Raw genomic sequence first — 115343 nt, forward strand, 5'->3', positions numbered from 1 at the left:
TGTAAAAAAACTGATACTGTTACAAGTACTAATTCTAATGACAGTACAGCAGTAGTTGCAACTAGCAGCGATCCGCTACCAAGCTGGAATGACGGAACACTCAAAAAAGAAATTATAGCTTATGTTACGAAAGTTACTAAAGAAGGAAGCCCTGATTTTATTCCTAAAGAAAATAGAATCGCGACCTTTGATAATGACGGAACACTTTGGGCCGAAAAACCATATGTTCAGGAATTATTTGCTTTTTACAGAGTAAAAAAAATGGTGGAAGCAAATCCTTCATTGGCTCAAAAACAACCTTTTAAGGCAGTAATTGAAAAAGACAAAACTTTCTTTGAGAAAGGAGGCGATAAAGCGCTTATCGAATTAGTTGCTGCAACTCATACAGGCATGACCGAAGACGAGTTTGAAGCATCTACAAAAGAGTTTTTTGCCGGAGCAAAATATCCGGGAAAAAATGTTGCACTAAAACAAATCAGATATCAGCCTCAATTAGAATTATTGGATTATTTGCGTGCAAATGGATTCAAGACTTTTATTGTAACAGGTGGAACGATCGAATTAGTAAGAGCCATTTCTGCTGATTTTTACGGAATTCCAAAAGAGCAAGTTGTGGGTACTTCTTTCAAATACAAATTTGATGATGCCACAAACAACATTGTCAGAGAACCTGCTCTTGATCTTTTTGATGATAAGGTTGGCAAACCGGTTGGAATACAGCTTCATATTGGTCAAAGACCTGTTTTTGCTTGCGGTAATGAAGGTGGTGCCGGCGATCTTGCCATGTTAAGATATTCTCAGGGAAGCAAATATCCTTCCTTTCAAATGCTGGTAAATCATAACGATTCGATTAAAGAATATAGTTATCAGGAAAAAGATAACCTTTCCTTAAATACTGCTGCTAAATATAAATATCATGTCATCAGTATGAAAGATGATTGGAAAAAAGTATTTCCGGATAAATAATCTGATTTTAATATTGATAAGAATCTTCTAAAGAAAGAAAATCATGAAAAGCCCATTGTCTAATATTTCAAACAAATATCTGTACACTACATTTTGTTTTCTTTTAAGTTGTGGTGTTTTTGCGCAAGAAGAGAAATCAGGTGCCAGCGCTCAGGAATTGGCAGATAAATTGGCCAATCCGGTGGCGAGTTTAATTAGTGTGCCATTGCAGAATAATTTAACTTATGGAATTGGTGCGTATAATGGATCAAAATACCAAATAAATATACAACCTGTAATTCCTTTTAAACTGAGTGATAATTTAAATTTAATTACACGCTATATACTTCCGGTAGTAGATCAGCAGGATGTTACGGGCGAAAACACACATGAGTTTGGTTTAAGCGATGCAACAGTTACAGCATTTTTCGCTCCTAAAACTAAGGGAATTATCTTGGGAGTTGGCCCTGCTTTTTTGGTACCAACGGCTACAGATAAATTTCTGGGAACAGAAAAATTTGGAATCGGTCCAAGTGTTTTGGTCATGCATCAGGGAAAAGGACTTTCGATAGGTTTTATTGCAAATCAGATATGTTCAGTGGCAGGAAATGAAGACAGGGCCGATTTTAATCAGTTTTACACACAGATATTCTTAACTCATAGTTACAAAAGCGGTGCAAGTTTGGGTATTACCTCTGAGATTACACAAAACTGGGAAGGAAATACAACACTAATAACCATTAGCCCAAATGTTGGAGCCATTACAAAATTAGGAGGCCAAACAATGCAATTTGCTGTTATGCCCTTAATACCAATTGTAGGCCATTCTAACATAAGACCTGACTGGGGATTAAGAGCTGTTGTGGCTTTTGTATTTCCGGGTTCGTAAAAAATTGACTTTAAGTTTTTCATCAAAAATAACACAAATGAAAAAACAAATTTTATCACTTGTATTGGTAAGCTGTTTAGCTGCATGCACTCAATCTACCAAAAAAAACGAAACTGCTATTGTTGCTGATACTAGTCAGACAACAACATTTAAGCCTGTAGATTTTGAGGAACAATTAATTTATAATCGTGCCGTTGAAGCTGTTATATGGGGAATGCCTGCGGTTAATTCTGAATTGATGCACGAAAGTCTTTTAAAAGTAAAAGGAGACTATAATCAGATTATTTACTGGTCAGGATTGATTAATTCTAAAAATCAGACACTAACACCAAATCCCGATGTCATTTATATAAATCCGTTATATGATACAAGAGAAGGTCCAGTAGTTCTGGAAATTCCCGCTGTAGATGGTGTTTCGTCTTTAACAGGCAGCTTAGATGATGGCTGGCAAACCGCTATAGAAGATATTGGTCCCGCTGGTGTTGACAAAGGCAAAGGTGGTAAATACCTTATTCTTCCTCCTAATTATAAAGATGCAGTGCCTTTTGGATATATCCCAATGCCATCTTCAACTTATACAGGTTTTGCAATACTTAGATCCAATCTTACAGATGGTAGTTCAAATGATATTAAGAGAGCAATTGAGTATGGAAAAAAAGTAAAAATATATCCTCTTTCCCAAGCTGATAATCCTCCACCAACCACATTTGTAGATTTGATTGATGCTTCATTTGGAAATACTATTCCGTATAATTTACATTTTTTTGAAGTATTAAATCAGTTTATTCAACGAGAGCCTTGGTTACAAAGAGATTTAGTAATGATCGATCAGTTAAAGACAATTGGTATAGAAAAAGGAAAGACTTTTCAGGCTGATGCAAGAAGACAGGAAATTCTGAATGCAGCAATAAAAGACGCTCATAGCTGGATTGACAAGAGGTATGAAAAAATCTTTACACCTCCTTTTTATGAAGGTACAAATTGGGCACTTCCAGCATCGCAAGATGTGGTCAAAGCTATTATGTCAAATTATCTTGCTCCTAATATTTACCCTGTTGATGAAAGAGCAATAAGTTATTCTATGGCATATTTTAGTGCAAAAAAGCTAGGTACAGGTCAGTTTTATTTAATGACTGTAAAAGATAAAAACGATCAGTCATTTGATGGTTCAAAATTATACAAAGTGCATTTACCTGCTAAAGTTCCTGTAAAATTATATTGGTCCATAACGGCTTATGATCGTGAAACACATGCACTTATTTTAGATATGAAATATTCAAGCCGGGCATCTACCACCCCGGGATTAAAGAAAAATCCTGACGGTTCTGTTGATATTTATTTTGGAGCCAAAGCGCCTGAAGGAAAAGAATCCAATCGGGTTCCTACAGATCCTAAAAGAAAATTTGAATTATTAGCCCGTTTCTATGGGCCTGAAAAAGGATTTTTTGATAAAACATGGAAAATGGATGATGTTGAAGAAGTGAAATAAATTTAAAATCTCCGCATTTAATTATGTAGCATTATGAAAAACAAACATCTCTTAATTATCGTCTTTTCATCTCTTATTTTAAATTTTGGATGTAAAAAAGCAGAAACAGAAAATGTTGCTTCAACACAGGTTTCAACTTCTGGAACTGAAATAAAAATGGATGGAGAATTACCTTCAAAAGAATCTATTCCGAAATTATTTGACGAAATGGATTTTCAGCAGGCAACTCAATGTTATTTGTGGGGATTACCAATTGTGGCTTTCGCCGAATGGCAGCATATTCAATACAAAACCTTCAATGCAACAAGCAATGATCTTATTTTTTACAACACCTATAATGACCGTCTGGGGATTTTGACAGGAAATGCCACGACTCCTTATATCATTTCATTTATAGATCTTGCTGCCAATGGTCCAACTGTTATCGAAATGCCTGCGGGACATACCGCTGGAGGATTGGGAGATTTTTGGCAGCGTGAGCAGGCAGTTATTGGTGAGATGGGACCAGATAAAGGAAAGGGAGGGAAATATATTTTGGTACCGCCGACTATGAAAGACTTTAAACCAGCAGGATATTTTGTAGTTCCTTGTACGACGGTAAATATGTTTTTTGGTTTTAGAGCTTTAGATCCTGATCCAAAAGCAACTGAAACTTTGGTTAAGCAGGTAAAAATTTATCCTTATGATAAACGCGCCAATCCTTTGCCAACTAAAGTAGTTAGTCCGCCAGCAGGTAAAAAATGGTACGGAATTCAACCAACCGGAATTGCTTATTGGCAACGTCTTCATGCCATTTTACAAAATGAACCCGTAGAAGATCGCGACCGTTTTTTTATAGCCTGGCTTAGAAATCTGGGTATTGAAAAAGGAAAACCTTTTAATCCAGATGAGCGTCAAAAGAAAATTTTAATTGCTGCTGCTGAAAAAGGACAGCAAATGGCAATGGCAAATTCATTCGAAAAACGTTTTAAAGACGTGAAACACTGGCCGGACAAAAAATGGGATTACGTGATGATTATAAAAGATCCATCACAACATGCGGATAATTATGATGAATTTTTCGAAAGAACCTCCTATTTCTACGAAGCAGTTACGTATTCAAAAGCTATGATTACCAAAATTCCAAATGTGGGTCAGGCCTATTTAGGTTCTTATTTTGATAATACAGGAAACTGGCTTGATGGTGGAAAAAATTATACGTTGAATGTGCCGGCAAATCCTCCGGCTGTAAATTTCTGGTCGATTACGATTTATGATGTAGCGACACGCTGTCTGATTGATAATCCTCAAAAAAATGCCGATTTATCTTCCCGTAAGGATTTAATAAAAAATGCTGATGGTTCTGTCGATTTGTATTTCGGACCAAAAGCGCCAACCGGAAAAGATAAAAACTGGGTACAGACTTTACCAGGAAAACATTGGTTTACTTATATGCGTTTTTATGGACCAACTGCAGCTTATTTTGATAAAAGCTGGAAAATGGATGATATTAAGGAAGTAAAATAATAAAAACACCTTTTATGCCTGAAAAATTCGAAAATAAAATCGAGAATTTATTTGATCCCGTTGCTTCAAAAGCAGAACGGTACTCAAAAGGCACAGCAATAAGAAAAGTTATACCACGAAACGCACATCAGGAATGGAAAGCATCTGAAAACAGAAAAAATCCGGTTGACATTCTTATTGAAACAAGTGTAGGAAGAGTCGAAAGTTTGCTGCCAATACGATATAGCCGAATGATGGAATCGCCATTTTCATTTTTTCGGGGAGCAGCAGCAATTATGGCGTCAGATTTAGCGCAAACTCCCAATACAGGCATTCATTTACAACTTTGTGGAGATTGTCATTTAATGAATTTTGGAGGGTTTGCAACTCCAGAGCGAAAATTGGTCTTTGATATAAATGATTTTGATGAAACATTTCCCGGACCGTGGGAATGGGATATAAAAAGACTCGCCGCAAGTTTTGCAATTGCAGGAAGATGGAGAAAATTCTCGAATAAAAACTGCAAAGAATTTGCCTGGCATGTGGCCGATAGTTACAAAAGACATATGCTCGAATACAGTAAATTATCGGCACTTCAAATTTGGTATGCCGATATTGATCTGGCAGAACTTATTGAAAGAGGCGAAGATGAAGAAATAAAAGAATTTCAGCATAAGCGAATAAAAAAAGCGTCGGAGTATACAGCTCATGAAAAAGAATTTGCAAAAATGACTTATCAGGATGGATATCGAGCCAGAATAAAAGATGATCCACCTTTGATTTTTCATCCAACAGGAGAAGAAGGAAAAAGAATTATCCGTGAAGTAGAAACTGCGCACAAAAAATATATGGAGTCATTACCAGATGATAAGCAGGTTTTATTAAGCAGATATACGCTGCATGACGTTGCAATGAAGGTGGTAGGTGTAGGAAGTGTGGGAACAGTTTGTGGCATAAGTTTATTAATGTCGGCAACGGGCGAACCCATTTTTTTGCAGTTTAAAGAAGCCAGACAAAGCGTATTAGAGCCAAATCTTAAAATTGAAAATAAGTATAAGCATCAGGGCGAACGAATTGTTATGGGGCAAAAACTAATGCAATCTGCATCGGATATGCTTTTGGGATGGACGCAGGATGATCAGAACAAGTTTTTTTATATCCGCCAGCTTCGGGATGCCAAAGTAAAACCGGTTCTCGAAATTATGAAAGCCAGAAATATGGCAGATTATGCAAAAGCATGTGGCTGGGCATTAGCAAGAGCGCATGCACGAACAGGTGATCCTTCTGTATTGTCAGGCTACATAGGAAACAGCAATGAATTTGCCAGTGCAATAGCAAAATTTTATATTTCGTATGCAGATCAAAATGATGCCGATTATACCCAAATGCTGGAAGCAATTAAAGAGGGAAGATTACCAATTTCGACAGATATATAATCTAATAACGACAGAAATTTCTTAACAACAAGAAAACATTGAGTAATAAAAAAAAGAAGTATTTTTATTACATATTGAATTAATTTGTTTAAGTTTATACTTAGAAAAATTAATTGCTTATTTATTGTCAAACGAATTGGAAAAAAAATGTTTTATCTTTGATGTTCTGCAATTATTTGTTTTCTAGTTATTTACGCCACACTCACACCGTATAAACGCCCTTCCTCATTCTTTCACAGTTTTGAAGCATTTTTTTTAAAATAATTAGAAGTTAAACTCAATTAATCATTAATTTAAATACTATAAGATGAAAAAGAAAATCACATCTATAAGAATAATCCCAATGTTACTTTTGGGTCTAATTTACAGTTGCTCACCAACCGTAAACGTTACATCAGATTATGATCACGCTGCCAATTTTAGCGAATATAAAACCTTTGCCGTTTATGATTTAAAAGCACAGGAAGGACAGGTCAACCAATTAAATGTAGACCGTGTTACAAAAGCCATCCGTTCTGAAATGATCGCCAAAGGCTTTACAGAAAGTAGCACTCCTGACTTAAAAGTAAATGCAGTTTCTATTTTAAAAAACAAACAATCTGTTACGGCAAACTCTGATTTTTATGGTTATGGCGGAATGTACCGTCCATACGGATACTGGGGTGGCGGAGCCATGATGGGCGGCGGTACCACAACATTTAATACTTATGATTATGTAGACGGTTCTCTGGTAATTGATATAGTCTCTACAAAAACACAAAAATTAGTTTGGCAGGGAATAGGTAATGCACAAATTGATAATAAACCAGACAATCCCGAAGAATTTATAGCAAGTTCTGTCAAAAAAATATTGGCAGGTTTCCCTCCTGGCTTAGCTAAAAAATAAACCTTTTAAGATTTGTTAAATAGAGATTATACTTGCTTTAAGACAAGTATAGTCTTTAACAAATAGCCATATTGAAGCAATATTAACAATTGAAACTTAAGCATGGTTGATATAGTACTTTCACTTTTCTTTTTTATAGCGACACTGGTTGGTTTTGCTACCTCCTTTATGGTTTTGTTTTCACGAAAAAATTACTCAAAAAGTTTTTTCCTTGGACTGTTCTTGTTTAGCCTTGCTGTTGTCAGTGTTTATAATTTTTATTTATCAGCTACTATTTTTAAGCATTTTCCTGATCTTTTTATGATCACAAAATCCTTTATTTTTTTGGTGGCACCTTCTGCATTTCTTTATGTCAGAACGATTTTGTTTTCAGATAAAAAAATATTTAAAAAATACGATTGGCTGCATTTTTTACCCTTTCTGGTTTATTTTGGTTTAACCATTTTTGTATGGATTGGCAATTATATTGATCTTCATATAGTTGATTATATTTCTGTAAAAGTACAGAATCCCTTTTCTATGTTAAGTCTCACGGTTTGGTTATTGTATGCTTTTTGCCAGACAATGATGATTTTAAATTATGATTTGAAAAAATTTAAAGAAAATCATTTCCAGCGTGTAAAAATATTAAGTTGGATAAGAGTTTATAATTTGATGATTTTGTTTTTGTTTTCTACCCTTTTTGTACATTATTTTTTGATGAATCAGGTTAATAATCTTGACTTTTCCTGTTATATATTAATTTCTGCAGTACTTGTTTTTACAGTAGGATGGCTTTATTTCAAACCTCAGGTTTTTTACGATTTTAATAATGAAATAAGTGAAGAAACAAATAATCAGTTTAGTCTTGTTACAGATACTTCATCGGTCATAAAAATAAAAGAAATCAAAAATAATTTGCCGTTAGTAAAGGAATTAACCCCTGATAAAAAACAGGAATATCTCGAAAAACTGGATTATATTTTTTCTACAAAAAAACTTTTCCTGAAAAAAGATTTTGTTATTCGTGATCTGTCTGATGAAACAGGAATCTCAGTTCATCATCTTTCTAATTTAATAAATTCAGAATTTAATCTTCATTTTCAGGACTATGTCAATTTAAAAAGAATCGAATTTTTTAAAGACAAAATAAATGATCCCGAATGGAAAGATTTATCGCTTGAAGGTATGGCCTGGGGATCGGGATTTAAATCAAGAACTACCTGTTTTAGAGCTTTTATAAAACATACAGGTAAATCTCCTTCAGAATATTTTAAGATAATCAGAATTAATTCTGAAAAAAGTGCTTCTTTTTATTTAAAAGAATCTTAGATAAAGTCTGAATAATAAAGCAATACAGGTTTCATTAATTTTAAAATAAACAAGATGAAAACGAATTTTAATACCCGCAGACAATCGATAAAATTAATTCTTACACTTTTTCTTTTGTTGATTTATTTTACCGGAAATGCTCAGCTTAAAGGCGGACATATTCTTGGTGCAATGGGTTTACAATCCGGAACCCAGGCACCGGCTAAAACTTTAAGTGTGTATGTTCCGGGTTATCTTTATGATGCTTGCTCTTTGCGCAATGCCAATGGAGATAAATCAGTTGCAAATCCTGATATCACGATGTTTATAACAGGAGCCGGAGCATCATATATAAGCGACTTTAAAATCCTGGGCGCTAATTATGGCGCTAGTATTTTATTGGCTTTTGCATCAAACACCATTCAGGGAAATTCTCTGGATGCCAAAAACTCACTAGCCTTTACAGATATGTTTGTACAACCTGTACAATTGGGCTGGCATAACAAAAGAGCCGATTTTGTGTTTAGTTACCAAATATACCTTCCTACCGGAAAATTTACTGCAGGAGCTTCTGACAATGCGGGTCTGGGAATGTTTATGAATGAATTTTCAGCAGGAACAACTCTATTCTTCAATGATAAAAAGACCTTTCATTTTTCGGCATTGGCGGCGTATGAAATAAACGGTAAAAAGAAAGATACAGATATAAAAACCGGAGATATTTTAAGTATTGAAGGAGGTTTAGGAAAAACTTTTTATTTGATGAATGCAGAAAAAACAGCACCAAAAGGAATATTAAATGCTGGGGCAATTTATTATTTACAAGGAAAAATATCACCCGACAAAATACCGGTTGGTAATTCTGTACTTGAACCTGCAAAAGACAGAATTGCAGGCATAGGAGCCGAAGTAAACTATTTTCATATAGGTTCTAAAACTTCAGCAGGATTACGCTGGGTTTCTGAATTTGAAGCTGTAAACCGTTTTCAGGGAAACACCTTTTTCCTTACACTCGCACATGTTTTTAGCCTGGCAAAAGTAGTAGAAGAATAACGATTAGAGTTGCTGTTTTTTATTGAAATAAGATAAATCTTAAATGACTTGAAATGAGAAATACACCTTCAGATTTTATCATTAAAAAAGAAAAAATTATTCAGAGAATGGTTTTCATGTTAATGATATGCTTTTTCTCATTTCAAACTATAAGAGGACAAAAGCATCATATTAGCGTAAAAGATTCTCTCGACGGCGCATTCGATTTAAGCGATTACATTATTTATGCACACGGTTTTATTGTGGTTCCAACAATTATAACAGAACCGGCTCTGGGCGGAATTGGAGGTGCAATTGTTCCTGTTTTTCTAAAAAAACACGCACCTGTTGTTGATGAAAACGGCAAAAAACGATTTATAAATCCCGATATTACAGGAGGAATCGGAATGTATACCGAAAACAAAAGCTGGATGGTGGGCGCCTTTCGTTCCGGTACTTTAATAAAACCGAGAATTTTATACCGGGTAATGGCAGGTTATGGCGACATGAATCTCTCTTTTTATGAAAATTTACCCAATGGAAACGACAAGGAATTTAAGCTCAATTTTAAGTCTACTATATTCTACACACAATGGCTGAAACAATTTAGAAATGCAAAATGGAGCGCCGGTCCACAATATTTATTGCTAAATTCTAATATAACATTGCCGGATTTAAATCTGGATCTTCCACCCTCTTTTGTCAAACCAAAAGACATTAATAGTTTGGTAAGTCAGTTTGGTGGAGCTATTCAGTTTGATGGACGGGACAATATTTTTACCCCCGATAAAGGAATTCGCATACAATCAGATTTCTTTTGGTCTGATGATGTCATTGGAAGTGATTATGATGCGTGGCGCGTTAATCTTTCTGCAATTGGATATTATCCTGTAACCAAAAAATTAATTGGCGGACTCCGAATTGAAGGGGAACAAGCCTTTGGGAAACCACCTTTTTATCTCTTACCGGGAATTAATTTAAGAGGAATTCCCGCCGCAAGATATCAGGGAAAAACAAGTGTCGTAACCGAACTCGAATTGAGATGGGACGTATACCGAAGATGGAGCCTTATGGGATACGGTGGTCTGGCAAGTGCTTTTGACAATTGGGATCAGGCTTTTGCAAAACCCGTCGTATACAGTTACGGAACAGGTTTCAGGTATTTACTGGCGCGAAAATTTAAACTCAGAATGGGTGTTGACGTCGCAAAAGGCCCGGAAGACTGGGCATATTATATAGTATTCGGTAGCAACTGGATGCGTTAAAGTCGCATAGCAAACCCGATAGTCTGATGCCTCGGACTGTCGGGTTTGCTATTTAGATTCAATTTTTATTTTTGCCAATAAGGTTTCACAATCTTGTTTTCTTTATAACATAAAAAAAGTAATATCACCGAAGCTATAGAACAAAAAATGATCGCCTGAAAACTTCCTTCGGGACCAAATTCTCCTCCGGTAATCCATACAGAACCTTCGATTTTAGTAATTAATAAACTTTCTGATTTTTCGTTTCCCGATGTTATTGCGCCAAAAATGCCCGATTGCATAAAATTCCACGCAAAATGAATCGCTATCGGAAACCATAAATTTCTGCTGTACATAAAAGCGGCACCCAATAATATGCCGGCTTCAATTGAAACACACAAAGCAGAAACTAATGTTGCGCCTGGATTTGATAAATGAAGTGCTCCGAAAATTACAGCCGAAATAGCCAAAGCAATATAACTTCCCAGTTTTTCTTCCAGAACTCTGAAAAGAATACCGCGAATTAAAATTTCTTCAAGAATGGCAGCCGTAAAAGCAACTGTAAGCGGAATAATAATAAAGGATACAGGATTTACAGCCACAATATTAAAACTTCCGGTGGCGTAAATAACCAAAATAGTCAGCGATTGTAAAACAACGCCAATCAAAATTCCGATGATTAAGTTTTTGGCAAGACCGTTTGTGGCTAATTCAGTTACTTTTCTTTTTTCGTAGTATTTAAAGAAAAGAATATATCCCGTTAAAGCAAGAACCGAAACCAAAATTCCTTTAATAAGATTTCTGTAGTTTCTGTCAAGAGAAGTTAATCCTAATAATTTGCCAATAATTTGCTGGCCGATAATAACCAAAGCCATCGTGACAATTAGTGCAAGAATAATTTTGACTAACGGAAAATTAAATATTTTTTGTTTTCTAGAAAGAGTTTGAGTTTCCATTTTGGATGTATTTAATGATTTATGATGAAGCAAATGTAGGCCGCATCAAAACCAAAAAATAGAATGAAATTTGCCTCTCTTATAATTTTTGAAATTGTTTGGGTAAAAAACCGGTTTGGCTTTTAAATGTTCTGATAAAATGACTTTGATCTGAAAATCCGCATTGAAAAGCAATTTCCGTTAAATTACCCGGATTGGATTGTATCAGCGAAAGCGAACGGTTTATTTTGATCCGGCGCATGTATTCGCCCAAAGTACAGCCAAAATATTTCGGAAAATGTTTTGATATCGTAATTGGATTTAAGTTTAAAATCTGTGCCAAATCGTGCAAATTTGGAGTTTCATTCCAACAATCATTTAGTAATTCATGTAAATTCTTTACCCAAAACGGACTTTTTTCAAACCGTTCCAAATGAGCATTAGAATTCGATAATTGTGCAAATAACATGTTGATCGTGTCGCCGGAAAAAGCATCGGAAACCAGACTTTCCTTAAAAATCTTCAGGATTATAAATTTGGTAAGTGTTGCATTTTGAACCGATCTTTCGATTGTCGATTCACTTATCTGGAGTTCTTTCAACAGCTTTTCTTCTATTTCGATGTTGATGTTTTGCGACGGAAAAAGGGTGTCCTGATTTAGATGCAATTCATCGCTGTGATAAAATAACAAGGAACCCGGACCTACTGTTTCGCTAAAGTTTTTACGTTTTTCGGTAGTTCCGCCTTTCAGGAAAAGTGTAATATGTGCATTGTTGTGCGAATGCCAGCCCTCATAAACCTTGTTTTGATACTCCGTTTCAACAACTGCAATTCCCTGCGTATTGTCGAAGATTTTTTTGGTATTGCCTAAGTATTTCTCTTTTTGGAGTTCGTACATTTTGGGTGGATGTGGCTTTTTTACAACGGGCAAAATACCACTAATTTAAAAAATAAAGAATAAGATTTAGTATTGATTTTAAAGGACATGATATTATTGCAGAATTTGTAAGTTTATATAGCTTAACAAAAAGATTATGAAAAAATTAACGGTTATACAACACACAAATAATGTATTATTTAATTGATTTGTAACAAAAATAAAATGTAGTAGACTAATTAGTCAACTATTTAAATCATTGATTATGTATAAAATTACGTTGAAATCAGTTTTTGTTGCGTCGGCATTTTTTGTTGGTGTCAGCAGTTCTTTTGCACAAGACGTTTTGGTTAACTCACTAAAGTTAAATGCAAGTGATAAAAGTAAAGAGAACTTTAAATTCACAGAACAAATTAATTTAGGAACAACTTCCGTAAAAACACAAGGTTCATCAGGAACATGCTGGAGTTACGCTACAAACTCTTTTTTAGAGTCAGAAATGATTCGTTTAGGGAAACAGCCTGTAGAATTGTCTCAAATTTACTCTGCCAGAAACGTTTATGTTGAAAAAGGAATTAATTATGTTCGCATGCATGGCGCGGTTACTTTGGGTGACGGAGGTGCTTTGCACGATGTAACCAATATGTATAAAAAATACGGAGCCGTACCAAGAGAAGTCTACACAGGTTTAAACTACGGAACCGATAAAAATAAATTTGGCGAAATGGCCGCGCTTATCGAAGGTGTTTTGACTGCTGTAGTTAAAAACCCAAATGGTGAGTTAACGCCAAACTGGCAAAAAGCATACACTGCCGTTATCGATTCTTATTTAGGAAAAGTGCCGGATAATTTTACCTACAAAGGAAAAAATTATACGCCACAATCGTTTGCTAAAGAAGTGGTAGGAATTAATCCTGATGATTATGTTGAAATGTCATCTTTTACAACTGCGCCATATTACCAAAAAACAACGATGATGGTACCGGACAACTGGTCGTTTGATCAGGTTTACAACGTAAAAGTAAACGACATGACCGATGTTATCGACAATGCGTTGAAAAAAGGATATACGGTAGCGTGGGCAACAGACGTAAGCGAGAAAAGCTTTAGCTGGAAAAATGGTGTGGCATACGTACCAACAAAAAAATTCGACGACATGACGGCTGAAGAAAAAGCAGACATGTTTAACGGACCAAAACCAGAACCGGAAATTACTCCGGAAATGCGTCAGGCTGCGTTTGACAACTACACTACTACAGACGACCACGGAATGCACATTATTGGTCTTGCAAAAGATCAAACAGGAAGAGAATATTACATCGTAAAAAATTCTTGGGGAGAAACAAACGACTACAAAGGTTTCTTGTTTGTAACTAAGAATTTTGTGAAATATAAAACTACTGCTTTAATGGTAAATAAAGGAGGAATTCCTAGTGAGATTGCTAAGAAGTTGGGGGTTTAATTTAATTTTAGATTCAAAATATAAAAAAGCACTGTAATTTTTGGATTATGGTGCTTTTCTTTTTCACAAAAATACTTGTTAAAAACAGATAGTTTTCGTACCTTTGTAAGGTTATCTAAGAGGATTAAAAAAATTCTTGGCTGTAAATAGAATGGTGTTCTTTATTTTTCTGGCGAATTTAATTATATGTTTTGGGTCTTTAAAAGACTGTTTAGAACATGCCGATAAAAAGGTAGATTACTGTAAGGTAAATGTTATCATAATTAGTAATGATATAAATAATTTAAAAATAAGTAAGTCAGATATGGAAAAAATAGTAAAAAAACAGGTTGAACTTGAAAAAGTGCAAAGTCCAGAAAAAAAAGAAGTAAAGAACCCATCGCATGTCCATTAATTTTTATCAACATATAAAAAGAGGCCGTCTAATATTAGGCGGCCTCTTTTTTTTAACTTGAACTTTTTAGATTTAAAAACACTTCTTGTATTTTTTTCTCTTTTTGTAAAACTTTGTAAAATCAATATATGGTGTATTAACTAGTTATGATTTTTATTTGTCCTGCAAAATCTTTAAGGACATAATCAGAGACAACCTTACAAGCTCCTTTAATCATTTGATCTGTATATGGCTTTTGAAGTCTTAATACGCCATGAGATCCATCGTGCATTAACGAATATAAAAATTCATTATCTGCAAAATTATCAATTCTCTCACAAAAGGCATTTAACTCAATATCAGGAGCAATAAATCTATTTATTGTTTCTAATATGTGTCTTAATGAGTTTGGAGTTGTGTGTGATGGATTTTTAGTTCCTTGTGAAATTTCATAAACATCTCTAAGATGTTCTTCATAAGGCATTATTAATTCATTCCCAAGAGTTTCAAGTTTGTTATTTGCAAGAATAAATTTCTGATCTATAATTTTATTTCTAATTATAATAGACATAAATTCTAAATTATGTGTAAGAATGATTAATCTTAGTCTTTGAATGTTGAATCGTTTGTTTAGGGTTCTTATAATTTGTGATGTTGCATAAACAAAGTGAAAATCTTGACTAGATATTGGATCATCAATGATAAAAAATAATTTATTATAATCTTCTTCTTTATTGATGCACTTATGTGTTTCAGCAATAAAATAGCAAAATGCAACGATGCTCTTTTCACCGTTGCTTAAAACATCACTTGCATTAGACTCTAATAAATGGTTTTTGAATTTTAAACAAAAGGTTTTATCATCAAAAGAGTATTTCGAACCAAAAAATTTTGTTAGTAATTCAGTGAATGTTTCTACAACCTTTTGTTTTTTTGAAACTTTTTCATTTTGTTCTTTTTTTAGAATATCATCACTTAACAATTTAATTTTTGAGTTGTAATTGTTTATTTCTGTTATTGTTTCTAATTCTGCTTTTTTTAATTCAATTAATCTCGCTTTGCATAATCGTTTATTCAGATCAAGTTTTTCAGAACTAATATTGTTTTTTTTATCATTGAAACTTTTTATTATTAATGAGTTTTCTTGAATTTTTTCATTTTGATCTTGAATCCATAGAAGAATGTTTTTTATTGCGATTTTAATATTTTCGTTTAAAAGAGAGATTGAAATATCGTCTTTCTTTTTTTTGAGTGCGGTATTAATTGTTTTATAATCAGAATCTAATTCTGTTAAGTCTTTGATTTCTTTGAGGTTGATGTTAGCTAATGAAGGAATATATTTTTGATTTTTTAAATATTCAATTTCAAGATTCTTAAATGTTTTTAGAGTTTCAATGTTTTCTTTTTTTTCTAGATCTAATTGTGATAATAAATCATTAGCTTTTTTTATTTGAGTTGCTTCTGTTTCGGAAAGGTATTCCAAATATTGATCAATTAATTTTAAAGCATTTTCCTCAAGATTTTGCTCACAAAAAGGACATTCATTAGTATTATTTTCTTTAAATAAATTGATGCCTGTTTCGATAAACGCCTGCTTGTTTTTTATTTTGGTTTTGAAACCGTCAGCTATACTGCTTTTAGTAAATTTCTCATCCAAGAAAGCAATTATTTGGTCAGGAGTAGTAGTTTTCTTTAAATAACTAACATTCCTTAAATCTTGTAAATTGTCAGGAAGTGCTTTTAGCTGATTGTGTTTAGTAATTAAATCACCGAATTTTTCAGATTCAACAATATTTAATGCTGAATTGAATAAATTATTATAATTGATATTTTGATATTCTCCAGTATTTTTTCTGATGGATAAACTATCTAAATCTTCTATCGCTTTTGCAATTTTTGATTTTAATTCTCTTTCTTTTAATCCTAGTTCAATTTTAGTTTTTTCAAGTTCTTCCTTTTCTTTAGATAAATCGATTTTTTCTTTGCCAAGTATATAACCATCTATTTCTCCATTTGGTTTGTACTTTAAACCTTCTAGGTTTTCTTTGATATAATCGTCATTAAATACGCGAAAGAGATATCCAGTTGTATTTTTTGAAATGATTGGAATTTTATCCTTATTTATTGAAAACTCTAGTTCTCTAAAAATACCAGGTTCTGCTGTATTTGATATTTTAAATTTAAATGAACCATTATTCTTACCAATTGTTAGTAGTTTATTTGAATCATTACTATCTAATTCTTCTTTGCTAGACAATCTGAAAGCTCTGCTTAGAAAAGTTTTACCAGTCCCATTATTTGCATAAATTCCCATTTCTAATGAGCTGATTTGAACTTTAGTACTTAAAGCTTCATGTGGGCCTAAATTTACAGTAGACAACTCAAATGTGATGTTTTTAGCCATAATGATGTAGTTTAATAATTTAATATATATATATAAGTCATTTATTTTAGAATTTCTTATTTTAAAAGATGTTGGTAAATAAACTCTTTTTAGGTGACATCACATACGCGTATAAACACCTAATTTTATAATTAAGAAACGAAAACAAATTTTGAAAAACAAAGGTATATGTTTGATTTTTAGTTGTTTTATGGTTTTCCATAAACAACTAAAATAAATTTAAAATGTAGTGTAATAAAAAGAAGATATAAAGAAATTTAAATTATTTTTAATGATATAAATAAGAAAAGAGACCTCGTAAGGTCTCTTTTCTTATTATAATAATAGTTTTCAAAGAAAATCTATTTCCCTTTCAACAACTTCTCCAAATATTCAACTTTTTCTTTCTCAGCCAAAACCAAACGCTCATAAAGTTCAACAACTTTATCAAGCGGGTTGAAAGTACAACCATAATTAAATGAAGAAGCATTATCGTGATTATTAATTGTATTTCCAATAATATTTAAAACCGCTTCTTCAGAGAAATTTTTAATTCCTTCAACAGACACGCCTAAAACTTCAGCAATTGCTTTCAGTTTTTCTTCGTCGATTGTTTCGCTGTTTTCAATAGCCGAAATAGCCTGTTGGTTTGTTCCTAAAGCTTGCGCTAATGCTTCTTGTTTCATATCTCGAAGTTCACGAATACGGCTAATTTTTCGCCCTATATGATTTGGTTTTGTTAGTGTGCTCATAATTCAAAGATATTTAAAATTCTTGAGAAATTAGGGTTGTAGTACATTACACGTTTTTTGCTGTAAGATACATTTAGTGTTTTTATAAATCCTATTGCTTAATTACAGTACGTGAAACAAAAATACAATTTTTCGTACAGCTGGCAATTGTATCTATTATAAAACAATTGCAAACCTTTAAGTGAGAGAAAATTACACTTAAACGGTTTTTCAGGTGATTTACGGTAAATCTAAATCATAAGTAATTCAAAATCAGTATATTTATATAACTTTTTTACTGGTAATAATCTTATTCAATCTATTATGAAAGCTTATGTACGATATTTTATAGCAACTATGTCTGTTCTTTCTTTTCATATTTACGGACAAACAACGAATGATATTGCAATGACTTCCACGAGCAGAAACGCAGCTTCAAAATCTGAAACGGCACCTAAAGATGATCTCGTTATTGTGGGGTATTATGTAGAAGAAGTTATTAATATGACTTTCGGAAAAAGAATTACAAAATACGAAGTTTCAAAATTAGATATGGTCTACACAAACGATCTGGGACCAAATAATACCAGGACAGTAACTCCGATATACAGAAAAACCAAAGCAAAAAAAGTCAATACCGCATTAGCATTACAGTCAAAAAGTATTGTTGATACCAGCGCTATAAAAATCGAACCGATCAAAGTAGAAGTAATTGCTCCTACTGAGGCACCAAAGTATATAAGTATAGATATAATTGACACCTATGCAAAAGTTTTAGACAAAGGGTATAAATCTATAATGATGCTTACAAAAGTTGCGGACAAGGCTTATTTTAGTGGTGATTTGGTTATGGCGGCTAAATACTATGAAGAACTGTTTAATATGACTTCTGATTTAGAGTCAATTTACTATTATAGATATGCGCAGGCATTAAAAGCAATTAACCAAAAAGATAAGGCTGATGAAATGATGCGTATGTTTGAAAGTGAAAACATCAGTAATAATGGATTGAAAGGCACTAAACTGGTTAAAAACTAAGCTTAAATATAAAACAAAAAAAAGACTATCGATTGATAGTCTTTTTTTTAAGCTCCCTCTTGTCCTGATAGCTATCGGGGCTCTGATTAACAAGATTCTTCGAGTAAATATCAAAAAAAATACCACTTACATATGTAAGTGGTATTTAATAAGCTCCCCCTCTTGGGCTCGAACCAAGGACCCTCTGATTAACAGTCAGATGCTCTAACCAACTGAGCTAAGGAGGAAGTTGTTGCTCTTTTTAGCGAGTGCAAATATAGTCGAATTTTTAATTTCCCAAAAATATTTTCACACTTTTTATCAAATATTTTTACTTGCCTACAATTGCCTTGTAAATATCGTTTCCGTTAGCAAACAAAAGCAATGTGATAAGTAATACGAAACCAACCATTTGGGCGTTTTCAAGGAATTTATCGCTCGGTTTACGGCCACTAATTATTTCGTATAATAAAAACATCACATGACCACCATCAAGCGCCGGAATTGGCAATAAATTCATAACTCCAAGCATTATTGACAATAAAGCAGTGATCGACCAGAACGTTTCCCAGCTCCATGAAGTCGGGAAAATGTTAAAAATCGCCGCAAAACCACCTACTTGTTTGTATGCTTTTGTTTCAGGATTAAAAATCATTTTCAATTGTTTTCCGTAACCTACTAATTGGTCTTTACCTTTTGTAAGTCCAACCGGAATAGATTCGAAAAAGCTGTATTCTTTTGTACTTATTTTATAGTAGCCTAATTTCTCCAGAGATTTAATATCCAAACCTCCAACAACAACACCTAACTTTGCGTCTTTAGAAACGTTTACAGTAATTGGAGTTTCTTTTAGGTCGCGTAATACAACCGCAGGAATAGATTTACCTTTGTTAGCCTCTAAAATAACCTTTGCCTCATCAAAATATTTTATTTTTTGCCCATTCAGACTCACAATTAAATCTTTTGGTTTCAAAGCCGTATTTTTAGATTCTTCAGCAACTTTACCTACAACAAACGGCATTCTGATGCCTACAAGCAATCCTTTTTCGTGTTTAGATAACTGATCTACAAAATCATTCGGAATATTGATCGTTTGTTGTTGTCCGTTTCTTTCAATCAAAACGTGTTTCGACATGATTACATTCATGTTCATATCGTTGTCAAAATTCTCTACTTTTTTTCCATCAATAGAAATAATTTTATCACCGGTTCTAAAACCAGCTTTAATCATAGCAGGATTTTCGATGTAAACACCATCTTTCAAATCAGAATTGGCTACATATGTATCGCCGTAAGCAAATGCCATTCCGATATAAATAATAAAAGCCAGGATAAAGTTTACCGTAACTCCTCCCAACATGATAATCAAACGCTGCCATGCCGGTTTAGAACGAAATTCCCAAGGTTGAGGCGGCAAAGCCATTTGTTCCTTGTCCATACTTTCGTCAATCATTCCCGAGATTTTCACATAACCACCAAGCGGCAGCCATCCAATTCCGTATTCAGTTTCGCCAATTTTCTTTTTTAACAATGAATATTTAACATCAAAAAATAAGTAAAATTTTTCAACTCTTGTTTTAAATAATTTTGCAGGAATAAAATGCCCTAATTCGTGAAGAATAATAAGTAAAGATAAACTCAATAGAAATTGAGAGAGTTTGATAACTATATCCATTTTGTATTTTTAGTTCGTAATTTAACGCACAAAAGTAACGTTTCTATTTTAATTTGATAGTGCAAGATAATACATAAGGTTTTAAATGTTTGTTAATTAATAAACATTTAGATTTCTTGTTTTACGAAGAAGCTTTAACTTTACTTTTTTAAACGCTATCGTACCTAATAGGTAGCCCAAAATCATTAAAAGTTACAACTATGGCTTCAAAATTGTTTTCTCCGCTTACTATAAAAAAAATCACTTTAAAAAACAGGATCGTTATTTCGCCAATGTGTCAATATTCCTCAGTTGACGGATTTGCAAACGATTGGCATTTGGTTCATTTAGGAAGCCGTGCCAGCGGCGGAGTTGGCTTGATTATTCAGGAAGCCACAGCGGTTTCTCCAGAGGCCAGAATTTCTCCTTCAGACTTAGGAATCTGGAAAGACGAACACATTGAGAAACTAAAAACAATCAACGAATTTATTGTTTCTCAAAATGCAATTCCCGGAATTCAGTTGGCACATGCAGGTCGAAAAGCAAGTGTTTCGGCACCGTGGATGGGCAATAAAAAGTTAGACTTCGTTCATGGAGGATGGCAAACTGTTGCGCCAAGCGCAATCGCGTATCATGAAGATGAACCTTTTCAACCGGAAGCTTTAGATAAAGTTGGTATTCAAAAAGTAGCGTCAGATTTTAAAGCAGCAACCAAAAGAGCAGTCGAAGCCGGATATCATGTTATGGAAATTCATGGCGCACACGGCTATTTATTGCACCAGTTTTTATCACCATTAACTAATACCAGAACAGATGAATATGGCGGAAGTTTCGAAAACCGAATCCGTTTTACTTTAGAAATTCTGGAAGCAGTTCAATCAGAATGGCCATCAGATTTGCCTTTGTTTATTCGAATTTCAGCCACAGATTGGGCAGAAGGCGGATGGAATCCGGAAGAATCTGTAAAACTTTCGAAAATATTAAAACAAAAAGGAGTTGATTTAATTGATGTTTCGTCAGGCGGATTGGTTTCGCATCAGCAAATTCCGTTAAAGCCGGGTTATCAGGTTGAATTTGCAGAAAAAATTAAAAACGAAGCTGCTATTTTAACCGGAGCTGTTGGTTTAATTACAGAAGCAAATCAAGCCGAAGAAATTTTAAATAATGATCAAGCCGATTTAGTTCTATTTGCCAGAGAATCACTAAGAGATCCGAATTTGCCTTTGCATTTCGCCAAAGAACTAAACGAAGATATCCTTTGGCCAAAACAATACGCACGCGCTAAAGTTTAACTAAACATAAATGTTTTTAATTTGAACCATTAAGAGATTAAGAAAATTAAGTTCAAAGCTTAATGAAACTTAATATCTTAATGGTAGAAAAAATTAAACTTATTTTGATAAAAATTATATCATGCAAAAAATTAAAACAGCACTATTATCATACGGAATGTCGGGGAAAGTTTTTCACGCTCCGTTTTTAGATATTCATGAAGGTTTTGAATTATTAGGTTCTTGGGAAAGAAGTAAAAAACTCATTCAGGAAGATTATCCAGCCGTAAAAAGTTATCCAACAATCGATGATTTATTGGCAGATGATGTCGATTTGGTCATCGTAAATACTCCCGTAGGAACACATTATGAATATGCAAAAAAAGTGCTTTTGGCCGGAAAACATGCCGTTGTCGAAAAAGCCTTTACAACAACCGTAGCAGAAGCCGAAGAACTAGCCAAAATTGCCAAAGAAAAAGGATTAAAATTGGCCGTTTTCCAAAACAGAAGATGGGACAGCGATTTTAAAACTATTCAGAAAGTAATTAATGATGGTGTTTTGGGAGATTTAATAGAAGCCGAATTCCATTTTGACAGATATAATCCTTTATTAAGTGCTAAAGCACATAAAGAAACCGCAAATGACGGAGCGGGAATCCTCAAAGATTTAGGGCCGCATTTAATCGATCAGGCGGTTTGTTTGTTTGGTTCTCCAAAGTCAGTTTTTGGAGATATTCGTTTCACCAGAGAAAATTCTTTGGTCGATGACTGGATCGATTTGTTGCTGATTTATGAAGATTTCAGAGTCCGTTTAAAAGCCAGTTTTTTTGTTAGAGAAGCTAATCCCGCCTATACAATTCATGGTAAAAAAGGCTCGTTCTTAAAACCTCGCGGCGATGTTCAGGAAGATGAATTGAAACTAGGCAAAAAACCGAATTTAAAAGACTGGGGAACAGAACCGGAAATCTTTCAGGGACTTTTACATACAGAAATTAACGGAGAATTAGTTCGCGACAGAATACCAACACTTCAGGGGAATTATTTTTCGTTTTTTGATGGTGTTTACGATTCAATTGCAAACAATAAAACAGAACCCGTTACAGCACAAGATGGTGTAAAAGTAATGCAGATTATCGAAGCTGCAATTGCAAGTAATGCAGAGCGAAAAGTGATTAATTTGCCCACGGATTTGGCCGATTAAACGGATTATCGCTGATTTTTCTTTTGAAAATTTTATTATCAATAAAAAAAAAATGACGCACTGCTGTATACCTCTACAAATAATATTGTCATTATATGACTAGTTTTTTGCCACAGATTAATCGGATTGAAAAGATTAAAAATCAGCGACAATCCGTTTAATCTGTAAAATCCGTGGGCAAAAAGCTCACAATTTATAAACAATAACGTTATAAATAGACGAACAACAGGAGATAAATAGTCTATAAAGAAGGTTTTTATTATTTTTATACTACCAAACCCAAAAACCGTAAGCTTTGATAGATTTTAATCCGTTATCACTTTTCCAGACCAAAGGAAAAATCAAGAAAGTATTTAGAGAAGCAAAAGCCTCTTATTTAAAACGAATTCGATTTGCTGTCGGAATGTTTTATTTTGGAATGGGATTGAGTTTTGCAACCTGGGCAAGCCGAATTCCGGATATCAAAACCGCCTTGCATTTAACCGAGGGTGATTTGGGATCTATACTTTTTGCGCTTCCGGTGGGGCAGTTAATTATTATGCCTTTTTCAGGAAAAATGGTCACTAAATTCGGTAGTCATCGTATTTTGGTTTTCTCCTTAATCATGTACGTTTTATGTCTGGTTAATTTAGGATTGGCAACAACCGCATTGCAATTATCATTGGGTTTATTTCTATTCGGAATCTTTGGAAACTTAGCCAATATCGCTGTAAATACACAAGGTGTTTATACCGAAGTACTTTTCAAAAAAACAATCATGTCGGCATTTCATGGCATGTGGAGTTTCGCCGGATTCACGGGTGCTTTGGTTGGTTTAGGAATGTTAGCTCTAAATCTTACACCATTACATCATTTTATAATTGTGGGCGTTGTAGTATTACTTATGGTCGCTTTTAATTTTAAATTTTTGGTTAGAGCCAAAGAAAAAATCAAAAATAAAACAGAATCCAAAAAACGATTTACAAAGCCGGATAGCGCCTTGCTTTGGCTTGGTGTGATAGGTTTTTGCAGCATGGCCAGCGAAGGCGTCATGTTCGACTGGAGCGGTGTTTATTTTAAAGATATTGTACAGGCACCGGGACCTTTGGTAGTTTTAGGATATACCTCATTTATGATTACAATGGCAAGCGGAAGATTTTTAGGCGACGGATTAATCAATAAATTTGGTCGCGAACGCGTCATGCAAATTAGCGGTGTCATGATTTCTGCCGGACTTTTCACAGCAGTTTTTCTCCCTTATATTGTTCCGTGTACGATTGCTTTTATGGCAGTTGGTTTAGGAGTTGCCACAATTGTACCAACGGTTTATAGTATGGCAGGGAAAAACCCAACCGTTCCGCCGGGAGAAGCTTTAACCATAGTTTCGAGCGTAAGTTTCCTAGGTTTCCTTATGGGGCCTCCAATAATTGGTCATATCGCCCAAAATTTCGGACTTCAATTTTCCTTTGCTTTTATAGGGATTTTTGGGGTTTTGATTGCCTTTATGGTTTCTAAGATTAGGACTACTTAATCTTATAATACTATTATATAATTGAACTTTGTCTAAAATATTTCTATTTATAATTTTAACCATCAATTTGTCCCGTTAATAATTTGTTCTAAATTGAAATTTATTTTCAAATCATTGTAACCTAATTACAATAACCGTCGTCCTATATAATATGAGTACTTTAGAAGATCAGTATTATATCGATAAAATTCTGCAGGGCGAAACAAATGCGTTTGCCGTGCTGGTGGATCGTTATAAAAACATGATTTTTACTTTGGCACTCAAAATGGTTAAAAACAGAGAAGAAGCCGAAGAAGTTGCTCAGGATACTTTTATCAAAGCTTATAATTCTTTAGCGAAGTTTAAAGGTGATTCTAAGTTTTCGACATGGATCTACAGAGTAGCTTATAATACGTGTTTAGATCGCTTGAAGAAAAATAAAAAAGAAGACAATAATATTTCGATAGATGAATTTTCGGCACATTTAATTAAAACAATGGATAATGCTTTGAGTGCTTTAGAAGATAAAGAACGAAAGCAGACGATTCAGAATTGTTTAAATTTATTGCCAAGGGAAGAGAATTTCCTGCTAACTTTATTTTATTTTGAAGATCAGAGTTTAGAAGAAATCGGAAAAATCATGAATATCAATGCTAATAATGTCAAAGTAAAATTATTTAGAAGCCGACAGAAATTAGCCGTAATTTTGAAAAAGCAATTAGAACCAGAAATACTAGAGTATTATGAAAGAGAGCGATAAAAACATAGAAAATCTTATTGATAAAATGATGGCCGAAAATACTTTGGAATCACCATCTATGGACTTTACTTCAAAAATAATGTCGCAGGTTTTAGAATCCGAAAAAAGTAAAAGTAAAGTTTACAAACCACTGATTTCTAAAACGACATGGATTCTTATTGGAATTGCTTTGGCTTTTTTATTTATTTATAATGTGTACTTTGTCGGAACAGAAAATAATTTAGATATAGGAAAATCATATACCGATAAAATTTCGGCAATTGTTTCCGGAATTCATATTTCTAAAACTATAATATATGCTATTTTAATTGTGCCTTTTATGATTTTAATTCAGGTTGGTGTTTTGAAGAATTATTTTGATAAGAAGTACGAATTGTAGATTATTATTTGAATAAATCTTCTCTTTTAATTATAAAATATCTTGCTTGAATATCATTTACCCTAAGATCATATCTTTTTAAATATAAAATATATGATATTGTAAAAAACTCGTCGGGGTTTATAATTAAGCTATTGAGTTCATCTTCATTTTCGCTTAATGAAGGTTTTGAGTATTTTTTCAAAAATTTATCAAACCCTAAACTAGCACATTCTTTTTCTATTTTTGAATTCAATTTAAAATTTTGCAGAAGTATTATTTTTTGGTTCGGCGCATCAAAAACATAATCTTTATCCAAAATGACTTCTAAAAACTCTTTAAATGTTTTATATTTCTTTTGATAATAAAGTTTGTACGATTGATATAGAAACTCACCATTTGTTACAAAAATCTCATCCTCGTTTGTTTGAATGTATACATCTATAAATGAGTAATTATTTATAGTTATTATTCCATCCTTCTCATCATCATCATGAATTGCCAGCTTTTCAATCATTTCTTCAGAAAAATTAGACCCTTTCTTTTCACAGGAAATTAAGAAAAAAAGCAATACTAATAAGGTTAGAATTTTCTTCATGAATGAAATTTGGCGTTTCAGCAAATCTAACTAAAATCTTCAATGCTTTTTTCAAAAATAATAGTTGCATTTTAAATTCGGAAATCATATTTTAAGCATTCCAAAAAATATAATTTAATCTATTCATTTACAATAGTTTTAGCCTCGCAAACGATATTGTTTTTTTATGAAAATTTTGCGAACCTAAACCGTTGCAATATTGTAACTTATGAAGTATCTTTGCACCCTAATTCGAAATTCATAAAATGAATAAATTATTGATTGTTGGAACGGTTGCTTTCGACGCGATTGAAACTCCTTTTGGAAAAACAGATAAAATTTTAGGTGGTGCTGCAACGTACATTGGTTTATCAGCATCATTTTTTAACTTACAATCGGCCATTGTTTCTGTAGTTGGCGACGATTTTCCACAAGAACATTTAGATCTTTTAACTTCAAGAAATATTGATATCTCTGGTATCGAAATTGTAAAAGGCGGAAAAACCTTTTTCTGGAGCGGTTTGTATCACAACGATCTAAATTCAAGAGATACTCTTGTTACTGAACTAAACGTTTTGGCTGACTTTCAACCAAAAGTTCCTCAAAATTATAAAGATGCTGATGTTGTGATGTTAGGAAACTTACATCCTTTAGTACAAAGCAGTGTTTTGGATCAAATGGAGAAAAAACCAAAATTGGTAGTTTTAGATACTATGAATTTTTGGATGGATTGTGCTTTACCGGAATTATTAGAAGTAATTAAACGTGTAGATGTTATTACAATCAATGATGAAGAAGCAAGACAACTTTCAGGAGAATATTCATTAGTAAAAGCTGCGGCTAAAATCCAGGAAATGGGACCAAAATATGTGGTAATCAAAAAAGGAGAACACGGCGCACTTTTATTCCACAATAGAGAAGTATTTTTTGCACCGGCATTACCATTAGAAGATGTTTTTGATCCAACAGGAGCCGGAGACACTTTCGCAGGTGGCTTTTCAGGATTTATTACACAAAGCGAAAACATTTCGTTTGGCAACATGAAAAATGCAATAATTTACGGTTCGAATTTAGCTTCATTTTGCGTGGAGAAATTTGGAACCGAAAGGATGGAAACATTAAGCAAAGCTGAAGTAGCGATTCGATTACAGCAATTTAAATCGTTAACGCAGTTTGACATAGAAATATAATGCCCGAAAGCCTCGATAACACGGGGCTTTTTTATTACGTTAATACACACAACTTACAACAACACAAATACAAAACACAATGAGCGACGCGTTAAAACACGAATGTGGTATAGCCTTAGTTAGACTTCTGAAACCGCTTGAATATTACAAAGAAAAATACGGAACTGCTTTTTACGGAATACAAAAAATGTATCTGATGATGGAAAAGCAGCACAACCGCGGACAAGATGGTGCCGGTTTTGCAAGCATCAAACTAGATGTTGATCCGGGGCAACGATACATCAGCAGAGTTCGTTCGAATCATGCACAGCCTATTCAGGATGTTTTTGCACAAATCAACGATCGTATCAATGAAGAGTTAGGCGCTCATCCGGAATATGCAGATGATGTTGCTGCTCAAAAAGCAAACATTCCTTATATAGGAGAATTGTTTTTAGGTCATGTTCGTTACGGAACTTTCGGAAAAAACAGCATCGAAAGTGTTCATCCCTTTTTGCGTCAAAGTAACTGGATGCACCGTAATTTGATTTTGGCAGGAAACTTTAATATGACAAATGTTAAAGAACTTTTCGAAAACTTAGTGGAACTTGGACAGCATCCAAAAGAAATGGCCGATACTGTAACGGTAATGGAAAAGATTGGACATTTCCTTGATAAGGAGGTAATGCAATTATACCAAGACTGTAAAGCAGAAGGTTATTCTAAAAGAGAGGCTTCTCCGGTAATCGCAGACCGATTGGATATTGCAAAAATATTAGCACGCTCTGCAAAAAATTTAGACGGAGGTTACGCAATGGCCGGATTATTAGGTCACGGTGACGCTTTCGTTTTTAGAGATCCTGCCGGAATTCGTCCAGCTTATTTCTATCAAGATGATGAAGTAGTGGTTGTAGCTTCTGAAAGACCTGTAATTCAAACCGTATTTAACGTGCCTTTTGAAAGCGTTCAGGAAATTGAGCCGGGAAATGCTTTGATTATCAAGAAAAGCGGAAAAGTTTCGATGGAACAAATTCTGGAACCAACCGTAAAAAAAGCATGTTCTTTTGAAAGAATCTATTTCTCCAGAGGAAGTGATGCTGAAATTTACCAGGAACGTAAAAACTTAGGAAAGCTAATTTTACCAGCAGTTCTTAAGTCAATTGACAGTGATACAGATAATACTGTTTTCTCTTATATTCCAAATACTGCCGAAACTTCATTTTATGGTTTGGTTGAAGCAGCTCAGGATTTCTTAAATCAGAGAAAAAATAATTATATTCTGGAAAACAGAAATACGCTTACAGCTGAAACGTTGCAAGAATTATTGGCTGTAAAAATTCGTACTGAAAAAGTGGCTATTAAAGATGCTAAACTTAGAACTTTCATTACAGAAGACAGCAGCCGTGATGATTTGGTAGCACACGTTTATGATGTAACATACGGCGTTATCAAACCAACAGATAATTTGGTTATTATTGATGATAGTATCGTACGTGGTACAACATTAAAAATGAGTATCATTAAAATGATGGATCGTTTAAAACCAAAACGCATTGTAATCGTTTCATCGGCACCACAAATTCGTTACCCTGATTGCTACGGAATTGATATGGCGAAACTAGAAGGTCTTGTTGCTTTTAGAGCAGCTCTTGCTTTATTGAAAGAAAGAAATCTATACCATATAGTTGATGAAGTTTATACAAAATGTAAAGCTCAGGAAAATTATCTTGATGCAGATGTTGTAAATTATGTAACCGCAATTTATGACCAATTTACTCCTGAAGAAATTTCAAATAAAATTGCAGAAATGTTAAGCTCTCCGGAAATTAATGCTGAAGTAAAAATTATATTCCAAAAGGTGGAAGATTTACATATTGCCTGTCCTAAAAATCTTGGAGACTGGTATTTCACAGGAGACTATCCAACTCCTGGTGGAAACCGTGTTGTAAACAGAGCATTCATGAATTTTTATGAAGGTAAAGACGCACGAGCGTATTAAAAAAATACTAACAAAAGGTTAAATTGTGCACTTTATCGGTTTTTTTTGCCGTTCATCCTATATGTTTGGCAAAATCGCACATCTAAGATACTTTTGGGATACCATAACATTAGTAGGTTAAGTTTATGGTAGATTTGGGGCAAAAAGGGTGGAAGAAATTCCACCTTTTTTATTGGAATAAACTCAAAAATACTCCAATAAATTTTGTCAAAGTAAGAAATTACGTATTTCATCGGGTTTATTTGCACTTCGTCTAGAATATTTGTGAAATCGATATAGCTATTATATATTTACTATACCATAACATTAGTAGGTTAAGTATATGGTAGATTTGGGGCAAAAAGGGTGAAAGAAATTTCACCTTTTTTATTGGAGTAAAGTCAGCGAATAACCAAAGTAAGAAAATACGCATTTCATCGATTATATTTGCACTTCATCTAAAATAGTTGGTATTACAATTTAACTATTCTATTTTTATAATACCATTACATTAGTAGGTTAAGTATATGGTAGATTTGGGGCAAAAAGGGTGGAAGAAATTCCACCTTTTTTATTTTTAATAAAGAGAAAAGAACAAAGATTATAGAATAAAGATTAAAAAGTATAGACAAAAAAAATAGACGAATAACCTTAAGTCATCCGTCTATTCTCTATATTCTTTATTCTATTATCTCGAAAAAAGACTATTTCTCTAAAGCATATCTTCTTGCAACTTCTGTCCAGTTAATTACATTAAAAAAAGCTTCGATGTAATCTGGTCTTCTGTTTTGATAATTTAAATAATAAGCATGCTCCCAAACATCCATTCCTAAAATTGGAGTTCCACCGCAACCAACTTCCGGCATTAATGGATTGTCCTGATTTGGAGTTCCGCAAACATCTAATTTTCCACCTTTTTGTACACATAACCAAGCCCATCCTGAACCAAATTGTGTTGCACCAGCTTTAGCAAATTTCGCTTTAAACTCTTCAAAAGTTCCAAAAGAAGATTCAATAGCAGCTAACAAATCACCTGTTGGTAATCCACCACCATTTGGAGTCATTACAGTCCAGAATAAATTGTGGTTGTAAAAACCTCCACCATTGTTACGAACTGCTGCGTTTGATTTATCTAGGTTGATTAAGATGTTTTCGATTGTTTTTCCTTCCAAATCTGTACCAGCGATTGCAGCGTTAAGATTTGTCGTGTATGCATTATGATGTTTTGAATGGTGAATTTCCATTGTACGTGCATCAATATGTGGTTCTAATGCATCATATGCATAAGGTAATTGTGGTAATTCAAAAGCCATGATATTTGATTTTATGGTTTATAATAATTTATCCCAAATTTAAACATTTAACTTTGGAATAGAAAATACTATTTCGTTATAATTCAATTTAATTAATCGATTATTTGGTTTTTTAATGCCTAAATAGTTGGAAATCTTTATTTTCCATTAAAAGTGGTCATGGTATTTTCTAAACCCGCAGTTCCAAAAGATTTTATAATTTCTGAAGCAACTTCCAAACGTTCCGGTAATTTTGCTTTTTCTTCTTCATCCCAATCTCCTAAAACATAATCGATTTGCTGTCCTTTTTTAAACTGATCACTAATACCAAATCTAAAACGGGTATATTGTTGTGTGTTTAATATTAAATTGATATTCTTCAATCCGTTATGTCCACCGTCACTACCTTTTGGCTTGATTCGGATGGTTCCAAAAGATAAATTTAAATCGTCTGTAATAACCAAAATATTCTCTAGCGGAATGTTTTCTTTATCCATCCAATATTTTACGGCTTTTCCGCTTAAATTCATGTAAGTGTTTGGTTTAAGCAGAAAAAAAGATCTTCCTTTAAATTTATATTCTGCTAAAGCTCCCAATTTTACGGTTTCAAAAGAAAGACCTTCTTTTTTAGCTAAAAAATCAAGGACTTTAAATCCTATATTATGTCTTGTATTTACGTATTCGGCACCAATATTACCAAGTCCTACGATTAAATATTTTTTACTCACGCTTTTTATATTGTTTTTTGGGTGTTCGTGAACCTCCGGTTTCATATTGTCTGTGTTCTCTTCTTTTTGTGTTGATGAAAACAGTTTTGTTATCCATTTTATCATGTCTGCAAAAATAGGGTTAATTTGGTAATTAGAAAATGTGTCAATTAGATAATTTGAATTGTTATTGCCGTTTAACCGCGAAGTTCGCAAGGTTTTACGCAAATTGCGTGGGGATGGCACGCGGATGACGCGGATTTAAACTGATTTGCGCTGGTTTTTTATAGTATTAATTTATGCTCCCTTTTTGTCTGACTGAGTGAGTCGAAGTTCCTCAAGAAACTCGACATCTGAATTGAAATACTTTGCGGGACTTCGACTCCGCTCAGTCTGACAATGCTGTAGACTTTTATAACTTAGAACCTTAGTATCTTAGCAACTTAGAATCTTATAAAAACTAAATCTCTGGCTAGCCCTGACAGCAGCGGCATCCTTTTTCTGGCTTCTTTAGCCAGGAAAAAGATATAGCGGATGGCAGGAACGTTGGGTCTTGAAAAACTGAAATTTCTGCTTCTAAAAATTAAATTCCAAATTATGAAAATCCAAATTCCAATCTTGCCAAACACAAAATATAAAGCATAAAAAAAGCACCAGTTTTGCAACTGATGCTTTGATATTTGATTTGAAAAAAATTATTTTTTCTTTCCTTTTGCAGGAGCTTTTGCAGCTTTTGCAGCTTCTTGAGCAGCTTTCATAGCAGCACGAGAAATTCTTACCTGAGCTACAACTGTATTTTCAGGGTGCATCACTTTGTATTCTGGGCTACCAACTTTAGTAACGTATAATTTGTTACCCATTTCAAGTGGAGTAATGTCAGCTTCAACAAAATCAGGAAGATCTTTAGGTAAAGCTTTTACTTTTAATTTACGAGTGTTTAAACGTAAAACACCACCTGCAAGAACACCTTTTGATGTACCAACAACTTTTACAGGAACTTCCATAGTGATTTCTTTGTCATCAAATAATTGAAAGAAGTCAATATGTAAGATTTTGTCAGATACAGGGTGAACCTGAATATCTTGTAAAATTGCATTGAATGATTTTCCTTTTCCAAGCTCAATCACAACTGTGTGTGCGTTTGGAGTGTAAACCAAGTTTTTGAACGCTGCAGCGTCTGCTGAGAAGTGTACTGCTTGATTTCCTCCGTATAACACGCAAGGAACCGCTCCAGCATTACGTAAGGCTTTAGTTGACACTTTGCCCACGCTTTCTCTTTCTGATCCTTTAATTGTAATCGATTTCATTGTAAAAAAATATAGTTATTAATAAATATTCTAATTTGCTATAAGCTTTAAGCAATATGCTTTAAGCTTTTTGTAATAGTGAAATAGCTTACGGCTTAAAGCCTAAAGCATATTGCTTCTTACATTATAAATTTTCCACTGATGGAATTGTTGTGGTGCACCATGTGCATTACTTCAGCAAAAAGAGGTGCACAACTCACTACTCTGATTTTGTTTGATTCTTTCTTTAATGGAATAGAATCTGTAACTATTAATTCGCTTAATTTCGAATTTTCAATTTTTTCGTAAGCGCCGCCTGATAAAATAGCGTGTGTACAAATTGCTCTAACGCTTAATGCTCCTTTTTCGATCATTAAATCTGCCGCTTTTGCTAATGTTCCACCAGTATCGATCATGTCGTCTACTAATATTACGTTACGACCTTTTACTTCACCTATTAGTTCCATAGTGTCGATAACGTTGGCTGCTTTTCTTTGTTTATAACAGATTACTACATCTGATTCTAAAAACTTAGAGTAAGCATATGCTCTTTTTGAACCTCCCATATCAGGAGATGCAATTGTTAGATTTTCTAAATTTAAACTCTGCACATATGGCAAAAAGATGGTTGATGCAAATAAATGATCTACCGGCTTTTCAAAGAATCCCTGAATTTGATCAGCGTGCAAATCCATTGTCATAATTCTTGTTGCTCCTGCAGCGGTTAGCAAATTAGCTACTAACTTTGCTCCAATCGGAACTCTTGGTTTGTCTTTTCTATCCTGTCTTGCCCAACCAAAATAAGGCATAACAGCTGTAATATGTCTTGCTGATGCGCGTTTTGCAGCATCAATCATTAGTAATAATTCCATCAAATTATCAGCAGATGGAAAAGTTGAGCACACGATAAAAACGCGTAATCCTCTTATTGACTCTTCGTAAGATGGCTGAAATTCTCCATCACTATACGTTGACATCGTTACTTTGCCTAGTGGAATTCCGTATTGTTCGGCAATTTTCTCTGCAAGATAAACACTTTTTGAACAAGCAAAAATTTTAGCTTCTGGTTCTAGGTGCGACATTATAATTTGTTGTTTTGTAGTTAGTTGTGTGTGCGTCGTTTTAACGAGGTGCAAATTTAGAAAATTTATTGGAGACTGAAAGGAAAAATTTAAGTATTTTTAGTAGAACATTTAATTTTATTTTTTACATTTGCACCGTGTTAAAGGAATAAGCACAGTTATGACATCATAATCACTTATTCTATTGCGTTAAAATAACTGATTTATTAGTTGTTTTTTCGTCTGCTAAGCCCGGATGGCGGAATTGGTAGACGCGCTGGTCTCAAACACCTGTGGGAAACCGTGCCGGTTCGACTCCGGCTCCGGGTACAAAAACCTCTTCTTTCGAAGAGGTTTTTTTGGTTTTATGATTTCTCACCATATAAGTTATATAAGTAAATTTAAGCTGTACTTTATTAAATAAACTTATATGGAAAGGCTTTAGATTATTAAGAAAGAATCACTTATTAACGGTGTTTTTTAATCTTTAAAGCAGTATATCTTTTTAAAATTAAATCATAATTTTCATTAATATTAATTAACGGTATAGTTGCTCTTTTTTTAATTTCCTCATAATCTGAATATTCTGGATTATATTTTAGAAACTCTTCTACCTTATATTCTTTTTCTTGAACCATCTCACGGTTAACTTTTATCGCAACAATTATACTGTTTAAAGAATCTATTGATAAGTCTTTTATCTTTGATTCATCTAAAGTATTTACCAAACTGTCATAATCTCTACTTATTTTTTCAGAAATATCTAAATCAGACAATGCAATTGACACATTAGATGGTAATTCTTTTTTTGCACATGAAGCAAAAATAATAAACAATAGTAGCAATATTTTTTTCATCCTCTTTTATTAAAATTTGTAATTATCAAATCTACTCCTTTTAAATTTTGCCTATTTACGGTTATCCATAATTTATATTTTTACTAAATAAGGAAAACGTTTTCTAGTTTCTTCCATAACATCTTTATGCGATTGAATTCTTCCATTTTCAATATCTTCTAAAGCTTTATCAATCGCTTTCTTTTGAGCATCATAAACATTTTCTATCTTTTTCTCTTGAATTAATTCCTTCTTTCATAATTATAATTTATATGGTAGATATTTCACAACTCGCCTCATGCAAAACAGGAAAATTGCATGAATTAGCGATAAAACACACTTGATTTGCTTTTGTATGAAGCTCAATAGCCAATTCGACTTTATCTGGATTCGAAATTTTCACTTTCGGATTTAATCTTACGGCAACAAAACGCCCGCTCCCATCTGGATTAACTTCGAGCGTTGCTTCTGCATTATCCGAATATTCCAGAACTTCTATTCCGTTTTGAGAACACACATATAAATAGGACATCATATGACAGGAAACCAAACTACTCAAAAGTAAATCTTCGGGATTGTATAATTCTGGATCGCCTTTGAACGCTTTTGCTGCCGAAACATTTAAAATTGGTTTTCCTTCAATTTTAATTTGATGGTTTTTGCTATAAAATCTTTTTGTTGAATCTTCCTGGATTTGATTTGAAGCCCAATTTAATGTTGCTTTGAATATATGTTTGAAAGTCATTTTTTGTTTTTTTTAGCCACGAATTACATGAACTTGAAATTCATGGCTAAAATAACACAATTCTGTTGATCTGCTTTTATTTACCCCATTTAGTCCAATCTGAATCTGGTCTTTTAAACGGTTCTGATAAAAACTTATTTGTTAATGCATTAAATACTTCCGGACTTGAAGCCGGTGCAAAATGAGTTTCGCCAGGCATAATACATAACTGTGCCTTAGGTATATTTTCAAAAATTTCTACCGAATGTTCATTTTTAATAATGTCTTTATCTCCTGCTATTATGAGTACTTTTGCTTTAATTTTTGATAAATCTTTAGTTGCAATATTAGGCTGATCTACCAAAAGTCCGGCAAGCTGTTTTTGTAGATTCCAATTCTCACTAGTGTCTTTCTCTTTAATTTTTGACACAATCATTTTTCTCATGTTCTGTACATCATTTGTAGCCCATGAATTAACAGCTGTAGCATCAGGTCTTAAATTTGCCCCCATCGCCACAATTTTCTTTATTTTTGACTTACCAGAAATACCCATTTGCAAACCAACAATTCCACCATCACTCCATCCAATAATACTTATCGAATCTAGTTTTAAGCGATTAACTAATTCCTCTATATCATTTGTAATCTGAACGTATGTCAAAGAATCTGTTTTCAACTCCGATTTACCTTGGCCTCTATTATCAGCAACAATAACTCTGTATTTACTTTTAAAATAATCGATTTGATTTCCCATTGATTCAATACTTCCTCCATTTCCATGAATCAATAACAAAGGTTCACCTTTTCCATATTCTTCATAATAGATTTTAGCTCCATTAATTTCAGTAAATTTTCCAACAGCGGTATTTTTACCATAAGGCGTGTCAAATTTATAATTCATCTGAACCTGAGCGCTTCCTATTGCACCTATAGAATAGATTAATAAAAGAAGTAATAATTTAATTGGTTTTTTCATAAGTTAAGAGGTTTTTTTTAGATAGTTATCTCCCAAATGTAAGAAAAAATAGCACGAATTAACAAGGTCTATTTTATAGTTATTTATCTTCATTATTTACAAATAAAAAAACCTCGAAAGCATAACTTTCGAGGTTTCTTAGAGAATTACTAACTAATTAACATAATTCCAAAACTATTTCTGAACAGAGAATTTGAAAGTAGTTTTAGTTTTATAATTTTCTCCCGGGTTTAAAACCGTTGTCGGGAAGTTTTTCTGGTTTGGAGAATCAGGATAATGTTCTGTTTCCAGACATAAACCGGTTCTGTGCGCAAATGTTCCGCCTTTTGGCATTGGCAAAGTTCCGTCAAGGAAATTTCCAGAGTAAAACTGAATTCCAGGTTCATCGGTTGTCATTTCCAAAACTCTTCCGCTTGCTGCGTGATACACTTTTGCTATAATTGTTTTTCCTTTTTCAGGATTGTTCAATACCCAGCAGTGATCGTAACCTTTTCCTCTTTCTAACTGTTCGTTTTTTACTTCGATATCTTTTCCAATTAATTTTGGTTTTCTGAAATCGAAAGGCGTATTCGCAACATCATCTAATTTTCCTGTCGGAATTAAAGTCGCATCAACCGGAACTAATTTATCTGCATTCAAAGTCAATTCGTGATCTAAGATTGTTTTTGTGAAATCTCCCGATAAATTGAAATAAGAATGCTGCGTTAAATTCACAACCGTTTTCTTATCTGTCGTTGCTTCATATAATACTTCTAATTGATTATCATTTGTCAATGTATACGTTACAAAAACTTTCAAATTTCCAGGATAACCTTCTTCCATATCTTTACTTAAATAAGATAATTTCAAAGTTGCCGCATCTCCAGATTTTGCTTCATCAGCTTTCCAAACAACATTAAAATATCCCTGCGGTCCACCGTGCAAAGCATTTGGCGCATTGTTTATTGCCAATTGATATTCCTTTTCGTCTAAAGTAAATTTCCCTTTAGCGATTCGGTTTCCATATCTTCCAATCAAAGCTCCGAAGAATGGATTCGCTTTTTCGTATTGAGCCAAAGAATTAAATCCGATTACAACATTTTCAGAAACACCTTCTTTATTTGGTACTTTTAAATCTGTAATTCTTCCTCCAAAAGTGATGATATCAACTTCCATCCCATTTTGGTTTTTCAATTTATAACTGTCGACTTTTTCTCCTTTTGCAGTTGTTCCATAAGAAGATTTCTCAATTGTAACCGTCGCTTTTTTATCTGAAGAAACTGTAGTGTCATCCATTTTTTTATCGTTTTTGCATTGAACTGAAATGAAAGCCAAACTCAGTAGGCCAATTCCAAAAATATAACGTTTTAATACATTCATAAATAATATTTTTAATTGGTTAAATGTTAGATGTTAAAAGTAGCAAAAAACCTTAGAATCTTAGCAACTTAGAACCTTAGTCCCTCAGACTATAATCCATGTTGAAACAAATGATAGTAAGCTTCGTTGGCGTTAATTTTATCTTTGAAATCTCTAATTGTTGTTTTTTCATCAATAACCAATAATTCGATTCCGGCGATATCAGCGAAATCTTCCATATATTCTGTTGTCAATGACTGGCTGTAAACTGTGTGATGAGCTCCACCAGCCAAAATCCATGCTGTTGCAGCGATATCAAGATTTGGTTTACAATCCCATAAAACTCTTGCAACCGGTAATTTAGGCAATTCAGCCATTGGTTTTATCGCTTCAACTTCGTTTACAATTAAACGAAAACGAGTTCCCATATCAACCAAAGAAACATTAATTGCATCTCCGGCAGGCGAATTAAATACCAAACGAGCAGGATCTTCTTTTCCGCCAATTCCTAAAGGATGTACTTCGCAAGAAGGTTTTCCATCTGCAATAGATGGACAAATTTCTAGCATGTGCGATCCTAAAACGTATGATTTTTGCGGTGTAAAATGGTATGTGTAATCTTCCATGAAAGACGTTCCTCCCTCAAGACCCACGTTCATTACTTTTAAGGCACGAACCATTGCCGCTGTTTTCCAGTCTCCTTCTCCACCAAAACCATAACCATCGGCCATTAATCTTTGTGTTGCGATTCCAGGTAATTGTTTCCAAACACCCAAATTTTCAAACGTATCTGTAAAAGCTCCAAAACCTCCTTCTTCAAGGAAAGCTCTTAAACCTAATTCAATTTTTGCCGCTTCCGCTAATGAACTTCTTTGCGCCCCGCCTTCTTTTAAAGCATCAGTCAAAGTGTATGATTGCTCGTAAACTGCCAATAAATCATTTAATTCTTTATCCGTAACTTTCTCAATATATTTAGTGACATCTGAAGAATCAAAACCGTTAACTGACATTCCGAAACGAATTTGAGCTTCTACTTTATCTCCTTCCGTTACGGCAACTTCACGCATATTGTCTCCAATACGAGCTACTTTTAAGTTTTGAAGTTCATCCCAACCCAAAGCTACTCTTGTCCAGATGCCTAATTTTTTCTGAACTCTTTCGTCTTCCCAATGTCCAACAACTACTTTGCGTTTTTTACGCATTCTTGACATGATAAAACCAAATTCACGATCTCCATGAGCTGATTGGTTCAGGTTCATGAAATCCATGTCGATAGTTCCCCACGGAATTTCAGCATTGTATTGTGTATGTAAATGGCACAATGGTTTTTTCAAAATACTCAATCCACCAATCCACATTTTTGCTGGCGAAAAAGTGTGCATCCAGGCAATAATTCCGATACAGTTTTTAGCCGAATTTGCCGCTAAACAAACATCTAAAATTTGTGCAGGCGATTTCACAACATCTTTGTAAACTACTTTTACCGGAATACTAGATGTCGCATCTAATCCTTTTGCAATTATTTGAGAATGCTCCGCCACTTTTCTTAGTGTTTCTTCACCGTATAATTCCTGGCTTCCTACTACAAACCATACTTCTTTTTGAGAGATATCTATCATTGTTTAATCGTTATATTGTTGAACTGTTTAATCGTTTTTTCTTCTGATTTTAAATCTAAAATCTTTAATCTAAATTCTAAAATTATTTATTGTCCGTAATACGAATCTTTTCCGTGTTTGCGGTTGTAATGTTTTTTAATTAATGAATCTTTTAATCTTGGTGCGTTTGGGTTTATTTGTAAAGTCAGGTACGCCATTTCGGCTACAACTTCCAGAACCTTACTATTGTAAACTGCTTTTGCTGCGTTTTTTCCCCAGGCAAACGGACCGTGATTTCCTATCAAAACCATTTCTACTTCTTCGTACGAAAGATTTTTTTCTTTGAAGCAATCCAAAATCTGAATTCCGGTATTGTGTTCGTAGTTTCCTTCTATAAGCGCATCTGCCATTGGCGGCGCGCATGGAATATCTGCCGTTAAATGGTCAGCATGCGTGGTTCCGAAAATTGGAATATCTTGCTGAGACTGTGCCCAAGCTACAGAATAGGTTGCATGTGTATGAGCAACGCCTCCAATGTTTGGCCAGTTTTTGTATAAATAAGCATGCGTTTTTGTGTCAGATGACGGACGCATTGTTCCTTCAATAATGTTATTATCAAAATCGACAATAACAATATCTTCCGGTTTTAAATCTTCGTAGGGAACGCCGCTTGGTTTAATGGCAAAAACACCATTTTTTCTGTCCACGGCACTTACATTCCCAAAAGTATATACTACCAAGTTCAATGCGTTTAACTGCATATTCGCCTCGTAGCATTCTTGTTTTAAATCTTTATAAAGAGAACTCATTTTGTGTAATTTTAATAGATGGATCTGCGAAAGCACTTAATTGATCGTAAGCAATCAGTAATTTATTATAAGCTGCTACTTTGTCTAATTGAGGGAAATATTCTCCGTCAAAATCGCTTCCTATTTTTTGACTTGCTTCGATTACGTTTGGATAAATTCCGGCTGCAACTGCTGCATAAATCGCCGCTCCCAAAGCCGGAGTCTGATCTGAAGCTGCAATTTTAATTGGCTTGTTTAAAACGTTTGCCAAAGTCTGCATAATAAAAGGCGATTTTCTGGCAACACCACCAATTCCGATTACGCTGTCAATTTTTACACCTTCTTCTTCAAAACGATCCACGATTTTTTTCGCTCCAAAACAGATTGCATTTACCAAAGCTTTGAAAATATGAGGTGCTTTTGTTCCTAAAGATAAATTGGATATCGCGCTTTTTAGTTCCTGATTAGCATCTGGAGTTCTTCTTCCGTTGATCCAGTCTAAAGCAATTGGAAGACTTTCTGAAACCGGAATTTTCTCTGCTTCTTTGGTCAATTCTACAATTAATTTATCGCTGAATTCTTCTCTTAGTTGTTCTTTTTGTTCTTCATTTAAAATTGTTGAAGAAGTCAATAAATGTTCAGTTGGCCACATTAATAATTCTTTGTACCAGGCTAATAAATCGCCAAAAGCAGATTGTCCCGCTTCAAGACCAATAAAACCTGGAATTACAGATCCGTCAACCTGACCACAGATTCCGCGAACAGTTTTGGTTCCAACTTCATCATAAGAACCTACCAAAATATCGCAGGTTGAAGTTCCCATAACGCGAACCAAAGTGTTTTCTCCAATTTTTGCTCCAACCGCTCCAGAATGCGCGTCGAAAGTTCCAACAGCCACAATTGTTTCTGTTGAAAGTCCTAAACGATCTGCCCATTCTTTGCTTAAATTTCCGGCAACTAAATCAGAAGTATACGTTTCATCATATAAATTTCCACGAAGCGTCGCTAAGTACGGATGTAGTTTTTCTAAGAATTCAACCGGAGGCAAACCATTCCAGTCTTCGTGCCACATTGCTTTGTGACCCGCTGCGCAACGGCTTCTTTTAAAGGTTTTTAAATCTTTATCTTCAATTAACAAATACGTCATTAAATCGCAGTGTTCCATCCACGTGTGTGCTGCATTTCTAACCGCTTCATCTTCTCTGGCAATGTGCAGGATTTTTGCCCAAAACCATTCTGATGAATAAATTCCACCCACGTATTTTGTTACGTTTTCTCCGCCCCAGCTTACTGCCAATTCGTTGATTTCGTTTGCTTCGTTGATTGAAGTATGATCTTTCCAAAGAACCATCATTGCGTTTGGATTTTCCTCAAAACCTTTTGTCAAAGCAAGCGGAATTCCGTCTTTCGTAACCGGAACCGGCGATGATCCTGTTGTATCAATACAAATTCCTTTTATCAAAGAAGGATCAACTTTACTTTCTTTTATAACATTCTGAATCGTGCTTTCTAATCCTTCAATATGGTCCAAAGGATGCTGACGAAACTGATTTATCGATGCGTCACAATATTGTTTGTTTTTCCATCTTTTGTAATGAGAAACATTTGATGCTAACTCCTGCCCATTTTCAGTATCTATTAACATCGCTCGAACAGAATCTGTTCCGTAGTCCAATCCTATAACGTAATTTTTCATTCGAAATTAATTTTTAATAACGCAAATATAATTATAAATAATTCATAAGTGTATAAAAAACACTTAACAAAAATAAGTGCTTGATTTTTTTACAAATAATGCATCAAAACAGGCATTTAAGGTTAAAACAGGAAATAAACGTTGCTTATACATTTATTCTGTTGCGATTACTTCATCTTAATTTTTAAAACAGTAACCGAGTACGCCGGAAAATCATATTGAACCTGACTCCCTTTCAACTTAAATTCACTTTCTTTTGGACTAATTTTCGTCGGAGCATCAAAAGAATTTTCATCATTAAGTCCATCTCCTTTTAAAATTATTGCTGTTCCTTTTGTGTCTAATTTTGTTCCCTTTACATCAATTGAAACATTTTGAGCCGTTGCAGCAGTGTTTACAATTTTCAGAATTACTTCTTTAGAATTCACATCTTTTACTGCAGATGCAAACAAATCATTTTGTCCCGTTACCGCTTTTCCGTCTTTTGTAATATTGATTAAATCGGTTCCTTTATTGTTTGAAAATAATTTCTGGACATAATAATTTGGCGTTCCGTAAGATTGCAAATTGTTGAACCAAATCATATCCGGTGTCCATTGCCAGCCTTCAACGTGAGCCAGCAAAGGCGCATAAGAAGTTAAATGAACAACCTCAGCATTGCGCTCCATTCCGGTCATGAAAGCAGCTTCCGAGAAAGCACATTCCCAATTGTTTTTATTATCAGGACTTGCAATTGCTACACTTTGCGCCGCATATTCTCCAGCAAAAATCTTTGGTCCTTTACGATCGTAATTGTCGTAACGCGTTACATTTTTTCGAAACCAGGCAGGATCTTTATAATAGTGTTCGTCAACGATTTCTGCGTTCAGTTTTTTAAGTGCTGCCATGCCGTAATCGAAGAAATCTCCATCAGGAAATGGTCCTGTTCCGGACACAATGATAATGTTTGGATATTTTGATTTAATGGCTTTTTGAAACACTTTGAAACGCTCTATATAATCTGGTCCCCATTGCTCATTTCCAACTCCAATGAATTTTAAATTGAATGGTTTTGGGTGTCCCATATCGGCTCTAACTTTTCCCCAGGCGGTAGTTTGATCACCATTTGCAAATTCAATTAAATCTAAAGCATCCTGCACATAAGGATCGATTTGATCCATCGGAACCAATTCTCCTGTGTTGAACTGACAAGCCATTCCACAGCTTAAAATTGGCAATGGAGAAGCTCCAATATCTTCTGAAAGCTGGAAATATTCAAAGAATCCCAAACCAAAACTTTGAAAATAATCCGGTGCCAGTTTGTGTGCAAATTCCGTATTCCATCTGTTAATCATGGTTTCTCTGTCTTCAACATTTCCAATCGATTTTTTCCATTGGTAACGCAATGCCAACGTTTTTCCTTCGACAATACAACCTCCTGGGAAACGTAAAAATCCTGGTTTCAAATCGTATAATAATTGTACTAAATCAGCACGCATTCCGTTTTTTCTGCCTTTCCATGTATCTTCAGGAAACAACGAAATCACATCTAAATCTATAACTCCTGTTCCTTCAAAAGTGATTCTAATTTGTGCCTTTGCTTCGGTTGCCGTTGCTGTTAATTGTGCCGAATAATTCGTCCAGTTTTTTGCTGTTGGAACAATCGAAGTTTCACCTAAAACCTTTTTATTTTTATCAATGAATTGGATTTTAATCTTCGAAATATTTCCTGATATTTTTGAAGCTCTTAAAGACAAATTATAATGAAGATCTTTTTTGATTCCCATTCCCCTAAAACCTTCATTTATCAATTCATAACCGCTGGCATCTTTTACCGTAACTCTGCAGTAATTATGATTTGTTCCTTTTTGAGAATACTGAATAATATTGGCAATTCCCGATTGTAAATTCAATTTGTGTCTATCGCTGTTGGGTTCGCTCCATCCCATCATAGGTGTTTCGAATTCAAAAGATCTGTTTTTAATCATTTCGGCATACAAACCTCCATCGGCAGCAAAATTGATATCTTCAAAAAACACTCCATACATCGTTGGCTGAATTTTCGTTACTGTTTTACCAGCATCAACCTGAAGATTGTTTTTTTGTGCCGATGCATAAAAACCGTTCAGCAATAAACCGCAAAGGGTAATTTTGGTAATTAAATTGGACTTCATTTTTATTTTGTTTGTGTTTTATGGCACGCGGATGACGCGGGTTAAAACGGATTTTTATTTTTTTTTAACTATATCTTTATTTAAACATATAGAAACATAGTTTTTGGGCGCTAAAAAAGGCATTTCATTTACTTAAAGACAAATAGATATGTATGTGTTTAAAAAATTTCTCACGCAGATCTGGCAGATTTAGCAGATTTTTTTCTAATCTTTTAATCCCTTAATCTTGGCAAAATCTTGATTCTTTCTTCTTGCCTCTATCTTCTATATTCCATGTTCTATATTCTTTGTTCTATATTCTATTTCAAAACGGGCCATAAATCAGCATCCCAAATCATTTCTCTAACTATTAATTTTGGTGTTCCATTGGTTTTCTTTTCGTAGCCGTGATAAAAAATATAATCTTTACCATCAAACGTATAAGCGCTGTTATGGCCTACACCAAAGTAATTTTCGTCGCTTTGAACTACTAAACTCCCTCCGCCTTCATTTAATGATTTTCCGTCTTTATCTACATAAGGTCCGGTCACATTTTTAGATCTTCCGACAACAACTTTATAGGTGCTTTTTTCTCCGCGACAGCATAAATCCCAAGAAAGGAATTGATAATAATAGCCGTTTTTCCTGAAGATAAAAGGAGCTTCAAGCGCGCCATCCCCGGGATCAGAATCTGGTAATTCGAAAGTTCTTTTACGTTTTGAAATCGTGTGCCATTCCTGAGGCTGTGCAATCGATTTTAAATCCGGATTTAGTTTTACCATTTTTAATCCTTCCCAAAAAGAACCAAATGATAACCAAGGTGTATTGTTTTCATCAAAAATTAAATTGGGATCAATGGCATTCCACATATCACGATTGGGTTGCGATTGAATGACAATTCCCTGATCGATCCATTTGTAATTTTTATCTTTTGAATCTAAGGTTGTGTTGGTTGCAACGCCAATTGCCGATGTGTTTTTGGCGAAAGCCGAAACAGAATAATAGAGGTAATATATATTGTTATGAAATGAAATATCCGGCGCCCAAATATGATTTTTAAAATCGGTTGCAACGCCATCTGCCCAAACTGGTTTTTCTGCAAAAACTGCTGCTTCTTTATTCCAGTTTTTTAAATCTTTCGAACTAAAAACACTGATTCCTTTTCCGGTACAAAACAAATAATAAGTATCTTTTTGTTTGATGACAACCGGATCGTGTACCACAATTTCCTGTGCAAATGAAGCCGAAACCATCAGCATCATTAAAACAGAAAGTATATATTTTATGTTTTTGTAAACCATATAAGTGATATAAGAAAATTTAAGTTTGGTCTGTTTTTATTCTGAAAACTTTTTACTGAATTCCTTCAGATGTCATCACCACTCTTTTGATTGTTCCGTCTTTATTATAAAATAATTTATCAACGCAAACAGATCTTCTAAAACTTCCCCCATTTGGCTGCGTTGCCCCGTTGTGATAAATAAAATAGGATTGCCCTTTAAAATCAATTATCGATTGATGATTTGTGTTACTGTTTCCGGCTATTTCATTCAAAATTCCTTTAAATTCCCAAGGTCCTGTAATTGACTTGCTCATGGCGTAGGCAATTTTCTCAGGAAATTCATATGCATAAGACAAATAATACCAGCCTTTGTGTTTGTGAATCCAGGGCGCTTCGGTAAAATGCGGTAAATCTATTGTTTGAATTGGCCCGTCTAATTCGAGCATGTTTTCTTTTAATTTAGCATAATGACAAACTGTGTTTCCCCAAATTAAATACGCCTGATTATCGTTATCAATATAAACTGTTGGGTCAATATCGTCCCAGCTTATTTTGGTATGAGTTGTCATATCATTTGTAATTAAAGCTTTTCCCAATGCATCTTTAAAAGGTCCGGTTGGGTTGTCTGAAACTGCAATTCCAATTGATTTTCCGGGAATTGTTCCGTGAGAAACGGTTACATACCAATAAAACTTTCCGTTTCTTTCAATAACCTGCGAAGCCCATGCATCACCAGAAGCCCATTTAAACTCACTTGCCTTCAACGGCACGGGATGCGATTCCCACTTTTTCATATCTGATGAAGAATACACCACCCATTCGTTCATCTTATAAAAATGAAAATCATTTGGCGCTTCGTCGTGACCCGCATACAAGTAGACTTTGTCTTTGTAAACCAGTGCGGCTGGATCGCCTGTATATTGATCTTTAATGATAGGATTATTGAATTTTGCAGGGTCAATTTGAGTTGATTGCGCCACAGCTGTTTTGCTGGATGCAATCAAAACTAAAAGTGAAAGGCTTGTAATTAGGTTTTTCATTATAATTCTTTTAAGACATATTTTCTATGCGTTAATTCTTTTTTCACGCAGATTTTGCTGATTGTGCAGATTTTTTATTTTTTAAGTGATGATAAAATAAGTCCCAACGGGACGACATGTTTATAGAAATTCTATTTGTTTTTCGTAAGAGCCCCTTCGGGGTGTCATATTAATAATTTAAGGAAAACTTACATATCGCTCCGCTGGAGCTTTTATCAACGACAATAATAATTGGCTATAAACATTATGCTCCTACGGAGCTTTCAATAATCCAAACTGCTTTCTTGAAATCTATGTTATTTTTTGTTTTTTTTGATTTGAAATTTTTTAGTTCACTTTCTTACCCCAAACAGGTAATCCTCCAGCGGTCAAACCAGAATAACTCAAGGTTACTTTTCTGGTTGCCGATTCCCAATCCCAGGCATCAATTACATTGCATTTTACCCCATTAATCGTCAGGATTTTTTTGGTACCTTCATAGGACCATGTTCCTGTAACATCTCCACTTACTTTTTTATCGGCGGTTAAATTAATTGTTATCGATTTTTGGATGGTTTTGTATTGATAATTCATTGTAATTTGTTCCCATGTTCCAATGATATTGGCTTCGGCAAAAGCGGTTGTTGGCACTCCTGCATAACGTTCGGGTTCTACTACCGGCCAACCATCTTCTGTCCATTGAATACCGCGAACATGTCCCATCATTATAGCATTCGAAACATTAATTCCGGGAACTCCTTCAGGCAAACGAGCCTGCGAAGCATAATACCATTGTTTAGTTGTTGAATTTTGAAAAATTCCGCAATGCGCAAAACCAACCCAGCCAGTATGATTTTTAAAAGAATAGGGATGCGTCAACATCGGGAAACATTCTGCTCCTGTGGTAATACTCATTCCTGTATTGGTTAAATATGGCCCTAAAATACTTTTTGAACGTGCAACCCGTGTGTTGTATGCAACTGATAATTCATCATAAGCCAAAAACAAATAATAGTATTGTGTGTCGGGATTATAGATAATTTCCGGTCCTTCGAGTGCCTGCCAGCGGTTTGTATTTACGTTTCCGCGTCCTGCAATTCGTACTCCGTAATCATCGATTGTTTTCAATTTATCCGGTTTTCCTGTGGTTGGATTTAATTTTAAAGCTGCAATTCCGGAATGCCACGAACCGTAAATTAAATACTGATCTCCTTCGGGAGTTTCTATAAAACTCGGATCAATGGCGTTGAATTTGAAATAAGCATCCCAATCGTTTCCTCCGTTTCTAACGTAACTTTTTACCCCATCAGGTTCAGAACAAACGACCATTCCTTTATCTGTCCAATTATTTGAAGCCAAATCGTCCGTTTCGGCTAAGCCAATAAAAGCACGTTCTGACCAGGATGTATTAGTGTCTGATCCTACAATCGGATTCGTTACGACAATGCTATAGTACATTCTGAATTTGTTTCCCACTTTTCGAACGCACGGCGCCCAATATGCATAATTCGGGTTTTCGATAGGAGGAAGGGCAGGCGACATTCTTGCTCTTTTGTTGTTTAGGGAATCTTTTACCCAAGCCGGAGCCTGCGCCATTGAAGATCCCATAAATTCCCAATTGATTAAATCTTTTGATCTTCTGTAGAAAAAATGTCCGTTGCCTTCATGTGCATTTCCGTAAGAAGCATCGGTTTGATACATATAATAATATTCTCCTGATTTTTCTACGGATGGATCATGTACGTTGGCTAAATTCCATTGAGCTCTGCTTCCCCAAGATGAAATAGAAGTATAATTATCCGCATAAGCAGGTCCCGGAAAAACTGGTGTAACCACAGGCGGATCAACAACTACAGGCGGATCCGGATTTTCGGCAGCAGGATCATCATTAGAACAACTTACAACAATCGCTGCAAGCAAAAAAAGTCCTAATTTGAATGCTTTTTTTATAATGGAATTTGATTTTTTCATCTTTTTAGATTTTTATTTTCCTTCTAAAACAACAACCGAAAAAGGAGGAATTGTGATTTCTAATTTTCCTTTTTTGTTTTCGAAACCTTTAAAAACTGTTGGTATAATTTTATTCGGCGTATCAAATGAATTGTAATCCTGGAGTTTTGCCGATGTTAAAACGGTTCCTGTAAAATTTTTAACTCCAAGATCTTTTAAATCAATTTCGACTTTGTTTTTATTTTTTGCATCTACATTTACTAATGAAATATGAATTGCGCCATTTTTATCTTTTGAAGCTGATGCTGAAACTGCCGGAAGTGTTTCTCCGTTGAAAGTATATAATGGTGATTGAAAGTTTACCGGCAATAGTTTTGCATCCTGATGAACGCTGTACATTTTCATAACATGATACGTTGGCGTTGTAATCATTTTGGCTTTGTCTGTAAGGATTACGGCTTGCAAAACGTTTACACATTGTGCTAAGTTTGCCATACGAACTCTATCTGCGTGATTGTTGAAAATATTAAGAGTTGTTCCGGCTAAAACGGCGTCTCGCATTGTATTTTGTTGGTATAAAAATCCGGGATTTGTTCCTTTTTCTACATCATACCAGCCTCCCCATTCGTCGACCATCATGGCTACTTTTTTCTCTGGATCGTATTTATCCATAATGGCAGAATGTTTTGTAACCAATTCTTCCATTTTTAAGGCTGATTTCATGGTTTTAAAATAACCTTCTTCGGTAAAATTAACGGCTTCTCCTTTTTTACCCCAATCGATTACGGCATAATGATGCACGCCTACTCCGCCCAACATATTTAGCGGAATATTTTTCATTAAAACTTCTGTCCAATTATAATCGGCGCTGTTTGATCCTGAAGCGATTCTGGTAATTCCGCCTGTATTTTCCCAATCAGACATAAATGTTGCAAATTTGCGGTATTCTCCGGCGTAATATTCTGCTGTCATATTTCCTCCGCAACCCCAGGCTTCATTTCCAATTCCCCAGAATTTAACTTTCCATGGCTCGGTTCTTCCATTTTTTTTACGCAAATCACTCATTGGACTTTTACCGCTAAAATTAGCGTATTGAACCCAATCAGATAATTCCTGAACGGTTCCGCTTCCTACGTTTCCTGATAAATAAGGTTCTGCACCAAGCACTTCACACAAATTAAGAAAATCATGTGTTCCAAAACTATTATCTTCGGTTACGCCGCCCCACCATTGGTTTACGATTGTTGGTCTCTGTTCCTGAGGCCCAATGCCATCTTTCCAGTGATAAGTATCTGCAAAACAGCCACCCGGCCATCTTAAATTCGGAATTTTTAAATCTTTTAAGGCTGCAATAATATCATTTCTTACACCCTTCGTATTTGGTATTTTTGAAGTATCTCCCACAAAAAATCCTCCGTAAATACAGCGTCCTAAATGTTCTGCAAAATGTCCGTAAATATTTTTATTGATGGTTGGTGCATCTGCATTATTTTTTATGGCTACTACGGTAATTCCGCCTTGAGCGAAACTAAACTGGCTACAAATACTAATAAGGAATGTGATTAAAAATGCTTTTTTCATGTGGATAATTATTTGTTTATAAGATATAAAGAGGAAAGTTTGTGAATCTTTCCTCTGATATTAAAATTTAATACGAAAGTGCCGGCCATCCTGATGACCATGTAAAATAGACAATTTCGAGTTTTGGATTTCCGTTATCGGCTCCGTCATAATAATGAACAGCTCCTTTTTGTGTTCCTGTAATTCTGGATAAATGTCCCGGACCAATATAATTTCCTTGTGTTGCCAAAACTGTTGTCCCGCCGCCGTTTTTTAAATTGACTCCGTTTTTATCTGTAAAAGGTCCAAACGGACTTGTTGAACGACCTACTACAATATAATAAGTGCTGTTTACGCCATTGCAGCAAGACCCTCGGTTGACGAACATATAGTAATAACTTCCTTCTTTAATTAAGCAGGGAGCTTCCCACGAAGCGCTATTTCCACCTGCTACAATGGTTCTTGTTCCTGTTGGTTTACCTGTTGAAACATTAATTTGTACTACGCCAATACCTGCGTGCCAGGAACCGTAAGCCATATAAACATTGCTGCCATCAACCAAAATAGAAGGGTCGATCGCATTTACATCTGATGCTGATGACGAAGAAACAACAACGCCTCTGTCTGTCCATTTTGTTCCTGCACTTTGTGAAATTGACGGAGCCGTTACCAACCCAATTGCTGAAGTTGCAGACCCAAAAGTAGAACAGGAATAATACATATTCCATCTGTTATTAAACCACGCCAGATCCGGCGCCCAAAATGTTTTGGTAAAACCCGGAACATATCCTGTTATCCAGCCTGGTGTTGAAGTAAACACTGAGGTTCCCCATGTCCAGTTGGTCAAATTTGTTGAATACGTCATTGGAATATTATCTCCCGTAGTGAAAACATAATAATTAACTCCGCTTTTTATAATCGTACTCGGATCGTGTGACGGAACGTTTCCGCTGACTGTTTTTGCTGTTATATTTTTAACCTCTGAATTTTGAGTTGCAGCACTTGTTTCTTCTGTTGGAGAAACAATGTCTTCATTTTGACAACTTCCTAATAATATTGCGAATAAAACCAAACCTGTTATTGTTTTCATTGTGATATAATTTAAGTTAATGGTTAAATTTAGTTTTCAGTCTCAGTTTTCAGTACTGTGCGAACTGAGACTGAAAACTTTTTTAATAACTGTCGTTCTGGATTATTCCCGGATTGTTATCCTTTTCTAGTTGTGGAATTGGGAAATATTCTCTTCCAGGCAGGTAAGAATTAAATTCTGCATCTCTAGATTTCAGCCATTCTAATTTTGCGGCATCCTGAAGCCATCCCCATCGGCGAATATCATCAAAACGATGTCCTTCAAGAGGAAATTCCAAAAATCGTTCATGACCAATCTGATCTCTCATTTGATCCTGTGTCATTCCCGGTTTTACAGTAGCCAAATCCGGCAAACCCACTCTGTTTCGTACCATTTGAATATATCCGTATGCTCCGGGAGTATCTCCTGTTTCGTTTAGACATTCGGCATACATTAAAAGAATATCGGCATAACGCAATAATCGCTCGTTGATACCGGAACGCCAATCGTATTCGTCTGCAAATTCTCCGTCTGAATTTTGGTATTTTCTACAGAATAAATCGTTTAAATCTGCCGGACTTGAAGCATAAAATACCGCAAAATCTTTACCGTATAATTTGGTTCCTGGTTTGTTGTAAAATATCGTAGCATCCAAACGCGGATCGATTGTATTTGCCGTTGTTTTTTCTTCCTGATATTCGTTAAAAAGTGCCCACGTTGGCTGTACATCTGTCCATCCAAAAGCTCTTGGTGCATACGTTATGGCTCTTGCCGAAGTTTTTCCCCAACCAGAAGTCGGAGCGCCGCCCCAACCCAGTTCGACACCACCGGCATCTCTGCTAAATTGCACTTCAAAAAGAGATTCTGAATTGTTTTCGTTGGCGGTAGTAAAATTATCACGGTAGTTTGAAACCAGTGAATAAATTCCAAGATCTATAACTTGTTTGAATGTTGTTCTGGCGTTTGTGAAATCTTTGGTAAACAAATAAGCTTTTCCTAAATATCCTAAAGCGGCACCTTTTGTAGCACGCCCTTTTTGGCCTGCATCAAGACCAGAAACACCATCATATGAAGTTGGTAATAATTCGGCAGCCGTTTTAAAATCAGAAATCACCTGAGCCCAGCCTTCTGCCTGTGTTTTTTGTGGATAATAAACAGCTAATTCTGTTGGTAAAGGAACATTTTTGAACAAGTTTACGGCATGAAACAAGTACAATCCTCTTAAAAAATAGGCTTGTCCTAATATTCTGCTTTTTAATGCTCCGTCTGTAAATGCAATATTCGGCACATTTGTTAAAACCTGATTGGCACGATAAATCCCCTGATAATAGGTTTCAAAAGCCCAGCCGTAAATTGCGGCATCAGCAACATTTGAATTGAAATGTCCCACATTATACATCGATGCCCACGGACTATTTGTACGGGCATCATCTGCTTTTGCATCTAATAAAAGCGGTGTACTGCGCATGTAAGTTCCGTCTGTTAGTAAACTTCCGTAAGCGGCGTTTACTCCTTCCAGCGCATCCTGATCTGTTTTCCAAAATGAATCTACTGCATCATTATTTGGATCAAGCTGTACTAAATCTTCATTTTCAACACAGCTCGTTGTAAGCATAGCAAGTGAAAAGAAAACAGCTATATAGTTATATAATATATTATATTTCATTGTAATACGTTTTAAATTGGTTAAATCAGTTTAGAAACTTACCTCTACTCCTAAAGAAATTGTTCTTGGATTTGGAAAAGATCCTCCATCATATCCTCTTGATAGTAATCCTTCGCTATTAAAATCAGGATCATAACCTTTATATTTTGAAATGGTCAGCAAGTTTTGACCGTTGATATAAACTTTGGCTTTTTGAATAAATTTATCATTCAAAGGAATGTTAAATCCAATTTCCATCGTTTGTAGTCTCACATAGTCACCACTTTCTATAAATCTGTTGGAGTCTCTGGCATTTCCGTTTGGATCGCCAATTACAGGAGCGGGAATATTAGTATTGGTATTGGTAGGTGTCCAGTAATTTAATTCATCTACATGATGATTGGTGTATTGTCCTATCATTAAATTACGATACATGGCATTAAAAACCTTGTTTCCGCCACTTCCCTGCCAAAACATCGAGAAATCAAAGTTTGAATACGAAGCGCTAAAATTTAAACCAAAACCATATTTAGGAATTGATACTCCCTGAAAAGTTCTGTCGGCATCGGTAATAATTCCATCATTATTTACATCTCTAAATTTGATATCTCCAGGTGCTGCTCCGGTTTGGGTTGGAGAAGATGTTACTTCGGCTGCATTTTGAAAAATTCCAATAGCTTCCCAGGCAAAAAGTTCTCCCACAGATCTTCCTACTTCTGTTTTTGAAACCGCTCCGTAAAGCGGGTTTCCATTAACTCCAATTTTGGTCACTTCATTTTTCAATGTTCCGAAATTGGCCGATATATCATATTTAAATTTATGGTGATGATTACTGTATGATGCTGTAAACTCCAAACCATGATTTTTCATATCTCCTGCATTGGTAAAAATATCTGCCGGAAAAGCTCCTGTAGAAAAAGGCAAAGGCACTCTAACTAAAATATCTGTAACTTTTTTTGTAAAATACTCTGCTGTAAATTGTAAATCGTTGTCAAGAAAACCTAACTCCAATGCAACGTTTGTGCTGCTTGTTTTTTCCCATTTTACATTCGGGTCAAGTGCTGCAACTACGGTTGTTCCCGGAGCAAGCTCATTATTAAAATCATACCCTGCGAAACTGTTTACTGTTGAAGCAAAAAAGTATTGCGGAATTGTATTGTTACCCAATGTTCCATAACCTCCTCTAAGTTTAATGTTACTGATCCAGTCTGGTAATTTTAAAAACTTTTCGTTGCTAATTTTCCATCCTCCTGAAAACGAATAGAAATTTGCCGAATTATTTTTTTCGCTAAAAAGCGATGTTTTATCCTGTCTGAAATTTGCCTGAAGCAAATACCTGTCATCATAAGAATAATTTAATCTGCTGATATAGGATATTCCGGTAATTGTAAATTTAGTTTCTCCAGCGTCTCTCGAATCCGCATATTGAAGCATACTAATTTCACCTGGTTCGTATCCTACACCTTTTGACCAATGGTTGTAATTATCTCTTCTTTCCTGAATCCATCCTGCCAAAGCTTCGATTTTGTGCTTACCAAGCGAAACTTCATACGTCAATATATTGTTCATGAAAGTTCTCAACTCATTTCCATTGGCAACATCTAAAGAAGCTTCATCATTTGTTGTAATATAATACCATCCTAAATCGCTTGGCGGAATAAATTTTCTGTTTTCCCAATCGGTTCTGTCATAACTTACATCGAGTTTGTATTTAAGACCTTTTACGATTTCGACTTCACCCCATATATCCCCAATAAAGCGATTTCTTTTTCCGGTATTTTCAATCAAATTATTATACCCAATTGGGTTCATCGAAATTGCTCTTTGCGTCAGGTTATCTGTACCTCCGTAACCACCCAGTCTGTTAGAATCATATACAGGCATTGTTGGTATAGCGCCTAATAAATCACTAATCGCTGTTTGACCAGCATTATATTCGTTAAAAATTTCTTTATCCGATTGTGTGTAAGCGATTTTTGCCCCGTATTTGAATTTTCCTTTTTTACCGTTTAGATTTAAATTGGTAGACAATCTTTCATAATCTTGCGGCGTTTTGAAATAACTGGTGTTTTTAAAATAATCAACATTAAAGCTGTACATGATGCTTTCTGCTCCTCCACCAAATGTAAGAGTCTGATTTTGTACAACTCCGGTTTGTAAACCTTCTTTTTGCCAATCGGTATCGACATTTGAAATATAAGAAGGACTTGCCGGATTATTTCCCGGAGCAATACTTACGGGAACCCCAGCTCTAAGATCTCTGTTTCTTTCTGCTTCGTTAGTAATGGTTTGATATCCTACACGATCTGTTACATCCCATTTTTTAGCCACATCCTGAAGCCCGACAATAGATTTAAATTTGATATCCATTCTGTCGGATTTTCCTTTTTTTGTGGTAATAATTACAACTCCGTTTGCTCCACGAACACCATAAATCGCTGCCGAAGAAGCATCTTTTAAAACCTGCATCGATTCTATTTCTCCCGGTGCAAAATCGTATGGAGCATCAACCATAATTCCATCAATAACAAAAAGAGGGTTATTATTGGTGAATGAAGTTATACCTCTAATTTTTACATTGACAAAACCGCCCGGTTCTCCTGATGATTGTACTGTAACTCCCGGTACCTGGCCCTGAAGCATTTTTGCAGCATCATAAGTTACCGTTTTTTTAGCCGATTCTAAGTTGACAACACTTACAGATCCCGTAAGATCTGATTTCTTTTGTGTTCCATACCCAATAACTACGACTTCGTTTAATTTGTTAGTATCTTCAGTAAGCGCCGCATCAATTTTTGACTGACCGCCTACCGCTATCTCTTTGTTTTGAAATCCTATAAATGAAAAAACTAAAACATCATTTGGAGATGCCTTAATTATATATTCTCCATCAAATCCAGTTACGGCAACTGTTTTTGTTCCTTTTATCATAATGTTCACGCCCGGCAAAGGCAAATTGTCTTGTGCCGAAGTAACAATTCCTTTAATTTCTTTGCCTTGAGCAGACAATTGATTAGCAGAAAATAGCAGCATTAATACTGCTAAAAGCCATTCTTTTTTTGGCAATAAATAATTGCAATACAACAATAATTTGTGGTTTGACATACTGGTTAATTTTAAGGTTGGTTAGTGTGGTTATTATAAGTGTTAATCTTACATTTGTAAATTTAAATAAAAAAAAGAGTGAAAAACAAATTAATATCATAAAAAAAGGAGTAAAAAAAAATATATCTCATAATTTAAGTGTGAAATAAACATTTAAAAAAATAACATTATTTTTAAAAAAGAGACATTTTTAGAAAGTTAATTGTGTAAAATCTACACTTTTTACTAAAAAGCATCTTTTTAATCAAAAAACAGTAGTGAAAAAAGTTTTTTTGAATGCACTGTTTTTGAAGTATTTAAAATGAAAAAAATATTGTTTTTGTAAATAAAAACTTATTTTTAGTTGGTTTGTTTTTTAATATTGGCTGAGCTTTTTTCAAAAAAGTGTCCTGTAACTATCCTGTTTTTGTTCTAAAAGAACCATAAAAGAGAAATTTGAATGCTCTTTTTTACTAAAAGTCAGTTTTTTAACTCTATTTTTGACTCATAGATTATGTAAGTGTAAAATCTACATTAATAAAATTATGAAACCTATGAGGAAGTTTATATATTTACCAATAAATTATAGAATATGCTAAACAGTTATAGCTCTGCAGATAAGGTTTTATTAGCAGTAGATTGTATCATTTTTGGATTCGATCATCAGGGATTGAAAATTCTTCTTATCCAAAGGGATTTTGAACCTGAAAAGGGAAAATGGTCCTTAATTGGTGGTTTTTTAAAACGTGATGAAGTATTGGATAACGCTGCCATCAGAATTTTGAATACTTATACGGGATTGAATGATATATATATGGAGCAGCTTTATGCCTATAGCGAAATCGATCGTGACCCGGTTGAAAGAACTATTTCAGTTTCTTATTATGCATTGATTAATATTGAAAATCACAATACAGAGCTTATTAAAAATTACCATGCAGAATGGTTTCCTATTGCCGAAGCACCAAATTTAATTTTCGACCACAATGAAATGGTAAAAAATGCCATTAGAAGATTACGTTACAGAACTTCGATTAAACCAATTGGATTTGAATTACTGCCTGAAAAATTTACAATGCGCCAATTATTAGAGTTGTACGAAGCCATTTTGAGTAAGGAATTAGATAAACGAAACTTCATCAGCAAAATTAATTCTTTGGAAATCCTGAATAAACTGGATGAAAAAGATATGCAGTCTTCCCGCAAAGGATCTTATCTCTACACTTTCAACAAAGAAAAATACGAGGAGAAGCTATTGAACGATTTTGTTCTGAACTTATAAAAAAGTGAAAAAAATACCTTAAAAAAACAAACCCTGAAAGCTACAATCTTTCAGGGTTTTTTCCTTCAATAAAACTACTAATTAAAAAACTAACAAATTATTTTTCTTTTTAATCCACATTAATAAAAAATAAGTGTAGAATTTACATTTACAAATGTATATAAAATAATTCTATTAAAACAATAAATTGTTTTTTAATTAAAAGCTTACTGATTTATTAAACAAAACTTGTTTGTACTGTGAAATAAAACACGAATTTCACTAATTATCACGAATTTTGTTTGTGTAATTAATTTCACAAGCTTTACTGTATATGAATTCGTGACAATTCGTGAAATCTGTGTTTATAATGAGTTTCGCATAATCAACGAAGATTTATTTTCTATCTGTTCTCTTTTTCCTTTTAAAACCATTTCTGCCAAAATTTTTCCCATGGCTTCAAAATGAGTTGAAATCGTGGTAATTCCGTTTGCTACAATTTTTTTAAGCGGGGTTTCATTATAGGAAATAATTCCAAAATCATTTCCCAATTTCAGGTTTTGGTCCCTGGCATTTTCGATTACGCGAACCAAATCTCTGTCATTCGGAATAATGTAAAGATCCCCAATCGTAATTTCTCTGTTCGTAAATTCGGTTATTATTTCAGATTCAAAATCATATTCGACACAAAAATCCTCAAAGCCAATTTTCATTCCCAGCGGTTCTCTAAATCCCGGAAAAATCAAAATCAATTTTTTGTATTTATTCAATCTTGATTTTCCTTTTACCAAACCTTCAAAAATATCTTTTTGATGATTTTGATAAATAGCAGGATATATTTTTAAATCCGGATTGGTTTGATCGAGTATAATTACGTCACCTACTGGTAGGGTTTTTATCGAATAAGCTATATCGATTAAGTTGGTAGGCATGATAATGTATTTCGTGTAATTTCCGTTGCTGTCGTTTATAAGCTTTTGAAAAACGGGAACATTAAAATGATGAAAGAAAATATCGACCTGAACATTTTTTCCGATGCTTTTTAAAAACGAATTATAGATATCTTCCTTGAAACTGTTTAACTCATCAAAAAGCAAAAAAATCTTCTGTTTTATAGTGATTTCAACGCTTTTAACGTAATAACCTTTTCCGGGAATGGCATAAATGATACCTCTTTTTTTGAGTTCATCATAACCTAACAAAACTGTATCACGAGATAAATTAAAAGCCAGACAAACTTTATTTACCGACGGCAGGCGATCGCCTTTTACCAGTTTTTCTTCTTCAATCGCTTTTTCAATTGAAAGAATAATCTGTTTATATTTTGGAAGGCCGAGATTATTTTGAATAGAAATTATATTCATAAAAAAAGAATTTTTGTGCAATATACTAAAAACTGGTAGGTACTGGTATGTAAAATTTTAAAATGTTTCTATTTTTGGATTTCATTTTTAATAATTTTTTGATGGAATTAAAACACATATCGCATTTAATCGATATATCTTCAGCTAAATTGTTTGGTTTAATGCCTGACGGAGAGAAGATTTATTCTTTTGAATTATCAAATGAAAACGGAATGAAAGTACAAATCATCAATTATGGTGCAACCGTTACTTCATTACAGATTCCTCTTGAAAACGGAAAACTCGCAGATGTGGTTTTGGGCTTTGATAATCTGGAGGCTTATCTTGAATCTTATAATTTGCCGAGCGCACCTTATTTTGGAACTACCGTTGGCCGATATGCCGGAAGAATCAATAAAGGAAATTTTACTTTAAATGATACCGCTTTTCAATTGGCCGGAAATAACAACGGAAATACTTTGCACGGTGGAAATGAAGGTTTTGGAAAAAAAGTATGGTCTTTTACTAATTTAACACATGGTAAAAATCCATCTATAACGCTGCGTTTGTTAAGTGAAAATTTAGACGAAAATTTTCCCGGAGAATTACAAGTCGGATTAACTTATACATTAACCGAAGAAAACGAATTGACGTTAGAATATAAGGCAATAACTACAGAAGATACGGTTATAAACCTGACACATCATAGTTATTTTAACCTCAACGGTCATGATTCTTCAGTTCTGGATCAGGAAATGTTTGTCAATTCTGATAAAATTTTAGAGACAAAACCTGATAATATTCCGTCTGGAAAATTCACTGCTCTTTCTGGTCATGCTTTTGATTTCAGATCTGCAAAAAATTGTCCGGCCGTTATTGATAATTCATTTGTAATTGAATCTAAAAATGAAATTGCTGCGACATTATTCAGTACAAAAAACAATCTAAAAATGAATGTGTTTACAGATCAGCCAAGTGTGCATATATATGTAGGCGGAAATTGTTTTGATATTTTGAAAGGAAAAGAAAACGCAGCTTACCATCCGTCAAGCGGAATTTGTTTTGAAACGCAGAATTTCCCGGATGCGCCAAATCATGCTCATTTTCCGAGTTCGGTTTTGAAAAAAGGAGAACAATATCATCAAAAAACAGTTTATCAGTTTCAGAAAATAAACTAAAAACATAAAAAAACAATATTTATTTATTACCCAATGAATGACATTTTAATACAAAACACAACCGCATTTTTTGAGAAAACTTTTGGATCTGCTCCTCAAAAAATTGTACTTTCTCCGGGCAGAATTAATATTATCGGAGAACACGTAGATTATAATGACGGTTATGTTTTACCTGCCGCTATTGACAAAATAATTTGTTTTGCATTCGAAAAAAGCAATTCTTCAAAATCAAAAGTAATTGCGATTGATTTAAATGAAGAATTCGAAATTGATTTAACTCAGGAAATTCAATTAACCGATGTAGTATGGACCAATTATATTCGTGGTGTTATTAAGCAGTTGCAGGATAATGGTTTTTCATTTGAAGGTTTTAATTGTGTTTTTAGCAGTAATATTCCTGTTGGTTCGGGGTTATCTTCTTCTGCGGCTTTAGAATGCGGAATGCTTTTCGGAATAAAAGAACTTTACAATCTTACTATTAATAAGGTTGATATTGCTTTGATGGGACAAAAAGCAGAACATTGGGTGGGAATCAATTGCGGAATTATGGATCAGTTTTCGAGCGTACACGGTCTTGAAAATAAAGTTATAAAATTAGATTGCAATACACTTGAATTTGAATATCACGATGCCAATTTCAAAGATTATTCTTTGGTTTTATTTGACAGTAATGTAAAACATTCGCTTTTTACATCTGAATATAATACAAGAAGGATTGAATGTGAAGAAGGTTTATCCATCATAAAAAATAATTTTCCTGAAGTAAAAAGTTTCAGGGATTGTACAGAAGAGCAGATTTTGAGCATTCGCGACAAAATGAATGAAACTGTTTTTAAAAGAGTTCATTTTGTGGTTAAAGAAATTAAGCGTGTTACCAAAGCCTGCGAAGCGCTGGACAACGGAAATATAGAACTTTTAGGACAATTGCTTTTTGAAACGCATTATGGTCTGTCTCAGGAATATGCAGTAAGCTGTGAAGAGCTGGATATGCTTGTAGATACTGCAAAAGCAGATGATAACGTGATTGGTTCGAGGTTAATGGGAGGTGGTTTTGGTGGCTGTACTATAAATTTAATAAAAAAAGGTCACGAAAATGAGGTAAAAAATAAGTTTGCAAATCTTTATTTAGATATATTTGGTATCGAACTAAAATTTTACGATGTAAAAATCGCAAACGGAACAACACTACTTTAATACCACAACAATGAAAAATTTTGACATTAACGAAGACCCGCACAGACGTTACAACCCTTTAATTAATGAATGGGTTTTAGTTTCACCTCATCGCTCAAAGCGTCCTTGGCAAGGACAAAATGAAACAGTAGCAACAGAAGCATTGCCAAAATACGATTCAACCTGTTATTTATGCCCCGGAAATGTTCGTGCAAACGGGGTGAGCAATCCAGACTACAAAGACAGTTTTGTATTTGAAAATGATTTTGCCGCAATGAAACAGGATGAAATTATTTTTGAGGAAGATATTAAACACACCTTTTTTAAAGCACAGCCTGAGCGCGGAATTTCGAGAGTGGTTTGTTTTTCACCAAGACACGACCTTACGTTGCCGGAAATGAGTATTAATGAAATTGAAAACATCATTAAAACATGGCAAAAAGAATACACAGATTTAGGAAATATCAAATACATTAATCACGTTCAGATTTTTGAAAATAAAGGAAGTGTTATGGGTTGCAGTAACCCGCATCCGCATGGACAAATTTGGGCGCAGTCATCATTGCCAACCCAGGTTGAAAAAACACATAACAGTTTAAAAGCATATTACGATAAAAACCAGAAAACATTACTCTCCGATTACCTTCAGGCCGAATTAAGATCCGGCGAAAGAATTGTTATTGAAAATGATCATTTTGTGGCTTTGGTACCGTTTTGGGCAATCTGGCCATATGAAACAATGATTATCAGCAAAAGATCTTTTGGCAAAATCACTGATCTTACAGAAGAGGAAGCCCTTGCTTATGCTACAATTCTAAAAGAATTAACGACAAAATACGATAATTTATTCAACACATCTTTTCCTTATTCATCAGGAATCCATCAGGCGCCAACCGATGGTTTTGAGCATCCTGAATGGCATTTTCACATGCATTTTTATCCGCCATTGCTACGATCTGCAAGCGTAAAAAAATTCATGGTTGGCTACGAAATGCTGGGCGAATCACAGCGAGATATTACTCCCGAAAAAAGTGCCGAAATTTTAAGAGAATTATCAACTGTACATTATAAAAACAAAGAAAAAAGCCGCTTTGAAGAAGCATAAGTAAATAAAATAAATAAATTTAACACAATTACGCCCTGTATAAATGTAAAAAACACATTTGTTTTTGGCAGATATCTGGATTTTTATTTTACTTTTGGATTTCATTCTTTTTTTCATAAAAAAATAAGAGAATAAAAACACATATCATATTTAAAATTCGTTTAAACAATAAAAAAACCGGTTTTAGAAATTAAAACTTTTTAAAACAAAATTAAACAAACAATCACCCTATACTAATTTTTTAAAAGACTACTAACAATGAACCAGAACCTTGCTTTCGCAGATTATGCGGTATTTATTATTTATTTCATCGTAGTCTCGGTCTACGGTTATACAATTTACCATAAACGTAAAAAAGACGAACAAGACGCTAAAGCTTATTTTTTGGCTGAAGGAAACTTAACCTGGTGGGCTATTGGAGCATCTTTAATCGCCTCAAATATTTCGGCAGAACAATTCATCGGAATGAGTGGTGAAGGTTTCTTTTTAGGAATTGCCGTTGCCGCTTATGAGTGGCTGGCTGCTGTTGCCTTAATTATCGTTGCCGTTTGGTTTATTCCTGTATATCTTAAAAATAAGATTTACACGATGCCACAATTTTTAAAAACACGTTATAACGAATCGACTGCATTGATTATGGCCGTTTTCTGGTTGTTTTTATATGTATTTGTAAACTTAACTTCCATATTATATTTAGGAGCTGTTGCTATTAATGGTCTTGCCGGAGGAGAATATCTTCACGTTATTATGGTTGGATTGGCTTTATTTGCATTGCTTATTTCTCTTGGAGGAATGAAAGTTGTAGCTTATACTGATGTTATTCAGGTGGCCGTTTTAATTATCGGAGGTTTGGTAACTTCTTATATCGCACTAATAACTGTTGGAGAAAAGTTAGGAATAAGTAGTAGCGCAATTGAAGGTTTCAAAGTTTTAATGAGAGAAGCTCCTGAGCATTTCAAGATGATAATCCCAAAACCAACTGCTACTTCATCTCAGCTTGAAATCGACAAATATTTAACTTTCCCGGGTTTGATGTCTTATGTTGCCGGTATCTGGATCATCAACTTAAACTATTGGGGATGTAACCAATACATTACGCAAAGAGCTCTTGGTGCCGATTTACAAACTGCACGTACAGGTATCTTATTTGCAGGTATGCTAAAATTATTAATGCCATTAATCGTAATGTTGCCTGGTATTGCTGCTTTCGTTTTATACCAAAACGGACATTTACCTCAATTGGTTGGAGGAAAAGACGGCGCTTATTCTGCTGTATTAACGTTCTTGCCAACAGGTTTAAAAGGACTTTCTGTTGCGGCTTTAACTGCTGCAATTGTAGCTTCATTGGCTGGAAAAGTAAACAGTATCTCTACAATTTATACATTAGATATTCATAAAAAATATATTCAAAAAGAAGCTGGCGAAAAACAACAGGTAAATATTGGTAGAATTGCCGTTTTTGCTGCAATGCTTTTGGCAGTATTATTTACATGGAATGATATTTTAGGAATTGGCGGTGTTGGTGGATTTACTTATATCCAAAAATACACCGGATTTATTAGCCCTGGAGTTTTTGCTATGTTCTTCCTTGGTATGTTCTGGAAAAGGACTACAGGAACTGCAGCTATTGTGGGTGTAATTTTAGGATTTGTTTTATCTGTGTTATTCAACGAATACGCTCCTGCTTTATTCGGAAACGAAACTTTACTATATACAGCTTATCCTAACGGAAAAGGTGCTTTCGAAATCCCGTTCCATATTTGTATGGGATTATCATTCTTCTTTACCATGTTGGCTATGATTGGAATTAGTTTCGCTGGTCCAAAAGTAAATCCTAAAGCGTTTGAAATTGACTCTGAAATGTTTAAAGTAAAACCACAAACTACAGTTTTAATCGTAATTACATTATTGATTATTGTGGCTTTGTATGTTAAATTCTGGTAGTATAATTTTTTACTATATTATTTTTTGAAGTATAAAAAGACTGTCCATAAACGACAGTCTTTTTTTTTGTAAATTACTCGTTCAGATACCTTATTTGAATAATCTAACTTTTCTACTTATATATTATGACCACACAAAAATTCTGTCTAGCCCTAGACCTAAAAGACGATCCTAATTTAATTGCCGAATATAAAACCCTGCACCAAAACATTTGGCCGGAAATAACAGAAAGCATCAAAAGTACAGGAATCTCTGTTCTTGACATTTACTGTACAGGAAACAGACTCTTTATGATTATTGAAGCCGACGCTGATTTTTCATTCGAAAAAAAATCAAAATCAGATGCTGAGAATACAAAAGTTCAGGAATGGGAAAACTTAATGTGGAAATTTCAGCAAGCTTTACCGTGGGCAAAACCGGGTGAGAAATGGGTTTTGATGGAAAAAATATTTGAGTTGAAATAAACAAAAAACCCTAGTTTACACTAGGGTTTTCATTTTGTTCTTTTTGCATATTCAGTAAATAGGCCATATTCTGGATCACATGATCATGTTTCTTAACAAACGGATTTTCTTCGTTCCAGACATAACCTGCGAGAACCGAACATATTTTCTCTTTTACTTCAGGGTTTTCCGGTTGATGGAAGAATAAAGTCTGAAGATTTCCGGTGTACCATTCTTTCACGTAAGTGGTAAAAACAGCAATTCCGCGCTTCATGTATTCTGTAAACTCAACTTCCCAATCAACTTCAATTCCTTGTGATTCTTTGATGTATAATTTTGCTGCCAGCATTCCGGATTCTGTCGCAAAAGCAACTCCTGATGAAAACACTGGGTCTAAAAATTCAGAACTGTTTCCTGTTAAGGCAAAACCATCGCCATACATTCTTTTTACCGCTCTCGAATAATTTTCCAGTTTTACCGGTTCAAACAAAAACTCTGTTCCTTTAAATCTTTTAATATAATAATCCGATTTTTGAATTGCATTTCTTAACGCTTCAGCATTATCTTTATTTTCTGAAAGCGAATTGATAAAATCTGTTGGTCCAACAACTCCCAAACTAGTATTTCCGTTAGAAAAAGGAATTACCCATAACCAAACTTCGGTTTCCAGAATATCAAATGAAATCTGAGTTCCTTCCTCGCCTTCCGGTCTGTTGATGTCTTTTACGTGTGTAAATATCGAAGAATGCGGATCTAATTTTGATGGCGTATCGAGATCTAAAAGTCTTGGTAAAACACGTCCGTATCCGCTGGAATCGATAATGAATTTAGCGTGAATTTCTTTTAAATTTCCGTCCTTATCTTTTACAATTGTTTTCGAATTTTTTCCTTCAAAAGAAACTTCCAGAACTTCTGTTTCAAATTCCAAATCTATTCCTTTTCTAATAACTTCCTGAGCCATTGTGTTGTCAAAATCAGCTCTTGGCACCTGCCATGTCCAATCCCAGCCTTCACCAAACTTCTGGCTAAAATCAAAAACACAAATTTCTTCTCCTCTGATAAAACGAGCTCCGAGTTTTTTTTCAAAATTCATTGCATCCAGGCATTCAAAAAGTTCTGCTTCCTCAAAATGATCCATTACTCTGGGAATAAGGCTTTCGCCAACAACCAGTCTTGGGAACTTTGTTTTTTCTACAACTTTTATCTTAATATTGTTTTTGTGTAGATAAGATGCCGAAACACATCCGGACGGTCCTGCACCTATTACTAAAACATCTACAAACTCCTTTATCATATTAAAAATGTTATCAATTATTAAACTACATTTGCCATCATCAAAATAACTACAATTATTTTGATAAATAAAATTAAATTAGCACAACCAAAAACAATTTAATGAATACAATTAATGAATATTTAAGTTTAGCAGAATTCGAGTCCATAATATTTGGAAATAACAAAGTTGTTGTGAGCGACGTTGTATTGAATCGAGTAAATGAAAGCTTTAATTTCCTGAAAGAATTTTCAGGAAACAAAGTTATTTATGGAGTGAATACTGGTTTTGGCCCAATGGCTCAATATCGAATTAAAGAATCAGATCAGATTCAGTTACAATATAATTTAATCAGAAGCCACTCATCAGGAACAGGAAAACCGTTAAGCCCGGTTTGTGCAAAAGCAGCAATTTTGGCGCGATTAAACACCTTATCATTAGGTAATTCAGGAGTTCACCCTTCTGTAATTCACTTAATGGCCGAATTAATTAACAGAGATATTACTCCGTTAATTTTTGAACACGGTGGTGTTGGAGCAAGTGGAGATTTAGTACAACTATCCCATTTAGCTTTAGTTTTAATTGGAGAAGGCGAAGTTTTTTATAAAGGAGACAGAAGACCGACTTCAGAAGTTTTTGAAATTGAAGGTTTAAAACCTATTCAGGTAGAAATCAGAGAAGGTCTTGCGTTAATTAACGGAACTTCTGTAATGACCGGAATTGGAGTTGTAAATGTGCATCATGCTAATAAATTATTAGACTGGTCATTAAAAGCTTCTTGCGCCATTAACGAATTGGTTCAGGCTTATGACGACCACTTTTCTGAAGAATTAAACCAAACTAAACGTCATAAAGGGCAACAGGAAGTGGCTGCAAAAATGAGAGCGAATCTTTCTGACAGTACTTTAATCCGTAAAAGAGAAGACCATTTATATTCTGGAGAAAATACCGAAGAAATTTTCAAGGAAAAAGTACAGGAATATTATTCATTGCGTTGTGTGCCTCAAATTTTAGGTCCCGTTTTGGAGACTATCAATAATGTAGCTTCTATTTTAGAAGACGAATTTAACTCGGCAAATGACAACCCGATTATCGACGTAAAAAACAAACACGTTTATCACGGAGGTAATTTCCACGGCGATTATATTTCGCTTGAAATGGATAAATTAAAAATTGTTATTACCAAATTAACGATGTTGGCAGAACGTCAGTTGAATTATTTGCTGAATTCAAAAATCAACGAAATCCTTCCTCCGTTTGTTAATTTAGGAACATTAGGATTTAATTTCGGAATGCAGGGAGTTCAATTTGTTGCAACTTCTACAACTGCCGAAAGCCAAATGTTATCAAACCCAATGTACGTTCATAGTATCCCAAACAACAATGACAATCAAGACATTGTAAGTATGGGTACCAACTCGGCAGTAATTACATCAAAAGTAATCGAGAATTCTTTTGAAGTTTTGGCTATCGAATTAATTACAATTGTTCAGGCGATTGATTATTTACAGCAAAAAGATAAAATTTCATCGGTTACCAAAAAATGGTATGACGATGTGCGAAAAATAATTCCTGTATTTAAGGAAGATCAGGTAATGTATCCGTTTGTTCAGCAAGTAAAAGATTATCTTATCAATAGTTAAGCGTTACTTTTTTATTAATATTGAATTTTAAAACCATGAAAAAACCACTTATTTTTTTGTTGCTATTCGTTATTCAATTTGTTAATAGTCAGGAATTGGCATTAGTTAAAAAGAATTCAAAAATTGGATATATTTCTAAAGATGGATCTTTTAAAATAGAACCTCAATACAAATCTGCAAAAAGCTTTTCTGATGGTTTAGCTGCTGTCGAAAATGGTGGAAAATGGGGATTTATTGATACCAAAGGAAGCTGGGTAATTCCTGCATCTTTTGAAAATGCCAAAGATTTTAACAGTGGAGTTGCTATCGTGCAAAAAGAGAAGGAATGGGTTTATATCAATACAAAAGGAGAAATTCTTAAAGCGCCTGCTTCCGAAAAATTATTTGATTTTAATAACGGTGTTGCCTTTATAAAACAAGCCAATAAAATTGGATTAATCAATTCAAAAATGGCCGTTGTTTTAGAACCAAAATACGATCAGATAAAACCTTTTGAAAATGGTTTTGCCAGAGTTGAAAACAATAAAAAATGGGGAATCATTAATGCTTCCGGTAAGGAACTAATAGAACCTTCGTATGACGAAATAGGAAACTATTTTAAAAATACAACCTGGGCAAGAAAAGATAAGACGTTTGGAATTGTAAGTTCCGGAAATTTTATTGCTGTTGATGGTGCCGAAAAAATCTGGGACTTTGAAACACAAGATCTGACTTATGCCAAAAAGAACGGTAAAATTGGATTCATTGACCTTAAAGGAAATTGGGTAATTACTCCTATTTATGATAAAGCAAAAGCATTCTCTAAAAATTTAGCTCCGGTTTGTGTGGGGTCTAAATGGGGATATATAAACCCAAAAGCAGAATTTGTTATTCCGCCAACTTATAGTGATGCAGAAGTTTTCAGTTCAAACGGACTGGCTCCTATAAAAGAAAAAAATTGGGGTTTTATCAATGAAACAGGAAAATTAGTTATTCCAACACAATATGGTATTACTTCAAACGGATTCGTCATTGCTCTGTTTGTACAACAAGACAAAGGATTTATTGATGGTCTTGCCAGAGTAAAAAACGAAGGAAAATGGGGGTTTCTTAAACCAGATGGAACTGTAGTGGGCAATCAATGGTTTGAAAATGCTGAATTATTTTCTAAAACAGCAGAAAAAAATACCCCAAACGAAGTCGTTACTGAAAAAGCGAAACCGGAGACAAAAGCAGAAACAAAACCAGCTAAAGCAGGATCAAAACCAGCAACTAAAAAGAAAAAATAACACATTTGTGTTCTATAAAAAATAAAATTTACATCAATGAAATGTGTATTAGTAACGGGTGGTTCAAGAGGAATTGGAAGTGCTATTTGCAAAAAATTAGCGGTTGAATCCAACTATCATATTCTGATTAATTATCATTCGAACAAAACTGCTGCAGAAGAAACTTTGCAGGAAATTCAAAAATTAGGAGCAACCGGAGAAATCTTAGGTTTTGATGTTTCTAATTTTGAACAAGTACAAGCAACTTTAACGCAATGGCAGGAAGCGAATCCTGAAGCCATCGTTGAAGCCATTGTAAACAATGCCGGAATTACAAAAGATGGCCTTTTTATGTGGATGACTCCCGAAGACTGGAACGGCGTTGTAAACACAAGTCTTAACGGATTTTTTAATGTTACGCAGTTTTTTATTCAAAAAATGCTGCGCAATAAATATGGCCGAATTGTAAATATGGTTTCTGTTTCGGGAGTAAAAGGTACTGCCGGGCAAACCAATTATTCGGCGGCAAAAGGGGCTATTGTTGCAGCTACAAAAGCACTTGCCCAGGAAGTTGCAAAACGTAACATTACTGTTAATGCAGTTGCGCCGGGTTTTATACGAACTGACATGACGAGCCAATTAGACGAAAAAGAATTACTAAAACTAATTCCCGTAAATCGTTTTGGCGAAGCCGAAGAAGTCGCAGATTTGGTAAGCTTTTTGATTTCAAAAAAATCAAGCTATATTACCGGAGAAATTATTAACATCAACGGAGGAATATATTCTTAGAAATATTATATTTCTCCCATGTTTACCAAGTTATTTTAAGTTTTTTTCCTTTAACACCGAAAATTGCTCGCAAAGACGCTAAGTCGCAAAGTTTTATTAAAAAACTTAAATAAAGAAAACCCTTAGCGTTTTTGCGAGATTAAAAAAATTAAAGAATAGATTAAAAAAAACTTTGGTGACTTTGTTTAAAAAATATACTTAAGGATTAAAAAATTACTTATAAAAAGACCATGAATAAGAGAGTTGTAATTACCGGAATGGGAATTTATTCCTGTATAGGTACTTCTTTAGATGAAGTAAAGGAGTCTTTATATAACGGAAAATCTGGTATTCAGTTTGATTCTGAAAGAAAAGAATTTGGTTTTCAATCAGCCTTAACGGGTATGGTGCCTAAAACCGATTTAAAATCTTTATTGACCAGAAGACAACGTATGAGTATTGGTGAAGAAACCGAATATGCGTACATGGCTACCATCGAAGCATTAAAAAATGCCAATATTGATGATGCTTTTTTTGACGATCGCGAAGTGGGTATTATGTACGGAAATGATAGTGTTTCAAAAGCCATTATCGATGCTACAGATATTGTTCGTGAGAAAAAAGATACAGCCCTAATTGGTTCTGGTGCAATTTTTAAATCAATGAATTCTACGGTAACGATGAATTTGTCTACGATTTTTAAACTTCGTGGTATTAATCTTACCATAAGTGCCGCTTGTGCAAGTGGTTCCCATTCTATTGGACTGGCTTATTTTTTAATAAAAAGCGGTTTTCAGGATATTATTATTTGCGGAGGCGCACAGGAAATCAACAAATATGCCATGTGCAGTTTTGATGGTTTAGGTGTTTTTTCTGCAAGAGAAGGCGAACCCCAAAAAGCGTCAAGACCTTTTGATGCTGATCGCGACGGATTAATCCCGAGTGGTGGAGGTGCAACGTTAATATTAGAAAGCTACGAATCGGCAATTGCACGTGGTGCAACGATTATTGCAGAAGTTGCCGGTTACGGTTTCTCTTCAAACGGCGGTCATATTTCGACTCCAAATGTTGAAGGCCCTGCAACTGCTATGCAAAGAGCGCTTGATGATGCACAATTAAAAGCTGGCGATATCGATTATATCAATGCGCATGCGACTTCGACACCTGTTGGAGACAGCAATGAAGCAAAAGCTATTTTTGAAGTTTTTGGCGAAAGCAATCCTTATGTAAGCTCAACAAAATCAATGACCGGTCACGAATGCTGGATGGCCGGAGCAAGCGAAATTATCTATTCGACATTGATGATGCAGCACGATTTTATAGCTCCCAATATCAATTTGGAAAATACAGACGAAGACTCTGCTAAATTAAATTTAGTTAAAACTACGTTAAATAGAAAAATTGATATATTTTTGTCGAATTCCTTCGGATTTGGAGGAACCAATTCTGCACTGGTAGTTAAAAAGTTTAAATGAAGCGATGAATAAAGAAGAAATAATAAAAAAAATTAATGGTTTTTTGGTTGATGAATTTGAAGTAGACAATGATGACATTGAACCAGACGCAAATTTAAAAGATACACTAGGGTTAGATAGTTTAGACTATGTTGATTTAGTTGTTTCTATTGAAGCGACCTTTGGTGTAAAATTAGTTGAAGCTGATTTTGTTGGAATTTCCTCTTTTCAAACTTTCTACGACCTTATAGAAAACAAACTAAAAGCTAAAGCTGTTTAATGAGTCAATGGGATGGCAAATCAAAAGGAACAGTTTTAGGCTATAAAATATTCGTTTTTTTAATACAAAAAGCGGGTGTCAAGTCCGCTTATGTATTACTTTATTTTGTTGCCTCTTATTACTTTTTGTTCTTAAAGAAAAGCAACAGGGCAATTTCTTATTATTTTAAAGAAAGGCTGCAATATTCCAATTTCAAATCTAAAAAAATGGTTTTCAAAAGTTATTACACTTTTGGGCAAACTATTATTGATAAAATTTCTATTTCGGCAGGAATGCGAAATAAATTTACCTACGAATTTGACGGAATCGAAATTTTAAAAAATCTTTTGGCAGAAAAAAAAGGCGGCGTTTTGATTAGCGCGCACATTGGAAATTTTGAAATCGCCGAACATTTTTTAGGTGATATCGACATCGATTTTCAAATTAATCTGGTCACTACAGATTTAGAACATTCTGCTATAAAGAATTATCTGGAAAGTGTTACTCAAAAACCTACCGTAAAATTCATCATTATCAGAGAAGATTTATCCCATATTTTTGAAATCAATGCTGCTTTGGCCAATAATGAATTGGTTTGTTTTACCGGCGATCGTTATTTTGAAGGAACAAAATCACTATCAGAAAAAATATTAGGGGAAGAAGCTAATTTCCCGGCAGGTCCGTTTTTAATTGCGTCGCGCTTAAAAGTTCCGGTTGTTTTTGTTTATGTAATGAAAGAGCCCAACTTACACTATCATTTATATGCACGCGAGGCCGTTGTAAAACATCGTGACGAAAAAGCACTTTTAAAATCATATATTGAAAGTGTAGAATCTATGCTTCAAAAATATCCGTTGCAATGGTTCAATTATTTTGATTTCTGGAATCAGTTAAAGTCAAAGTAAACAATTGCTATTTAACCGCAAAGTTCGCAAAGCTTTGTATTGATTTAGCTTAGCGGTAATTACGCCAAACAATTTTTAATTTTTAATTCTCAATTTTTAATTAAAAAGTCATTCTTTCATCCTTAAACGCTTAAAACAGAATATGCAGGAATTTGACACAATTATCATCGGTTCAGGAGTTGGAGGATTAGCAACTGCAATATGTCTGGCAAGAGCAGGACAAAAAGTTTTAGTGCTCGAACAGCATTACGTTCCTGGTGGCTGGAGTCATAGTTTTACATTAAATGGTCAGCGTTTTAGTCCGGGTGTTCACTATGTAGGATTGATGGAAGAAGGTCAATCTACCAATGAATTATATCGCGGTTTAGGAATTGCCAACGACATGGTTTTTTTTCGAATGAACAAAAATGCCTATGAACATTGTTTAATTGGAGATGAAATTTTTGACTTACCGGCAGGAATAGACAATCTTAAAAAAACACTTACTTCTCATTTTCCGCACGAAGAAAAAAACATAAACGAATATCTTACCGTTGTTCAAAAAGTAGCGTATGAACTGCAGTTGATTCCGAAATTAAAAGGTTTCTGGCAAAATATTACAGTTCCATTCCGAACCAAACATTTTGGAAAATTTGCTTTATTTCCCCTAAAAAAAGTAATTGGCTGGCATGTAAAAGATGCGAAGTTAAAATCTGTTCTCAATATTCAATGCGGCGATCATGGACTTCCTCCAAATAGAGCCTGTTTCCCTGTTCATTGTTCTGTAATGAACCATTATTTTGATGGTGGTTTTTATCCAATGGGCGGCGGTGGCGGTATCGTTAAAGCCATGACAAATGGAATAAAAAGACATAACGGAGAAGTAAGGGTAAAACAAAATGTCAATAAAATTTTAATCGAAAATAAAAAAGCCTTTGGCGTTGAGCTTGAAAACGGCGAAAGAATTTTTGCAAAAAATATTGTCTCAAATGCTGATCCCAGCATCACTTACCTAAATTTAATTGACAAGGAACATTTAAGCAAATCACTGATTAAGAAATTAGAGAAAACAAAATATTCTGTTACGTCTTTAATTTTATTTTTAACATTAGATATAGATGTTACTCAATTTCAAATAGATTCCGGAAATATCTGGATGATGAAAGACGAACATGACGACGAGAATTTTGAAAATTTAATGAGCAATAATATTGACGAAGGAGATTCATTTCCTGCTGTTTTTATAAGTTGTACAACACTTAAAGATCCTGCCAGTTATAACGGAAGATATCATAATTTTGAAATTGTTACTTATGTAAATTACGATCATTTAAAAGATTTTAACGGTTTACAAGATTATCATAACGAAGAGTATAAAATTTTCAAGGAAAAAATCACTAATAAATTGATGAATAATGTCGAGAAGATCATTCCGAATGCAAAACAGCATATTATTCAGGCAGAATTAGGAACTCCAAAAACAAATGAATTTTACATTAATTCGACAAAAGGAAATGTTTACGGAACCGAAAAAACCTTAAATCAGGTTGGTCCTTTTGCTTATAAAAACAAAACCGAAATAGAGCATTTATTTCTTTGCGGTTCGTGTACTTTATCTCACGGCGTTGCAGGCGCTTCGTACTCTGGCGTTGCAGCTGCTGCAGCCATTTTAGAATGCACTTCAGACGATTTATTAATTGAAGATGAAAACCAAAAAATCAGAATTTATGATGCCGAAGATCCTGCTTCATGGCCGGATTGGGTTCATACAAAACGAAGCGATAAAATCAGGAAATTTGTCTCATAAAATTAATTACTTTTGCAACTAAACCAAAAAGCCACCAATCTAAAATGAAAAATGTTCTTGTTGTTTATTACTCCCAATCTGGACAACTGGAAGAAATTGCACGAAATATTGCAAAACCCTTCTTAAATTCAGAAGATATAAAAGTAACATTTCACGAAATCCAACTAGAAAAACCCTTCCCTTTTCCATGGGACAAGGATTCTTTTTTTGATGCTTTTCCGGAATCTTTTCTTCAAATTCCAAGAGAACTAAAACCAATACCAGAAGAAATTCTAAATACAAAATTTGACCTGGTTCTTTTTCATTATCAGGTTTGGTATTTGTCACCATCTATTCCAATAAACTCATTTCTAAAAAGTGCCGATGGAAAAAAGATATTAAGCGATACGCCGGTTATTACCATTAGCGGTTCTCGTAATATGTGGATTATGGCACAGGAAAAAATTAAAGTTTTACTAAAAGAAGCCAACGCACAATTAGTAGGAAATGTAGCTTTGGTTGACAGAGTTGGAAACCTGATTAGTGTTATTACTATTGTCGAATGGATGTTCTCGGGAGTAAAGAAAAAATATCTCGGAATTTTCCCACTACCGGGAGTTTCAGAAAAAGACATACAGGAATCGGAAAAATTTGGAAAAGTGATGCTTTCTGAGTTTCAACAAGACAATCTTAAGAATTTACAGCCAAAATTAACAGGAATAGGTGCGGTAAAAATTAGCTCGTATCTTGTAACTGTTGACAAAACAGCGAATAAAATTTTTAATAAATGGTCAAATCTGATTTATAAAAATAAAAATAACAGAAAACTGCTTCTTAAAGTATTTAATGTTTATTTATTCCTCGCGATATGGTTAATCTCACCAATAGTGTATATATTGCACCTTATTACATACCCCATTAAGTTAAAAACCATAAAAAAAGAAACTCAATATTATAAAGGAGTTTAGAAGACGAAAGTAGATTATGTTTGAAGTATATATTACCAAAGCCGCAAAATTTTTGCCAAACGAAGCTGTTTCAAATGATGAAATGGAAAGTTATTTAGGTCTTATTAATGATACCGCTTCTAAAGCAAGACGTATTATTTTACGCAATAATAAAATTTTAAGCCGCCATTACGCTGTAGACAAAACGGGAAAAAGCACACACAGCAATGCCGAATTAACACGTAATGCAATTGTGCAGTTATTTGATGAAAATTTCACAGCTCAGGATTTAGAAGTGCTTTCTTGTGGAACCTCAACACCAGATATTTTCCTTCCGTCACACGCCGCAATGGTTCATGGTTTACTTCAAAATAAATCGGTAGAATTAAACTCATCAACAGGAGTTTGTTGCGCCGGAATGAATTCGTTAAAATTTGGTTTTCTGTCTGTAAGATCAGGAAATTCTAAAAATGCTGTTTGTACAGGATCAGAAAAAGTTTCGACCTGGCTAATTGCTAAAAAATACAGTCAGGAAGTAAGCAATTTAAAAAACCTTGAAGAGCAGCCTATTATTGCTTTCAAAAAAGATTTTTTACGTTGGATGTTATCAGACGGAGCAGGAGCTTTTTTATTGGAAAATAAACCAAGCGGAGACATTTCCCTAAAAATCGAATGGATGGAAGCTTTTTCATACGCATTTGAATTAGAGACTTGTATGTATGCCGGTGGAGATAAATTAGAAAACGGCGAAATTAAATCGTGGAGCGATTATGAGCCGGAAGAATTACTGAACGAATCTGTTTTTGCCATCAAACAAGACGTAAAATTATTGGACGAATTTATACTTTCAAAAGGAGCTGAGAGTATGTATGATGCCATGACTAAAAATAATATTACATCAGATCAGGTTGACTATTTTATTCCGCACGTTTCATCTAACTTTTTTGTCGAAGGATTAAAAAAAGGATTAAGCGAAAAAGGAATTGGAATGGCTGACAAGAAATGGTTTATGAACCTTTCAAGAGTAGGAAATGTAGGTTCTGCCTCTATTTATTTGGCTGTAGAAGAATTGATGAATTCTGGAAAACTAAAAAAAGGCGATCGTATTCTTTTATCTGTTCCTGAAAGTGGAAGATTTTCTTTTGCCTATGCTTATTTAACCGTTTGTTAATGGAAAGAACTTTACTTTTAGAAAAAAATGCCGTCGAAAATTTACTGCCTCAAAAGTTTCCTTTTGTTATGGTAGATAAAATGTATTCTTTTACAGAAACTTCATTGGTTTCGGGATTACAGATTCAAAATGACAATATTTTTTTTGATAATAATACTTTTTTAGAAGCTGGTTTAATTGAACACATGGCGCAATCTGTGGCTTTACATACAGGTTACGAATATTTTTTAAGAAATGAAATTGCTCCAACGGGATACATTGGATCTATTAAAGACATTGAAATAAAAAAATTACCCGAAATAAACGATACAATTCAGTCAACCGTAACTATTTTGCAGGAATTTGGCGGAATTACTTTGGTTGATATCGTTACGACTTTAAACAATGAAGAAATCGCTAAAGGGCAAATGAAAACCGTTTTAGCCAAATAATATAAGTATGAATATTGCTGCTGTCGACATTCAGAACTATTTACCACACCGGGCACCGCTGCTTATGGTGGATTTAATTTTGGAAATTGAATCAGATTTTGTAGAAACCATATTTTTGATCAAAGACGACAATATTTTTGTTGATAAAGGTATTTTTATTGAAGCCGGTTTAATCGAAAACACAGCACAAACCTGTTCGTCAATTGTAGGTAAAAAATATTTTTTTGAAGAAGACGGAACCGAAAATGAAAATGTAAACGTTCTTGGTTTTATCAGCGCAATCAAAAATTTAAAAATACACGAATTGCCAAAAGTGGGCGATACCATTATAACTAAAGCAAATTTGGTTTCGAAATTCGTAGGCGAAGATTATACTTTATGTACGATGAGCTGCGAGAGTTTATCAGACGATAAAAAGCTTTTAGAATGCGAAATTAATTTGTTCATTCAAAAAACAATGTCGGTGTAAATGATTTCTAAAAAGATCATTTTTCATCTGTTAATCAGAATTGGAATTTTGATTTTCCTGACAGGATTGGTTTTTTTGTTTTGGTATTTTACCTTTGATCCTCATAAATTTTGTGACGAAAACGGACATAAACATGTTGATGGAGGTTTGGGGGTTTTTATTTTATTGTTCATAGTTATAGTAGTATTTTATTTAGGGCTAATAATAGAAATGTTTTATTTATTTGAAAAAAAAGAAGGGAATTTAGCTTTAACAAATCTGATCTTTTTAATGATTAGTTTATGCTTGGTATTACCTTTTTGTATCACATAAATTAAATTGTAATGATATGGAAAAAGAAAAAGTACCGCAGGACAAAAGCAACTTAACTAAAAACAACGTTAAAGAACTTTTGTATGCAACCGATGAAAACGGAAACTATACTACAACTTTAAGTACTGGCTGGGAACCAAAAACAATTGCACTTTCCAACTCTATTGACGATATAAACGAACGAATCGCCGAAGCAAAAATGCAGGTCGAAACCGGCGAAGCCAGTCCGATTTGTTATTATATGGAACTTAACAAAATGGATTTGACTATTTTGGCAAGTTACGTTGGACTTTGGAAATGGCGTGTAAAAAGACATTTTAAACCCGAAGTTTTTGCCAAATTAAACGATAAAATTTTAAAAAAATATGCCGATGCTTTTGACATTTCGGTAGCAGAATTAAAAAATATTAAAACAGACTAATGCAAGTTAATTTCACACATCATCAATCTGCTCATTGCGAAAACGGAGTAGCTTCGAATTTGTTAAAAAACAACGGCCTTAACATTAGTGAACCGATGGTTTTTGGTATTGGTTCCGGACTTTTTTTTGTGTATTTGCCTTTTATAAAAGTAAATCATGCGCCGGCAATTAGTTACAGAACTTTGCCTGGACAAATTTTTAATAAACTGGCAAGTCGTTTAAACTTAAAAATTAAGAGACAAAAATTTTCATCGACAACAAATGCAAACAAAGCATTGGATGAAAATTTAAAAAATAATATTCCAACCGGATTACAAGTTGGTGTGTATCATTTAAGTTATTTTCCTGATGAATACCGCTTTCATTTTAACGCACACAATCTAGTCGTTTACGGAAAAACCGAAACCGATTATTTAGTGAGCGATCCTGTTATGGAAACCGTTACCACACTTACGCACGATGAACTTGATAAAGTACGTTTCGCCAAAGGTGCCTTTGCGCCAAGAGGACAAATGTATTATCCAATTCACATTCCGAAAGACGTTGATTTGAAAAGCGCGATCATTAAAGGAATCAAAAATACCTGTCGCGATATGCTGGCACCAATGCCAATTGTTGGTGTACGCGGAATTAAATTTGTATCGAAACAAATTAGAAAATGGCCTGTAAAACACGGAACCAAAAAAGCCAATCATTATCTAGCACAAATGGTTCGTATGCAGGAAGAAATAGGAACAGGAGGCGGTGGTTTCCGTTTTATATATGCTGCTTTTTTACAGGAAGCATCGGTTATTTTAAATAATGAAGAATTGAAAACGCTGTCAAAAGAAATGACTTTAATTGGAGATTCATGGCGTGATTTTGCTGTTGAAGCTTCTCGTATTTACAAAAACCGAAGTGCAAAAGAAGATGCTTACAACACCATCGCTGATGAACTTTTGGACATTGCCAATCGTGAAGAAATCTTTTTCAAAAAACTAAAACAAGCCATAAGCTAATATATTTTGCAGTCAATAATTAAAATAGAATCTCTTTCGAAAAAGTACAAAAATGCAGAAATGTATTCTTTGAACGAAGTCTCATTGCATATAAATGAAGGCAGTATTTTTGGTTTGTTAGGCCCAAATGGTGCCGGAAAAACCACTTTAATTTCTATGCTTTGCGGATTGGTAAAACCAACTTCAGGACATTTTACAATTGATGGTTTAAACTACACTGACGATTCTTCACAAATAAAAAAAATCATTGGCGTTGTTCCTCAGGAATATGCTTTATATCCGACTTTGACGGCCAGGGAAAATTTACATTATTTTGGAAGTATGTACGGCTTAAAAGGTTCTGATTTAAAAGATAAAGTAGTAGAAACTTTAGACCTTTTAGGATTATTAAAGTTCGCAGACAAACGAATCGAAACTTTTTCGGGCGGAATGAAACGAAGAGTTAATTTGATTGCCGGAATTCTGCACAATCCAAAAGTTTTATTTTTAGATGAACCAACCGTTGGTGTTGACGTTCAATCGAAAAATGCTATTATAGATTATTTGAAATTATTAAACCAAAACGGAACAACCATTATTTATACCTCACATCATTTGGCTGAAGCCGAAGATTTTTGCACCAATATCGCCATTTTAGACCGAGGCAAAATTTATGCACAAGGCACACCTTCGAGCTTAATTTCTTCTACTGAAAAAGCAAGAAACCTTGAAGAAGTTTTTATTTCATTAACCGGTAAAGACTTTAGAGATGAGCTATAAAATTTGGATGTCTGTAGTAAAAGAATTCTTGTTGTTAAGACGGGATTTAGGAGGTTTAATTATTCTGTTTGTGATGCCGCTGGTGCTTGTTATCACCGTTACATTGATACAAGACAGTACTTTTAAAACCGTAAGCGATTCAAAAATTGAAATTTTACTAATCGATAATGATAAAGGCGATGTTTCTAAAACTGTTTTTGAAAATCTTGAAAAGAGCAGTTTGTTTACTGTCGTAACGCAAATCGACAATCAGCCTATTACAGAAGAGATTGCTAAAGAAGCTGTTTACAGAGGAAAATATAAACTTGCCATTGTAATTCCTTCAAAATTAAGCGTTGATTTACAAGCCAAAATTGATCAGAATGTAGACAACATTTTGAGCAATATGGGTTTAACCGATAGTGTTGCAAAACCTGCTACTCCAAAAATAATCAAAGAAAAAGAAGTAAAACTCTATTTTGATCCGGCGGTTCAGTTAAGTTTTAAAAATGCAGTAATGAGTTCGATTGATAAAATGATTTCTCAAATCGAATCAAAATCAATTTACAAAACATTTCAAAATCAATTGGGAGAAGGAAATGCCGATTTCGAACAAAAAAGTTTTATCTCCTTCAAAGAAATAATTCCAACAATAAACAACAAAGAAGTTCGTCCAAATTCGGTGCAACATAACGTTCCGGCCTGGACTCTTTTTGCCATATTTTTTATTGTAATTCCGTTGTCTATTAATATAGTAAAAGAAAAAACACAAGGAACATTTGTTCGTTTAAGAACCAATCCGTCTTCTAATTTTATTGTGATTATCGGAAAAACGATTACCTATTCCGCCATTTGTATGATCCAGTTTTATATGATGGTTGCTGTGGCAGTTTTTCTATTTCCTCATATTGGTTTGCCGTCATTAAACATCGAAGGTCATTTATTTTTAATGAGTATTGTGGCTTTATTTTCAGGATTTGCAGCAATTGGTTTCGGGATTTTATTAGGAACTGTTGCCAGCACGCAAGAACAATCTGCTCCTTTTGGCGCAACAAGTGTTATCATTTTAGCTGCTATTGGCGGTGTTTGGGTCCCTGTTTTTGCAATGCCAAAAATCATGCAGATCGTTGCCAAATCTTCACCAATGAATTGGGCATTAGAAGCTTTTTATGATGTTTTATTACGCAACATCTCTTTCTTAGAAATCATACAAAAAATAAGTTTATTGTTTTTGTTTTTTATTATCACAACATCCATCGCATTATTTTATGACAAAAAGAAAAGAACAGTATAACGAAGCCACTTCCCTAACCGTTTCTCACGAAATCAGAATTCGTTTTAACGAAACTGATCCGCTTGGAATCGTTTGGCACGGCAATTATATTACCTATTTTGAAGATGGACGTGAAGCATTTGGGCGCGAACACGGACTTACATATCTTGATATTGCAGAAACCGGTTACACTACTCCAATCGTAAAATCAAAATGCGAACATAAATTATCTTTGCGATACGGCGATGTTGTAACAATCGAAACTACGGTTGTTGATACGCCCGCTGCAAAAATGATTTATCGTTTTAAAATTATTGATGCAAAAGGAGACGTTGCCTGTACTGGAGAAACGGTTCAGGTATTTTTAGATAAAGATGGAAATTTAATGTTGACGAATCCTGAGTTTTACGAAAACTGGAAACGAAAAGTTGGATTATTAAAATAAAAATACGGATTACACTAATTTTCACGAATTAAGAAATAAAAAAATCTGTGTAAATCTGTTTAATCCGCACAATCTGTGGCTAATTTTAAGCCAGGAAAAAAAGAGAAAATGATAAGAGAAATATACATCACCGAAACCAATTGTATCACACCTTTAGGATTTGATGTTGAATCAAACGTTGAAGCTATTTTGCGTGGCGAATCCGGAATTCAATTACACGGCGATGTTTCTTTAATGCCAAATTCATTTTACGCGTCTATTATTTCTACCGAAAAAATAAATAGTGCTTTTGAAAAAATAAGCACTGACAAAAAATATTCCCGCTTAGAAAAAATGATGATTTTGGCTTTAGAGCCGATTATCAAAAATTCAGGAGTTGAATTAAATTCAAAAACCGCTTTTATACTTTCAACTACAAAAGGAAATGTTACGGCATTAAAAGAAGATTTTGAAGAAAGTTTTAATAATGCACATTTAGATGTTTTGGCAAAAAATGTTGCTGATTTCTTCGGATTCAAAACACAGCCAATTGTAGTTTCAAACGCTTGTGTTTCTGGAATTTTAGCCGTTTCCATTGCCAAAAGAATGATTCAGTCTGAATTGTACGACAACATTTTTGTTGTTGCCGGCGACGAAGTTTCTGAGTTTGTTTTATCGGGATTTAATGCTTTCCAGGCGATGAGTGATTTGCCTTGTAAACCATATTCTAAAAACAGAACCGGCGTAAGTTTAGGCGAAGCAACGGCTGCAGTTTTAATTTCGGCGGAAGCCAAAGACGCTAAAATAAAAGTTATTGGAGACAGTTCGATAAATGATGCCAATCATATCTCGGGTCCGTCAAGAACAGGCGAAGGTTTGTTTAGAAGTATTCACAATGCTTTGAAAGAAGCTCAAATTGATGCCGATAAATTAGATTATATTTCAGCTCACGGAACGGCAACACCGTTTAACGATGAAATGGAAGCGATTGCATTAAGTCGTTTAAATTTACAAAATGCTCCCATAAATAGTTTAAAAGGATTTTACGGTCATACATTAGGCGCTTCGGGATTATTAGAAACCGTAATTGCCATTGAATCCGCGAATAAAAATATGCTTTTTGAATCGAAAGGTTTTGATGAAATCGGCGTAAGCGAAACAATCAATGTTATTGAGAAAAATGAAGAGGCAACTATCAATTATTTCCTGAAAACAGCTTCTGGTTTTGGAGGTTGTAATACGGCTGTGGTTTTTGAAAAAGTGAAATAAAACACGAATTTCACTAATTTTCACGAATTTCATTTTTTGAGTTTGTGAAATTTAAAACATATTTTAAATCTGTGCCAATTCGTGGAATTAGTGTTAAATAAAAACAATGACTCAAAATACCTACATACAATCCTACATCTCCATCCAAAACAACGAAATTGTTTTGAACGGAACTTCTGTATTCAAAATAGAACCAACAGATTTTGCTGATTTCTCTAAACAAGCGTATCGTAATTTTGATATGCAATATCCGAAGTTTTTTAAAATGGATGCTTTGAGCAAACTGGCTTTTTTAGGATCTGAATTGCTTTTGAGTCCGATTATTTCATCTGATAAAGAAAATAATATCGCTTTGGTTTTGGCCAATAAATCGTCGAGTTTAGATACAGATGTTAAGTATCAGGAATCTATTTCTGATAAAGAAAACTATTTTCCGAGTCCGGCGGTTTTCGTTTATACGCTGCCAAATATTTGTCTGGGCGAAATAAGTATTCGTCATCAGCTGAAAAGTGAAAATTCTTTCTTTATATTTGAGGCCTTCAATCCTGAATTTATGTCGAATTATTCCAACATTCTGCTGAATTCAAACAAGGCAGAAACAGTGCTTTGCGGCTGGGTTGAATTTTTTAATGACAATTATAAAGCATTTCTTTGCACCATTAGTAAAGAAGAAAACGAAAAATATAAAAACGAAACTATCAATACATTATATAATAAATAATCATGGAAGCATTAAAAGAAGAATTAAAAAACAAAATCATTACTACTCTTAACCTTGAAGATATTGCAATTGAAGATATTGCTGATAACGATCCTTTGTTTGGAGACGGTTTAGGTTTAGACTCGATTGATGCGCTTGAATTAATCGTGATTTTAGATAAAGATTATGGTATTAAATTGGTTGACCCGAAAGAAGGAAAAACCATTTTTCAATCTATAGAAAGTATGGCTGCTTATATTAGCGCTAACAGAACTAAATAGTATTGTAGATTTTAGACTTTAGATTTCTTAAAGCGAAATATTCAAAATCTAATGGGTTTCATTTTTTTGCAAACCTAAACAATAGTCTAAATTTAAAATTCAGGAATCTTTGTCAAAGTTTTAAACTTTGACAAAGATTCAATAATCTACAATCTAAAATCAGAAATCTAAAATGAATAAAGGTGTTGCTATAACAGGAATGGGAATTATCTCTTCGATTGGAAATTCAGTCGAAGAAAATTATATTTCGTTGATTGAAAATAAAATTGGCGTTACCCGTATCGAAAATATTTCGACTGTTCATGCCGATATTATTAAAGTAGGTGAAATTAAAAAAACCAATGACGAATTGGTTAACGAATTACAACTTACCGAAGATAATAATTTTTCGAGAACGGCTATGATTGGTACTATTGCTGCCAAACAAGCTGTTGAAAATGCAGGAATTACATCTATAAATGAATTCAGAACGGGACTTATTTCGGCTACAAGTGTAGGCGGAATGGACATGACCGAAAAACATTATTACGGTTATTTCACACATCCTGAACTTGTTAAATACATTACTTGTCATGATGGCGGAGATGTCGCTGATAAGATTGCCGAAGAATTAGGGTTAAAAGGAATTGTTACTACAATAAGTACCGCTTGCTCCTCTGCAGCAAATGCAATTATGCTGGGCGCACGATTAATCAAAACCGGAAAACTGGATCGCGTTATCGTGGGCGGAACCGATGGTTTGGCGAAATTTACCATAAACGGATTTAAGACCTTAATGATTTTATCTGACGATTATAACAAACCTTTTGACAATAACCGTAAAGGATTAAATCTTGGTGAAGCCGCTGCATATTTAGTCTTAGAATCTGATGAAGTTGTTCAGAAACAAAATAAAAAAGTGTTGGCCCGTGTTTCCGGTTACGGAAATGCAAACGATGCTTTTCACCAAACTGCTTCTTCAGAAAATGGTGATGGCGCTTATTTAGCAATGAAAAAAGCTTTTGAAGTTTCGGGTTTAAAACCGTCACAAATTGATTACATCAATGTGCACGGAACTGCAACTCCTAACAATGATTTATCTGAAGGAAGAGCCATAAAAAGAATTTACGAGGATGAAAAAGTTCCTGATTTTAGCTCAACAAAACCTTTTACCGGGCATACATTGGCAGCAGCAGCAGCAATTGAAGCGGTTTATAGTGTTTTGGCAATTCAAAATAGTGTGGTTTACCCGAATTTGAATTTTGAAACGCCAATGGAAGAATTTGATCTGAAACCACAGACTTCTTTAAAAAATAAAAATATCGAACACGTTTTATCTAACTCTTTTGGTTTTGGAGGAAATTGTTCTACTCTTATATTTTCAAAATGCAATTAAAAAAAACATATATAAATGGAATCGGCTGTATTTCGACTCAAAAAACATTTGATACTGTTTTTTTAGAAGAAGCGGTACACAATCACGACGAGAACGTGCTTAAAATCGTTCCGCCGGTTTACAAAGATTTTATTTCTCCGGCTGCCGCCAGAAGAATGGCAAAAGGAGTAAAAAACGGAATTGTAGCTTCGGCAATAGCCATGAAAGATGCAAATATTGAAAACGTAGACGCCATTATTACCGGAACAGGTTTAGGATGTATCGAAGATTCTGAAAAATTCCTGAAAAACATCTTAGATAATAATGAAGAGTTTTTAACGCCGACATCCTTTATTCAATCTACACACAATACTGTTGGTGCGCAAATCGCACTTTTACAGCAATGTAAAGGGTATAATTTTACGTATGTAAACGGGGCTGTTTCTTTTGAATCTGCTCTTATTGATGCTAAAATGCAAATTGAAGAAGACGAAGCGCAATCGGTTTTGGTTGGCGGAGTTGACGAAAATGGTGATTATACTACGGCGCTTTTTAAATTGTCAGGAAGAATAAAACCAGATAATCAACAGCCTTACAATCTTTTAGATTCTGATACAAGCGGAGCGGTTTATGGAGAAGGCGCCAGTTTTTTTGTTTTAGAAAATGAAAGAAAAGAAACTACTTATGCAGAAATTTTGGATGTTACGATTCTAAATACTTTGGAAGCAAACGAAGTTGAAGCTGAAACATTATCTTTTCTAAAAGCAAATAACCTGGAAATTTCAGATATTGATGCTTTGGTTTTAGGTTTTGACGGAAATGTTGATTTTGAAAATTATTACAGGAATCTTGGCGAAAACTCTTTTGCCAATACACCTCAATTGTATTACAAACATTTAAGCGGCGAATATGATACGGCTTCGGCTTTTGCTTTATGGATGGCGGCGAAAGTATTGAAAATTCAGGAAATTCCGGAAATTATAAAAGTAAATTCTGTTGAAAAACCAACTTACAAAACCATTTTACTGTACAATCAGTTAAACGGAAAAAATCATAGTTTTACGTTAATCTCAAAATGATAACGCACAAAAACATATCACTATTTTTTGTGCTTTTATTGCTTTTATTGTTTCTTTTGAATTTTTATACAGCAATAAATATTTGGTGGTTTGTTCTAATTATTTTGATTTGGTTAGGAATTAATGCTGTTGGTTCTGCCCGAATATCTTCTGATTATCACGTAAAAGCATACTGCAATAATCCATCTGAAACAGAAAAAAAAATTGCCATTACTTTTGATGACGGACCGAGTATTTATACTTTGGAAATTTTAGAACTTCTAAAAAAATACAATGTAAAAGCGACATTTTTCTGCATCGGAAAAAATATTGAAACACATCCCGAAATTCTAAAACAAGTTATTGCCGACGGACATTTGGTTGGAAATCATTCGTACAATCATTCTCCTTTTTTTGATTTTTATAATGCTGCAACAATCAGGGAGGAAATTGAAAAAACAGATGCACTTTTAGAAAAATATACTTCAAAAAAAATAAATTTCTTTCGTCCACCTTACGGAGTTACAACGCCTTCGATTCGAAGAGCTTTAAACAAAACCGGACATAAAGTTATTGGCTGGAATATTCGTTCGCTTGACGGAGGAACAAAAAATCAAAATTTAATTTTCAATCGCATAATAAAACGCATTTCTCCCGGCGGAATTGTACTTTTGCATGATACGGCGTCCCACTCTGTTTTAGTATTGGAACAGTTTTTGCAATTTTTACAGCAAAACAATTATAAAGTGATTTCGACAGAAGAACTTTTGAATCTTAAAGCTTATGAAATTGAACGCGGATAAAGCAGATTCGCTAAAGCGAAAACGCGGATAAAAACAGATTTTAATTCAAGCTGACGGTTGTAATGCATAAAAATTAATTAAACACATAGAAACATAGATTTTATGCTTTTGAAAAAAGTAATCAAAAAAGAAACTAGTTTCTCAAACATAGTCCCGAAGTTTCGGGATTTATTGATGCAAGTGAAACGCCTTTTTTAAGTTCAATGATTCTATGTTTCTATGTGTTAAAATAATTACACCAAATGGATTTTAATTTGTGGCAAAATATTTTTAAGCACAATTTTTACAAAATATGAAAACTAAAATAGCTCTACTTATTCTATTTATTTCAGGCAATTTGTTTGCTCAGGAACAAAAAATGACCACTGCAGAAATTGCTTCTTTTAAGGAAGACGTAAATGTGGTTTCTAAAAAAATCAAAACTTTAAGTACTGATTTTGTTCAGTACAAACATTTAGATTTCTTGTCTAAAGATATCGAAACATCAGGAAAAATGATTTTTAAGGAACCAAATCTCCTTCAATGGCAATATAAAAAACCGTACAATTACAGTATCGTTTTTAAAAACGGTAAAATCCTTATTAATGACGAAGGCAAAAAAAGTGCAGTCGATATTGGCAATAGCAAAATTTTTAGCCGCATCAATAAATTAATTATCGGAAGCGTTAGCGGAAACATGTTTGACGACAAGGAATTTACTATTTCGTATTTTAAACTTAAAGGACAAAATATCGCAAAGTTTGTTCCCAAAGATGCTACTTTAAAAAAATACATCAAACAAATTGAACTAACTTTTGATAAAGAAGAAGCTACGGTAGAACAGGTAAAACTATTAGAATCATCTGAAGATTATACCAGAATTGTACTTAAAAATAAAGTGATCAATGCAAAAATCGACGATTCAGTTTTTAGTAATTAATTGCTTTCTGGCAATTATTCTGATTTCTTGTGGCTCGGTCACAAAAAATTATACTCCCAAAAAATTAGATAAAACATCTTACGAGGTTCCTTATTTTAAAGATTCAAAAATTGATTATGTTTATAAAGCAAACATTACGGTTTATGGTCATGATTTAACGGGAATTTTTATTGCCAAGAAAATAAATGATACAACGCATCGTGTTGTGTTTACGACAGAGTTTGGTAACAAATTGCTGGATTTTGAAATTTCTGAAAACAATTTTAAAGTTAATTCAATTGTATCAGAGTTAGACCGCAAAATTTTAGTCAATACTTTAAGAGACGATTTTCGACTGCTTTTAAAGAAAGAGTACCAAATTCAGGAACAATTTGAAAACGAGTCAGACGATATTTACAAATCTGCTTACGGAAAACGAGATAATTATCTTTTTATATCAAAAAAAGATCGTAAATTAGAGAAAGTCATTAATTCGTCGAAAACAAAAGAAAAAATAACACTTCTTTTTAATTCGGAAAACGATATTTTTGCCGAAAAAATTGAGATTATCCATCAGAATATCAAATTGAAAATTGAATTGAATTATTTTAAATCAGAGTAGAAATTTAAACCAAATTAAAATGAGAAAAATAACTACACTTGCTTTTATTTTATTTATCGGAATTCTAACATCTCAAGCTCAGGTAACGGTTAGTCCGGGTTTGCGAGGAGGTTTAAATCTTTCAAGATTAACAAATATAGATGACAATGGTTTAAAATCTGATTTTTATGCCGGCGGTTTAGTCGCTATAAAATTCAATAAATATTTCACACTTCAACCTGAATTAACCTATTCGCGACAAGGTTCTGAGGGTAGATATTACAGTGAGCAAAATCCTGATTTTGGAACCAGAACAAAATATGAATTAAATTATCTTTCATTAGATGCCGTAGCTAAATTTCATTTTGGCGGACAAGGTTTTCACATTTTAGCCGGTCCATCCGCAGATTTTAAAACAAGTGATAATTTTGGCAGATATGGTTTTGATCCTATCGATTTTGATTTTTCTATAATCGCCGGAGTGGGTTATTCTTTGCCAAACGGATTAACATTTGAAGCAAGATTTAAGCAAGGCTTTATTGATATTTATGGTTATGATGGCATTGAATATGATAATGACGATAATTATTATTACGAAGATTTAATTTTAAATCAGGTTTTCCAGATTGGTATTAGTTATACCTTTAAAGTAAAATAAAAAATAAATATGGTTTTAAAAGACTTTTATAAAGTTCTGTCAGAAGAAAAAACAACTGATTCTAAATATACAATTACGATTTTGGTCAATGAAAAACATGATGTTTTTAAAGGCCATTTTCCTGGAAATCCTATCATGCCCGGCGTTTGCATGATTCAGATTATCAAAGAACTCACAGAGAAAATAACTGAAAGCACTTTGATGATTCAAACGCTGTCGAATGTAAAATTCATGGCGCTTATTAATCCTGAGGCAACTCCGGAATTGCGCTTGGAACTTGACATTGTTACAACCGAAGATGATTTGGTTAAAGTGAAAAACACGACTTATTTTAACGACACCATTGCCTTGAAATTAAGCAATGTGTACAAAAAATTATAATTATGAAATTATTATTGACACTACTTTTATGGGTAAATTTTGCCGTAAATCCAGATTTGGCATCTATCAGAAAAATGTATCCTGATGTTGCTAAATCAGAAGCGAATGCTAAAGAATTTACAGAGAAACTTGCCGGAATTGCAAACAGCGACGAGAAAATTTTAGTGGCCTACAAAGCGGCTTCAATTTTGGTCGATTCTAAGTTTGAAAGTTTAATTGGAAGTAAAATTTCGCGTTTTAAAGAAGGTGCAAAACTTCTTGAGGCAACTTTAAAAAGCGATCCAAACAATATCGAAATCAGAATGATTCGTTTAAGTATTCAGGAAGATGTACCTGGAATTACCGGATACAAAAAGAATATTAAAGAAGATAAAAAATTCATTACAGCACATTACGCTGAGCAAACTGGTGCTTTAAAAGAATACCTTAAAGACTTTGTTTTACAATCGAAAAGTTTCTCTGAAAAAGAGAAGCAATTTGTGAAGTAAGATAAAGAAAAAAATCCCGATGCACTCAACTTTATCTCAGCAGGAATTACTTAATTCGACCAATTTTTGTGTTATTGTGCCAACGTACAATAATCAGAAAACTTTGAAAAAAGTGCTGGATTCTATTTTAGATTTCACTCAAAACATCATTATTGTTAATGACGGATCTACCGATGAAACCAGTGAAATATTAAAACAATATTCGCAATTCACGCAAATCCACCATCCCAAAAATATAGGAAAAGGGAGAGCGTTAAGAAATGGTTTTAGAAAAGCAATCGAAATGGATTTCGAATATGCCGTTACGATCGATTCTGACGGACAGCATTTTGCTTCTGACATTCCGAATTTTATTGCCGAAATTCAAAAAGAACCTAATTCTTTATTGATTGGAAGCCGCAATATGACGCAGGAAAATGTGCCGAAGAAAAGTAGTTTTGGAAATAAATTTTCGAATTTTTGGTTCCAATTTGAAACTGGAATTAAACTCGAAGATACGCAGTCTGGTTTTAGATTGTATCCGCTCAAATTAATTCCAAAGCAATTTTATACCAATAAATTTGAATTCGAAATTGAAGTCATTGTGCGGTCTGCGTGGAAAGGAATTGTGGTAAAAAACATTCCGATCCGGATTTTATACGATCCTGCAGAACGGGTTTCGCATTTTCGTCCGTTTAAGGATTTTACAAGAATCAGTATTTTAAATACGGTTTTGGTTTTAAACGCTTTGTTGTATATCAAACCCAGAGATTTTTTTAGAAGAGCAAAAAAAAAAGGCTTTAAAAAATTCTTTCTTGAAGACATTTTAGAAAGCGGTGATTCTAATTTTAAAAAATCGGCTGCAATTGCGTTGGGGGTTTTTATAGGAATTTCCCCATTTTGGGGGTTTCAGACCGTTTTGCTTTTATTTTTTGCAACAATTTTTAAGCTCAATAAAGTCATCGCTTATATGGCATCCAATGTAAGCTTTCCCCCTTTTATCCCTTTTGTTATCTACGGTTCGCTAAAAATGGGAAGTTTTTTTGTTTCAACCGATGCCCCATTAATTTTAGATAGTTCACTTACGCTCGACGATATTCAAAAAAATGCTACACAATATATCGTCGGAAGTCTTACTTTAGCATCCGTTTTAGCGTTATTATCCGGACTTATAAGTTACTTGCTTTTAACCGCTTTTAGCTCTAAGAAAAAACAACAATAATTAAAGTTTTTGCCACAGATTACAAGGATTAAAATGATTTTATAATCTGTGTCGAGTTGCCACGAATTTCACAAATTAGCACGAATTAATTAGTGGAAATTCGCGAAATTCGTGGCGGAAAAAAATAACAATCATGCATCACTATTTCTACGCCATTCATTTATTTGTAAACCGAAGAAAATCCTTGTCGGTTTTTCTGGCCATTTTGATGCTTTTTACTTTCGGTTTTTTTGCTTCTCAAATTAAATTTGAAGAAGATATTACCAAACTTATTCCAACAAACGATAAGGCAGATGTTACGGCAAAAGTGCTCAAACAACTTAATTTTGCCGATAAAATTACCGTTATTTTCAAACTCGAAAAAAACGGAACCGACGAAGATTTAAAACAAATGGCAACTGCTTTTTCAGACAGCGTTGCCAAATCCTGCAAACCTTACGTTACGGGAATTCAGGGAAAAGTTGACGAAGAAAACATTCAGGAAACTATTGATTTTGTATACAATAATCTGCCGCTTTTTTTAGATAATAAAGATTATGCGGCGATCCAGAATAAACTACAAAAAGACAGTATTGCGGCAACGGTTCAGGGAAATTACAAATCGATTATTTCACCTTCAGGATTTATCACCAAAGATTTTATTCTTCAGGATCCGCTTGGGATTTCCTTTATCGCCTTAAAAAAATTACAACAATTAAATATTGGCGACGATTTTACGCTTGATAATGGTTTTGTAATGACGAAAGACAAAAAGAAATTATTGCTTTTTATTACATCAAATCTTCCGTCGAGCGAAACAGAAAAAAACACCATTTTTGCGGCTAAATTAAAATCGATTCAGGATAATTTAAATCAGCAATATAAAACCAAAACTTCTATTAGTTATTTTGGTTCGGCCTTGATTGCCGTTGCCAACGCCAATCAAATTAAAAGCGATATTATTTTAACGACATCAATCGCGATGTTTACGCTAATGTTGATTTTGATTTTATTTTATCGAAAAATATTCATTCCGCTTATTATTTTTCTTCCCACGGTTTTTGGTGCTTTGTTTGCCGTTGCGTTTTTATATTTCGTAAAAGAAACTATTTCAGCGATTTCATTGGGAATTGGTTCTATTTTATTAGGAATTACGATCGATTATTCCATTCATATTCTTACTCATTACAAACATAACAGCGATGTAAAAACACTTTACAAAGACATTACGATGCCTGTAATTATGAGTAGTTCAACAACTGCCGTTGCATTTTTGTGCCTGCTTTTTGTAAAATCTGACGCGTTGAACGACTTGGGAATTTTTGCCGCCGTGATTGTTATGGCTTCGGCATTTTTCTCCCTTTTGATTGTGCCGCATTTGTACAAACCAAAAGAAAATAATTTTGATCACAAAAAAAATGTCATCGATAAACTGGCTCATTTTTCGTTTCACAACAATAAATTCCTGATTGGTTTTTGCGTTCTAATTACCATTGTTTGTTTTTTTACTTATAATAATGTTGGTTTCAATAACGATTTGTCGCAATTGAATTTTGTTCCGAAGGAAATTAAAGCTGCCGAAAAAGATCTGGAAGAAAGCACGAGTTTAACTTCAAAAACTATTTATGTTGCCGCTTACGGAAACAGCATGGAAGAAGTTTTGCAAAACAACAACCAGCTTTTTTCATCTTTATCGAAAGAAAAACAACAGGATAAAATTTTAAATTTCAGTTCGGTTGGAGGAATTATGCTTTCGCAAAAAGAGCAAAAGCAAAAAATAGAACAATGGAATTCCTTTTGGAACACAAATAAAAAAGAACTTTTAAAATCTCAATTAATTGCTGAAGGTTCAAAACTTGGTTTTAAACCAACAACTTATTCCCTCTTTTTTGAGCATTTAGATTTTGATTTCAAACCCATTTCTGCAAACGATTATTTAAAAATTCAGGCGTTGCAACTGAAAGAATTTGTGACGGAAAAAAATGGTTTTTATACAATTTCAACTTTAGTAAAAGTAAAACCGGACCAACGAGATACTTTTGTAAAATCGGCTACAGCCAAAAATAATATTATTGCGATTGACCGTCAACAAATGAATGAAACGTTTTTCAGTACTTTAAAAACCGATTTTAATTCGCTGGTCAATTATTCTTTTGTTGCCGTAATTCTGATCTTGTTTTTCTTTTTCCGAAGAATCGAATTGGTTATTGTGAGCTGTATTCCGATTGCCTTAACGGGAATTGTTACGGCAGGAATTATGGGCATTTTTGGTATTCAGATGAACATTTTCAGTATGATTGTCTGCACTTTGATTTTTGGTCATGGTGTCGATTTTAGTATTTTCATGACAAGTGCGTTACAAAAAGAATACACAAACGAAAAAAACGAAATTGCGATTTACAGAACGTCAATAATTTTGGCCGTTATCACCACTATTTTAGGAATTGGCGCGATGATTTTTGCAGAGCATCCGGCACTTAGATCTATTTCATCGGTTTCCTTAATTGGGGTTTTTGCGGCATTGATTATTACGTTTATCTTCTACCCGATTCTCTTTAAATTATTTATATCAAATCGTTCGAAAAAAGGAAATCCTCCTTTTGTTTTACGAACATTTATTCATGGTGTAATTTCATTTACCTATTATGGTCTTGGCGGAATTTTAATGTCGCTTTTCAGCATCACAATCATGCCGATTATTCCAATGAAAGAGAAAACGAAAATGAAGGCGTTCCGTTATTTCATTTCAAAATTCATGAATTCGGTTTTGTATTCGAATCCTTTTCTTCATAAAAAAGTTATCAATAAATACAATGAAACTTTCGAAAAACCAGCCATAATTATTGCCAATCATACCTCATTTATTGATATTCTGGCAATGGGAATGCTGAGTCCTAAAATTATATTTTTGGTAAGCGATTGGGTTTATAATTCTCCTATTTTTGGCGGAACGGTTAGAAAAGCAGGGTTTTATCCGGTTTCTGAAGGAATTGAAGGAGGCGTTGAACATTTGCGCCAAAAAGTAAACGAAGGATATTCGTTAATGGTTTTTCCTGAAGGAACCCGTTCAGAAAGCAATCAGATTAAGCGTTTTCATAAAGGTGCTTTTTTCCTTGCCGAAGAATTTAATCTGGATATAGTTCCTGTTGTTATTCATGGTGCTTCAGAAGCAATTCCGAAAGGTGATTTTGTTATTCATCACAGTCAGGTTACGGTTTCTATTCTAGAAAGAATTGCGCCTGATAATCTTTCTTTCGGAAAAAATTATGCGGAAAGAACGAAACAATTAAGTTCATTTTTCAAAGAAGAATATCGCAAGATTCGTCAGGAATTTGAAGGTCCGACATACTTCAAAAAAATGCTGATTCACAGTTATGATTATAAGGAAATGGAAGTCATAAAAAGTGTGAAAAGCAATCTCGAAAGTCATTTAGAAATCTATCATCGTCTTAATAAACATCTTTCGGCGAAAGCCAAAATATTGCATTTAGCAAATGATTATGGGCAGTTGGATGTTTTACTGACATTGCAGGAACCGCAGCGAAAAGTAGTTTCTTTTATCAATGACGAAGAAAAACGATTGGTTGCAAAAACCAATTATTTCCTCAAAAAAAGAAAAATTTCTTATTTAGAAAGTATCGAATTGGCGTTACAAAATGAATATGATGCCGTTTTAATTTCTGATGAAAAAATTGGCGATATCGAAAAAATTGCGGCTGTAACTTCCACTATTATTTTAATCGATAATTCAGGTTTAAAAAACACATTGCTTAACTTTGGTTTTTCTTCTGATTTGGAAGAAAATAATATAATTGTATTAAAGAAAAATTAAATGAAAGAGCAGTATGATGTTGTAATTGTAGGCAGCGGTTTAGGCGGTTTGGTCTCGGCAATTATTCTGGCCAAAGAAGGTTACAGCGTTTGCGTGCTCGAAAAAAACAATCAATACGGCGGGAATCTGCAGACTTTTGTTCGCGATAAAACCATTTTTGATACCGGAATTCATTATATCGGTGGTTTAAGTGAAGGGGAAAATCTGCATAAATATTTTAAATATCTGGGTATTATCGATCATTTGAATTTAAAAAAAATGGACGATAATGGTTTTGATATTATCTCTTTTGATGATGATGAAAATGAATATCCACACGCACAGGGTTACGATAATTTTGTCAATCAGTTAGGTGTGTTTTTTCCGGATGAAAAAGAAAACATCGAAAAATATTGTGATAAAATAAAAGTAATCTGCGAATCTTTTCCTCTTTATAATTTGCAATGGGAAGGAAAATATGACAATGAAATCCTGTCGTTAAATGCAAAAGAAACCATTGACGCTTTTACTCAAAACGAAAAACTAAAAGCGGTTTTGGCGGGTTCTAATTTTTTGTATGCCGGTATTCCGGATAAATCGCCTTTTTACGTTCATGCCCTTTCGGTAAACTCATATATACAAAGTTCTTGGCGCTGCATTAATGGCGGAAGTCAGATTACGAAACAGCTTTTAAAACAACTTAAAAAATACGGCGGGGAATTTTATAAATACAAAGAAGTCGTAAAATTTAATGTTGAAGAAAACAAGGTAACATCTGTAGAAATGAAAGACGGAACCCATGTTTCTGCATCTTATTTTATTTCGAACATTGAACCCAAAACTACTTTGAAAATGGTAGGCGAGGAACATTTTAGAAAATCATTTTTCAGCCGTGTTCAAAGTCTCGAAGGTGTTATTTCTGCATTCAGTTTATACATTGTTTTTAAACCGGAAACGTTTAAATACATCAACCATAACCATTATCATTTTAAGAAAAGCAGCGAAGTCTGGACTTGTCACGAATATGATGAAGAATCCTGGCCAAAGGCTTTTATGGCTTCTATGAATGCTTCGAAAAAACAGGAAGAATGGGCAGAGGGAATGACTTTTATTACGTATATGAAATATGATGATGTTGCTCCGTGGGTAAATACTTTTAATACAACTGCCGAAGAAAGTGATCGTGGCGAAAGTTATGAAGAATTTAAAGCCAGAAAAGTCGAAAAGTTTCTAAAAGAAATCGAGATAAAATTTCCGGGAATTAAAGAATGCATTCAGTCGATTCATACTTCTACCCCGCTTTCTTACCGCGATTATATTGGCGGCAGCAATGGCAATATGTACGGTTATGTAAAGGATGCCAGCAACCCGATGAAAACCTTGATTCCGTCAAAAACAAAACTGGACAATCTTTACCTTACAGGTCAAAGTATTAATATGCATGGCGTTTTGGGCGTAACAATTGGAGCGGTTGTAACCTGTTCTGAAATTGTTGGAAAAGAATATTTAGTAACTAAAATCAATCAGGCATCTGAATAAAAAAGTGTTATGAGAAACCAGTTTGTACATATATCCTTTATATTTTTTATACTGATATTTGTTTCTTGTGGTACCTCAAAATCAATGCATCATTTCCCGGAAATTTCGAATTATAATACCGCAAAACCAGTTGTAACAAAACATTCAAATGCACTTTTTACATCTGGAAAAAATTCACTTTTAAAAAATAAACAAGGTCTTTGGGAATTGTATGTTGAAGGTGATCCATTAGAAATCGGACTTACAACCGGAGCTTTATCAGATTCACTTTTAAAGAAACAGGAACAAATATTTTTCGGCAGAATTGAAGATATTGTTCCTTCAAAATTTCAGCAAAATTTACTTCGGAATTTTCTAAAATGGTACAATCGAAAATTATATTTGAATGTTCCCAATGAATATCAAACGGAAATTTACGGCGTTTCACAATATACTTCGCAGGATTTTAATAATATCGCTCCCCAATATCAACGCAGTTTATACCTGCATGCCGCGCACGACATTGGTCACGCTCTGCAGGATTTGGCTTTGGTTGGCTGTTCGTCTTTTGCTGCCTGGGGTGAAAAATCTGAAAATGGAGATTTGATTTTAGGCCGTAATTTTGATTTTTATGTTAATGACGCTTTCGCAGAAAATAAAATCGTCGCGTTTATAAATCCAAAAGAGGGCTATCCCTTTATGACTGTTACTTGGCCCGGAATGGTTGGTACAGTTTCGGGAATGAATAAGGAAGGTTTAACGGTAACGATCAATGCCGGAAAATCGAAAATTCCGATAATTGCCAAAACACCAATTTCGATTTTAACCCGGGAGATTTTACAGCACGCAAAGAATATTGATGAAGCAGTTGCAATTGCAAAAAAAAGACAATTGTTTGTTTCAGAATCTATTATGGTTGGAAGTGCACACGATAATAAAGCCGTTTTGATTGAAGTTTCTCCCGAAAAAATGGATGTTTTTGATGTCGCAAACAGCAATCAATTAATTTGTTCGAATCATTTTCAAAGTGATGCTTTTAAAAATGATGAACGAAATCTGTCGCAAATTGCCAACAGTCATTCGAAATATCGTTATGACAGAATGCAGGAACTTTTTAGTGAAAACCCAAAAATTAATCCAAAAATAGCAGCTGATATTTTGAGAAATAAAGATGGTTTACAAAATATAGCACTGGGTTATGGTAACGAAAAAGCACTAAATCAATTGATGGCCCATCACGGAGTTATCTTTAAACCTAAAGAAAAATTAGTATGGGTTTCTTCAAATCCCTATCAATTGGGCGAGTTTGTTTGTTATAATTTAGATTCGATTTTTAAAGAAAGAAAAACAGATCTTCCTGTTTCATTTGAAGAAGAAAACCTTAATATTGCCAAAGATCCTTTTTTAGAAACTACGGCTTTTTTAAACTATCAAAAGTTTAGAATTGAAGACCATAAAATGGATTTATATTTGAAGAATAAAACGAAAATTCCTTTTACATTTATTCAAAATTACCAATCTTTAAACCCGGATTATTGGGTTGTATATTATAAAGCGGGATTGTATTTTTACGAACAAAAATATTTTCAGTTTGCGCAAAGCAATTTTGAAAAAGCATTAACCAAAGAAATTACAACTGTTCCTGATAAAGAAGCAATTGAAAAATATTTAAAAAAACTCAAAAGAAAATGAACACGATTCCAACAATAGAGAAGGATTCTTTAGAACAAATTAAAAATTTTCAAGAGCAGAAATTAGCAGAACTTTTATCTTATATCAGTCAAAATTCTCCTTTTTACAAACATCTTTTTGCCGGACAGAATATTGATATTTCGAAAGTTAAAACGCTTGAAGATTTACAACATTTACCCGTTACTACAAAAGAAGATTTACAACAATATAATGACGATTTTGTATGTGTTCCGCAGCATAAAATTATCGATTATGCCTCGACTTCAGGAACTTTAGGCGATCCGGTTACTTTTGGTTTAACTGATTCTGATTTGGATCGACTGGCTTACAACGAAGCGATTTCGTTTGCCTGCGCCGGAATTGCAGAAGGCGATGTTGTACAATTAATGACAACAATTGACCGAAAATTTATGGCTGGTCTGGCTTACTTTTTAGGTTTGCGAAAACTTAAGGTTGGCGTTATTCGCGTTGGCGCGGGAATTCCGGAATTGCAATGGGATTCTATTTTAAAATACAAACCTTCTTATTTAATTACGGTTCCTTCTTTTTTATTGAAGTTAATTGAATATGCAGAGGCACACGGAATTGATTATAATAATTCGAGTATAAAAGGCGCAATTTGCATTGGAGAATCATTACGAAACCAGGATTTTTCGATGAATACTTTGTCTAAAAAAATTACTGAAAAATGGAATATTCAGTTGTTTTCGACTTATGCTTCGACAGAAATGAGCACGGCTTTTACTGAATGTGAACATGGTATTGGCGGTCATCATCATCCGGAATTAATTATTATTGAAGTTTTGGATGAGGAAAATAATCCGGTAAAAAATGGTGAAATCGGCGAATTGACTTTTACTACTTTGGGTATTGAAGCCATGCCTTTATTGCGTTTTAGAACCGGAGATATTGTACAGCTTCATAATGAACCTTGCGCGTGCGGGAGAAATACTGTTCGTGTTGGTCCGGTTGTGGGTCGTAAAAAACAAATGATAAAATATAAAGGTACAACGCTTTATCCACCTGCTATGAACGATGTTTTGAGCGATTTTGATAATATCGAAAATCATATTATTGAAATTTCTACCAACGATTTAGGAACAGATGAAATCCTGATAAAAATCGCTGCCAAAAATCAAACTCCTGAATTTTTACAAGAAATAAAAGATCACTTTAGAGCCAAATTAAGAGTAACTCCAAAAATAGAATTTGCTCCAAAAGAAATATTAAATCCTTTGGTTTTTAATCCGATGAGCAGAAAACCTATTCGCTTTTTTGATTACCGTAAAACAACTGTTTAAAAGGTACAAAGTTGCAAAGGTTCACAGGAACAAAGGTTTAGCCTCTCAATATAAAACCTTTGCAACTTTGTTACTTTGAACCTTTGAACCTCAATTTGGTACAAATTAAACTAAATGTTGTAATTTTGCACAAAATATTGAAGATGGTCAAGATTGGCAACATAGAATTACCCGAATTTCCTTTATTACTCGCACCGATGGAAGATGTAAGCGATCCACCGTTTCGCAGATTATGCAAAACGCATGGCGCTGACATGATGTATTCAGAATTTATTTCTTCGGAAGGATTAATTCGTGATGCTATCAAAAGTCGAATGAAGCTGGATATTTTTGATTACGAACGTCCGGTTGGAATTCAGATTTTTGGTGGAGATGAAGAAGCAATGGCGCTTTCGTCTAAAATTGTTTCTACTGTAAAACCAGATTTGGTTGATATTAATTTTGGATGTCCCGTTAAAAAAGTAGTTTGTAAAGGAGCCGGAGCCGGAGTTTTGAAAGATGTCGATTTGATGGTGCGTTTGACAAAAGCCGTTATCAGAAGCACTGATTTACCTGTAACGGTAAAAACACGTTTAGGTTGGGATGATAACTCTATTAATATTGATGAAGTTGCAGAAAGACTTCAGGATATTGGTGTTCAGGCTTTAACAATTCACGCCAGAACCCGCGCGCAAATGTATAAAGGCCACGCCGATTGGTCGCATATTGCACGTGTAAAAAATAACCCGAGAATTACAATGCCAATTTTTGGAAATGGCGATATCGACAGTCCGGAAAAAGCATTAAAATATAAAAATGAATACGGAATTGACGGTATCATGATTGGCCGCGCCGCAATTGGATATCCGTGGATTTTTAACGAAATCAAACATTTCTTTAAAACCGGAGAACATTTGCCTGCACCAACAGTTATTGACCGTGTAGAAGCCGCCAGAAATCATTTAATGTGGTCGATGGAATGGAAAGGCGAACGTTTGGGAATTGTTGAAATGCGACGTCATTATACCAATTATTTCAAAGGAATCCACTCTTTTAAAGAATACAAACAAAAACTCGTTACAACTGATGAACCTGAAAATCTTTTTGCTATTATGAAAGAAATTGAACAGGTTTATGCAGGATATGAGTTTGTTTAAAATATATAATCTTTGTCAAAAGTTTGAAACTTTGACAAAGATCTACTTTACAAAAAAAGACCTTCAAATTTGAAGGTCTTTTTTTGTATATTTAAGTATAGAGAATGCCATTTATTCTAAAACATTTTTGTTGAATTCCTTTTTGCAAGATCAATTGCTGACTTTAACTCAGAAAAGAACAATTCAGCTTCTTTAGCATTTCTAATAGACTTAGACAAATTATCATCATTATGAAACTCAATGATATTATTATCCATCAAGTTTTTTTTCATACCGGAAGCTAATGCAATTTCTTGAATTTTATTAATCTTATTTTGGATTGAATCTTTCATAAAGCAAATTTAAAAATTATTGATTTAAATTAAACATATAATATCTGTAAAGATCATATGATTTTCTTTTAAAATCAAATGGCTCTGGTTTTGGTTTAAAAAAAGCTGATCCATCAACATCTAACTCAATTAATCCATTTCTTAATAATCTCACGTACCAATCTACTCCAATAATAACTATAAAATCCTGTAAATCTTTGTAATTATATCTAAACATTCTGTGATATAAATTAGCTCGTAAATCATTTGAACCATCTATACCAATCGTTGCATGAGGTTTATTTTTTAAAAAGATGATAGAAAATAAGATAATGGTCGAAAAAACTTTATTGCTATCTCTATGTTTAAGATTTATAGAATCATCTATTTTTCCAGACTCATCAAATGGACCAAAAGCCAAATTGTAAACATTGGGTAATAAGGAATCAGCAATGTTTGTAAACTTAACTTTAAGTTGAATTATTTTATTATTCTTTAAGTTAGATTCAAAAATATAAACATCGAAATTAGAACTTACATATATAGCTTCAAAAGTGTTTTCTAAATTAATTTTAATCATAAGAAACATTAAATTTTACAAAAACAAAATTAATGTAAATTTCTTACAAAAAAGATCTTGAAAAAATTTGAAGGCCTTTTTTTATTTTAAAACTAAACTTGAATGCGTTTCCACTTTCCTCTTTTATAAAAGAAAATCCCTGCTAAAGTTATAGCTGTTTCGGCAACTGGAATTGCGATAAAAACTCCTGTTGGCCCCATATTAAAATGTTTTGCTAATACATAAGCTAACGGAATTTGGAACAACCAAAATCCGAAGAAATTAATTCCCGTTGGTGTCCAGGTATCTCCTGCTCCATTGAAAGTGTTTATTAAAACCATTCCAATTCCGTAGAAAATAAATCCTACACTCATAATTTGTAAAGCTTCAACTGCAACTGTTCGGACCATTTCATCATTCGTGAAAAATGAAATAATATATTTTCCAAAACATAAGGTAATAACCATAATGGTTGCCATAAAAATCACGTTGTATTTAGCTGTTGTAAACACAGATTTTTCGGCACGTTCAATTTGTTTGGCTCCTAAATTTTGCCCGACCAAAGTTGCGGCGGCATTACTTAACCCCCAAGCCGGAAGAATGAAAAACATCATAATTCGCAACGCAGTTTGATAGCCCGCAGATCCGTGATCGCCTCCGGTTGTTGCTACTAATTGTGCCAGAAAAATCCAGCTGCAGGATGCTATTACAAATTGTAAAATCCCCGGAGCTGCAATTTTTACTAATGCTTTTATCTGGTTGAAATCTGGTGCGAAATAGGCAATTTTGATTTTTAAAACATTGTTTCCCGAAAACAAATGATACACTTGGTATAATACTCCAATGCTTCTTCCTAAAGTTGTAGCCAAAGCTGCACCTGTTAATCCAAATGCCGGAATTGGTCCAAGACCGTTAATTAATATTGGACATAAAATAATATTGCAAATATTGGCCAGCCATAAACTTTTCATGGCAATTGCTGCGTTTCCTGCTCCACGAAATATTCCATTAATTAAGAATAAAAGCATGATACATAAACTTGAGCCAATCATAATTTGTGTGAAACGGTAACCATGTTCTGCAGCATCTGCAGACGCTCCCATTAACATCAATATATCTTTGGCATAAATAACCCCAAAAATGCTCATTACACTATTGACTGCAAATGCAATAATGATGGACTGCATTCCTGCTTTTGCCGCTGCGACAGGATCTTTTTCTCCAATACGTCTTGCAACAACTGCGGTTGCCGCCATGCTCATTCCAATTGCGAGGGAATATATAATAGTAAGAACAGATTCGGTTAAACCTACGGTTTGAATTGCAAAACTACTGTGCTCTAAATGTCCGACGAAATATAAATCGACTAAAGCAAAAACGGATTCCATCATCATTTCTAAAACCATTGGAATGGCTAATAAAATAACTGCTTTTTTGATACTTCCGGCGGTGTAATCAAAAGATTCATCGCCTTTTAATGCTTGTGTTAATGTGGTGAAAATTTTAGAAAATAAACTTCTCTTTATTGTAGTTTCTGTCATGATTTGTTAGGATAAATGATAAGATTAGCCCAGATACACTATATCTGAACTCAAGAAAATAAACGTAAGTATCCTAATTATTGTAAGAAATAAGTTAGGACTAAGCAGAAACAATCATAAGGCTGTACTTTTTGAGAGGATAAATATAGTAATATTTTTAGGAAGAAATATTAATCTAATAAGTTTTTGCTTACGCGACTGCTTGCAATTAAAGATGCTACGAAACCAAGCGAAACAATTGTTGTCATCACAATCAATACATTTTCCAGATTAAAAACAACCGGATATGCTAAAGTTGGCGTTATCATAATCAGCTCGTATTGCTGTTGTAACAGGACTAAAATAATACCCAGAACAAGTCCAACAATTCCACCAAAAACACTTAACAAAGTTCCTTGCAGTAAAAATATTTTTCGGATACTCTTAATTTCAGTTCCTAAATTAAAAAGGGTTTTTAAGTTTCCTTTTTTCTCTAAAATCATCATAATTAATGCTCCAACCAAGTTAAAAAGTGCCACGATAATTACTAAGGTAAAAATCAGGTAAACCACAATGTTTTCGGTATTAAGCATTTTATATAGAGACTCATTTAGTTGTGCTCTATTTTTTAAAGTGATTTTATTTTTGAAAATTTCATCTAGTTGTGTTTTGATTGCGCTTTCATTTGCATTTTCTTTTAAATGAAATTCAATTCCCGAAATTTGATTAGGCTTATACATCAGTAATTCCTGTGCTAAACCTAAATCAGCAAATACATATTTAGAATCTAAATCTTCGCTAATGGAATAAATTCCAACCGGTAAAACATCGGTTTTATTAAATGCTTCTTCGGGATTTTCAAAAGCTCCTTTTCCGGGTTTCGGCGCAAATATCTGCAGCGGATTTTCAAAATCTAAAATTCCCATCGAGAAATCTCGGGCAATTCCATAACCCACAACAACCTGATACGTTTCAGGCTTAATCCATTGCCCGTTAAAAAGTTTTTTGTTGATGTCATTTACTACGGGATAAAGACTATCAACTCCTTTTAAATATGTAACCTGTTGTTTGTCTTTAAATAAAAACAAAACACGTTCTTCGATAATTTTAGTATACGAAGCAACTCCGTCAATTTTCTTAAGCTGTTTATCCTGATCCGGGGTTATCAAAAATGATTTTCCAATTGTACTTGTCATTTTTAAATCAGGATCTATTTCGTTTGTAAACGAAAGACTGAAGACTTTTAATCCGCTAAAAACAGATAAAACCACAAACAAAGCCATTGTACCAACTATGATTCCTAAGCTGGCAATACGATTGATAATATTAATAGCATTATTTTTACTTCTGCTAAAAATGTAACGTTTGGCTATGTAAAGGGGGAAATTCAATTTATGATTTTCTTCTTTTTTCTAAAAGATCACGGTTTTCTATTGGGTTTTCTCTGTTTGATAAAGCATTATCAATTTTCTCAATATAATCTAATGAGTCATCGATAAAAAATACCAGGTTTGGTACACGGCGCAATTGCAAACGTACACGTTGTGATAAATCGTGTTTGATTAATGTGGTATTTGATTTTATTCCTTCTAAAGTTTCCTTCGCTTTATCCTGAGGAAAAATGCTTAAATAAACCGTTGCCACAGATAAATCTGAAGTAACACTAACTTTGGACACCGAAATTACCAAATTACTAATTCCGTTTTTTCGCACTTCACCTTGCAAAATATCAACCAGATCTTTCTGGATGACACCGCCTATTTTTTTCTGTCTATTTGTTTCCATAATGCAAAAATACTATTTTTAAATTTCATCAATGCAATTTTCAAATGAACAATGGGATGATTTTTACATTCTTATCTTCTTTATTTCAAATTTCGATCTTTTTCATTAAAAAAACCAATAAATCCTCTAGTTGGTTCATTGTTTGGTGATGATAAAAATCATGTTATTTGTGAGAATTATTATGCATCTTTGATAGAATAATAAACTCTTTAACTATGAAAAAGCGAGAACCAATCAGTCATATCATGACCAAAACCGTAGTGACTGCAAATGAAAATGACAACTTAAAAAATGTTGTTGAGCTATTAAGAAAAAATGCTATTCGACACATTCCAATTGTTCGGGGTAAAGATGTAATTGGTATTATCAGCCGAACAGATATCAACAGATTAACTTTCGGTGCTTTGTTTGAAGGACAGGAAGGTGCAGATGAAGCCATTCTTGACATGCTTACTATTTCGCAGGTGATGACTTCAAAACCCAAAACCGTTTCATCTGATACTATAATAAGGGATTTGGCAGAAATTTTTGTGAAAGAAGATTTTCATGCTTTGCCTGTTGTAGATAATGGTCAGCTTAAAGGAATTGTCACCACTACAGATGTTGTAAAATATTTTCTTGAACAATATGCTAATTAAATACTTATAAAAAAAGGGAGCCAATTGCTCCCTTTCTTTTTATCTGTTTTGTAACCATCCTTCCGGATTATTATTTGATGTGTTTTGAAGAATCAAAAACTTAATAATCGTTTTTCCGGTATCGCCACTTGTTCTTACTTTTCCAATACTTTGTTTAACTTTTACTTTGTCACCTTGTTCAACAGATACCTGACTTAGATTTTGATATACTGTAAAGTAATCTCCATGCTGAATAAAAACAGCTTTGTTTACAGGCGACAAGGCTATAACTTTTGATACTACTCCCTCAAATACTGCGCGCGCATTTGCTCCTTGTTCTGTAGTAATCTCTACTCCAGAATTATGAACCGTCAATGTTGGATATACTGGATGTGGCTGATCTCCGTAGCCAAGAGATATAAATCCTTTCTCTACCGGCCAAGGCAGTTTTCCTCTGTTTGCTTTAAAATCGGCAGCTAAAATTTTACCTTCCGGGGTTAATGTAATTCTATCTGATGAATAACTTTTAGGCGCTGCAGCCTCTGCTTTATCTGCTTCGCTGGCTTTACCTTCTGCGATTCTTTTACGTCTCTCTTCTTCGGCCCGTTGATTGGCTAATCTAATTTGTTCACGGATAAGATCCTTAATTTTTGCGTCAATTCTTTTTGATTCCTGCTGTTTAGATCTTGTATCGGCAATAATTTTATTTTTGTCTTTTTTAATTTCGTTAACCAATTTTTGCTGTTCTTTCTTTTCAACTTCTAAGCTTTGCTTTTCTTTTTCGTTTTCAGCAATAATTTTTTTCTTAACTTTTCTTTGTCCGTCCAATTTGGCATTATAATCAACTAATTCATTGGTTTTTGACTCAATTTCTAAACCTTGATTTTTTCTAAAATTGGTATATTGTTTTAAGTATTGTGCTCTTTTATAGGCTTGCAGAAAACTTTCTGAAGATAAAATAAACATGGCTCTACTTTGTTCAGAGCGGCTTTTGTACGATTTTAAAATCATTTTGGCATAATCTTCTTTTAAAATAGCCAATTCTCTGTTTAGTTTATTAACCTTCAATTGGTTAATATACATATCGTTATTTAGAATCTTTTCTTGTTTTGCCGTTGTATTGATAAGTTTTTCTTTCAGCTTAATTTTATTAGCCTGAATTAAAAACACATTTACTGCTGATTTTTCTTTTTTCTTTACAGATTGCAACATTTTTTCGTTGTCTCTAATTTCCTGCTGAATCTGAGCTTTTCGCTGTTCAAGTTTTTCTTGCTGCGAATCCTGTGCCCATCCAAAAGTTGTGGCACATATAAAAATTAGGCTGAGGAGAAATTTCGGCATGTTTATCTTTTTCTTTTTGCAAATTTACTTAATTAAAACTTTCTTATAACCACCCGGTACGCTATAAGGGAAAGAAAGTTCTTCATTAAACGAAATATTATTGTAATTTAAATTAATGTCTGTTTTTCCTTTCGGCTGAATTGCATTAATTTCGATACTTGTTGGAAGATTTCCCTGATCGAAAGTTTTATTATCAGCATATTTTATCTCTAACATAATATTTTCTGTTGCCTGAGAAATCTGTTCTTTTTGCAGCAAATATTTTTCAGGTTCAAGAAAGAAAGCTTTTTTCAACTTAGTATCTTTTTCATCTTCTAAACGAATTAGATTTTCCACAATTGTTTGTGTATATTTTCCTTTTCTTAAATCGTCTAGAGCTTCACCAACCAGTAAATTTTGTACTTTGCTATAATCCAGTTCTGTTCCCAGCCATTTGCTCAAACTGGTAAAATCTCCATCATAATAAGTACTGTTTATTTTTTCGTAATAGCTTACGCTTGTTGGTGTAATCAATGCTTTTGCCATTGTGATTCCAAGAAAACGAACGCTTATTAAAATCTGTTTATCTTTTTCAATTTTAATTTCTGCAGTAACATTCTGACTTTGTTTTTCATCAACATATCTGGCAGCTGCTTTTATGTATAATGTTTTGAAATCTAATTTATTCTCGTAATATTTATCTACGACTTTGCTGTCTTTTTTTGGTGCAGTTTCTGTAGTGTTATTTTGTACTGCGACAGCTTTCGATTTACAGGAAATCACAAAAACTGATACTAATACAAGTGCTATATATTTTTTCATCTGAATTTTTCTCTTTTACTTCTTTTTCTTTAATAATTCATTTGCCTTCAAAAAGTATTCCTCTTTTTTCCTGGCATCTCCCAATCCATTATAAGCTTCTCCCAACTGAAAATTAAAATTTGCCTCAAGCTTAGCATCATCAACCACATAATCCAATCCCATTTCTAAAACGGTTTTTGCATTTTTAAATTGCTTAAGCTGATTGCTTCCCATTCCGGCAAAATAGTAAAATTGCGGCTGACTCGGGTAAACTTCAATCATCATCATCGCTCTTTTTGTCAGAGGCTCAAATTGTTTTGCCTGAGTGTAAGCATCAAGCAAAAGCAAATTGGTTTCACGATCTGTATCTGAATTGGCTTTTAAATCTTTTTCATAATACTTAATCGCATTTTCAAACTGATTTTTACTATGATAAAATTTTCCTATTTCTTTTGCAACATCAACGTTTGGATCATTATCAAAATAACCAATTGCTTTTTCTAAAGCCGGAGCATATTGCGGATTTTTATTCGTAAAAATTAAAAACTCATTTAGCGTTCGATGTTTTATTTTCGAATCAATTTTTGAGCTTGCCAAAATTATATTCATCGAATTAATCGCTTTGTCAGCCTGATTGGCATCTAAATACACTTTAAACAAACTTACCTGCGCCCACTCTGATGTTGGGATTTCTTTTGCCAATTGTTTTGCAACATCCAAAGCTTTATCTGTTTCATTTGATTTTGAATACAAAGAAATCAGATCTATATAATTTGATTCTTCTTTCGGATTTTTTTTAATCTGATCAATTAAATTTGAAGCTTCTGCATTTTGATATTTTCCCTGCGATAAAATTTGCATTTTATAACGATCGCGATCTTCAGATTTTCCAAACTTATCGTTCATTTCATTAATCGTTGCAAGCGCTTTGTCATACTGATTTGAAATCATATATAACGAAATTAAATCATCTTTATATTCTTCGTCAAACGGAATAATTTTTTGAATAGTTTCGATTGCCAAAGGATAGTTTTTGGTTTCGTAACTTACATCGTAAATTCCAAGCCAGTACCATTTATTTTTTGGATCTAATTGTGTCGCTTTTTCAAAAGAACTTTGGGCATTACCATAATCTTTTAAAGACAGGTAATTTTTGCCTAATTCAAAATAAGCTACGGCGTCATTAGGCTTTAGTTTGATACATTTTTCTAATGATACGATTGCTTTATCGTAATTTTCAATTCCTTTTTGTTTTAATGATTCATAAAAAGAGTCCTGATATTCATCTGTTGCCATAGCAATATCTTCCGGATTGGTTTGCGCCATAACCGAAAATATATTGCTGAACAAAGCGAATACTAAAATTACTAAAACTCTTTTTTTCATTATTTACATAATTTCTTTTTAAATTATTATTCTAAAACAGAATAATCGCCAATGCTAATACTTGTAAACTTACCATCGTAACTAACGTGGTTTCCGATCATTGCATTGTCCAGGTTAGCATTTTTTATTTGCGAAAAAGTTTGTACCAAACTGTTTTTAATAACGCTGTCGCTTACATGGCATCCATTTCCTAAAGACACGTTTGGACCAATTGTTGTATTTTTCAACACTACATTTTCGCCAATAAAACACGGCGGAATAATCGTTGAGTTATCTAAAGTTACATTATAATCTACTAAATGTTCGCCATCATTATGTAAAAATCCTAACATTCTTGTGTTGGTTTCTACAGTTACATCTTTGTTTCCGCAATCCATCCATTCGTCTACACTTCCAGTTTTAAAAACTTTTCCGTTAGCCATCATTGCTTTGATTCCGTCATTAATTTGATATTCACCACCATTCTGAATATTATTATCCAAAACACCCTGAAGTTCTTTTTTCAAATCGCCAACTTCTTTAAAATAATATATTCCGATAACGGCTAGATCGCTTACGAATTCTTTTGGTTTTTCTACCAATTCTATTATTTCATTGTTACTGTTTAATTTAACAACTCCAAATGCTTCCGGCTGATCTACTTGTTTTACCCAAATTACAGCATCTGCAGAAGGATCTAATTCAAAATCTGCTCTGATCAAAGTATCTGCATAAGCAATTACAGCAGGACCTGATAAAGATTCTTTGGCACACATAATCGCATGACCGGTTCCTAAAGGCAAATCCTGACGATAAATAGAAGCTTTTGCTCCTAAACTTCCAGCTAATTCTTCTAAACTTTCTACAAGATCATCGCCAAAAAAAGCAGGATCTCCCAAAATAAAAGCCACTTCTTCAATTGGTTCTTTTAATATTTTGGCAATATCTTCAACTAAACGATGCACTATAGATTTTCCGGCAACCGGAATTAATGGTTTTGGTACTGTTAATGTATGTGGTCTAAGTCTTGATCCGCGACCAGCCATTGGAACGATTATTTTCATTTTGAAATTATTTAATATGGGAAGATTTAAAATCTTCAGTTTGGTTAGTTCAAATTATGATGCTGGCGTAAAAATTAAATTTGTTCTAATTTTTTACCGCAAAGTTCGCAATCCCGATAGCTATCGGGATTCGCAAAGATTTCTAAGTTTTTTCATTTTAAAGATCGCAAAGTTTATAAACTGTTGTTTGTAAACTGCGACTGAAAACTGATTACTAAAAACTAAAAAACTACTTCACTCCTGTGCTTCCAAATCCGCCTTCGCCTCTTGATGTTTCAGAAAGTTCTCCAACTTCAATCCACTCTGCTCTTTCGTGTTTGGCAATAATCAATTGTGCAATTCGTTCTCCGTTCTCGATTACAAATTCTTCGTTTGATAAATTTACTAAAATTACACCTATTTCTCCTCTATAATCAGCATCAACAGTTCCCGGAGAATTTAAAACGGTTACTCCTTTTTTTGCAGCCAGACCACTTCTTGGTCTTACTTGTGCTTCGTAACCAATTGGCAATTCAATAAAAAGTCCCGTTTTTACAATGGTTCTTTCTAATGGTTTTAATGTTATTGATTCGGTTAAATTCGCACGTAAATCCATTCCTGCCGAAGCAATTGTTTCGTAATTAGGTAATGCGTGCTGTGATTTATTGATTATTTGTATTTTCATTTTTATTTTTAAAAGATTAAAAAGTAAGATTACTTTCTATTCATAATTCCTTTGATTGTGTTTTTTTCGTTATGATAAACAAAATAGATAAACGCTAGTAATAACGGGATTCCAACAAAATAATTTTCTCTAAATCCATAAAAAGAAATTGCCGAAAACAGAATTGAAATGCCCAAATAAGCGCCAATTTTATTCATATCATAAGGTATTGGATAATATTTATTTCCTAAAATGTATGAGATCAACATCATACTTCCGTAAGCGGAAATGGTTGCAATTGCTGAACCATAATAACTGTATTTTGGAATTAACATATAATTTAAAACCAAAGTTACGATTGCGCCAACTATAGAAATGTAAGCGCCTATTTTTGTTTTGTCCGTCAGCTTATACCAAACCGATAGATTGTTGTAAATACCCAAAAAGAAGTTCGCCAGAATAATTAATGGAACTACTTTCATGGCTTCCCAATAGGATTTATTATCAAGCAATAGATATTTTAAAACATCTGCAAAAACAATTACTCCCAATAAAATTAGCGATCCGAAAATCACAAAATATTTTGTGATTACTGCATATGTTTGCGGGGCATTTTCATTTTTTGCATGACTAAAAAAGAAAGGCTCAATTCCTAATCTGAAAGCGGTTGCAAATAAAACCATGAATAAACCTAATTTATAACAGGCCGAATAAGCTCCAACTTCTGACTTCGCTAAATTTTCAGGTAACAAATATCCAAGTAAAATTTTATCGAAATGTTCGTTTACTGCAAATGCAAGACCGGCAACCAAAATTGGCAAACCGTATTTCATCATTTTTTTCCAAAGTACGGGATCAAATTTTCTACCCAAATAAAGATAATTTGGCGAAAGCACGACAAATGTGGCTAAACTTGCCAATAGATTTGCGATGAAAATATAAGCAATCTGGAAATTTTCTACATATAAATTATCCCAAACCGAATTAGGATTTGCAGCTGCAAGTTTTGGCAGGTATATTAAAAAGAAGAAATTAAGCAGCATATTAATTACTACGTTTCCTATTTTTATTGCTGCATAAACCATTGGTCTTTGGTTGGCTCTTAGTTTTGAAAATGGTACCAAAACCAAAGCATCCAATACTAATATCCAAACCGAATAAGTGATATATTGTGCGTCGACTTCTGCCCAATTTGCTAAGGTATTTCTAAAAATTAATGCTGCAAAAAGAAATCCAATTGACGACCAAAATATTGATATTGTTGATGTTGCGATTACATTTTGCTTGTCTTCTTCGGCACTGTAAAATCTAAAAAAAGCGGTTTCCATTCCGTAAGAAAGAATCACGTTAAAGAAAACCATCCATGATAAAACAATCGAAACTTCTCCGTATTCAGCCGTTGGTAAAATCCCGGTATAAAGCCGCACTAATAAAAAACTTAGCATTCGGGGTAATACTGTCGCTAATCCGTAAATAGCTGTTTGTTTGAATAGATTTTTATATAATCCCAAAATATGTATGTAATAAAGTTTGTAAGACAAAAATAACCAATTCTTTCGTTTATTATTGATTTTGTTGATTCAATAAAAAAACTTAGACATAATTTATACTGTTAATTTTTTTTCGTCTAAAATTTTAACAAAATGAAAACCCTTTGGCCCGTAACCTTGATTGTAGTAAAAACGGTGCGCTGCAAAATTTCCAGTAAAGGCATCCAGGACAATACTACTGCAATCCAGGTTTATTGCTTTTTGTTCAATATAATCTGTTAGTATTTTTCCAATTCCTTTTGAACGAAATTCAGGATTAACTACAAAATTATCGATTTCAAGATATTTACCTGTCCATAATTTTGTTGCCGACCAACAACCGGTAATTCCAAGGCAAACTTTATTTTCAAAAACTCCAATCTGAATATAGTTATGAGGTATCATTTGAGAAAGATATTCCTCATATTTCTCAATGGAAAGATTAGGATAAAGAAATCGCATCGTTTCAATTTGCTGCAGCATTTCCTTAATTGTGGTGAGTTCTTGTATCTGTAATTTCATTATAATAGTAAATGGAAGTCAAAAATACTCAATTTTTTTTATAGCCAATTATAAGATACAAAACTAAAACATGTGAAATGTATAAAATTTTCATAAAAATTATATAACTTTTTTTACGACGTCTTTTCTTAAATTTGTAATACAGGGATTGAGAAAGCTAAATACAACCCTTATAAAAAAGGAAGCACTGGGACTGATAAAGCTTGTTTGTTCCCATAAAAGACAAAGCCATAAGGGATTGATTCTGCTGTATTGTAACCCTAAAAAAACAGAGCATTGGGACTAATAAAGCTAGTTTGTTCCCATAAAAGACAAAGCAAAAGGGATTGATTCTGCTGAAATGTAACCCTCAAAAAAACAGAGCATTGGGACTAATAAAGCTAGTTTGTTCCCATGAAAGACAAAGCATTGCAGATTTTTATCTGTCGAGTAATTTTATAAAATGGTATTGATTCTCGGTTTATGAATGAATTGAGAATCACCATTTTATAAGTTTTAAAAAAGAAAACTACAAACCACTATACAAAAAAGAGCCGACAATTACTTGTTGGCTCTTTTTGCGTTTTTATTCCTCTTTATCTTTTAATTCAAGATTAACATTTTTCTCTGTTTCTTTCGGTTCAGGAATGTCTTCTTCGGTAAGTGTTTTTAAAACTTTATTGCTGATTTTTTTTAATTTCACAATTCTGTTTGCCTGATTCTGAATACATTTTTCGAATAAATTTCTAACTACTCTGGCGTTTCCAAAAGTTTCATTTTTACTTTCGTACAATAAATCAAACGTATCTGTTAGTTTTTCTTTGGCTTCTTCAGCAATAATAAAATCAGATTTTGAGCAAAATGATTCAAAAATCTCGAATAATTCTGTCGGCGTAAAATGATTAAAATAGAAATATCTATTAAAACGAGATCGAAGTCCCGGATTAGATTCTATAAAAATCTTCATCGGTTCTGTATATCCGGCAACAACAACTGCCAAATCTTCCCGATGATCTTCCATCCTCTTCAGTAATGTATTAACTGCTTCGGCTCCATAGTCGCTTCCAAAGCCATTTTGATTTAAGGCATACGCTTCATCAATAAATAAAACCCCGCCAAGACTTGATTCTACAGCATTACTTACTTTTGTTGCCGTTTGCCCAACATAGCCTGCGACCAAACCTTCTCTGTCTGTTTCGTACATTTGGCCTTTTGACAAAAATCCTAAGTGCTTAAATATTCGGCTTAAAAGTCTTGCTACAGAAGTTTTTCCGGTTCCGGGAGGGCCAAGAAAAACGGTATGCAAAGTAATTTCAACATTTTTTAATCCTTGCTTTGAACGTTTTTTTTGTATTTCCAGCAAATTAATCAGTTCAGAAACATCTTTTTTTACTTCTGCTAAACCAACTAATGAATTCAATTCTTTAAGTACTTTTTCTAAAGTATCTTCTTCCGGAAGATTGTCTATTTCTCCTTTATCTGTTTTCGATGTGCTTAAGTTTAAACCCAAATAGTTGTTGAAAGTCGTAGTATTTTCAAATTTTTTACCAAATGTCGAATGAATGAAATTTTGATATTTTATCAGAACTTCTTCTAATTTAGTATTCTTTTTTTCGGACAATATCTCTGGAAGCAAATATTGATTTTGCTGTGCATTTGAAGTTATTATCTTATTCTCGTTTTTTATTTTTAGGAAAAGACTTTTAAAATTCTCCGTAAAAACCAGCTGATTCAATTCATTTACAGAATTTTCGTCTGCAAAATGTTTGTTCCGCAAGGCATCATAATAATACGCCAGAACAAATTGTTGCTTCTCATTTTTTGTTCCGGGTTCTCTTTCATAAAGATCAATAATATCCGAAAGAAAAAAATGTTCTGCTTTAAACAATAATCCTTTAGAAAAAACAGGATTTACAGCTTCATTAATTGTGTGAATAAAATCTGGATCCTGATTTAATACATTGCAAATTTCAATGATACTTGTTGTCTCTTTTTGTAAATCTGCAATAAATAAAGCCGTAAAAACGGCTTCATTAGGGTTTACATTTGTTTCTAAATATTTTTTTAAAGATAGAAACGAATCTTCTATAATCGATATCGGATTTTTTTTCATTTCATAATGCTTTAAGAAATCATCATTTGATGAATAATTTCTTTTGATAATTTTAGATGATCTTCACAATAATCTTTCCAGGCCAATCCCATTTCTCTTAAATCATATTTGGCGACAATAGTTCCGTATTGTTGCTGTTTACCATCAATAGTTGGATATCCAATAACGTATATTACCTGAGCTAATTCAAGAGCAAGTTCAATATCGTGTGTAGAAAAAATTACGGTATTAAATTCAGATGAATTACCTAGCAATTCAAAAGCTTTCTTTACCTCTTCAATATTCCCAACGTCTAAACCTGAAAATGGTTCATCTAATACAATAAATTGATCTGATGAAAATAATTGTTCAATAATGGCTGTTCTCTGTCTTTGTCCTCCAGAAAGTTCATTTGGATATTTATCTGCACAATTCTCCAGTCCCCATTCTTTTAAATATACTTGTATTTTATTCTCCTTCTCAATACTTGACAGAGTTGATTTTCTCAAAGAAAACTTAAGGGCTTCGCTGACCGTTTTATGTCTAAACAAAGTATATTTTTGATCTACAAAACCTATATCACCCTCACTTACTGATTTAGCTGTATTAGGTTCCGGGTTTTCGAAATCTTTAATTAAAATTTTTCCTGAAGTTGTAGAAACCAGCCCGGTAAGTGCCTTAAAAAAAGTAGATTTTCCTCTCCCTGATCGGCCAACAAAAGCCAAAACTTGACCTGTACAATCATTATCCTCTCTCACTACATCTTTTTCGACGATATTTATATCTTTAATAATAATATTGTCATCGTATGCAACGCTAAGATTCTCAACATATAATAATGTTTCTTTAAATTCGTGTTTCATAATTATATTTTTGAATATCTAAAAATTGCTTTTCTTAAAAAATTTATACCTGAGTCTAAGCTTAAGCCTATTAATAAAATAATTATCTGCAGCGCAATGATTCGTCCTGTATTCATAAACTTATCTGAATTCTTAATTAAGAAACCTAATCCTCCAGAAGCGGCAACGATTGATTCTACAGTAACGAGCATCATCCAGGTTATAGCAAGATTTTGTCTGATTACATCCATAACATAATCTAATCTTCCCAAAATTATAACTTGCCAAAGTACCTCCCATCGAGTACATTTTAACATTTTAGCATGATCAAATTCTTCTTCAGGAATATCTTTAACAACTGCAATTAATGAGGTGGTTAGAAATGTGGTTAGAAAAATTACTAAAATCCAGACTTGCATATTTCTTGCATCGTGAATCACCATTGTAATATAAAAAGACAAACCTGTAAAGGGTAGAAATCTAAATTTAGTTACGAATTCAGAAACTGGCTTTAATAACGGAATTGGCCATAAATAGGCAAATACTAATGAAATTAATGTTGCCAGAAAAATAGAAAGGAAACATAATTTTAATGAATTAAAAATATGCACTACCAGCCCATCTTTATACAATTCTGTAAACCCCGTTAAAACCTGAACCGGAGACGGGAAAAGGTGTTTTTCGCCAGAAGTTGTTACAAACCAGGTAACAATCAATAGCAATAACCAAACTAATAAAATAATAGTTTTATTAAGTTTTGATGTTTTTTCAAAAGGAATAAGATATTTTATCATATTTATAGAAGAAGGCCATCATAAGACAGCCTTCTATATTTAAATTATTATTTCAAAAATGTAATCACCACACGTCTGTTTAGTGCTTTTCCGGAAGCAGTATTATTGTCTGCAACTGGATCATTTTGCCCTTTTCCGTCAACCATTTGAAAACGATTTTCAGGAATTCCTTTTTGTTTCAAATAATTTACAACCGCCTGAGCCCTGCTTTTTGATAAAACCAAATTAGAATCAGCATTTCCAACATTATCAGTGTGTCCTACAACAGTAATTTTAGTATTTTCGGCCTGTATCAAAAGATTATAAATTTTCTCTACTTCTTTACTAGATGAGTTCGAAATTTCGGCACTTCCTGTATTAAAATTAATCTTCCATTCTCCAGAAGCTATAACCTGAGTTGCCTGATTACTGTAATCTGCTTTATCTGCCGAAGTTGATTCGATATCATTTATATTTTTTAAGAAAAATAGATTTACTGCCTCATCGTAAGGAACTACTGCTCCAACATTTTCATTAAATCCAAACGGATTCAGTTCAGTCAAATATCCGGAA

Annotated in this window: 102 protein-coding genes and 2 tRNA genes (2 of these 104 cut by a window edge); 60 read left to right on the forward strand and 44 right to left on the reverse strand. The window is 33.8% G+C overall.

The annotated features are described in order from the left end of the window. From RT99_RS10865 to RT99_RS10905, 9 genes are all read left to right on the forward strand, one after another. Positions 1–966 carry the 3' portion of an HAD family phosphatase gene (locus RT99_RS10865; protein WP_052483643.1) on the forward strand. The gene continues 51 nt to the left of window position 1, outside the view, so only the last 966 of its 1017 coding nucleotides appear in the window; its start codon lies beyond the left edge, outside the window; the stop codon is at positions 964–966. A 43-nt stretch (positions 967–1009) separates the two neighbouring features. Then, positions 1010–1834 carry a hypothetical protein gene (locus RT99_RS10870; RefSeq protein WP_042564779.1) on the forward strand — a complete coding sequence of 275 codons (825 nt, stop codon included), beginning with the start codon at positions 1010–1012 and terminating at the stop codon, positions 1832–1834. A 37-nt stretch (positions 1835–1871) separates the two neighbouring features. Next, positions 1872–3323: a DUF1254 domain-containing protein gene (locus RT99_RS10875; protein WP_082036952.1), complete on the forward strand. Its 1452-nt coding sequence runs from the start codon at positions 1872–1874 to the stop codon at positions 3321–3323. 33 nt (positions 3324–3356) lie between these two features. Then, positions 3357–4829, forward strand: a complete 1473-nt coding sequence (locus RT99_RS10880) for a DUF1254 domain-containing protein (protein ID WP_082036947.1) — start codon at positions 3357–3359, stop codon at positions 4827–4829. Between the two features lie 14 nt (positions 4830–4843). Beyond that, positions 4844–6244, forward strand: coding sequence for a DUF2252 domain-containing protein (locus tag RT99_RS10885; protein ID WP_042564780.1), 1401 nt, complete (start codon positions 4844–4846; stop codon positions 6242–6244). A 307-nt stretch (positions 6245–6551) separates the two neighbouring features. After that, positions 6552–7130: a DUF4136 domain-containing protein gene (locus RT99_RS10890; RefSeq protein ID WP_042564781.1), complete on the forward strand. Its 579-nt coding sequence runs from the start codon at positions 6552–6554 to the stop codon at positions 7128–7130. A gap of 300 nt (positions 7131–7430) precedes the next feature. Next, a complete protein-coding gene (locus RT99_RS10895; RefSeq protein ID WP_242607192.1) occupies positions 7431–8441 on the forward strand; it encodes an AraC family transcriptional regulator in 1011 nt (336 codons plus the stop codon). A gap of 54 nt (positions 8442–8495) precedes the next feature. After that, the gene (locus RT99_RS10900; protein WP_042564783.1) at positions 8496–9473 is read left to right on the forward strand and encodes a transporter; all 978 of its coding nucleotides are present in this window, start codon (positions 8496–8498) and stop codon (positions 9471–9473) included. A gap of 53 nt (positions 9474–9526) precedes the next feature. Next, positions 9527–10717 (forward strand): BamA/TamA family outer membrane protein, encoded by a 1191-nt coding sequence (locus RT99_RS10905; RefSeq protein WP_052483644.1) that lies wholly within the window; start codon positions 9527–9529, stop codon positions 10715–10717. Between the two features lie 65 nt (positions 10718–10782). Here RT99_RS10905 and RT99_RS10910 read toward each other — a convergent pair whose 3' ends face one another. Together RT99_RS10910 and RT99_RS10915 are read right to left on the reverse strand one after the other, a co-directional pair. Continuing rightward, positions 10783–11652 carry a CPBP family intramembrane glutamic endopeptidase gene (locus RT99_RS10910; RefSeq protein WP_042564784.1) on the reverse strand — a complete coding sequence of 290 codons (870 nt, stop codon included), beginning with the start codon at positions 11650–11652 and terminating at the stop codon, positions 10783–10785. A 79-nt stretch (positions 11653–11731) separates the two neighbouring features. Then, positions 11732–12529, reverse strand: a complete 798-nt coding sequence (locus RT99_RS10915; RefSeq protein WP_042564785.1) for a helix-turn-helix transcriptional regulator — start codon at positions 12527–12529, stop codon at positions 11732–11734. A gap of 244 nt (positions 12530–12773) precedes the next feature. On the opposite strand from RT99_RS10915, the gene RT99_RS10920 reads away from it, so the two are divergent. Continuing rightward, positions 12774–13970 carry an aminopeptidase C gene (locus tag RT99_RS10920; protein ID WP_042564786.1) on the forward strand — a complete coding sequence of 399 codons (1197 nt, stop codon included), beginning with the start codon at positions 12774–12776 and terminating at the stop codon, positions 13968–13970. A gap of 136 nt (positions 13971–14106) precedes the next feature. Then, on the forward strand, positions 14107–14364 hold the full coding sequence (locus tag RT99_RS10925) for a hypothetical protein (RefSeq protein WP_042564787.1): 258 nt from the start codon (positions 14107–14109) through the stop codon (positions 14362–14364). A gap of 136 nt (positions 14365–14500) precedes the next feature. On the opposite strand, the gene RT99_RS10930 is transcribed toward RT99_RS10925, so the two are convergent. Continuing rightward, positions 14501–16747 carry an AAA family ATPase gene (locus RT99_RS10930; RefSeq protein ID WP_042564788.1) on the reverse strand — a complete coding sequence of 749 codons (2247 nt, stop codon included), beginning with the start codon at positions 16745–16747 and terminating at the stop codon, positions 14501–14503. Positions 16748–17088: 341 nt separating this feature from the next. Further along, a complete protein-coding gene (locus RT99_RS10935; protein ID WP_042564789.1) occupies positions 17089–17478 on the reverse strand; it encodes a helix-turn-helix domain-containing protein in 390 nt (129 codons plus the stop codon). 303 nt (positions 17479–17781) lie between these two features. Between RT99_RS10935 and RT99_RS24680 the strand changes: the two genes are divergently transcribed. Beyond that, on the forward strand, positions 17782–18495 hold the full coding sequence (locus RT99_RS24680) for a hypothetical protein (protein WP_052483645.1): 714 nt from the start codon (positions 17782–17784) through the stop codon (positions 18493–18495). 153 nt (positions 18496–18648) lie between these two features. On the opposite strand, the gene RT99_RS10945 is transcribed toward RT99_RS24680, so the two are convergent. Continuing rightward, a tRNA-Asn gene (locus RT99_RS10945) sits at positions 18649–18722 on the reverse strand. 83 nt (positions 18723–18805) lie between these two features. After that, positions 18806–20149 carry an RIP metalloprotease RseP gene (gene rseP, locus RT99_RS10950; RefSeq protein WP_042564790.1) on the reverse strand — a complete coding sequence of 448 codons (1344 nt, stop codon included), beginning with the start codon at positions 20147–20149 and terminating at the stop codon, positions 18806–18808. A gap of 200 nt (positions 20150–20349) precedes the next feature. Between rseP and RT99_RS10955 the strand changes: the two genes are divergently transcribed. From RT99_RS10955 to RT99_RS10975, 5 genes are all read left to right on the forward strand, one after another. Then, positions 20350–21420 (forward strand): NADH:flavin oxidoreductase/NADH oxidase, encoded by a 1071-nt coding sequence (locus RT99_RS10955; RefSeq protein WP_042564791.1) that lies wholly within the window; start codon positions 20350–20352, stop codon positions 21418–21420. 121 nt (positions 21421–21541) lie between these two features. Further along, positions 21542–22600: a Gfo/Idh/MocA family oxidoreductase gene (locus RT99_RS10960; RefSeq protein WP_042564792.1), complete on the forward strand. Its 1059-nt coding sequence runs from the start codon at positions 21542–21544 to the stop codon at positions 22598–22600. A gap of 295 nt (positions 22601–22895) precedes the next feature. Beyond that, the gene (locus RT99_RS10965) at positions 22896–24110 is read left to right on the forward strand and encodes an MFS transporter (RefSeq protein ID WP_082036948.1); all 1215 of its coding nucleotides are present in this window, start codon (positions 22896–22898) and stop codon (positions 24108–24110) included. 151 nt (positions 24111–24261) lie between these two features. After that, positions 24262–24849: an RNA polymerase sigma factor gene (locus RT99_RS10970; RefSeq protein ID WP_042564793.1), complete on the forward strand. Its 588-nt coding sequence runs from the start codon at positions 24262–24264 to the stop codon at positions 24847–24849. Further along, positions 24833–25228, forward strand: a complete 396-nt coding sequence (locus RT99_RS10975) for a hypothetical protein (RefSeq protein WP_042564794.1) — start codon at positions 24833–24835, stop codon at positions 25226–25228. Before RT99_RS10970 ends, RT99_RS10975 begins: the two co-directional genes overlap by 17 nt. Before the next feature lie 4 nt (positions 25229–25232). Here RT99_RS10975 and RT99_RS10980 read toward each other — a convergent pair whose 3' ends face one another. Continuing rightward, positions 25233–25805 (reverse strand): hypothetical protein, encoded by a 573-nt coding sequence (locus RT99_RS10980; protein ID WP_042564795.1) that lies wholly within the window; start codon positions 25803–25805, stop codon positions 25233–25235. Between the two features lie 245 nt (positions 25806–26050). Here RT99_RS10980 and RT99_RS10985 point away from each other — a divergent pair, with 245 nt between their 5' ends. Together RT99_RS10985 and RT99_RS10990 are read left to right on the forward strand one after the other, a co-directional pair. Then, positions 26051–26974 carry a PfkB family carbohydrate kinase gene (locus tag RT99_RS10985; protein WP_042564796.1) on the forward strand — a complete coding sequence of 308 codons (924 nt, stop codon included), beginning with the start codon at positions 26051–26053 and terminating at the stop codon, positions 26972–26974. Positions 26975–27053: 79 nt separating this feature from the next. Beyond that, a complete protein-coding gene (locus RT99_RS10990; RefSeq protein ID WP_042564797.1) occupies positions 27054–28952 on the forward strand; it encodes a hypothetical protein in 1899 nt (632 codons plus the stop codon). A gap of 683 nt (positions 28953–29635) precedes the next feature. Here the strand turns inward: RT99_RS10990 and RT99_RS10995 are convergent. From RT99_RS10995 to RT99_RS11010, 4 genes are all read right to left on the reverse strand, one after another. Beyond that, positions 29636–30244 carry a superoxide dismutase gene (locus tag RT99_RS10995; RefSeq protein WP_042564798.1) on the reverse strand — a complete coding sequence of 203 codons (609 nt, stop codon included), beginning with the start codon at positions 30242–30244 and terminating at the stop codon, positions 29636–29638. A 137-nt stretch (positions 30245–30381) separates the two neighbouring features. After that, positions 30382–31056 (reverse strand): aminoacyl-tRNA hydrolase, encoded by a 675-nt coding sequence (pth, locus tag RT99_RS11000; protein ID WP_042564799.1) that lies wholly within the window; start codon positions 31054–31056, stop codon positions 30382–30384. Between the two features lie 569 nt (positions 31057–31625). Next, positions 31626–32237: a 50S ribosomal protein L25/general stress protein Ctc gene (locus RT99_RS11005; RefSeq protein ID WP_042564800.1), complete on the reverse strand. Its 612-nt coding sequence runs from the start codon at positions 32235–32237 to the stop codon at positions 31626–31628. A gap of 119 nt (positions 32238–32356) precedes the next feature. Further along, a complete protein-coding gene (locus tag RT99_RS11010; RefSeq protein WP_042564801.1) occupies positions 32357–33298 on the reverse strand; it encodes a ribose-phosphate pyrophosphokinase in 942 nt (313 codons plus the stop codon). Positions 33299–33527: 229 nt separating this feature from the next. Here RT99_RS11010 and RT99_RS11015 point away from each other — a divergent pair. Next, a tRNA-Leu gene (locus RT99_RS11015) sits at positions 33528–33607 on the forward strand. Positions 33608–33744: 137 nt separating this feature from the next. Here the strand turns inward: RT99_RS11015 and RT99_RS11020 are convergent. From RT99_RS11020 to RT99_RS11090, 15 genes are all read right to left on the reverse strand, one after another. Then, positions 33745–34134 (reverse strand): hypothetical protein, encoded by a 390-nt coding sequence (locus tag RT99_RS11020; protein WP_042564802.1) that lies wholly within the window; start codon positions 34132–34134, stop codon positions 33745–33747. Between the two features lie 247 nt (positions 34135–34381). Further along, on the reverse strand, positions 34382–34858 hold the full coding sequence (locus RT99_RS11025; protein ID WP_042564803.1) for an OsmC family protein: 477 nt from the start codon (positions 34856–34858) through the stop codon (positions 34382–34384). A gap of 76 nt (positions 34859–34934) precedes the next feature. Further along, positions 34935–35813 carry an alpha/beta fold hydrolase gene (locus RT99_RS11030; protein WP_042564804.1) on the reverse strand — a complete coding sequence of 293 codons (879 nt, stop codon included), beginning with the start codon at positions 35811–35813 and terminating at the stop codon, positions 34935–34937. 174 nt (positions 35814–35987) lie between these two features. Continuing rightward, positions 35988–37172 (reverse strand): aldose epimerase family protein, encoded by a 1185-nt coding sequence (locus RT99_RS11035; protein WP_042564805.1) that lies wholly within the window; start codon positions 37170–37172, stop codon positions 35988–35990. Between the two features lie 89 nt (positions 37173–37261). After that, entirely contained in the window at positions 37262–38770 is a 1509-nt protein-coding gene (gene araA / locus RT99_RS11040) for an L-arabinose isomerase (RefSeq protein ID WP_042564806.1), read from the reverse strand. An 86-nt stretch (positions 38771–38856) separates the two neighbouring features. Next, positions 38857–39558 carry an L-ribulose-5-phosphate 4-epimerase gene (locus tag RT99_RS11045; RefSeq protein ID WP_042564807.1) on the reverse strand — a complete coding sequence of 234 codons (702 nt, stop codon included), beginning with the start codon at positions 39556–39558 and terminating at the stop codon, positions 38857–38859. Further along, on the reverse strand, positions 39542–41233 hold the full coding sequence (locus RT99_RS11050; protein WP_042564808.1) for a ribulokinase: 1692 nt from the start codon (positions 41231–41233) through the stop codon (positions 39542–39544). Before RT99_RS11050 ends, RT99_RS11045 begins: the two co-directional genes overlap by 17 nt. 167 nt (positions 41234–41400) lie before the next feature. Further along, on the reverse strand, positions 41401–43386 hold the full coding sequence (locus RT99_RS11055) for an alpha-L-arabinofuranosidase C-terminal domain-containing protein (protein ID WP_042564809.1): 1986 nt from the start codon (positions 43384–43386) through the stop codon (positions 41401–41403). A gap of 299 nt (positions 43387–43685) precedes the next feature. Then, the gene (locus RT99_RS11060) at positions 43686–44666 is read right to left on the reverse strand and encodes an arabinan endo-1,5-alpha-L-arabinosidase (protein ID WP_117614812.1); all 981 of its coding nucleotides are present in this window, start codon (positions 44664–44666) and stop codon (positions 43686–43688) included. A 52-nt stretch (positions 44667–44718) separates the two neighbouring features. Continuing rightward, positions 44719–45687 (reverse strand): glycoside hydrolase family 43 protein, encoded by a 969-nt coding sequence (locus tag RT99_RS11065; protein ID WP_082036949.1) that lies wholly within the window; start codon positions 45685–45687, stop codon positions 44719–44721. 327 nt (positions 45688–46014) lie between these two features. Then, positions 46015–47637, reverse strand: coding sequence for an arabinan endo-1,5-alpha-L-arabinosidase (locus tag RT99_RS11070; protein WP_042564810.1), 1623 nt, complete (start codon positions 47635–47637; stop codon positions 46015–46017). 12 nt (positions 47638–47649) lie between these two features. Beyond that, a complete protein-coding gene (locus tag RT99_RS11075; RefSeq protein ID WP_042564811.1) occupies positions 47650–49197 on the reverse strand; it encodes an alpha-N-arabinofuranosidase in 1548 nt (515 codons plus the stop codon). Positions 49198–49264: 67 nt separating this feature from the next. Next, complete coding sequence (locus RT99_RS11080; RefSeq protein ID WP_052483646.1) at positions 49265–50266, reverse strand: arabinan endo-1,5-alpha-L-arabinosidase; 1002 nt, start codon at positions 50264–50266, stop codon at positions 49265–49267. An 82-nt stretch (positions 50267–50348) separates the two neighbouring features. Further along, on the reverse strand, positions 50349–51911 hold the full coding sequence (locus tag RT99_RS11085; RefSeq protein WP_042564812.1) for a RagB/SusD family nutrient uptake outer membrane protein: 1563 nt from the start codon (positions 51909–51911) through the stop codon (positions 50349–50351). Between the two features lie 30 nt (positions 51912–51941). Next, positions 51942–54995: a TonB-dependent receptor gene (locus tag RT99_RS11090; RefSeq protein ID WP_042564813.1), complete on the reverse strand. Its 3054-nt coding sequence runs from the start codon at positions 54993–54995 to the stop codon at positions 51942–51944. A gap of 571 nt (positions 54996–55566) precedes the next feature. Here RT99_RS11090 and RT99_RS11095 point away from each other — a divergent pair. Then, on the forward strand, positions 55567–56256 hold the full coding sequence (locus RT99_RS11095) for an NUDIX domain-containing protein (protein WP_042564814.1): 690 nt from the start codon (positions 55567–55569) through the stop codon (positions 56254–56256). A 344-nt stretch (positions 56257–56600) separates the two neighbouring features. Here RT99_RS11095 and RT99_RS11100 read toward each other — a convergent pair whose 3' ends face one another. Continuing rightward, a complete protein-coding gene (locus tag RT99_RS11100) occupies positions 56601–57599 on the reverse strand; it encodes a GntR family transcriptional regulator (protein WP_042564815.1) in 999 nt (332 codons plus the stop codon). 101 nt (positions 57600–57700) lie between these two features. Between RT99_RS11100 and RT99_RS11105 the strand changes: the two genes are divergently transcribed. The 5 genes from RT99_RS11105 to RT99_RS11125 all read left to right on the forward strand — a co-directional run bounded on the left by RT99_RS11105 (position 57701) and on the right by RT99_RS11125 (position 63442). Next, positions 57701–58756, forward strand: coding sequence for an aldose epimerase family protein (locus RT99_RS11105; RefSeq protein WP_042564950.1), 1056 nt, complete (start codon positions 57701–57703; stop codon positions 58754–58756). 33 nt (positions 58757–58789) lie between these two features. Then, a complete protein-coding gene (gene galK / locus RT99_RS11110) occupies positions 58790–59950 on the forward strand; it encodes a galactokinase (RefSeq protein ID WP_042564816.1) in 1161 nt (386 codons plus the stop codon). A gap of 10 nt (positions 59951–59960) precedes the next feature. Beyond that, a complete protein-coding gene (locus tag RT99_RS11115) occupies positions 59961–61034 on the forward strand; it encodes a UDP-glucose--hexose-1-phosphate uridylyltransferase (protein ID WP_042564817.1) in 1074 nt (357 codons plus the stop codon). 258 nt (positions 61035–61292) lie between these two features. Next, positions 61293–62978, forward strand: a complete 1686-nt coding sequence (locus RT99_RS11120) for a sodium/sugar symporter (RefSeq protein ID WP_042564818.1) — start codon at positions 61293–61295, stop codon at positions 62976–62978. A 125-nt stretch (positions 62979–63103) separates the two neighbouring features. Next, positions 63104–63442: an L-rhamnose mutarotase gene (locus RT99_RS11125; RefSeq protein WP_042564819.1), complete on the forward strand. Its 339-nt coding sequence runs from the start codon at positions 63104–63106 to the stop codon at positions 63440–63442. 10 nt (positions 63443–63452) lie between these two features. On the opposite strand, the gene RT99_RS11130 is transcribed toward RT99_RS11125, so the two are convergent. Then, on the reverse strand, positions 63453–64715 hold the full coding sequence (locus RT99_RS11130; protein ID WP_042564820.1) for an NAD(P)/FAD-dependent oxidoreductase: 1263 nt from the start codon (positions 64713–64715) through the stop codon (positions 63453–63455). A gap of 101 nt (positions 64716–64816) precedes the next feature. Between RT99_RS11130 and hutH the strand changes: the two genes are divergently transcribed. The 33 genes from hutH (at position 64817) to dusB (ending at position 99048) form a co-directional block, all read left to right on the forward strand. Next, complete coding sequence (gene hutH, locus RT99_RS11135; RefSeq protein ID WP_042564821.1) at positions 64817–66337, forward strand: histidine ammonia-lyase; 1521 nt, start codon at positions 64817–64819, stop codon at positions 66335–66337. Between the two features lie 35 nt (positions 66338–66372). Then, entirely contained in the window at positions 66373–67605 is a 1233-nt protein-coding gene (locus RT99_RS11140; RefSeq protein ID WP_042564822.1) for a WG repeat-containing protein, read from the forward strand. A gap of 36 nt (positions 67606–67641) precedes the next feature. Continuing rightward, positions 67642–68373: a 3-oxoacyl-ACP reductase FabG gene (gene fabG / locus RT99_RS11145; protein WP_042564823.1), complete on the forward strand. Its 732-nt coding sequence runs from the start codon at positions 67642–67644 to the stop codon at positions 68371–68373. A 230-nt stretch (positions 68374–68603) separates the two neighbouring features. Beyond that, complete coding sequence (locus RT99_RS11150; RefSeq protein ID WP_042564824.1) at positions 68604–69827, forward strand: beta-ketoacyl synthase; 1224 nt, start codon at positions 68604–68606, stop codon at positions 69825–69827. 4 nt (positions 69828–69831) lie between these two features. Beyond that, positions 69832–70086 (forward strand): acyl carrier protein, encoded by a 255-nt coding sequence (locus tag RT99_RS11155; RefSeq protein WP_042564825.1) that lies wholly within the window; start codon positions 69832–69834, stop codon positions 70084–70086. Further along, entirely contained in the window at positions 70086–70970 is an 885-nt protein-coding gene (locus RT99_RS11160) for a lipid A biosynthesis acyltransferase (RefSeq protein WP_042564826.1), read from the forward strand. The genes RT99_RS11155 and RT99_RS11160 overlap by 1 nt, the downstream gene beginning before the upstream one ends. A 142-nt stretch (positions 70971–71112) precedes the next feature. Further along, positions 71113–72756 (forward strand): NAD(P)/FAD-dependent oxidoreductase, encoded by a 1644-nt coding sequence (locus RT99_RS11165; RefSeq protein WP_042564827.1) that lies wholly within the window; start codon positions 71113–71115, stop codon positions 72754–72756. 44 nt (positions 72757–72800) lie between these two features. Then, positions 72801–73703, forward strand: coding sequence for a dialkylrecorsinol condensing enzyme DarA (locus RT99_RS11170; RefSeq protein WP_042564828.1), 903 nt, complete (start codon positions 72801–72803; stop codon positions 73701–73703). 16 nt (positions 73704–73719) lie between these two features. Continuing rightward, the gene (locus tag RT99_RS11175; protein WP_042564829.1) at positions 73720–74853 is read left to right on the forward strand and encodes a beta-ketoacyl-ACP synthase III; all 1134 of its coding nucleotides are present in this window, start codon (positions 73720–73722) and stop codon (positions 74851–74853) included. Continuing rightward, positions 74853–75284 (forward strand): hypothetical protein, encoded by a 432-nt coding sequence (locus tag RT99_RS11180; RefSeq protein WP_042564830.1) that lies wholly within the window; start codon positions 74853–74855, stop codon positions 75282–75284. Before RT99_RS11175 ends, RT99_RS11180 begins: the two co-directional genes overlap by 1 nt. A gap of 7 nt (positions 75285–75291) precedes the next feature. Continuing rightward, entirely contained in the window at positions 75292–75753 is a 462-nt protein-coding gene (locus RT99_RS11185) for an ABC transporter permease (RefSeq protein ID WP_042564831.1), read from the forward strand. A gap of 328 nt (positions 75754–76081) precedes the next feature. Next, positions 76082–76486, forward strand: a complete 405-nt coding sequence (locus RT99_RS11195) for a hypothetical protein (protein WP_042564833.1) — start codon at positions 76082–76084, stop codon at positions 76484–76486. Next, positions 76486–77484, forward strand: a complete 999-nt coding sequence (locus RT99_RS11200; protein WP_042564834.1) for a BtrH N-terminal domain-containing protein — start codon at positions 76486–76488, stop codon at positions 77482–77484. Before RT99_RS11195 ends, RT99_RS11200 begins: the two co-directional genes overlap by 1 nt. Positions 77485–77544: 60 nt before the next feature. Then, complete coding sequence (locus RT99_RS11205; RefSeq protein ID WP_042564951.1) at positions 77545–78243, forward strand: ABC transporter ATP-binding protein; 699 nt, start codon at positions 77545–77547, stop codon at positions 78241–78243. Further along, positions 78233–79516, forward strand: coding sequence for an ABC transporter permease (locus RT99_RS11210; RefSeq protein WP_042564835.1), 1284 nt, complete (start codon positions 78233–78235; stop codon positions 79514–79516). The genes RT99_RS11205 and RT99_RS11210 overlap by 11 nt, the downstream gene beginning before the upstream one ends. Further along, positions 79491–79940 (forward strand): thioesterase family protein, encoded by a 450-nt coding sequence (locus tag RT99_RS11215; RefSeq protein ID WP_042564836.1) that lies wholly within the window; start codon positions 79491–79493, stop codon positions 79938–79940. Before RT99_RS11210 ends, RT99_RS11215 begins: the two co-directional genes overlap by 26 nt. 108 nt (positions 79941–80048) lie before the next feature. Next, the gene (locus RT99_RS11220) at positions 80049–81188 is read left to right on the forward strand and encodes a beta-ketoacyl synthase N-terminal-like domain-containing protein (RefSeq protein WP_042564837.1); all 1140 of its coding nucleotides are present in this window, start codon (positions 80049–80051) and stop codon (positions 81186–81188) included. 106 nt (positions 81189–81294) lie between these two features. Further along, positions 81295–81909, forward strand: coding sequence for a hypothetical protein (locus RT99_RS11225; protein ID WP_042564838.1), 615 nt, complete (start codon positions 81295–81297; stop codon positions 81907–81909). Positions 81910–81911: 2 nt separating this feature from the next. Then, positions 81912–82169, forward strand: a complete 258-nt coding sequence (locus RT99_RS11230) for a phosphopantetheine-binding protein (protein WP_042564839.1) — start codon at positions 81912–81914, stop codon at positions 82167–82169. A gap of 172 nt (positions 82170–82341) precedes the next feature. Then, positions 82342–83544: a beta-ketoacyl-[acyl-carrier-protein] synthase family protein gene (locus tag RT99_RS11235; RefSeq protein WP_042564840.1), complete on the forward strand. Its 1203-nt coding sequence runs from the start codon at positions 82342–82344 to the stop codon at positions 83542–83544. After that, positions 83535–84602, forward strand: a complete 1068-nt coding sequence (locus tag RT99_RS11240; protein WP_042564841.1) for a beta-ketoacyl synthase N-terminal-like domain-containing protein — start codon at positions 83535–83537, stop codon at positions 84600–84602. The genes RT99_RS11235 and RT99_RS11240 overlap by 10 nt, the downstream gene beginning before the upstream one ends. After that, positions 84599–85384 carry a polysaccharide deacetylase family protein gene (locus RT99_RS11245; protein ID WP_042564842.1) on the forward strand — a complete coding sequence of 262 codons (786 nt, stop codon included), beginning with the start codon at positions 84599–84601 and terminating at the stop codon, positions 85382–85384. Before RT99_RS11240 ends, RT99_RS11245 begins: the two co-directional genes overlap by 4 nt. A 292-nt stretch (positions 85385–85676) precedes the next feature. Continuing rightward, positions 85677–86303: an outer membrane lipoprotein carrier protein LolA gene (locus RT99_RS11250; protein WP_042564843.1), complete on the forward strand. Its 627-nt coding sequence runs from the start codon at positions 85677–85679 to the stop codon at positions 86301–86303. Next, positions 86269–86904, forward strand: a complete 636-nt coding sequence (locus RT99_RS11255; protein WP_042564844.1) for a hypothetical protein — start codon at positions 86269–86271, stop codon at positions 86902–86904. Before RT99_RS11250 ends, RT99_RS11255 begins: the two co-directional genes overlap by 35 nt. 19 nt (positions 86905–86923) lie before the next feature. Continuing rightward, positions 86924–87541 carry a porin family protein gene (locus tag RT99_RS11260; protein ID WP_042564845.1) on the forward strand — a complete coding sequence of 206 codons (618 nt, stop codon included), beginning with the start codon at positions 86924–86926 and terminating at the stop codon, positions 87539–87541. Positions 87542–87550: 9 nt separating this feature from the next. Further along, positions 87551–87922, forward strand: a complete 372-nt coding sequence (locus RT99_RS11265) for a 3-hydroxyacyl-ACP dehydratase (protein WP_042564846.1) — start codon at positions 87551–87553, stop codon at positions 87920–87922. A gap of 2 nt (positions 87923–87924) precedes the next feature. Further along, the gene (locus tag RT99_RS11270) at positions 87925–88410 is read left to right on the forward strand and encodes a hypothetical protein (RefSeq protein ID WP_052483648.1); all 486 of its coding nucleotides are present in this window, start codon (positions 87925–87927) and stop codon (positions 88408–88410) included. Positions 88411–88429: 19 nt separating this feature from the next. Further along, a complete protein-coding gene (locus RT99_RS11275) occupies positions 88430–89611 on the forward strand; it encodes a DUF2062 domain-containing protein (RefSeq protein WP_042564847.1) in 1182 nt (393 codons plus the stop codon). A gap of 133 nt (positions 89612–89744) precedes the next feature. After that, positions 89745–93422, forward strand: a complete 3678-nt coding sequence (locus RT99_RS11280) for a 1-acyl-sn-glycerol-3-phosphate acyltransferase (RefSeq protein ID WP_042564848.1) — start codon at positions 89745–89747, stop codon at positions 93420–93422. After that, positions 93423–94940 (forward strand): NAD(P)/FAD-dependent oxidoreductase, encoded by a 1518-nt coding sequence (locus RT99_RS11285; protein ID WP_042564849.1) that lies wholly within the window; start codon positions 93423–93425, stop codon positions 94938–94940. An 84-nt stretch (positions 94941–95024) separates the two neighbouring features. Then, positions 95025–96611: a C45 family autoproteolytic acyltransferase/hydolase gene (locus tag RT99_RS11290; protein WP_371197992.1), complete on the forward strand. Its 1587-nt coding sequence runs from the start codon at positions 95025–95027 to the stop codon at positions 96609–96611. Continuing rightward, positions 96608–97912, forward strand: coding sequence for a phenylacetate--CoA ligase family protein (locus RT99_RS11295; RefSeq protein ID WP_042564851.1), 1305 nt, complete (start codon positions 96608–96610; stop codon positions 97910–97912). The genes RT99_RS11290 and RT99_RS11295 overlap by 4 nt, the downstream gene beginning before the upstream one ends. A gap of 143 nt (positions 97913–98055) precedes the next feature. Continuing rightward, on the forward strand, positions 98056–99048 hold the full coding sequence (gene dusB, locus RT99_RS11300; RefSeq protein ID WP_042564852.1) for a tRNA dihydrouridine synthase DusB: 993 nt from the start codon (positions 98056–98058) through the stop codon (positions 99046–99048). Positions 99049–99164: 116 nt separating this feature from the next. Here the strand turns inward: dusB and RT99_RS11305 are convergent, their stop codons facing one another. The 5 genes from RT99_RS11305 to rbfA form a co-directional block, all read right to left on the reverse strand. After that, positions 99165–99380, reverse strand: a complete 216-nt coding sequence (locus tag RT99_RS11305; RefSeq protein ID WP_042564853.1) for a hypothetical protein — start codon at positions 99378–99380, stop codon at positions 99165–99167. Positions 99381–99396: 16 nt separating this feature from the next. Beyond that, complete coding sequence (locus RT99_RS11310; protein WP_042564854.1) at positions 99397–99939, reverse strand: hypothetical protein; 543 nt, start codon at positions 99937–99939, stop codon at positions 99397–99399. Between the two features lie 92 nt (positions 99940–100031). Continuing rightward, positions 100032–101459, reverse strand: coding sequence for an MATE family efflux transporter (locus tag RT99_RS11315; protein ID WP_042564855.1), 1428 nt, complete (start codon positions 101457–101459; stop codon positions 100032–100034). Positions 101460–101629: 170 nt separating this feature from the next. Continuing rightward, the gene (locus tag RT99_RS11320) at positions 101630–102829 is read right to left on the reverse strand and encodes an FtsX-like permease family protein (RefSeq protein WP_042564856.1); all 1200 of its coding nucleotides are present in this window, start codon (positions 102827–102829) and stop codon (positions 101630–101632) included. 1 nt (position 102830) lies between these two features. After that, the gene (gene rbfA / locus RT99_RS11325; RefSeq protein WP_042564857.1) at positions 102831–103223 is read right to left on the reverse strand and encodes a 30S ribosome-binding factor RbfA; all 393 of its coding nucleotides are present in this window, start codon (positions 103221–103223) and stop codon (positions 102831–102833) included. A 215-nt stretch (positions 103224–103438) separates the two neighbouring features. On the opposite strand from rbfA, the gene RT99_RS11330 reads away from it, so the two are divergent. Then, positions 103439–103861: a CBS domain-containing protein gene (locus RT99_RS11330; protein ID WP_042564858.1), complete on the forward strand. Its 423-nt coding sequence runs from the start codon at positions 103439–103441 to the stop codon at positions 103859–103861. A 39-nt stretch (positions 103862–103900) separates the two neighbouring features. Here RT99_RS11330 and RT99_RS11335 read toward each other — a convergent pair whose 3' ends face one another. The 11 genes from RT99_RS11335 to RT99_RS24690 form a co-directional block, all read right to left on the reverse strand. Then, a complete protein-coding gene (locus RT99_RS11335; RefSeq protein ID WP_042564859.1) occupies positions 103901–105181 on the reverse strand; it encodes a murein hydrolase activator EnvC in 1281 nt (426 codons plus the stop codon). A gap of 24 nt (positions 105182–105205) precedes the next feature. After that, positions 105206–105982, reverse strand: a complete 777-nt coding sequence (locus RT99_RS11340; RefSeq protein WP_042564860.1) for a DUF4292 domain-containing protein — start codon at positions 105980–105982, stop codon at positions 105206–105208. A gap of 15 nt (positions 105983–105997) precedes the next feature. Next, positions 105998–107347, reverse strand: coding sequence for a lipopolysaccharide assembly protein LapB (locus tag RT99_RS11345; RefSeq protein WP_042564861.1), 1350 nt, complete (start codon positions 107345–107347; stop codon positions 105998–106000). A 26-nt stretch (positions 107348–107373) separates the two neighbouring features. Continuing rightward, positions 107374–108390: a sugar phosphate nucleotidyltransferase gene (locus tag RT99_RS11350; RefSeq protein ID WP_042564862.1), complete on the reverse strand. Its 1017-nt coding sequence runs from the start codon at positions 108388–108390 to the stop codon at positions 107374–107376. A gap of 229 nt (positions 108391–108619) precedes the next feature. Then, complete coding sequence (gene dut / locus RT99_RS11355) at positions 108620–109054, reverse strand: dUTP diphosphatase (RefSeq protein WP_042564863.1); 435 nt, start codon at positions 109052–109054, stop codon at positions 108620–108622. A 29-nt stretch (positions 109055–109083) separates the two neighbouring features. Continuing rightward, entirely contained in the window at positions 109084–110544 is a 1461-nt protein-coding gene (locus tag RT99_RS11360) for a lipopolysaccharide biosynthesis protein (protein ID WP_042564864.1), read from the reverse strand. A gap of 93 nt (positions 110545–110637) precedes the next feature. Next, positions 110638–111084: a GNAT family N-acetyltransferase gene (locus tag RT99_RS11365; RefSeq protein WP_042564865.1), complete on the reverse strand. Its 447-nt coding sequence runs from the start codon at positions 111082–111084 to the stop codon at positions 110638–110640. A 565-nt stretch (positions 111085–111649) separates the two neighbouring features. Continuing rightward, on the reverse strand, positions 111650–113176 hold the full coding sequence (locus RT99_RS24685) for an AAA family ATPase (RefSeq protein WP_052483649.1): 1527 nt from the start codon (positions 113174–113176) through the stop codon (positions 111650–111652). Between the two features lie 11 nt (positions 113177–113187). Next, positions 113188–114018 (reverse strand): ATP-binding cassette domain-containing protein, encoded by an 831-nt coding sequence (locus RT99_RS11375; RefSeq protein WP_052483650.1) that lies wholly within the window; start codon positions 114016–114018, stop codon positions 113188–113190. 2 nt (positions 114019–114020) lie between these two features. Next, positions 114021–114791 (reverse strand): ABC transporter permease, encoded by a 771-nt coding sequence (locus tag RT99_RS11380; RefSeq protein WP_042564866.1) that lies wholly within the window; start codon positions 114789–114791, stop codon positions 114021–114023. A gap of 47 nt (positions 114792–114838) precedes the next feature. Further along, a protein-coding gene (locus RT99_RS24690) for a phosphate ABC transporter substrate-binding/OmpA family protein (RefSeq protein ID WP_052483651.1) crosses the window boundary here: on the reverse strand, positions 114839–115343 show its end. 1310 nt of this gene lie beyond the right edge of the window; the window shows 505 of its 1815 coding nt (coding positions 1311–1815); the start codon falls outside the window, past its right edge; the stop codon is at positions 114839–114841.

This window comes from Flavobacterium sp. MEB061 (assembly GCF_000834715.1).
Taxonomy (GTDB): Bacteria; Bacteroidota; Bacteroidia; order Flavobacteriales; family Flavobacteriaceae; genus Flavobacterium; species Flavobacterium pectinovorum.

What these genes read in the sequence shown, in the direction of transcription:
- RT99_RS11025 (WP_042564803.1), bottom strand. Translation starts at nt 34,858, where the DNA reads ATGACTTTCAAACATATATTCAAAGCAACATTAAATTGGGCTTCAAAT.
- RT99_RS10975 (WP_042564794.1), top strand. Translation starts at nt 24,833, where the DNA reads ATGAAAGAGAGCGATAAAAACATAGAAAATCTTATTGATAAAATGATG.
- RT99_RS11005 (WP_042564800.1), bottom strand. Translation starts at nt 32,237, where the DNA reads ATGAAATCGATTACAATTAAAGGATCAGAAAGAGAAAGCGTGGGCAAA.
- RT99_RS11010 (WP_042564801.1), bottom strand. Translation starts at nt 33,298, where the DNA reads ATGTCGCACCTAGAACCAGAAGCTAAAATTTTTGCTTGTTCAAAAAGT.
- RT99_RS11275 (WP_042564847.1), top strand. Translation starts at nt 88,430, where the DNA reads ATGCACTCAACTTTATCTCAGCAGGAATTACTTAATTCGACCAATTTT.
- RT99_RS11170 (WP_042564828.1), top strand. Translation starts at nt 72,801, where the DNA reads ATGAAAAATGTTCTTGTTGTTTATTACTCCCAATCTGGACAACTGGAA.
- RT99_RS10905 (WP_052483644.1), top strand. Translation starts at nt 9,527, where the DNA reads ATGAGAAATACACCTTCAGATTTTATCATTAAAAAAGAAAAAATTATT.
- RT99_RS24685 (WP_052483649.1), bottom strand. Translation starts at nt 113,176, where the DNA reads ATGAAAAAAAATCCGATATCGATTATAGAAGATTCGTTTCTATCTTTA.
- RT99_RS11205 (WP_042564951.1), top strand. Translation starts at nt 77,545, where the DNA reads ATGTATTCTTTGAACGAAGTCTCATTGCATATAAATGAAGGCAGTATT.
- rbfA (WP_042564857.1), bottom strand. Translation starts at nt 103,223, where the DNA reads ATGGAAACAAATAGACAGAAAAAAATAGGCGGTGTCATCCAGAAAGAT.
- RT99_RS10915 (WP_042564785.1), bottom strand. Translation starts at nt 12,529, where the DNA reads ATGTACGAACTCCAAAAAGAGAAATACTTAGGCAATACCAAAAAAATC.
- RT99_RS11065 (WP_082036949.1), bottom strand. Translation starts at nt 45,687, where the DNA reads ATGAAAAACCTAATTACAAGCCTTTCACTTTTAGTTTTGATTGCATCC.
- RT99_RS11305 (WP_042564853.1), bottom strand. Translation starts at nt 99,380, where the DNA reads ATGAAAGATTCAATCCAAAATAAGATTAATAAAATTCAAGAAATTGCA.
- galK (WP_042564816.1), top strand. Translation starts at nt 58,790, where the DNA reads ATGAATGACATTTTAATACAAAACACAACCGCATTTTTTGAGAAAACT.
- RT99_RS11220 (WP_042564837.1), top strand. Translation starts at nt 80,049, where the DNA reads ATGATAAGAGAAATATACATCACCGAAACCAATTGTATCACACCTTTA.
- RT99_RS11345 (WP_042564861.1), bottom strand. Translation starts at nt 107,347, where the DNA reads ATGAAAAAAAGAGTTTTAGTAATTTTAGTATTCGCTTTGTTCAGCAAT.
- RT99_RS11055 (WP_042564809.1), bottom strand. Translation starts at nt 43,386, where the DNA reads ATGAAGTCCAATTTAATTACCAAAATTACCCTTTGCGGTTTATTGCTG.
- RT99_RS11050 (WP_042564808.1), bottom strand. Translation starts at nt 41,233, where the DNA reads ATGAAAAATTACGTTATAGGATTGGACTACGGAACAGATTCTGTTCGA.
- RT99_RS11130 (WP_042564820.1), bottom strand. Translation starts at nt 64,715, where the DNA reads ATGATAAAGGAGTTTGTAGATGTTTTAGTAATAGGTGCAGGACCGTCC.
- RT99_RS10875 (WP_082036952.1), top strand. Translation starts at nt 1,872, where the DNA reads ATGAAAAAACAAATTTTATCACTTGTATTGGTAAGCTGTTTAGCTGCA.
- RT99_RS11165 (WP_042564827.1), top strand. Translation starts at nt 71,113, where the DNA reads ATGCAGGAATTTGACACAATTATCATCGGTTCAGGAGTTGGAGGATTA.
- RT99_RS11095 (WP_042564814.1), top strand. Translation starts at nt 55,567, where the DNA reads ATGCTAAACAGTTATAGCTCTGCAGATAAGGTTTTATTAGCAGTAGAT.
- RT99_RS11335 (WP_042564859.1), bottom strand. Translation starts at nt 105,181, where the DNA reads ATGCCGAAATTTCTCCTCAGCCTAATTTTTATATGTGCCACAACTTTT.
- RT99_RS11315 (WP_042564855.1), bottom strand. Translation starts at nt 101,459, where the DNA reads ATGACAGAAACTACAATAAAGAGAAGTTTATTTTCTAAAATTTTCACC.
- RT99_RS11235 (WP_042564840.1), top strand. Translation starts at nt 82,342, where the DNA reads ATGAATAAAGGTGTTGCTATAACAGGAATGGGAATTATCTCTTCGATT.
- dut (WP_042564863.1), bottom strand. Translation starts at nt 109,054, where the DNA reads ATGAAAATACAAATAATCAATAAATCACAGCACGCATTACCTAATTAC.
- RT99_RS11250 (WP_042564843.1), top strand. Translation starts at nt 85,677, where the DNA reads ATGAAAACTAAAATAGCTCTACTTATTCTATTTATTTCAGGCAATTTG.
- RT99_RS10955 (WP_042564791.1), top strand. Translation starts at nt 20,350, where the DNA reads ATGGCTTCAAAATTGTTTTCTCCGCTTACTATAAAAAAAATCACTTTA.
- RT99_RS11350 (WP_042564862.1), bottom strand. Translation starts at nt 108,390, where the DNA reads ATGAAAATAATCGTTCCAATGGCTGGTCGCGGATCAAGACTTAGACCA.
- RT99_RS11075 (WP_042564811.1), bottom strand. Translation starts at nt 49,197, where the DNA reads ATGAAAAAAGCATTTTTAATCACATTCCTTATTAGTATTTGTAGCCAG.
- RT99_RS10870 (WP_042564779.1), top strand. Translation starts at nt 1,010, where the DNA reads ATGAAAAGCCCATTGTCTAATATTTCAAACAAATATCTGTACACTACA.
- RT99_RS11200 (WP_042564834.1), top strand. Translation starts at nt 76,486, where the DNA reads ATGCAAGTTAATTTCACACATCATCAATCTGCTCATTGCGAAAACGGA.
- RT99_RS10900 (WP_042564783.1), top strand. Translation starts at nt 8,496, where the DNA reads ATGAAAACGAATTTTAATACCCGCAGACAATCGATAAAATTAATTCTT.
- RT99_RS11045 (WP_042564807.1), bottom strand. Translation starts at nt 39,558, where the DNA reads ATGAGTTCTCTTTATAAAGATTTAAAACAAGAATGCTACGAGGCGAAT.
- RT99_RS11140 (WP_042564822.1), top strand. Translation starts at nt 66,373, where the DNA reads ATGAAAAAACCACTTATTTTTTTGTTGCTATTCGTTATTCAATTTGTT.
- RT99_RS11150 (WP_042564824.1), top strand. Translation starts at nt 68,604, where the DNA reads ATGAATAAGAGAGTTGTAATTACCGGAATGGGAATTTATTCCTGTATA.
- RT99_RS11270 (WP_052483648.1), top strand. Translation starts at nt 87,925, where the DNA reads ATGAAATTATTATTGACACTACTTTTATGGGTAAATTTTGCCGTAAAT.
- RT99_RS11330 (WP_042564858.1), top strand. Translation starts at nt 103,439, where the DNA reads ATGAAAAAGCGAGAACCAATCAGTCATATCATGACCAAAACCGTAGTG.
- RT99_RS11215 (WP_042564836.1), top strand. Translation starts at nt 79,491, where the DNA reads ATGACAAAAAGAAAAGAACAGTATAACGAAGCCACTTCCCTAACCGTT.
- RT99_RS10985 (WP_042564796.1), top strand. Translation starts at nt 26,051, where the DNA reads ATGAATAAATTATTGATTGTTGGAACGGTTGCTTTCGACGCGATTGAA.
- RT99_RS11310 (WP_042564854.1), bottom strand. Translation starts at nt 99,939, where the DNA reads ATGATTAAAATTAATTTAGAAAACACTTTTGAAGCTATATATGTAAGT.
- RT99_RS11115 (WP_042564817.1), top strand. Translation starts at nt 59,961, where the DNA reads ATGAAAAATTTTGACATTAACGAAGACCCGCACAGACGTTACAACCCT.
- RT99_RS10980 (WP_042564795.1), bottom strand. Translation starts at nt 25,805, where the DNA reads ATGAAGAAAATTCTAACCTTATTAGTATTGCTTTTTTTCTTAATTTCC.
- RT99_RS11185 (WP_042564831.1), top strand. Translation starts at nt 75,292, where the DNA reads ATGAATATTGCTGCTGTCGACATTCAGAACTATTTACCACACCGGGCA.
- RT99_RS11245 (WP_042564842.1), top strand. Translation starts at nt 84,599, where the DNA reads ATGATAACGCACAAAAACATATCACTATTTTTTGTGCTTTTATTGCTT.
- RT99_RS11340 (WP_042564860.1), bottom strand. Translation starts at nt 105,982, where the DNA reads ATGAAAAAATATATAGCACTTGTATTAGTATCAGTTTTTGTGATTTCC.
- RT99_RS11160 (WP_042564826.1), top strand. Translation starts at nt 70,086, where the DNA reads ATGAGTCAATGGGATGGCAAATCAAAAGGAACAGTTTTAGGCTATAAA.
- RT99_RS10885 (WP_042564780.1), top strand. Translation starts at nt 4,844, where the DNA reads ATGCCTGAAAAATTCGAAAATAAAATCGAGAATTTATTTGATCCCGTT.
- RT99_RS11030 (WP_042564804.1), bottom strand. Translation starts at nt 35,813, where the DNA reads ATGAAAAAACCAATTAAATTATTACTTCTTTTATTAATCTATTCTATA.
- RT99_RS10880 (WP_082036947.1), top strand. Translation starts at nt 3,357, where the DNA reads ATGAAAAACAAACATCTCTTAATTATCGTCTTTTCATCTCTTATTTTA.
- RT99_RS11265 (WP_042564846.1), top strand. Translation starts at nt 87,551, where the DNA reads ATGGTTTTAAAAGACTTTTATAAAGTTCTGTCAGAAGAAAAAACAACT.
- fabG (WP_042564823.1), top strand. Translation starts at nt 67,642, where the DNA reads ATGAAATGTGTATTAGTAACGGGTGGTTCAAGAGGAATTGGAAGTGCT.
- RT99_RS11035 (WP_042564805.1), bottom strand. Translation starts at nt 37,172, where the DNA reads ATGAATGTATTAAAACGTTATATTTTTGGAATTGGCCTACTGAGTTTG.
- pth (WP_042564799.1), bottom strand. Translation starts at nt 31,056, where the DNA reads ATGATAAAATGGATAACAAAACTGTTTTCATCAACACAAAAAGAAGAG.
- dusB (WP_042564852.1), top strand. Translation starts at nt 98,056, where the DNA reads ATGGTCAAGATTGGCAACATAGAATTACCCGAATTTCCTTTATTACTC.
- RT99_RS10890 (WP_042564781.1), top strand. Translation starts at nt 6,552, where the DNA reads ATGAAAAAGAAAATCACATCTATAAGAATAATCCCAATGTTACTTTTG.
- RT99_RS11255 (WP_042564844.1), top strand. Translation starts at nt 86,269, where the DNA reads ATGCAAAAATCGACGATTCAGTTTTTAGTAATTAATTGCTTTCTGGCA.
- RT99_RS11100 (WP_042564815.1), bottom strand. Translation starts at nt 57,599, where the DNA reads ATGAATATAATTTCTATTCAAAATAATCTCGGCCTTCCAAAATATAAA.
- RT99_RS11180 (WP_042564830.1), top strand. Translation starts at nt 74,853, where the DNA reads ATGGAAAGAACTTTACTTTTAGAAAAAAATGCCGTCGAAAATTTACTG.
- RT99_RS11280 (WP_042564848.1), top strand. Translation starts at nt 89,745, where the DNA reads ATGCATCACTATTTCTACGCCATTCATTTATTTGTAAACCGAAGAAAA.
- RT99_RS10970 (WP_042564793.1), top strand. Translation starts at nt 24,262, where the DNA reads ATGAGTACTTTAGAAGATCAGTATTATATCGATAAAATTCTGCAGGGC.
- RT99_RS11105 (WP_042564950.1), top strand. Translation starts at nt 57,701, where the DNA reads ATGGAATTAAAACACATATCGCATTTAATCGATATATCTTCAGCTAAA.
- hutH (WP_042564821.1), top strand. Translation starts at nt 64,817, where the DNA reads ATGAATACAATTAATGAATATTTAAGTTTAGCAGAATTCGAGTCCATA.
- RT99_RS11380 (WP_042564866.1), bottom strand. Translation starts at nt 114,791, where the DNA reads ATGATAAAATATCTTATTCCTTTTGAAAAAACATCAAAACTTAATAAA.
- RT99_RS11125 (WP_042564819.1), top strand. Translation starts at nt 63,104, where the DNA reads ATGACCACACAAAAATTCTGTCTAGCCCTAGACCTAAAAGACGATCCT.
- RT99_RS10960 (WP_042564792.1), top strand. Translation starts at nt 21,542, where the DNA reads ATGCAAAAAATTAAAACAGCACTATTATCATACGGAATGTCGGGGAAA.
- RT99_RS11080 (WP_052483646.1), bottom strand. Translation starts at nt 50,266, where the DNA reads ATGAAAACAATAACAGGTTTGGTTTTATTCGCAATATTATTAGGAAGT.
- RT99_RS10895 (WP_242607192.1), top strand. Translation starts at nt 7,431, where the DNA reads ATGATCACAAAATCCTTTATTTTTTTGGTGGCACCTTCTGCATTTCTT.
- RT99_RS10935 (WP_042564789.1), bottom strand. Translation starts at nt 17,478, where the DNA reads ATGAGCACACTAACAAAACCAAATCATATAGGGCGAAAAATTAGCCGT.
- RT99_RS11260 (WP_042564845.1), top strand. Translation starts at nt 86,924, where the DNA reads ATGAGAAAAATAACTACACTTGCTTTTATTTTATTTATCGGAATTCTA.
- RT99_RS11295 (WP_042564851.1), top strand. Translation starts at nt 96,608, where the DNA reads ATGAACACGATTCCAACAATAGAGAAGGATTCTTTAGAACAAATTAAA.
- RT99_RS11060 (WP_117614812.1), bottom strand. Translation starts at nt 44,666, where the DNA reads ATGGTTTACAAAAACATAAAATATATACTTTCTGTTTTAATGATGCTG.
- RT99_RS11020 (WP_042564802.1), bottom strand. Translation starts at nt 34,134, where the DNA reads ATGAAAAAAATATTGCTACTATTGTTTATTATTTTTGCTTCATGTGCA.
- RT99_RS11375 (WP_052483650.1), bottom strand. Translation starts at nt 114,018, where the DNA reads ATGAAACACGAATTTAAAGAAACATTATTATATGTTGAGAATCTTAGC.
- RT99_RS11290 (WP_371197992.1), top strand. Translation starts at nt 95,025, where the DNA reads ATGCATCATTTCCCGGAAATTTCGAATTATAATACCGCAAAACCAGTT.
- RT99_RS10920 (WP_042564786.1), top strand. Translation starts at nt 12,774, where the DNA reads ATGTATAAAATTACGTTGAAATCAGTTTTTGTTGCGTCGGCATTTTTT.
- RT99_RS10995 (WP_042564798.1), bottom strand. Translation starts at nt 30,244, where the DNA reads ATGGCTTTTGAATTACCACAATTACCTTATGCATATGATGCATTAGAA.
- RT99_RS11155 (WP_042564825.1), top strand. Translation starts at nt 69,832, where the DNA reads ATGAATAAAGAAGAAATAATAAAAAAAATTAATGGTTTTTTGGTTGAT.
- RT99_RS10910 (WP_042564784.1), bottom strand. Translation starts at nt 11,652, where the DNA reads ATGGAAACTCAAACTCTTTCTAGAAAACAAAAAATATTTAATTTTCCG.
- RT99_RS11085 (WP_042564812.1), bottom strand. Translation starts at nt 51,911, where the DNA reads ATGAAATATAATATATTATATAACTATATAGCTGTTTTCTTTTCACTT.
- RT99_RS10930 (WP_042564788.1), bottom strand. Translation starts at nt 16,747, where the DNA reads ATGGCTAAAAACATCACATTTGAGTTGTCTACTGTAAATTTAGGCCCA.
- RT99_RS11120 (WP_042564818.1), top strand. Translation starts at nt 61,293, where the DNA reads ATGAACCAGAACCTTGCTTTCGCAGATTATGCGGTATTTATTATTTAT.
- RT99_RS11230 (WP_042564839.1), top strand. Translation starts at nt 81,912, where the DNA reads ATGGAAGCATTAAAAGAAGAATTAAAAAACAAAATCATTACTACTCTT.
- RT99_RS11195 (WP_042564833.1), top strand. Translation starts at nt 76,082, where the DNA reads ATGGAAAAAGAAAAAGTACCGCAGGACAAAAGCAACTTAACTAAAAAC.
- RT99_RS24680 (WP_052483645.1), top strand. Translation starts at nt 17,782, where the DNA reads ATGAAAGCTTATGTACGATATTTTATAGCAACTATGTCTGTTCTTTCT.
- RT99_RS11090 (WP_042564813.1), bottom strand. Translation starts at nt 54,995, where the DNA reads ATGTCAAACCACAAATTATTGTTGTATTGCAATTATTTATTGCCAAAA.
- RT99_RS10990 (WP_042564797.1), top strand. Translation starts at nt 27,054, where the DNA reads ATGAGCGACGCGTTAAAACACGAATGTGGTATAGCCTTAGTTAGACTT.
- RT99_RS11175 (WP_042564829.1), top strand. Translation starts at nt 73,720, where the DNA reads ATGTTTGAAGTATATATTACCAAAGCCGCAAAATTTTTGCCAAACGAA.
- RT99_RS11210 (WP_042564835.1), top strand. Translation starts at nt 78,233, where the DNA reads ATGAGCTATAAAATTTGGATGTCTGTAGTAAAAGAATTCTTGTTGTTA.
- RT99_RS11240 (WP_042564841.1), top strand. Translation starts at nt 83,535, where the DNA reads ATGCAATTAAAAAAAACATATATAAATGGAATCGGCTGTATTTCGACT.
- rseP (WP_042564790.1), bottom strand. Translation starts at nt 20,149, where the DNA reads ATGGATATAGTTATCAAACTCTCTCAATTTCTATTGAGTTTATCTTTA.
- RT99_RS11225 (WP_042564838.1), top strand. Translation starts at nt 81,295, where the DNA reads ATGACTCAAAATACCTACATACAATCCTACATCTCCATCCAAAACAAC.
- RT99_RS11070 (WP_042564810.1), bottom strand. Translation starts at nt 47,637, where the DNA reads ATGAAAAAATCAAATTCCATTATAAAAAAAGCATTCAAATTAGGACTT.
- RT99_RS11365 (WP_042564865.1), bottom strand. Translation starts at nt 111,084, where the DNA reads ATGAAATTACAGATACAAGAACTCACCACAATTAAGGAAATGCTGCAG.
- RT99_RS11285 (WP_042564849.1), top strand. Translation starts at nt 93,423, where the DNA reads ATGAAAGAGCAGTATGATGTTGTAATTGTAGGCAGCGGTTTAGGCGGT.
- araA (WP_042564806.1), bottom strand. Translation starts at nt 38,770, where the DNA reads ATGATAGATATCTCTCAAAAAGAAGTATGGTTTGTAGTAGGAAGCCAG.